Raw genomic sequence first — 113901 nt, 5'->3', positions numbered from 1 at the left:
GGCGTTGCAATTTGTTGGCCAGACGGCTGACAGCGCCTTTCAGCGGCTCGAGCTGCTGGTCGAGATAGGCGCGCAGACGCTCCAGCTCGGCAGGTTCGGCCAGATCCTCGGCGCGGATCTCCTCGTCATTGGCGGTGGAGAACACCTTGTAATGCGGATCGGCGCCGGAATGCGGCGCGGGGGGCGGCATCTCCTGCGGCTGCTCGGCCTCGGGCATCTCGGCCTCATCCGAGGCCTCCTGATCGGCCAGATCATCCATGCTGACCTGCGCCTGCGACTGATCCTGCTGCTCTTCCTGAGAGCGTTCGGCGCTGGCGTCGCTTTCGTCTTCCTGCTGATCCTCGCGGCCCTGATTGTCGCCGGCTTCTTCCTCGTCGTCGGTCTCCGCCTGATCGCCCGCTTCTTCGTCCTGCTGATCGGGGTCTTCGCCCAGCTGGTCGCCGTAGCCAAGATCCGCGATCATCTTGCGGGCGAGCCGTGCGAAAGCTGCCTGATCGGCCAGCACATGGTCGAGGTTTTCCAGCGTGCCGCCGGCCTGCTGTTCGATGAAGGGCCGCCAGAGCTCCATCACATTCGCCGCATCGGCGGGCAGGGGGCGCCCGGTCGCCAGATGCCGCACGAGATAACCCGCCGCCACCGACAAGGGGGCCTCGGACTGGCTGCGCACCTGACCATAGCCCTTGCGGGCCGCATCATGCGCGATTTTCGCATCGGTATTGGTCAGCGTGCCCGGCATGTCGCGCGCACCCAGCGCTTCGCAGCGCGCGGCTTCCATCGCCTCATAAAGATCAAGCGCCATCTGCCCCTGCGGCGCATAGCGGCGGGCCGTGGCATCATCATGGTGGCGCAGCCGCATCGCATAGGAATCGGCGGTGCCGCGCGCGAGCAGCACCTCGTCCCGCGTCATCCGGCGGCTGACCTGCGGCAGGCGCATGACATCGCCCGCCAGCCCCGGCGGGTCGACCGAAAAGTTGACCGTCAGATCGGCATCCTTGGCCATCGACTTGGTCGCCTCGGCCAGTGCCTTTTTGAACGGATCGGCGGGGTTGTCGCTGGGTTTACTCATGTCATCGCCGTTTCTTGCAGGCTGCGCCGTCCGGTGGCGAGATCCGCCAGCACCGCGACATGCACATCCAATGCATCAATTACGTTATAGCCCGGGTCGGCGCCGTCAAAGGCGAGGTTGAGATCGGTGCCAGCCAGCACAATGGCCTCGGCCCCCAGATCCTCGACCATCCTGCGCCCGGCATCGACAAAGAGATAGCGCTGTTCTTCGCTGCACTCCCCGGCGACCGCCGGATCCTGATAGCTCTGGCCCAGATGTTCGATTTCATCCTCCAGCACCACCGCCTGCGTCTGGTGCAGCAGACCATAGAGCTGGCTGCGCATCACGCCCCGCGTGCCCAAAAGGCCGATTTTGCCAATCCCCTGCGCCGCGAAATAGGCATCCAGCGGCGCCACGCCCGAGATCACCGGCAGGGCTGAGAGAGCCGCGAATTCCTCCACGCAGAAATGCGCACCGATGGAGGTCAGCGCCACACAATCGCAGCCCGCCGCCGCCAATCCCTCGGTCAGATCGGCAAAGATGCGGGCCTGTGCCGCGCGGTCATCGGCCAGATTGTGGCGGATCAGCGTCTGGATATCGCCATGCGCGAGGGTCAGCCGCATGGTCGCCCCCCGGGCGGCAACCGCGGCGGCAAGGCGCTGGTAGTAGACCAATGTGGCCGCCACCCCAATACCGCCGATCAGGCCGATATGAACGCCTTTTGTGCCGCCGCGCTCTGCCATCATCGAATGCTTTGTGCGGCCGCCGACTCGGGCAGTTCCTCGTCGAACAGGCGCTGATAGAACTCGGCGACGGTTTGCCGCTCCAGCTCATCGCATTTGTTCAGGAAGGTCAGGCGGAACGCATAGCCGACATTGCGGAAAATCTCGGCATTCTGCGCCCAGGCGATGACGGTGCGCGGCGACATGACGGTCGACAGATCGCCGTTCATGAAAGCGGTCCGGGTCAGATCGGCCACGGTCACCATCTGGCCAATCGTCTTGCGGCCCTTCTCGGTGTTGTAATGCGGGTTCTTCGACAAAACGATCGCGGTTTCCGCATCATGGCTGAGGTAGTTCAGCGTGGCCACCAGCGACCAGCGGTCCATCTGACCTTGGTTGATCTGCTGCGTGCCGTGATAAAGCCCGGTGGTATCGCCCAGACCCACCGTGTTCGCGGTGGCGAACAGGCGGAAATACGGGTTCGGCGTGATCACTTCGTTCTGGTCAAGCAGCGTCAGCTTGCCGTCGGTTTCCAGAATGCGCTGGATCACGAACATCACATCGGCGCGGCCCGCATCATATTCGTCAAAGACGATGGCGGTCGGGTTGCGCAGGGCCCAGGGCAGGATCCCCTCATGGAAAACGGTGACCTGTTTGCCATCCACCAGCTTGATCGCGTCTTTGCCGATCAGGTCGATCCGGCTGACATGGCTGTCGAGGTTGACGCGCACGCAGGGCCAGTTCAACCGGCTCGCCACCTGTTCGATATGGGTGGATTTCCCGGTGCCGTGATAGCCCTGGATCATCACCCGGCGGTTATAGGCAAAGCCCGCCAGAATCGCGAGCGTGGTATCGGGATCAAACTTATAGGTGCTGTCGGCATCGGGCACGCGGTCAGAGCGTTCGGCGAACCCCTTGACCTTCATGTCGCTGTCGATGCCAAAGACATCGCGGACCGAGATTTCTTCGGTGGGTTTCGCGTTCATTTCCAACATGCCGTTCGCCTTGCATCAGAGCTGCGCCCCTCGCGGCGCCATCGGTGGATTTGTGGAACATTCCCCGGATGGGTGCAAGGGGAAGGGTGGAACCCGGCGCGCGCGGCGGGGTTGCGCCTTGCAGGCGCTGCAAGGCATGGTAGCCTGCGCCAATTCAAAGGGACGTGAAATGAGCGGATTGCTGGCACTGCTGGACGATGTGGCGGCGATTGCCAAAGTGGCGGCGACCAGCCTCGACGATATCGCGGGGCAGGCGGCCAAGGCCGGGGCCAAGGCCGCAGGTGCGGTGATCGACGATGCCGCTGTCGCCCCGAAATATGTGCAGGGCTTTGCCCCCGCCCGCGAATTGCCCATCGTCGGCAAGATCGCCCTCGGCTCGATCCGCAACAAACTTCTGATCCTTTTGCCCGCGGCGCTGCTCCTGTCGGCCTTCGCCCCCTGGGCGATCACGCCGATCCTGATGCTGGGCGGGCTTTATCTCTGCTTTGAGGGGGCGGAAAAGGTCTGGCATGTTCTGCGCCCCTCTGCCGCCCATGCCGATGGCCATGACGCGGCGACGGATACCGCCGCCAATCTTGAGACCGAGAAGGTCGCGGGCGCGGTCAAAACCGATTTCATCCTCTCGGCCGAGATCATGACGATTGCGCTGGCCAGCCTGCCCGAACAGGGCGTGCTGGTGCAGGCGATCTCGCTGGCGCTGGTGGCGGTGGGGATCACGGCGCTCGTCTATGGCGGCGTTGCGGTGATCGTGAAGGCGGATGACGCGGGTCTCTGGCTGGCGCGCGCCGGGCGGCTTGCACCCACGCGGGCGTTGGGGCGTGGCATCGTGCGGGTGATGCCGGGCTTTTTGACCACGCTGACCGCCGTGGGCACGGCCGCGATGATCTGGGTGGGCGGCTCGATCGTGGTGCATGGGCTGGAGAGCTTTGGAATCACACAGCCCGGCCATTGGATCGAGGCACAGGCCGAGGCCGCCGCCCATGCCCTGCCGGATTTCCCCGGCGCCGTCACCTGGGCCGTCACCGCCTTCTTCGACGGGATTTTCGGCCTCGCGCTCGGCTTTCTCCTGATCCCACTCGTCGCGCGCATCATCGACCCCGCCCTGCGCGCCGCGCGGAGTCTGCTGGCGCGCTGACAGCATCGCTTCGGCTTCGCGCACCCGCATGGCCTTGAAAACGAAAGGGGAAGAGCAGATGCCCTTCCCCTTTGCCTGATCTTAAATATCCCCGCCGGAGGCATCCGCAGTCACCGCCCGCGCAAATCCCCGGGGTGAGCACCCCGGGGTCAACACCGCGAGCTCAGCACCCCGGCGCACCCCCGCTTCAATCGCGGAAGCTGCGGCTGTCCTTGATCTGATCCCAGGCCCAGACCACCTCTTGCAGCTGTTCCTCATGCCCACGGTCGCCGCCGTTCATATCGGGGTGCAGAACCTTGATCAGCGCTTTGTATTGCTTGCGGATTTCCGGCTTTGACATCGTGTCGCGCGCATCCAGAATATCCAGGGCCCGCCGCTCGGTGGGCGGCAGCTTGCGCCCGGCCGTCTGACGGCCGGGGTTTTGCGTCGCGTTCTGACCCAGAATCTCCATCGGATCCGCCACGCCATGCCGCGCCCAGGCCCGGCTTTCGTCATTGGCGCGGTTGAAGGGCTTGGTGGGCCGCTCCCAGACGGTGGCATTGTCGAGGAAGGCCTGAAACTCCTCCTCCGACTGACCCTGGAAGTAGTTCCAGTTCAGGTTGTATTCGCGCACATGGTCCTTGCAGAACCAGAAGTAATCATCGAGCACTTTGGGGGATTTCGGGGCCCGGTATTGCCCGGGCTCCTCGCAGCCTTGGTGGTCGCATGCGCGGGTCGAGGTCTCGAAAGCACCCGACATGCCCCGCTTGCCTTTTTGGCGGCGCTTCTTGTCAGAAGCGGCGGAAATGTCAAAACCGAAGGGGTCGCCTTTGCTCATGAGTTCTCTCTTGAATCCTGCCGGCCGAGCGCAGGGATCTGACTCGGGGGCGGTGCAGTTTAGGGCTTTTTGCCCCGAACGGAAGGGGGGGCGGGCAGATTTCCCGCGCGCCTGCGGGAAACCGGTGAGCGGCGCGCCCCGGGCGGACCGGTGTCCGCCGCGGATTGCGCCTGTGATTTGGTTCCCGACACCGCCTGCCCCGGCAGGGGTGGCGGCTGTCTTTGTGACCGGGGTCAGATGATGCGCACAGGCTCAGTCTTCGTCGTCGTGGGGCGCACCGATGGATTGCGTCCCGGTCGTTGCCGCGCCCAGCCGCGGTGCGCGGCCCTCGGGGGCCTCGGTGGCCAGCATTTTGCGGCCCGGTTCGCCGGGTTCTGAAACCGCCACCAGTTTCGGGGCACTGGCCGCGGGGGCGGTCCCCACAACCTGCTCGCGCGCCGCGGCCACTTCCAGAGCCATGGCAGGGGCCAGCGCGGCGGCCGTCGGGCGGCGGAAGACCAGGAGATTGTGGTAGACCGTGGTTTTCGAGGTCAGCCCGCTGCGCTCTTCCGAGGGCAGCGTATCGGCGCGCAGATATTCCCAGCCGTCCTGCGCCAGCTCATTCATCAGCTGGCTCAACGCATGGGCATAGCGCTCGGCGCCGGTCTTCAAGCCCTTGGCTTTCTCGCCGCGCGAGGGGGCGGGCACCACCCGGTATTCATAATGTTGCATGGGGGCCTCTGCTCCAGAAATCGGTACGCACCATAGTCTGACGGCACGGCAAAGTCACGGGGGTGCCCCTGACTTCGCCGTGAACGCGCCGCTTCCCGCTCAGAGGCCGAGTTTGGCGGTGACGAGGGCGGTGACCGCCGCCGGGTTCGCCTTGCCGCCCGAGGCCTTGATCACCTGCCCGGTGAACCAGCCCGCCAGTTTCGGATTGGCCTTGGCCTTTTCCACCTGATCGGGGTTGGCGGCGATGATCTCATCGACAATCGCCTCGATCGCGCCGGTATCGGTCACCTGTTTCATGCCGCGCGCCTCGACAATCTGCACCGGGTCGCCGCCTTCGGTATAGACGATCTCGAACAGATCCTTGGCGATCTTGCCCGAAATATCGCCCTTTTTGATCAGGCCGACGATGGCCCCCAGCTGCTCGGGCGAGACCGGGCTGTCGGTGATCTCGGTGCTTTCCTTTTTCAGGCGGCCGAACAGCTCATTGATCACCCAGTTGGCGGCCAGCTTGCCGTCATTGCCCTCGGCGACCTTTTCGAAATAGGCGGCGTTCTCGGCCTCGGCGGTCAGCACGCTGGCGTCATATTCCGACAGGCCGAATTCCAGCACGAACCGCGCCTTTTTGGCATCGGGCAGCTCGGGCATATTCGCCGCGATGTCATCGACCCAGGCCTGCTCGATCTCCAGCGGCAACAGGTCGGGGCAGGGGAAGTAGCGGTAATCATGCGCCTCTTCCTTCGAGCGCATCGAGCGGGTTTCGCCTTTGTCGGGATCATAGAGCCGGGTTTCCTGCACCACCACGCCGCCATCCTCGATGATGGCGATCTGGCGGCGGGCCTCATAGTCAATCGCCTGCTGGATGAAGCGCATGGAGTTCATGTTCTTGATCTCGCAGCGCGTGCCCAGATGGCCGAAATCGCCCGTCTCCTGGAACTTCTCATAGGCACCCGGCTTGCAGACCGAGACGTTGACGTCGCAGCGCAGGTTGCCGTTTTGCATATTGCCGTCGCAGGTGCCGAGATAGCGCAGGATCTGGCGCAGCTTGACCACATAGGCCGCCGCTTCCTCGGGGCCGCGGATATCGGGGCGGCTGACAATCTCCATCAGCGCCACACCTGTGCGGTTGAGGTCGACGAAGGACATGTTCGGGTCCATGTCATGAATGGATTTGCCCGCATCCTGCTCAAGGTGGATCCGCTCCACCCGCACCTTGCGCGCGACGCCGGGGGCCATGTCGACGATGATTTCGCCCTCACCGACAATCGGATGGTAGAGCTGGCTGATCTGATAGCCCTGCGGCAGGTCGGGGTAGAAATAGTTCTTGCGGTCAAAGGCCGAGCGCAGGTTGATCTCGGCCTTCAGCCCAAGACCCGTGCGCACCGCCTGTTCGACGCAGAATTCATTGATCACCGGCAACATGCCCGGCATTGCCGCATCCACGAAGGCCACGTTCGAGTTCGGCTCGGCACCAAAGGTGGTCGAGGCACCCGAGAACAGCTTGGCGTTCGAGCTGACCTGCGCATGCACCTCAAGCCCGATCACCAGCTCCCAATCGGATTTGGCTCCGGCGATGACTTTCGGTTCGGGGGCGCGGTAGGTGAGATCAAGCATGGGGTCCGGTCCTCTCAAAGGCTGACGCCTTCTAAGGCAGCGGCGGGGTCGGGGCAAGGGTTGGGCACGATCTCGGCGGCGATTCGATGCGGGGAATCGCTGGGGCAGGCGGGGGGATTCGCGGCTGGCGGCACTGGCCTGCGGCCCGGCCGGGCGGGCGGAAGGGTTGAGAAAGCCTGCGGCGCGAGTCGAATCTGGCGCGGGAGTTCCGTGATCTCTGTGCGATTGGGCGGAAAGGCGCGCGACATCTGTGCGTTACGGCGGGAATCTGCCGACGGCGGTGGAGGTCTGGCCAAACGGCTTGCCGGAACCTGCCCTTGCGGCAATGTTCGCCGCAGTTCGGGGCAGCGCAAGGCAATGGTATGAAACTCGGTATGATCGCTGTGTTGGGATTGGTTTTGACCGGTGCTGCCTGCACCGCCCCCCTTCCCGCCGACGATCAGATGATGCTTCTGCCGGCCATGGGCTGGGACCACCGCGCTGAGGGCAACGACTGGACCCGGGCCACATTGGCCGCCCTGCGCGATGAGGGGGCGGTTTTGTTGCAAACCGAACCCGACGATATCAGCCGCTTCTGCCCGCATTATGCGGAAGCCACTGAGCCGGAGCGCGCGGCCTTCTGGGCCGGGCTGCTCTCGGCGCTGGCGAAATATGAAAGCGGCTGGAACCCCGCGGCGCAGGGGGGCGGGGGCCGCTGGCAGGGGCTGATGCAGATCGCCCCGAAAACCGCCGACTATTATGATTGCGATGCGCAGACCGCCTCGGGCCTGCGCGATGGCGCGTCGAACCTGCAATGCGCGGTGAAAATTGCCGCCGTGCAGGTCGAGCGGGACGGGGCCGTGGTGCAGGATGATGCCGGGCGCTGGGCGGGTGTCGCGCGCGACTGGATGCCGATGCGCGATGCCGCCAAGCGCAATGCGATTGCGGCCTGGACTTCGGCGCAGCCCTATTGCGCGGTGAAAACCGCCTCGCGCTGACCCTGGTGACCCCCGATTGGAAACGCCGGCCCCGTGAGGAGGCCGGCGTTTTGCATTGACGCCCGGCGGTCAGGCGCGGGGTTTGGCCAGCCGGTCGACCATCTCGCCCATGTCGCGGCTGAGGCCCGGCACCGCGCGGATGCGGGCGAGTTCCGCCTGCGCCAGCGCCTGACGCGCCGGATCATAGCGCTGCCATGTTTCAAACACCGTGCTCATCCGCGCCGCCGTCTGCGGGTTATGCGCGTCCATCTTGATCAGCCAATCGGCGTAAAAGCGGTAGCCCGCACCAGAGCGGTGGTGGAACCCTGCGTGGTTGCCCGAGAGCCCGCCCATCAAAGCACGGAAACGATTGGGGTTTTTCCAGTCGAACTCGGGCAGGGCGGCCAAAGCCTCGGCGCGTTTGGCGGCGGCATAGGGTGCGGCAGAGGCCAGCTGTACGGTGAACCATTTGTCCATCACCAGCCGGTCATGCTGCCAACGGTTTTTAAACGCCGCGAGCGCCGTCTCGGCGGCGCCCGCCTCGACCAGACAGGCCAACGCCCCGAGGGATTCCGTCATGTTATCCGCCGCATCGAACAGTTTTTGCGCCCGCGCGCCCGCATCAAGCCGGGTGAGCAGCACCAGCGCCGCCAGCCGCAGCGCGCGTTTCCCGGCGGATGCGGCGTCCGGCAGATAGTCTCCCGGCACCGCCATCGCGGTATAGGTGGCCATCAGCACCTCTTCATGCGCCCCCGCCATCGCCCGCAACAGCCGCCCGCGCGCGCCGTGGATGGCGTCAGGGTCCGGGGTTTGCCCGGCCTCAAACAGGGCCTGCGCGATCTCTTCCTCACCCGGCAGCCGCAGACAGAGCGCGCGGAAGGCGGGATCAAGGCTCTCATCCGCCAAAAGCCGCCCGATTGCCGCCAGATGCTCGGCCTCGGGATCGGCGCCGCCCACCATTGCCATCAGCGCGCTCCGCGCCAGCTGCCGCCCCGCCTCCCAGCGGGTGAAGGGATCGGTGTCATGCGCGAGGAGAAAGGCGCGTTCGGCGGCGGTGCTGGGGCGCTCCAGCACCACCGGGGCCGAAAAGCCGCGCAGCAGCGAGGGGATCGGACGGCTGGCGAGGCCCGGGAAATCAAAGCGTTGCTGCGCTTCGGTCATCTCGAGCACCTGCGTCGGCAGCACCTCATCACCATTCGGCGACAACAGGCCCATGGCAATCGGGATCACCCGCGCGGGCTTTTCGGTCTGGCCGGGGGTCGGCGGCGTGGATTGCGTGAAGGTCAGGCTGTAAGTGCCCGCCTCATAGGCCTCTTCCACCGTCAGACGCGGCGTGCCCGCATCGGTGTACCAGCGTTTGAATTGTGCCAGATCACGGCCGGTGGCATCCTCGAACACCTTCAGCCAATCCTCGATCGTCGCCGCCTCGCCGTCATGCCGCTCGAAATAAAGGTCCAGCGCCTTGCGGTAGAGGTCATCGCCCACCAGCAGCTTCAGCATGCCGATGATTTCCGCGCCTTTTTCGTAGACGGTGGCGGTGTAGAAATTGTTGATCTCGACATAGCTGTCGGGGCGGACGGCATGCGCCAGCGGCCCCTGATCCTCGCGGAACTGACGGGCGCGGAGCGTCATCACATCCTCGATCCGCTTCACCGGGGCCGAGCGCATCTCGGCGGTGAATTGCTGGTCGCGGTAGACGGTCAGACCCTCTTTCAGACAGAGCTGGAACCAGTCGCGGCAGGTGATGCGGTTGCCGGTCCAGTTGTGGAAATATTCATGCGCGATGATGCCTTCGATCCGTTCAAAGTCGAAATCGGTGGCGGTGTCGGCGCTGGCCAATACCCATTTGGAGTTGAAAATGTTCAACCCCTTGTTCTCCATCGCGCCCATATTGAAGTCATCCACGGCGACAATGTTGAAAATGTCCAAGTCATACTCGCGGCCATAGGCACGCTCATCCCAGGCCATCGAGCGTTGCAGCGCCCCCATCGCAAAGGCGCAGCGCGGCTCATCGCCCGGCCTCACCCAGATGTTCAACGCCACCTCGCGGCCTGATGCGGTGGTGAACTGGCCCGGATAGGCGCGCAGATCCCCCGCCACGAGCGCGAAGAGATAGGCCGGTTTCGGCCAGGGATCCGACCATTCCGCCCAACCCGCGCCCGAGGCCGTGGGGTTGCCGTTGGACAAGAGCACCGGCTGCGGCCCTTCGATGCGCACCTCAAAGCGCGCCATCACATCAGGACGGTCGGGGTAATAGGTGATCTTGCGGAATCCCTCTGCCTCGCATTGGGTGCAATACATGCCGTTTGACATATAAAGCCCCTCCAGCGCGGTATTGGCCGCCGGGGCGATCTCGACTTCGGTTTCCAGCACGAAGGGGCCTTCGGGCAGGGCGGCGGCATGCAGGGTCAGTCCGGTCTCGGTCAGCCGGTAATCGGCCGGGCTCAGCGCCACGCCGTCAAGCCGCAGCGCGATCAGTTTCAGCGCTTCGCCGTCCAGATGCATCCCGGCGCCGGGGGTCAGCGGGGTCACTGCCAGCCGGGTGTGAACGCGGGTGGCCTCCGGATCGAGCTGAAACCGCAGGCTGACCTGATCCAGCCGGAACGGATAGGGCGTGTAGGCCGCCAGCAGGATCGGGGCGGCGGCCGGGGTCTCGGGGGGGAGCGGCTCGGGGGCGAGGGTCGCGGGAGCGGGATCTGTCACGGGATCTGTCACTGGGCGTCTTTCTGCTCGGGCGCGAAGATCGGCGCTTCGCGGGGGAAACCTTTGTCTGGCTCAGACGTTAGGCCTGCTTGAGGCCAGGTTCAACCCGCGCCAGACGACCGGCGCCAGCGGGAAAGGATGCACGATGACCGCGAAAGAACAGGGGCTGCCCCAACCGCGCCACCGTCGGTGGTGGCGGACATTTGCGATTGCTTTGGCAGTGCTGATCATGCTCGCTATGGTTGCGCTGAACGAAGTCTATCGCGCGCCGCAGACCGAAGAGCCCGCGGATGCCGCGGCAACGGTGCTGGTGGATCCGGCAAGCTAGCGCATAGATTCTGGGCGGCGGCCAATTCTTGCGCAGAGGCGCGGGGTTTTGGCCGATGCCCGCGACACAGGGCCAGCAAAGAATGCTGGCGCCGCCGCGCGGTGCTAAGGTGCTGTGCAGGCGGCCACGGGGGCCAGCGCGCCGGGCAGGGTGTGGTGGCAGACAGGTTTGGCGGCACATGAGGAGACATCATGCCGGAGCGGATGGAACGAAACGGGCTGCGGGTCGACGCACAGCTCGCCCGTTTTATTGAGGAAGAGGCCCTGCCGGGCAGCGGTGTGAACCGCGAAGCTTTCTGGAGCGGTTTCGCGGCCCTGGTGCAGGAGACCGGGCCGAGGAACCGTGCGCTTCTGGCCACGCGGGAGGCGATGCAATGCGAGATTGACAGCTGGCACCGCGCGCAACCGGGCCCGCCGCAAGACATGACGGCCTACCGCGCGTTCTTGGCGGATATCGGCTATCTGTTGCCCGAGGGGCCGGATTTCACGGTGGAAACCACCGGCACCGACCCCGAGATCGCGCGCCTTGCCGGGCCACAGCTGGTGGTGCCGATCCTGAACGCCCGCTACGCCCTCAATGCCGCGAATGCGCGCTGGGGAAGCCTTTATGACGCGCTTTATGGCACCGATGCGCTGGGCGATCTGCCGCAGGGCGGGGCCTATGATGCAGAGCGCGGTGCCCGCGTGGTGGCCTATGCCAAGGCGCATCTGGACAAGGTTGTGCCCCTGCGCGGCGCGCGCTGGGCCGATGTCACCGGGATGGCGGTCACGGAGGGGGCGCTGCAACTAACCGGCACCTCCGGCCCGCTCTCGCTTGCCGATCCGGCGCAATTCGCGGGCCACCGGACCGCGCCTTTTGAGGTGATCCTGCGCGTGCATGGGCTGCACCTGCGGCTGGTGATCGACGCGGCAACCCCGGTGGGTGCGGCGGATCCGGCGGGGATCAGCGATGTGATCCTTGAATCCGCGCTCTCCACGATCATGGATTGCGAAGACAGCGTCGCGGCGGTGGATGCCGAGGACAAGGTGCAGGCCTACCGCAACTGGCTGGGTCTGATGCGCGGTGATCTGACGGAAGTGGTGCGCAAGGATGGGGCGGCATTCACCCGCGCCCTCAGCGACGATCTGGACTATCTGACCCCGGATGGCCAGCCCGCGCGGCTGAAAGGCCGGGCGCTGATGCTCGTGCGCAATGTCGGCCATCTGATGACCACCCGCATGGTCACCGACCGCGAGGGGCAAGAGGCGGGCGAGGGGGTGGTGGATGCGATGATCACCACGCTGGCCGCGCTGCATGATCTGCGCAAGACCACCGCGCCGCGCAACTCGGACACCGGCGCCATCTATGTGGTCAAACCGAAGATGCACGGGCCCGATGAGGTGGCCTTTGCCGATGAGATCTTCACCCGCGTCGAGACGGTGCTGGGTCTGCCCCCCAACACCGTCAAACTGGGCATCATGGACGAAGAGCGGCGCACCTCGGCCAATCTCAAGGAATGCATCCGCGCGGCCAAAGGCCGGGTGGCCTTCATCAACACCGGCTTTCAGGACCGCACCGGCGATGAGATCCACACCGGGATGGAGGCCGGGCCGATGTTGCGCAAGGCAGCGATGAAGGACATGCCCTGGATCAGCGCCTATGAGGATCGCAACGTCGATATCGGGCTGGCCTGCGGGCTGGCCGGACGCGCGCAGATCGGCAAAGGCATGTGGGCGGCCCCCGATCAGATGGCGGCGATGCTGGCGCAAAAAAGCGCGCATCCGCTGGCGGGGGCCAGTTGTGCCTGGGTGCCCAGCCCGACGGCGGCGACGCTGCATGCCACGCATTACCACCAGATTGATGTGGTCCGCCGTCAGGCCGAGATTGCGGCCGCCCGGCGTCCGGCGCGGCTCGATGATCTGCTGACCCTGCCGGTCGCCGCAGCGGGGCAATATTCCCCGGAAGAGATCAATGAGGAAGTGGCCAATAACGCGCAGGGGATTCTGGGCTATGTGGTGCGCTGGGTCGATCAGGGGGTGGGCTGCTCGAAAGTGCCCGACATCCATGATGTGGGCTTGATGGAAGACCGTGCCACCTGCCGCATCTCCAGTCAGGCCTTGGCCAACTGGCTGCACCATGGGCTGATCTCGGAGGGGCAGCTGATGGATGTGATGCAAAAGATGGCCCTTGTGGTCGACCGGCAAAACGCAGGCGACCCGGCCTATCGCCCGATGGGGCCGGAGTTTTCGGGCCTCGCGTTTCAGGCGGCCTCGGAGCTGGTCTTCATGGGGCGGGTGCAGCCTTCGGGGTACACCGAGCCGGTGCTGCAACTGCGCCGGGCGCAGGTGAAGGCCGGGCGCTAGCGCCCGGTTGCGCTGAAATACGCGGCACAAATGCGGCCACCGCGGCCTGACCTGCGCAAATGTGCGTCAGTGCGCGAATTTTCTGTGCGCCCCGGTCTTCTGTGCGAACGGAGCGGTGGCGCTGTGCGGGCTTGGCCTTGGACTTTCGGGGGCGATGGGGCCAGATTGGAGCGGTAAAGTGACGGATGGAGCGGCGGTATGGAGCATTTGCGGACAGAACCAAGCCCCGGCAGACGCCCGGTGGTGGGAATCATCGGCAACAGCGATCTGCTGAACGGCGAATATCCGGTGCATTCGGGCGGGCGGATGAACAGCGAGGCGGTCTCGCTGGTGGCGGGCTGCGTGCCGCTGTTGATCCCGGCCGATCCGCGGCTGATGTCGGTGGATGAGCTGATGGCCAGTTGCGACGGGTTTTTGCTGACGGGCGGGCGGCCGAATGTGCATCCGTCGGAATATGGCGAGGATGAGACCCCGGCGCATGGCACCTTTGACCGCTGCCGCGATGCCATCACCCTGCCGCTGGTGCGCGCCTGTGTGGCGGCGGGGCAGCCGTTTCTGGGGATCTGCCGCGGCTTTCAGGAGGTGAACGTGGCGATGGGCGGGACGCTCTATCCCGAAATCCGCGATCTGCCGGGGCGCATGAATCACCGCATGCCCCCCGATGGCAGCATCGAGGAGAAATTCGCCCTGCGTCACAAGGTGACGCTGACGCCGGACGGGGTGTTCGCACAGGTCTTTGGCGCGACCGAGGTGATGACCAATTCGCTACACGGGCAGGGGATCAAGACCCCCGGCGCCCGCGTGGTGATCGAGGGGACGGCGCCCGATGGCACGCCCGAGGCCTTGCGGATAGCCGATGCGCCGGGCTTTACCCTCTCGGTGCAATGGCATCCGGAATGGTGCGCCGATGCCGATCCTGTTTCGCGGCCGCTGTTTACCGCCTTTGGTCAGGCGGTGCGCGATTTCGCGCAGGCCCGCCGCCTCGGGATGGCGGCCAATGTTGATGCCGCCTGACATCGGAGGTCGCGGAGACCCCCGGGATTTCCCCTGCGTCACCTCTGCGGGGTTTTGTTAGCGCCACCGACGCGGATTCGCCGCGAAGTCACGGGCTGGCATATATAAATTCGCATGAAGAACATCTGTTTTTGTTATGTGAAAAGCAGTCACGGTCTTGTGAAATATTGTTGCGCGATGTTATGACTTGCCCCGCTATGGCCACCCGGACGATTTGTCCTTGAATAGGGGGAGTGACCGTGAAGATCGGGGCACCGAAAGAGATTTTCGAGGGCGAGGCACGCGTTGCCATGACGCCCGACAGCGCCCTTCAGTTGCAAAAGCTGGGGCATGAATGTTTTGTGGAAGCGGGGGCCGGCAAGAAGGCCGGTTTTGACGACGCCACTTATACTGCTGCCGGTGTGACCGTTCTGGCCGATGCCGCGGCGCTCTATGGCGCGGTGGATATCGTCGCCAAGGTCCGCCCGCCGGTGCCCGCCGAAGTGGGCCTGTTGCGGCAGGGGCAGACCCTGATCTCCTTCTTCTATCCGGCGCAGAACAAAGAGCTGCTGGAGCTGGCCAAGGATCAGGGCGCCTCTGTCATCGCGATGGACATGGTGCCGCGGATCTCCCGCGCGCAAAAGATGGACGCTTTGTCCTCGATGGCCAATATCGCGGGCTACCGCGCGGTGATCGAGGCGGGGAACAACTTTGGCCGCTTCTTCACCGGTCAGGTGACGGCCGCGGGCAAGGTTCCCCCGGCGAAGGTGCTGATCGTGGGGGCGGGCGTTGCAGGGCTTGCCGCCATCGGCACCTCGACCGCGCTGGGCGCGATCACCCTCGCCTTTGACGTGCGACCGGAAGTGGCCGAGCAGATCGAATCGATGGGCGCTGAATTCGTCTATCTCGATTTTGCCGAAGCGGCACAGGATGGCGCGGCGACCGGGGGCTATGCCGCCCCGTCGAGCCCGGAATTCCGCGAAGCGCAGCTGAAAAAGTTCCGCGAGCTGGCACCCGAGGTGGATATCGTCATCACCACCGCGCTGATCCCGGGGCGCGATGCGCCGAAACTCTGGCTCGCCGACATGGTCGCCGCGATGAAGCCGGGCTCGGTCGTGGTCGATCTTGCCGCCGAGCGGGGCGGCAACTGCGACCTGACGGTGCCGGACCAGAAAGTGGTGTCGGAAAATGGCGTGACCATCGTGGGTTACACCGATTTCCCGAGCCGGATGGCCGCGCAATCCTCGACCCTTTATTCCAACAACATCCGCCATATGATGTTCGACCTGACCCCGGCGAAAGACGGTGTGGTCGTGCACAATATGGAAGATGACGTGATCCGGGGGGCCACGGTGACGCATGAAGGTGCCATCACCTTCCCGCCGCCGCCGCCGAAAGTGGCGGCCATCGCCGCGCAAAAGCCCAAGGAAAAGGCCAAGGAACTGACGCCGGAAGAGAAGAGAGCCGCGGAAGTGGCCGCCTTCAAGGCGCAGACCAAAAGCCAGGTGGGCATGCTCGTGATCGGTGGCGCGCTGATCCTGCTCGCGGGCCTCTTTGCCCCGGCCAGCTTCATGTCGCATTTCATCGTCTTTGTGCTGTCAGTCTATGTCGGCGTTCAGGTGATCTGGAACGTCAGCCACAGCCTGCACACGCCGCTGATGGCGGTGACCAACGCGATCTCCTCGATCATCATCCTGGGGGCGCTGATGCAGATCGGCTCGGGCAGCTGGCTCGTCGTCCTGTTGGCGGCGCTGTCGGTGTTCATGGCCGGGATCAACATCTTCGGCGGCTTCATGGTCACCCGGCGGATGCTCGCCATGTTCCAGAAATCGTAAGGGGGAGGCCGGGATATGGAATACGGATTCACCACGGCCGCCTATGTCGTTGCGGCGGTTCTGTTCATTCAGTCGCTGGGCGGCCTTTCGGGGCAGGAAAGCGCGAAACGCGCCGTCTGGTACGGCATTGTCGGCATGGCGCTGGCCGTTGCCGCCACGCTCTATGGCCCCGGCGCGGGCAATTGGCTGATTTCGGTCGTGATGATCGCGGTCGGCGGTCTGATCGGCTGGGTCGTCGCACAGCGCGTGCAGATGACCGAAATGCCGCAGCTGGTGGCGGCGATGCACAGCCTCGTCGGTCTGGCGGCGGTGTTCATCGGCTATAACACGCATATCGAGCTGGCCCGCGTCATCGCGATGGATGAGACGGCCCGCCATGCGCTGACCGGCTTTGCCGCCGTCGTGGCGCATAAAACCGGTGTCGAAGTGTCGATCCTGCGGGTCGAGACCTTCCTCGGTGTCTTTATCGGGGCCGTGACCTTCACCGGGTCGGTCATTGCCTTTGGCAAACTGGCCGGCAAGGTTGACGGCAAGGCCAAGAAACTCCCGGGCGGCCATATGCTGAACGCGGGTGCGGCGCTTTTGTCGATCGTGCTGCTGCTGGTCTATCTGAACACCGGCTCGACGCTGGCGCTTCTGGTGATGACGCTCGCGGCCTTCTTCATCGGCTATCACCTGATCATGGGCATCGGCGGCGCCGATATGCCGGTCGTGGTGTCGATGCTGAACAGCTATTCGGGCTGGGCGGCGGCGGCCATCGGCTTTTCGCTCGCCAACGATCTTCTGATCGTCGTCGGCGCGCTGGTCGGCTCTTCGGGGGCGATCCTGTCCTACATCATGTGTAAGGCGATGAACCGGTCGTTCGTGTCGGTGATCCTCGGCGGCTTTGGGGGCACCACCGGCCCGGCGATGGAAATCACCGGCGAGCAGGTGGCCATCGACAGCGACGGCGTCGCCTCGGCCCTGAACGATGCCGACAGTGTCATCATCGTGCCGGGCTATGGCATGGCGGTGGCGCAGGCGCAGCAATCGGTCTCGGAACTGGTGCGCAAATTGCGCGCGCGCGGCAAGAACGTGCGCTTTGCCATCCACCCGGTGGCGGGCCGTCTGCCGGGGCACATGAACGTGCTCCTGGCCGAAGCCAAAGTGCCCTATGATATCGTGATGGAGATGGATGAGATCAACGAGGACTTCCCCTCGACCGACGTGGTGATCGTCATCGGCTCGAACGACATCGTCAACCCGGCGGCACAGGAAGATCCGAACTCGCCCATCGCCGGGATGCCGGTGCTGGAAGTCTGGAAAGCCAAACAGGTGTTCGTGTCGAAACGCGGGCAGGGCACCGGCTATTCCGGCATCGAGAACCCGCTGTTCTTCAAGGAAAACACCCGGATGTTCTATGGCGATGCCAAAAAGAGCATTGATGAACTCTTGCCCAAGATCGACTGATCCCGGCAGGGCGTTCTGAAATCCCGAAAGGCCCGGTCCGCGCGACCGGGCCTTTTTCTTTGGCTGCCCATGTTTGCGCAAGCAGCGTGGCAAAAGTCACAGTACACCATTGCACACCTCTAAATATCGAAGAACGCTGCACTTTTTTGTTTACAGAAGGCGGCGTTGCGCTAATCCAAAAGGGTCTCATCCCAGTTGGACCGCCCGATGACCCCGATTGATGACCACCCCTTGCGCTATGATCTGGTCAATGAACTGCATGCGCGCCCGTTTCCCTCGCTGACCGTGCCCAGCCATGCCGTCTATCTGGCGGTGAAGGAGCCGGTGGATGCCGCCAACCGCGACCGGGCGGCGGATCACGCGCATCTGACGGCGCTTTTGCAGCGCCACGGGGCGGCGCGGCCGGTGCCGGGGGTGACGCATTATGCGGGCGATCTGGGCCGCTATGCGCTGAAATGGGAAAGCCATACGGAATTCGTGACCTATCTCGCCTTTGCGCCGGGCTGTTCCGAGCGCCCCTTTGACCCCGCCGATGCCCGGGTCTTTCCGGAGGATTGGACCGCCGAGGCACCGGGGCGGCGGCTGGCGGCGATCCATGTCCGCATCGAGCTCTTGCCCGAAGACCCCACCGAGATCGAGCCGAAGCTGCAGGATTGGTTCGTCGCCGAAAGCCTCGCCTGCGCCTGGGTGCTGGACCGCGCCGCGGTCATTGCGGGGGATTTCCGGCTGGATGCGGCGGGGCAGATGCGCTTTGCGATTTTCGTGACGCCCGGCACCGGCCCCTCGCGCATTGGCCGCATCGTGCAGCGGCTCTGTGAGATCGAGACCTATCGCGCGATGTCGATGCTGGGTCTCGGCCGCGTGCGGGATTTGGGCGCGCGGCTGAACGCCCTTGATCCGCAGCTCTCGGCGCTGGTCGAGGGGATGACCGATGAGGAGAAGGCGCCCGAGTTGGTCCTGCAAGACCTCTTGCGGGTCTCGGCCGAGCTGGAGAGCCTCGCGGTCAGCCACGCCTTTCGTTTTGGCGCGACGGGTGCCTATGAGGCCATCGTCAATCAGCGGATCGAGATCCTGCGCGAAGAGCGGTTTCAGGGGCGGCAGAAATTCGCGGAATTCATGATGCGGCGCTATGATCCGGCGATGCGCACGGTGAAATCCGCCGAGGCGCGGCTGAAAACCATGCTGGAGCGCGCGGCGCGGGCGGGGGAGCTGTTGCGCACCAGGGTGGATGTGGAACGCTCGGCGCAAAACCAGAAGCTGCTGGAAAGCATGGACCGCCGCGCCGATCTGCAATTACGGCTGCAACATACGGTCGAGGGGCTCTCGGTCGTGGCGATCAGCTATTATGCGGTCAGTCTCTCGGGGTATTTCTTCTACCCGCTGGCGAAACTCGCGCATGTCAGCAAGGAGATGCTGACCGCAGGGCTGACGCCTTTGGTGATGCTGGCGGTGTTTCTGCTGGTCCGGCGCATCCGCTCCAAAATGCACTGACGGTGGCGGGTGCCGGAGGAGCGGGCAGCGGCGGTACGGATCCCAGCCGCCCGGGCCGGTGCAAGGGCGCGCGGTGAGGGCATGCGGGGGGGCGGGCAGGTTCAGCTAGCCCGCCGCACCTTGCCCGCCGTTTCATATGTTGCGCTGCCAACGATGGGCTGGCCGTAACTTTGACCGGTGTATTGAAACTGGCTGACCTTATGCGTCAGTTCCTTGGTTTCGATGGTCAGGTTGCGGGTGGCGGCATTGGTTTCCTCAAACATTGCCGCATTGTGCTGGGTGACCTGATCCAGCTGGTTCACTGCCATATTGATCTCGGCCAGCCCCGCCGATTGCTCGCGCGAGGAATTGGCCATCGTGCTGACCCGCTCATGAATCTGCGTCACCGCGCCATCAATCTCGCTCAGTGCCGCGCCCGCCTGACCCACCAGACCGACGCCGCGTTTGACCTGATTGGCCGAGGCGGAGATCAGATCGGCGATTTCCCGGGCCGCATCGGAGGAGCGCTGCGCCAGCGCCCGCACCTCGGAGGCGACCACGGCAAAGCCACGCCCGGCTTCGCCCGCCCGCGCCGCCTCGACCCCGGCATTGAGTGCCAGCAGATTGGTCTGAAAGGCGATTTCATCAATCACCGAGGTGATCTTCGAGATTTTTGACGAGCTTTCCGAGATTTCATCCATCGCCTGCACGGCATCGCGCACCACGACACCGCTGTGCGAGGCGCTTTTGCGGGCATTGTCGACCATGGTGCTGCCTTCGTTCGCCACGCTGCTTGCGGCTTTGACCGAGGCGGTCAGCTCGTCAATCGCGGCGGCGGTTTGCTCAAGGGTGGCAGCCTGCTGCTCGGCGCGGCGCGAGAGATCATCCGTGGCGGCGCCGATCTCGCTTGTCTCATGGCCGATGGTGCGCGCGTGGTCGATCACCTGCGCGATCAGCCGGTCGAGCTTGGAGGTGGCATTGTTGAAATCTGCCCGGATCACCTCGAATTCGGAGTCGAATTTATCCTCGATCCGCACCTGCAAATCGCCGGACGAGAGCCGCTCCAGCGCGCCTTTCAGCACGTCAAGGGCAGCGCTGCGCTCGGTCTGGCTGGCGAATTTCACCACTTTGCACGGACGGCCGTTGGCATCCAGAATAGGGTTGTAGCTGGCACGCAGCCAGATTTCCGTGCCCGATTTGGTATAGCGTTTGAACTCGGCAACGCTGGGCGTGCCGCGTGCCAGATCCTGCCAGAAGGCACTGTATGCCGGGCTGGCGGCCAGTTCGGGGTCCACAAACATGCTGTGATGGCGCCCCTGAACCTCGCTCAGGCTGTAGCCCATGGTTTTGCAGAAATTGTCGTTGGCGGTCAGAATGTTGCCGTTCAGGTCAAATTCGATGATCGCCTGAATCTTGGACATTGCGGCGATCTTGCCCAAAGCATCCGCGGCGAATTCCTTTTGCGCCGTGATGTCGGAGGCGAATTTCACCACCTTGCACGGCTTGCCATCGGCGTCAAAGATCGGGTTGTAGCTGGCCTGAAGCCAGCAATCCTTGCCGGATTTGGTCAGGCGGCGAAACGCGCCCGATTTGAATTTGCCCTGCGCCAGATCGTGCCAGAATTGCCGATAGCCGGGGCTGGCGGCCTCGTCCTTGTCCATAAAGATCGCATGGTGCTGACCGATCAGCTCGGCGGCGCTGTAGTCGGTGGCGGCGCAGAAATTGTCGTTCACGGTCAATATCTTGCCGGTCAGATCAAATTCGATCGTCGCCTGCGATGTGCTGATCGCCGCGATCTGGCCCGCAGTATCCAGCGCGCGCAGCTTTGCGGCCGTTACATCGGTGGCGAATTTGACCACGCCCACGGGCTGCCCCGCGGCGTTCAGGAGCGGATTGTAAGAGGCCTCCAGCCAGACGGTGTTTCCCGTTTTGGTCAGGCGCGGATAGGTGTCATGCTGCCGCTGTCCCGCCCGCAGCTCGGACCAGAACCGCTGATAAGCGGCGCTTTCCGCGGTGCCGGGTGTCGCGAAGATCCGGTGATGCTTGCCCAGAATATCGTCGCGGCGATAGCCCATGATCGCCAGAAAATTGTCATTCGCGCCCTGGATATGACCGTCGAGGTCAAACCAGATGATCGCCTGCGCGGTCTGCAGCGCGGTCAGCAAAGCCCGGTCTGCAGCAGAGAGGGTGTCTTTGGCGGCTGTGCCAAAAATACGCGGGAACATGGATGCCTCCGGGCCAAAATGCCTGTGCAGAATGCGGCCGGAGCGGCTAATGGTACCTTAACGTCAACCTGAGGGCATGCAGATAATACAATTTCCGGTTGCATTTCTAATCGCTTGGAATTGCGCGCTTCTTTTGAAAATCGGCAGGTCAGCGCGGCAGATGGATCGAATTTTCCCGATATGTCGGGAGACATATCGTTGCCGCGACCTATGCGGCACGTTCGGTCACCAGCGGCGTTTTGGCCGCGCCTGGCCGTTTCACTCGGCCGACTCGACCAGCTGCAGGAACTCGCTCTCGCCGATCACCCGGATGCCACGTCCCTTGGCGCGATATTCCTCGGCGCGCCGCCAGTCCGGGTGGCGCTGGGCCTGCGGATCCGACAGCGCCTGATCGCCCACGACCACCAGCGTTGTCTTGGTGGTGACCCGCGCCATCACCTGCGCCCCCGAGCCTTTGGCTTTCTCGGTAGCCAGGGCGAGGGGCAGCGTCATTGGCCCGCAAAAACAGGCCATTGCCCCATCGAGTTGCAGCGGTGGAATATCCGGCTGGCGCGGCGGTGCGGCCTTGGCGCGGCGGGGGCGCGTGGTTTCGCCCAGGCGGCGGAAGTGCAGCCCGGTCCGGAATTCCGCCAGGAGGACAACCTGTGCCGCTGCCCGCGCATCCTCGCCGGCATCATGGTGCTGAAAGTTCAGCCCCAGCGCCGATTTCAGATGTTTCAGCCCGTGGCCGCCATTGTTGATGAACTCCGGCCAGGCGCGGCGGGCGATGCGCACGCTGTCGAACCATTCCAGATCGGGGGGCTCCATCGAAAAGGCCTTGCCCTGACAGGCGGCCTCGATCGCGCGCTGGTCAAAGCTGGAATGCTGGATCAGCGGTTGCCGCGACAGCAGCGGTGTGAGCGCCCGGATGGTGCGCCGCGCATTGGGCTTGCCCTGAACGTCCCGCGCGGTGATTCCGTGCAAGTTGCTGTTAAAGCTATCAAAGCTGCCTTCGGGATCGACCAGCGTGCTGAACTGATGGATATCGCCGGTTTCGGTCACGCAGGCCAGACCAATCTGGCAGATGCTGCCCGCCCAGCCATTCGCGGTTTCGACATCCAATGCGATGAAGCGGTAGGTGTCCGACGGCAGGTCGGGAAACAACTGGGTGTCCGCGGTGGCGGGGATCTGGGTCTGGTCTTCGGGTGTCAACGGCAAGGGGGGAACCTCGTGTGTCGCGGAGGGCGGCGTCACACCAGCTTTGTAGAGACGGCCCAGCAAATTCAACAAAAAGCGCATTCCGGCCTCAAAAACATATCTCTTGCCCTTTGAGAGTGCCGACCGCCCCGGCTGATGTAAATCCGAAATGCACCCTCAGGTTGTGTGATTGTGTCATTTTGATATAAACTGTGACATTCCATCCGCAATCAGATGAAATATTTATCATGTATTCCAGACGCTTGAATTTTCGGCGGCTGAAGCGTTCGGGTGGTGGTGAGAGATTTCCCGTCGCGGGCGCCATCTCTGGCACTTGCTGTGCCCGGGCCCGCTTGCCCCGGGCCGGGGCCGCGTCCGAACATGTCCAAACACCTTCAGGCCGCGTCTAGGCCTCGCGCAGATTGCCCACCTGGGCAAAGATTTCATCGGAAATGGCGGCGACCAGAGCGGGGTCGGCGCCGCTGACCGGCACCAGCACAAATTCGACATCTTCCAGCTCCGGCAGGCCCGGCACGGGCAGGGCCCGCAGGCCGGTGGGTGCCATGCTGCGGGGTTGTACCAGAACCCCCATGCCCGCCCGGGCGGCGGCGGTCAGCCCGCTCAGGCTGCTGCAGGTGCAACTGATGCGCCAGGGGATTTTATGCGCGTTCAGGGTTTCCAGCGCGATGGAGCGGGTGATCGAAGGGCTGGGAAAGGCGATCAGCGGCACCGCCCCGCCGCCCGCCATCAGCATCTCGGGGTCGCGCGCCAGCCAGACCAGCGGCTCGCGGAACACCAGCTGGCCACGGGCATCGCCGATCCGGCGCTTGGCAAAGACCAGGTCGATCTCGCCCGCATCCTGCATCTGATACAGGATGCCGCTGAGCGCGACCGAAAGTTGCAGGTCGATATTGGGGTGGTTGCGCGTGAAGTTTTCGAGCACCGCCGTCAACCGGCTGTTGGCGAAATCCTCGGAAAGCCCCAGCCGCAACCGCCCGCGCAACCGGCTTTCGCCAAAAAGCTCGCTGACTTTGCCCTCAATCGCCAGCATCGCTCGCGCATGCTGGCTCAGCGCCTCGCCATCCGGGGTGATCAGCACCCGATGCGTGTCGCGCCAGACCAGCTGCCGCCCGAGGGACCGCTCAAGTCGTTGAATATGTTGGCTGACGGTCGATTGCCCCAGCTGCAACATCTCGGCGGCGCGGGTGAAACTCCCCGTCTGCTGCACCGCCAGAAAACTGCGCAACTGTGCCAGATCGAGCATGGTTATCGACTTTCGTGATGAGTGTTATTCCTTGCATCCTGTTTGATGATAACGACATTGGGCGCCACTGTCACGGGAGACCGATATGCGCCGCTTCAAACCCGATACTTTCACCCTCATGCTGCTGGCCACGGTGGCACTCGCCTCGGTCTTTCCGGTCTCGGGGCAGGGGGCGGAATGGATGGGGATTGCCACCAAACTGGCCATCGCGCTGTTGTTTTTCCTGCACGGCGCGCGCCTCTCGCGGGAAGTGGTGATCGCGGGGATGCTGCATTGGCGGCTGCAGGCAGTGATCCTTGCGGTGACCTTCGGGGCCTTCCCGCTGCTCGGCCTGGCGCTGGGGCAGCTCATGCCCGCCGATCTGCCACTGGCGCTGCGCACGGGGCTTTTGTTCCTCGCGGTGCTGCCCTCGACGGTGCAAAGCTCGATTGCCTTCACGTCGATGGCGGGGGGCAATGTGGCGGCGGCGATCTGCGCGGCCTCGGCCTCCAATATCGCGGGCATGTTCCTGACGCCGCTCTTGGTGGGGGTTTTGCTGTCGGCGGGCGGGCATGGCGGGTTTTCGATGGCGGTACTGGGGCAGATTTTCCTGCAACTCTTGGTGCCCTTTATCGCCGGACAGGCGCTGCAACCCTTGGTGGGCGCTTGGGTGCGTGGCCATAAAAAGCTGCTGGCGCCGGTGGATCGTGGCTCGATCCTGATGGTGGTCTATCTCGCCTTCAGCGCGGCGGTGGTCGAGGGGCTGTGGCACGGGATTGAGCTGCGGGATCTGGCGCTGGTGGTGCTGGCCGATATGGCGCTCTTGGCGCTGGTGCTGGCGCTGACCATGTTTGGCAGCCGGGCACTGGGTTTTGATCGGGCAGATGAGATCGCGATCACCTTCTGCGGCTCAAAGAAAAGTCTGGCGAGCGGGGTGCCGATGGCGGGCGCGATCTTTGCCGGACAGAGCATCGGGGCCATCGTGCTGCCCCTGATGATCTTTCACCAGATCCAGCTGATGGCCTGCGCGGTGATTGCGCAGCGCTACGCCCGAAAGGGGCATCTGGCCGAGGCTGAAGCCCTGCGCGGCTGACCCAAGCAAAAGGCCCGGGCACCGTGCTCAGTATTCTGTGCTCAGAAACGGCTCCCGGTGAAATGCGCCACCTGCGCGCCAAATTCGTAATAGGCTTCGCGCAGGGGCCGGGCGCTTATCGGCTGTGCGGGGGTGGGGGCGAGCGGCAGATCGGCCTCCTCGGTCTCTCCCGCGACATGGCCCGCCAGAAAGCGGCCAAAGGCGGTGCCCGGCGCAATCCCGCGGCCGTTATAGCCGCATATGGTGATGATCTTTTCGTCCAGCTGATGGCAGCGCGGCAGGTTGTCGGCGGTCATCCCGATCTGGCCATACCATTCCGCCTCGAACCGGACCGGGCCAAGGTCCGGCCAAAGGCGCGCCATTTCACGCCGGGCCCAGGCCCGGTGCACCGCCGCCCCGCCCCGCCGCAGCGCGCCGACCGAGCCAAAGACCAGCCGCCCCGCCTGATCAAAGCGGAAGGAGGAGAGGATTTCCTTGGTGTCCCAGGCGCCCTGCCGCTCTGGCAGGATACGGGCCTGCATCTCGGCGTTGAGCGGCGTTGTGGCGAGGTTGAAATAGGGCAGGAACACCTGCTCTTGCCGGATCTGCGGAAAGATATGGCCTGTATAGGCATCGGTGCCGATCACTACCCATTGCGCGGTCACGCTGCCTTTCGGCGTTACTGCCTGCCAGCCCGCCCCCGACCGCCGCAGCGCTGTGACCGGGCTTTGGGTGAAGAGCGAGACGCCCTGCTGTACCCCCGCCGCCGCCAGCCCGCGCGCATAGGCCAGCGGCTGGATGGTGCCCGCGCGGCGGTCCAAAAGCGCCCCCGCATAGGCGGTGCTGCCGACCCGTCGCGCGGTCTCGGCCGCGTCCAGCACCTCTACCGGCGCGCCGCGCGACTGCCATTGCCGCGCCCGCTCGCGGATCTCGGCCAGACCCTTTTCGCCCACCGCCAGATGCAGGGTGCCCTGCCACTCGGCTTCACAGGCGATGGCGTGACGGTCGATCACCTCGAACACCTGCCGCGGCCCGTCGCCCAGAAAATCGATCAGCCGGTTGCCCGCCACCGGCCCCAAGGTCTCGCAGAGCGCCTCGGGCATCACCCACATACCGGCATTCACCAGCCCGACATTGCGCCCCGCGCCGCCAAAGCCCACCTCTACCGCCTCCAGCAGCACGACAGACTTTCCGCGCTCGGCCAGATGCAGCGCGGTGGAGAGGCCGGTATAGCCCGCGCCGATCACCACCACATCCGCCGACATGTCGCCGGTGAGCGGCCCGCTCTGTGGTGCAGCGGGGGCGGTGCGTTCCCAAAGACCGTGGGAGCGGGGGTCGTTCTGCATTGGGGGTCATCCTGAAGCGGGCGGCCGGCCAGATTGGCCCGGCGTCCCGGAAGTTCTGCCTTGTACATGGTTGAAAGAGTAGCGAGTTTTGATCAAGAGTTCATTCGCGTAAGGAATGCGATATGCGTGCGCCCCGCCGGTTCCTGCCCTCCCTGCCGCTTCTGTCCGCCTTTGAGGCGGCGGCGCGCACCGGCTCGGTCACTGCGGCCGCGCATGAGCTGTCGCTGACGCAAAGTGCGGTGTCGCGGCAGATCAAGGCGCTGGAAGAGCAGCTGGGCGTGGCGCTCTTTCACCGCGAGCGTCAGACCATCCGCCTCACGCTGGGCGGGGCCGCCTATGCCCGGGAAGTGCGCGAGGCGCTGCACAAGATCTCGCAGGCCTCGCTCAATCTGCGGGCAAATCCCCTGGGGGGCACGCTGACGCTGGCGATTTTGCCGACCTTTGGCACCCGCTGGCTGGCCCCGCGGCTGCCCCGGTTTCTGGCGGCTTACCCGGGGGTGACGGTCAATCTGGTGACCCGGCTCAGCCCGTTCGATTTCCGTCACGAAGCGATTGATGCCGCGATCCATTTCGGGCGCGAGGACTGGCCGGGCACCAGCATGGATCTCTTGCGGCGCGAGGTGGTGTTGCCGGTCTGCGCGCCGGGGCTGCGGGCGCAATACGGCTTTCGTGCCGCCGCCGATCTGCGGCAGGCACCGCTGTTGCACCTGACCACCCGGCCCGATGCCTGGGAGCGCTGGCTGCGGCTGCATGCGGCGGATGATCTGGCGGTGCATGGCATGCTGTTTGACCAGTTCGCCACGCTGGCCCAGGCGGCGCAGGCCGGGTTGGGGGTGGCGCTGATTCCGGATTTCCTGATCGCCGAAGAGCTGGCGGCGGGGACGCTGGTGCCCGCACTTGCCTTGCCGCTGCACAACCCCGAGGCCTATTATCTGTGCTGGCCGACCGAGCGCGCCGACCACCCGCCTTTGTGCGCGCTGAGGGCCTGGATCGTTGCGGAAACCGCGGCCGACCGCGGGGATGACCCTGCCGGTTGATCCCTGCCTGCTGACTGCCGCCTGCTGATCCTGACCTGCCACTTGCGGACCGCTGCGCCGCGCGCGTCGGGTTCGGCGGCGCTGCGCATCGTTGCCGGTGCGGTGACGCGGGCGGCTGAGCTGCGGGCGATTCTGCTGCGGGCCTTACGATTGCGCCCGTCTGCCGCCCTGTTCAACATCGCGGTGCCAATAAGGTTCCCTAGGGTCACCTTTGGGCGCCCGGAAACCTTCATTTCACTTCTTTTCGCTATGACGACAGGTGGTTGATGGCAACATGGGGCTGGTCGGGCTGCGGCGCAGTGCTGACGGGGACAAAGTAACGATGATGAAGGTGCCGCTTTGGTAAGGTCCGTCGCCTCCGTGGTGGAGACACAGCAGGACTATGTCTTTCGGGATTTCGGCCGCTCCCGGATCTTGATGATCCGGGACAAGATCGCACAACGTCCGTATTTCTTCGCGATGATCTACTTCATCGCGGTCTTTGGCTGGACCGTTTTCATGGGGTATGGTGCGGCCCTTCACGGCAGAAACACGTTTGCTGTCAATAACATGCCCCATATTGCGCTGTTTTCGCTGGCGCTGGGGGTGTTGTTTTACCCGCTGCCGAAACTTTGGATTCCGGTCTGCGCGTTCCTGCTGAATTTTTATGTGCCGATGTTCCTGCCCTTTCTCGGCGATAAGTCCTGGCTCTTGCTGCACGGGCTGACGCCGGGCCTGCTGTTTCAGACCTTCCTGCTCAATGCGGTTTCGGCGGCGCTGATCGGCGCCATCTCGCTTGTCGCGGCGCAAAACTTCTTTCGCCGCCTGCGGCCGTTTACCGCAGATATTCTCGCGACCTTCACCGTGGCGGGCGTGTTCCTTGTCGTGTCGATGATTCAGGTGGCGGTGGCGAATTATTATGCCCAAAGCCTGTCACCCGCCTTGCAGCTCGAACTCGGGTTTGACGAGCATTTCACGCTGCTCGCCTCGTTCCGGCAATGGCGCGGCGTGGTGGTGGTGTCGGCGTTCTTGCTGACCGCGCTGCAATTCCCCAAGCGCGAGGACACGCCGCGCATCGCGGTCATCGTCGCGGGCTTTGCCCTGATGGCCATCCTGCACCGCTATGGCATTGCGGGCTATCCGATGCTGGACGCGGCGATTGTCTGCATTCTTCTCGCGCTGACGCTGCCGCTCTCCTATGTGCCGATCAGCATCGTCATCGGCTCGACCGTTTATGCCTCGATCACCGGCAATTACCTGCGCGACATCGCCCCCGCCACCCAGGCGGATGTCTACCTTGAGACCTATTCGATCGTGGCTCTGGGCTTTGTGATTCTGGTGCTGGCGCTGCGCTCCTATAACGAGGTGATCCTGCACTATCAGGCCGACAGCATCCGGCGCCTCAATCAGGTGCGCGATTTTGCCGGGGTGGGCATCCTCACCATCAATCTCGCCAGCGGCAAGGTGCTGCTGGACGATGTGGGCAGCCGCATCGCCGGGCTGAAGAACGAGGCAACGCTGGGCTCTCTCTACCGCAAGCTGGACCGTGCCGAGCGTTTGTCGCTGCGCGAGCGGTTGCTGGAGGCGCCCGGACAGCCGCAATCGGTGCTGTTGCGCTTTAACGTCGATGCCGAAGGGGGCACGTCTGAGGCAGGGGCCTATGACTGCCCGGAGGCGCGGGGCCATGATCTGGGCACCAGCACCCTGTCGGTTCGCAAGCCGACCCGCGCAATCGTGTTGCGGATCTATCTCTGGCTGGAGCAATCGCCGACGCGCGAATGGCTGGCCTATGGGCTGTTGGTGGATGTGACGACCGAGCATCAGCAAGAGGCGGCCCTGCGCCACATGCTGAACGAACTGAACCTGCGGCAGGAAAAGCAGGCTCAGCTTTTCTCCATCGTCTCGCATGAAATCCGCACGCCGGCTTCGGTCATCGCCATGCTGATCGAGGATCTGGGGGACACGAACAGCCTGCCGACCGTCCGGCGGCAGATGCGCGAGGCCTCCGACCAGTTGCTTCGGGTGCTGACCGACATGCGTCAGGCGGTGAATCCCGAGAAAAATCTGGAGGTGACGGTCGAGTCTTATGTCCCGGCGGAACTGGCCGAAAGCCTGCGCAACCTCTTTGAGGGGCAGGCGGCGGGGCGGGGCATCCAGATCCGGCTGGCGCTTGGGGCCGGGGCCGAGCGCGCGCGTCTGGGCGACAGCCGCCGGATCAAGCAGATTGTCGGCAATCTCTTGCGCAACGCCATTATCCACAGCGGCGGAACGCAGATCACCATCGGCTTTACCCGCGTCACCGGGCCGGGTGCGCTGGGCGCGCGCAGCTGCTGGCAGGTGACCGACAATGGTCAGGGCATTCCGCCCGAAGAAGTGGCGCGTCTCTTCGAGCCGTTTGAGCGCGGCACGCGGGAAGATCCGCGCAGCAAGGTCGATGGCAGCGGGCTTGGCCTCTATATCGTGAAATCCTCGGTCGAATTGCTGGGCGGGCAGGTGTTCTACTTCACCGCACCGGGCGGCGGCGCGGGCTATGAGGTGCGCTTGCCGGAGGAGGATGCCGACCTGCCGGTGCCCGAGCTGTCGGTCCCTGCACCCGGCGCGGCGGAGACGGCCTATCCGGCGGTGTTGCGTGGCATGTCGGTGCTGTTGGCCGAGGATAACGAACTGGTCGCCGAAATCACTCAGGCACGGCTGCGGCGGGTGTTTGGCCGGGTGGATTGCGTGGCGAACGGGCGCCTGGCGCTTGACGAACTGTTGCGCGAACCGCGCGACGTGCTGATCACCGATCTGTTCATGCCGGAAATGGAGGGCGATGTCCTCGTGCGCCATCTGCGCGAGGCGGGCGTGACCATCCCGGTCTATGGCCTGACCGCCGCCGTGGTTGGCGACGACATGCACCGCTTTGAAGTGGCGGGGGCCAGCAAGGTGATGGCGAAACCGTTGCAGATTGACCAGATGCTCGAGCATTTGATGGGCGAAATCGCCCGCCTCTCCGGCGCCGCCTGAGCCTGTCACACCACCTGAGCCTGTCGCACCCCCTGCAGAACGCCCGGAAGCCCGCGCGGCAGATGATCACCCGCGCGGCCTGAGGGGCCTGCCAGATGCCTGAGGGCCCGCCAGATGCCCGGGCCCCTGCCTGAGTGCTGAGGCGTGCCGGGGCGCGGCTGACCATGCCCGGGGGGCTCGGGGTGCTGGCGACAAGTGCCACCGCGCCGACCCGCCCGCCAATGCCGTCATCCGGCGTCACCTGCCTGCGCAGAAGCGCTGATCTGCAGCACGGGGGGGCGATGGCTGGGGCCACGGCAGCGGCGGCCACAGCCAAGGCGCGGGAGGGGCAGGGGGAAAGCACGGCGCGGGCGGCCGCGCGTCAAGCCTCGTCGGCCTGCCGCAGATCTTCCGGCAAAAGGGCGGTGGGCGCCGCGCCGCCAACCGGATCCTGCAACAGCGCCTCGGCGGCTTCGGTGCCTTCCGGCGTGTCCTCCACCAGACGCCACAGACGCCGCATGTCGTCCTCAAAGCACTGTTCGCCGATCTCGCCCGCATCGCGCAGCTTTTCCAGCTCGCGCATCACTTCCACCGCATAATCGTTCAGGCCCAGCGCCTTGACCTCGCCTTCCGAGGCCGCGTCATAGCGCACCGCATGGGCAAAGGCGAACAGCACCACCTGCGACAAAGCCTCGCCCGCGCTGGCGCCCTTGGCCATCCGGTCGCCGATCAGCGCCTCGCCTGCCATCGTCAGCTCCATGCCGACGCCGCCCAGAACCTCGCGCAGCCCGTCCATCAGTTCGGGCGAGAGATCGGGCATCTGCGGGGCGATTTCAAAGGCCTGTGCGATGCCGCCGATTTCATCGGTGTAGCCCACGGGCACCTTGCGGCGGGCCGGGCGCGCGGCGGCGGGTGCGGCCGTGCTCGGCGCGGCAGCGCTCTCTTCGGGGAGTTCCGGCGCGTCCAGCGGCAGCGCAAAGTCGGACATGTCCAACTCGTCACTCTCGCTGTCGAGGTCGATCTCTTCCCCGGGCGCATCAGCCTCTGCGATGTGGTCCTGCCCGGGGGCCTCGGTGAAGGGCCGTTCGGTGGCCGGCATTTCGGGCACGGGTGCTTCGGGCACGGGCGGTTGATAGATCGGCGCTTCATAGACCGGGGGGACATAGACCCCGGGCTCGGCAGGCGCGAAAATTTCGGCCTGGGCTGCGGGGGGCGCGTCCTGCGGCGCTTCGGGGATGCTGTCTTGCGCCGGGGCCATCAGCGCGGCGCCGGTGTCGATCCCGTCCGCGCCGGGGCCAGCATCGGCGGTGGTGACAACCGGCGCCTCTGCGACAGGCACGGGCATCGCGGCGGGCATGGCGGGGGGCAGCGGGCGCAACAGCGCCACCGGGCGGGCGCCAAATATCCGCTTGAGAAAGAACGGTTTGCGCTCAAACTCTTCCACAAGGCCCAGATTTTTCAGCCGGGCCAGCGGGCGCGCCACTTCCATCCCGCGGCCGCGTGCCACAACGGACAACAGATTGCGGTCAATCGGACCCCGCGCGGCGTGGAGTTCCAGAATGATCGCCAACAGTTCATGCTCTGTGCGGTCGAGCGGTTTGTCCTGCATGATGTCCTCAACTAGAAGCGGAAGCCCGCATCGCAGATCGCAGCCGCCGCGTCAATTCGGCCCGGCGAGTCAGGGCGGCCATCCGCCCATATCCCGACCTAGGCCGCGCGAAAGGATTCGGCCAGACCTTCTGCCAAGGGGCCCGGCGCGTTTTCGCGCAGCAGCGCGCTCCAGCCCCCCTCTGCCACGGCCGCATCCGCCCCCCTGTAACGGTGATGTGAAATCTGCCAACAACTTTGAGGAGAAAGCCGGTCCGGGCTGCGCAATCTCATGGTGATATTCAAGCTTGGTTTACCGATAGGGCCGAGGCTTGCCGCAGCGATGCATCCATTGCCACAGGGGTGCCAGATGATGAAGGAACGCTGCGATATGTCTTTGTTTCAAAGATACTTTTCAACGATAGGCTTTCAGATTGGTGCGGGCATCACCCTGCTTGGCGGCCTCGTGTTGGCGGTATGCATGCTGTCGTATCTGACGTTGCAGGAATTTGGCGGACATATGGAAACATTGTCGCAAGACCGGCTGCCCGCCCTGCGCGACAGCACCACGATTGTCGCGCGGGTGGCGGGCCTGCCGCAGGGCTTTGCCGAGGTGTTGCGCGCCCGCAGCCCGGAGGCGCTGGAGGCCGCGCGGGCGGGCACCGCCGCCGAAATTACCGGCTTTCAGGCGCTGGCCGATCAGCGCCCGGCGCCCGAGGCCGCCGCGATTGAGGTCGAACTTGGGGCGCTGGCCGGGCAGCTCGAGGCGCTTGCCGCCGCGCGGCAGGCCGAGATGCAGGTGCTCGCGGCCTTGCAAGGCGCGTTGAAGGACATTGATGCGATTCTGGCGACCGTCACCCAGGGTTTCAACGATTATAACCCCAAGGATGTGATCAAGCTGCGCTCCGAGATGATCAAGACCCTGACCGAAACCGACCCGGAAGCGATGCGCGTCCGGGGCAAAAAGCTGGCCGAAGCGGCGGCTCTGGTGGCGGCGGCCGTGCCGAAGACCAAGCCCGAGGGCAAGGCGCGGCTGGTGGCGCTGAGCGATCCGGAGGGCGGGATTGCGGGCATGCGGCGCGCCTATCTGCAGCAGATGCAGACCACCGCCGATCTGTCGGCGCAGGCATTGCAGGGGGTGCAGGGCCTGGCCGATCGGGTCAGCCAGACCGGGCTCGCGGCGCTGGATCTGGTGCAATCGGATGCGCGCACGATCACCACGCGGATGCACGCAGTGGTGCTGCATTTGGGCCAAAGCGCGGCCGGGGTGACCCTGGTGATCCTCGGCACCTGGGCGCTGGTGCGCTGGCGCGTCGTCGGACCGCTGAAGCAACTGGCCGCGCGCACCCGCCGCCTTGCCGGGCAGGACATGCAGGCGTTGGACGGGATGCGCGCGCGGGGGGGCGAGATGGGCGAGATGCTGCAGGCGCTCTGCATCTTCCGCGACACGATTGCCGAGAATCACCGGCTGGCCGAAGAGGGTCAGCGCGCCGCCGAAGCACAGGCGCGCGCGCAAAGCGCCGCGCAGGAGCAGCAGCGGCTTGCCGAGCGCGAGGAGGCGGCCCGCGCCGCGGCGCAGGCGCGTGCCATCGCCCGGCAGGAGCGCGAAGAGGCCGAACGCAGCCGGGCGCAGGACCGCCGGATGGCGGAGGAGCGCGAGCGGTTGCGGGCCGAGCAGGATCAGGTGGTGACCGGGCTGGCCCGTTCGCTCCGGCGGTTGGCCGAGGGGGATCTGACCGCGCGCCTGACGGCATCCTTTCCGGCGCAATACGAAGATCTGCGCCACGATTACAACCGCGCCGTGGCGCATCTGGCGACCTTGGTGGGCACCATCCGCGACAGCGCGGGGGCGATCGAGGGCATCACCGGCGATCTCAATGCCACCTCGGGCGCGCTGTCGCGCCATTCCGAGATGAACGCGGCCGCGCTTGAGGAAACCGCGGCTTCGGTGAACACGCTGGCGCATTCCGCGCGGGCGGGGGCCGCGCGGGTCGAGGAGACCGCCACGGCGGCGGCGCGGACCAAGGCCGGGGCCCTGCAGTCCCAGCAGGTGGTGTCGGCGGCGGAGGGCGCGATGAGCCGCATCGTCAGCTCTGCGCAAGCGATCAGCAAAATCATCTCGGTGATTGATGATATTTCGTTCCAGACCAACCTTTTGGCACTGAATGCCGGGGTGGAGGCCGCGCGCGCGGGCGAGGCGGGGCGTGGCTTTGCCGTGGTCGCCGCCGAGGTGCGGGCGCTGGCGCAGCGCGCCGCCACCGCCGCGCGCGAGATCGGCAGCCTGATCGAGGAGAGCGGCAAAAGCGTGGCCGAAGGGGTGGATCTGGTGACGCGCACTGGGGAAGCATTGCGCGAGATTGTCAGCGCGATTGACGTGATCTCTGCCAATGCGAGCGACATGGCGCTGGCCTATCGCAGCCAATCGGCAGGGATCGAGGAGATCAGCGCCGCGACGGCACAACTGGACCAGAGCACACAGAAGAACGTCGCGCTGTTCCACCAGACCGCCTTTGCGGGGCAGGATGTGCTGCGCGAGGCGCAGGGCCTTTCCGCCGCCATCGCGTGTTTCGTGCTGGACGCGGCACCTGCCGAAAGCGCCCCCCGGCCTCTTGGCCGCGCCGCGTGAGAGGGGACATGCCGGGCACCATGAGAGATACCCCCGGACAGCACCCCGCACCGCACCTCAGGCACCCTCTAGGGAATTTGGCCGGGGGCCGCGTGGGGCACCCGGTCACGGCGGTCCTGCGCGGGCGCCGGGTCCGGGGTGGTCAGACAGGCTCGCTGACCGAGGTGGCGGTGAGTCCCTGCGCCAGCGTCACCGCAGCATCCAGGCTTTCGCCCCCGGAGGCGATTTCGGCGGCGAGCAGCTGCCCCGAGCAGGAGGTCATCACCGCAGTCCATTCCTGCGCGTCTTCGCTCAGGCGGCGCATCGATTCTGCCTGCCAGTCGCGCATCACCTGCGCGCCCGCGACCGGATCGGTCATCCCCTCTGACATGAGGCGCATGCCCGTGGTCAGCGCGCATTGCACCGCATCATGGCGGCGCTGGAACCAGTTGCGCGAAAAGCGTTCGGCCTGGCGCAGGAATGTCTCCTCGGCCTGCCACAGGCTGACAAGGTGCGGCCCGGCAAACGGCGTCCAGGGAAAACCGGATTGCGGGGCGGAAGAGCTGGTCTTTTTGATCGGATCGAGCTTGGCCATGATGCAGGTCTCCTTGGGTTGCGATGGGTGATCTTAGGGCCGTTGCCGTTGGGGAAACTTGATCCGTGTCAAATGCGCGGCGCCCATGCGCGCAACCGGCGGCTTTTCGCGCAATGCCGCGGGCAGATGCCGCTCAGCCGGCAGGCGCGGCGGGTGGCTCCGGCCTTTTGCCGCGCCCGCGCAGCGCTTCAAAGCCGATGATCACATCCAGCAATTCGGTGGTGATCTCGCTTTGCCGCAACGCGCGGGTGTCGGCGGCGAGGCTTTCCAGCCGGTCATCCACCGATTGCTCGGCCTGTTGCATCCGCGCCAGTCGGGCGGCATTCTCTGTCACCAGCGCTTCGGCTGCCGCGCGAAACACCCCGGTGAACAGCATCTCGCGAATCAGGGCCGCCAGCGTATCGGCCGCCGGTGCCGCCACCTGCGGCAGGCTGCGCGAGGTCCAGGGGGTTGCCGCCAGCCCGGCGATCAGCGCCGGGTCCAGGGGCAAAAGACGCGGGGCCACCGGCATCTGCTGCCCGTGCTGGCCGCGTTCAGTATGCACCAGCCGCACCGCGATGGCCCCCGCGGGCGCCGCGCGCCGCATCGCCTCCAGCCGGGTAACGATCAGCCCCGCAAGCCGCCCCAGCCCCTCGGTCGAGGCGGGCGCCATCAGCACCATCTCCGGGGTCAGGCCGCGCCCCTCCAGCGCATCTTGCAACTGTGCCCCGACGCAGATCAGCCGGTCGGCCGGATGCTGCAGCACCGCCTCGGCCACCGCGTCGTTATAGTTGCCGCACAGCCCGTGGTCGGAGCCAAAGGCAATGATCACCTCGGGTGTGCCGGGGGCGAGGGCCGTCGGGATCGGGCCGTTCTGACAGATAAAGGCGTGCAGACCGGCGCGCACGGTCTCGCGGTAGGTATCAATGCTGCGTGCGGCCAGCTCATAGGGCAGCGCGTTGATCGCCGACATGGTCTTCATCGTGCGCACGATGCCGCGAATGCTGGTCAGCGTGGCCGTGTGATGCGCAAGGGTTTCAAGCGTCTGGGTCATCGGGCCCCGCTGGTGCCGTCGTGCCTGTTGTTGCTTTTGCCGGATCTGGCATGAAGGCCGGGTTTGACAGGGGGGCCGGGTCTGGCGCGGATGCTGGCGCGGGCTGCGCGCCGGGTGGTGCGCCGGTGGGGGCGCTTGTGAGGGCGTCGGTGGGGGCGGGTATCGCGGCCTTTGCCTGTGCCAACACCCGCGCGCGGTCGTCATCGGAGAGCTTTTGATCGGCCGCCAGACGTGTCGCCAGCGCCGTGCTGCCCGCCGCCTCCGGCAGGCGGAAACTGGCGCGGATCGCGGCCATCGCTGCCGTCGCCGCCGCCTCGGCCTGCCCGTCCAGAAGCCCCTCCATCGCGGCCACCAGCACCGCCAGCTGCTCGGCGGCGGGGATCGGATCGCGCTCGGGCTGGCGCAGGGCGGCACGCACCGCCGCCCCCCGGCTCAGCCGCGCCTTGGTACTGTCATCGAGACGGGTGCCGAAACGGGCGAATTCTTCCAGCTCCTCAAACTGCGACAGGGTCACCCGTAGGTTGCCCGCCACATCGCGGAACGCCCGGCTTTGTGCCTTGCCGCCGACGCGCGAGACGGAAACCCCCAGATCCACCGCCGGAAACTGGTTTTTGCGCACCAGCCGCGGCGAGAGGTAGATCTGCCCATCGGTGATCGAGATCAGATTGGTCGGGATATAGGCCGAGAGGTTCTCGGCCTGCGTCTCCACCACCGGCAGGATGGTGATCGAGCCGCCGCCCACCTCCGGGGTGAACTGGCCGCCGCGCTCCAAAAGCCGGGCATGGACGTAGAAGATGTCGCCCGGAAATGCCTCGCGCCCCGGCGGGCGGCGCAGGAGAAGCGACAGCTCGCGGTAGGTATGCGCATGGTGGGTCAGATCGTCGATCACCACCAGCACGTCATGGCCTTCGGCGGCAAAGCCCTCGGCCATCGTCAGCGCCGCATAGGGGGCGATATAGCCCAGACCGGGCGCCTCATCATCGCCCGCCACCAGCACCACGCTCTGCGCCAGCATCCCGCCTTCGGTGATCGCGGCAATCACTTTCGCCACCGCATCGCCGCGCTGCCCGATGGCACAGTAAATGCAGATCACCCCGCTCTCGCGCTGGTTCAGAATGCTGTCGACGGTGATCGAGGTTTTGCCGGTCTGCCGGTCGCCGATGATCAGCTCGCGCTGGCCCATGCCCACCGGCACGGCGGCATCGACGGCGGTGAGGCCGGTGGCCAGCGGCCGGTTCACCGCCGCCCGCTCCAGAATGCCCGGGGCCTCGCGCTCGACCGGCATCTGGCGCGGGGCCACCACGGCGGCCTTGCCGTCGCGCGGGCGGCCCAGAGCATCGACGACCCGGCCGAGAAGGGCCGCGCCCACCGGAACACTGACCACCTGACCGCTGCGGCGCACCGCCTCGCCCAGGATCACCTGCCGCCAGGGGCCGAGCAGCACCACCCCCAGCCGGTCCGGCTCAAGGTCAAAGACGATGCCGCTGACGCCGGAGGCAAATTCCAGCCGCTCATCTGCCAGCGCATGGCTGAGGCCCGAAACAATGGCGATCCCGTCACCGAGTTCCGCCACACGGCCGATTTCCTGCCGCCGCGCCGCTGGGGCCGGGGCGGCAATCAGGCTCTGCAGCAGGGCCTCGGTGCCTGCAAGGGCCGCCGCAATGGCCGCCGGGGACGGGTCGGTATCAACTGGCATCGGAGGCCTCCGCCGTATCGGAAGGAGCTGTCGCCGGATCGGCCCCGGGCCGTGGCGCAACGGCCGCCACCGGCCCAGGCGATGCGGCGTCTGACGGCCCGCTGGCCGCGGGATCTGGGGCGGGCGATCGGGTGGGAGCCGCGCCACCGGGGGCTGTGCTGGCGGGGGCCGCGCCAGCGGGGGCCATCACGCCGGGCCCCTGCGGCGCGTTGGCGGGGTCGAGCAGCGCCTCAAGCCCCTGCATATAGCTCTCGAGCGTCCAGTCGATCTGGGTGCCGCCGCAGGCAAAGCTCAGGCCGGGGCCGCGGGCGGGATCGGTTTTGAAGGTCAGCGCGGTGTCGGGCAGGATCTTGGTCAGTTCGCGGGTGATCTGCGCGGTTTCGGCCTCGGGCAGCGGGGTGGCGGTGGTCACCTCTGCCATCACCTTGCCGCTGCGGCGGGTCTCATCCCGGGCAATCGCCTGCAGATCGGGCGCCATCTCGTGCAACCGGGCCAGCGCCTGACGCACCATCTGCGCCTCCAAGGTGGTGCCTGCCAGATCGGTCAGCGCCTTGCGGGTCAGCGCCAGCAGCGCACGCGCGCCCGATTGTTGCAGCCCGTCGTGATAGGCCCTTGCCTCGTCCGCACGGCGCTGGGCGCGGCTTGCTGCTTCGGCGGCCTGCTCGGCGCGGGCCTCCGCCAACAGGCGGTCGCGTTCGGCGCTGGCGGTGGCGCGGGCCTCGGCCAGCGCGCTGTCCTGCCCGGCGCGCAGGGCGGCGGCCTTGGCGCGGTAACTGGCCTCAACCGCGGCGGCGGCGGCTTCTGCGGCTCCGGCCTTGGCCATGCCCTCGGCAATCTCACGCTCGCGCGCGTCGATCCCGTCGAGGATCGGGCGGTAGAGAAAGCGTTTGAGCAGCCAGACCAGCACCAGAAAGTTCACGATCTGCGCCGCGATGGTGATCCAGTCGACGGACATGGCCTAATTGCCCGCCCCGGCTGCCGTGGCCGCCGTGCTGGCCGCGGCCAGCGCCGCATTCCAGAACGGATTGGCGAAGAGCAGGATCATCGCCACCACAAAGCAGTAGATCGCGGTGGATTCGATCATCGCCAGACTGACGAACAAGGTGCGCGAGAGCGAGGCGGCGGCGTCCGGTTGTTGCGCGATGGCGCTGAGCGCGGTGGCCGCCGCACGCCCCTCGCCGAGTGCGGGGCCAAGGGCGCCGAAGGAAACGGTCAGCCCGGCGGTGAGGATCGAGATGCAGGCGATGAGGGCGAGATCTGTCATGGCTTGTCCTTTGACGTTGCAAGGTCATCTTTGATTTCAGGGGATTGGTCTGCACCGGCGGGGGTGAGGGCGGTGCCGGTGGTGGCGGCGCTTGGCGCGGCGTCCTGATCCTCGGTCGCGGCCGAGATATAGACCGTGGCGAGGATGGCGAAGATATAGGCCTGGATCACCCCGGTCAGCAGGCCGAGCATGTCCATCACCACCGGAAAGAAGAAGGGCGCGACGCCGAGCAGGATGGCCGCGATCACCGCGCCGCTCATGATATTGCCGTAGAGCCGGATCGAGAGGGAAATCCCGTGCGAAAGCTCGCCGATCAGGTTGAAGGGCAGCATGAAGGGGGTGGGTTCGAGGAAGCTGTGCAGATAGCCCCGCAGCCCCCGGTTGGCGATGCTGAAGACCGGCACCGCGATCAGCACCGCCGCCGCCAGCGCCACCGTGGTCGAGAGCGAGGCGGTGGGGGTGGTGAAATTCGGCACCACCAGCAGGAGGTTGGCGGTGACGATGAACAAGAACAGCGTGCCGACGAAATAAAGCAGATTGCGGTTGGGCCGACCGGTGATCTCTTCGATCTGGCCCTGAATGCCGGTGACAATCACCTCCAGCGTCGTGCGCCAGCGGCTGGGCGGCACATCGGGGCGCAGGCGGCGGGTGATCAGCATCGAGGCCCCGGTCAGGAGCGCCATGATCACCCAGGTGTTGACCACGGTGGCATTCACCGCCACCCCGGCGAGGTGAAAGAAGATGCGGCTGTCGGGGGTCATTTCCATCGGATCAGCCTTTCGGTTCGGGTTGGGTCAGGCCGGGTTTTGGGTGGGGCACGGATGGGGGATGCCGCGCGATCAAAAGGGCCAGGAACCGGATGCCCAGAAAGGCCAGCGCAAAGCCCGCCAGCGCCGCCAGCCCGATCTGCGCCACCAACCAGAGCAGGGCCAGCAGCGCAGTGATCCGCAGCCCGGCGCTGAGCAACAGCAGGAGCGCCGGGTGCCGCGCGCGCAAAGCCAGCCGCATCCCCAGCGCCAGCCCAAAGAAAAAGAGCGCGCTGCCGAGCGTGCCCAAAAGCCCCCCCAGCGCCAGATGCGCCCAGTCGATCCCGATCACGCTGATGGGTGTCATTTCCCGCCTCCCTCTTTGCTGATCCAGGCCCAGGCAATCATCGCCCCCAACACCACGCCGCCCAGAAGCAGCGCGATGGTCCATGAAAATGCCTGCGGCAGCACCCGGTCGAGCCAGTGGCCCAGAAACGCCCCGCCCAAAGTGGGGGCCACCACCGACCAGCCGATCATCCCAAAGGTCGAGAGGCCGGTCAGCGGGTTCGGCCCCGGATTGTCGCGCGCGGCCTGTTTGCGGCGCGCACTCTCGCCGATTTTCTCGGCCGAGGCGTCCTGTGGATGGTCGGGCTTCGGGCTCATGGGCGCTTCTCCCGCAAATGGGCAAAACGGCGCACCATATCCGCCTCGAGCCGCGAGAGGGCGGTGCGCGCCACCCGCTCGTCATCATCCAGCGCGCCGAAATGCTGCTGTACCGTCGCGCGCAAGGCCGCAAGATCGCGGCTTTCGGCGCCGCGCCGCACCGCCACCTCGACCCGCGGGCCCTTTTTCACCAAGATCCCCTCATCAATGCCAAAGAACCGCTCGGCACCATCCGGCAGGCCGATCAGCAGGACCGAGGGGACAAGGGCGGTGACCATGTCGATGTGATTGGGCAGAATGCCAAAACTCCCCTCTGTGCCGCTGGCGGTCAGCCGGGCGGCGGGGCCGTCATAAAGGCAGCCGGTCGGCAGCCGCAGCAGCACCTGCATCTCGCTGACGGCGGTCATGCAGCCCCTTTCAGATCGGCGAGGGTGCCGATCATGTAGTAGGCGCTTTCGGGCAGATCAAAGCGGCTCTGGCCCAGAATGGTCTCGCAGCCCGTCAGCGTATCTTCCAGCGGCACCATTTTGCCGCTGGTCCCGGCCGAGGCAGAAACGGTGGCAAAGGGTTGGGTCAGGAAGCGCTCCAGCCGCCGCGCGCGCTCCACCGTGGCACGGTCCTGGGTGGACAGCTCCTCAATCCCCAGCATGGCGATGATGTCGCGCAGCTCGTCATAGTCCGCCAGTGTCCGGCGCACCGCGCGGGCGATGTCGTAATGCCGCTGCCCCACCACCCCCGGCGTCAGCATGACCGAGGCCGAGGCGAGCGGATCCACCGCCGGATAGAGCCCCTCGCTCGCGCGTTTGCGCGACAGCACGACCGAGGCGGTGAGATGCGCGAAAATCGCCGCCGCCGCCGGATCGGTGAAATCATCGGCGGGCACATAGACCGCCTGAATCGAGGTGATCGAGCCGGTATTGGTCGAGGCGATGCGCTCTTCCAGCGCGGCCAGTTCGGTGGCGAGCGTCGGCTGATAGCCCACGCGGGACGGCATCCGCCCCATCAGCCCCGAGACCTCGGACCCCGCCTGCACAAAGCGGAAGATATTGTCGATGAGAAGGAGCACATCCTGCCCGCGGTCATCTCGGAAATACTCGGCCATGGTCAGCGCGGTATTGCCGATCAGAAAGCGCACGCCGGGGCTTTCGGCCATCTGGCCGAACAGCATCACCATCTTGTCGCGCACCCCGGCATCGCCCATGTCGCGGAACAATTCCTCGGCCTCGCGGGTGCGCTCGCCGATGCCGCAAAAAAGGCTGACGCCATGGTGGTGTTCGACCGTGTTGTGGATCAGCTCGCTCAGGAGCACCGTCTTGCCGACGCCCGCGCCGCCAAACAGGCCGGTCTTGCCGCCGCGCTCGATGGGGGAGAGGAGGTCAATCGCCTTGATCCCGGTCTCCAGCACCTCGGCGCGGGCGCGGCGGTCGGTCAGCAGCGGCGGCGCGCGGTGGATCGGGCGCTGGTCTGCCGCCTCCGGCGGCGGGCGGCCATCGAGCGGCGCGCCAAAGACATCGAGCATCCGGCCCAGCATGCCCTCGCCCACCGGCACGATGATCGGCGCGCCGGTGGCGGTCACTTCGGCCCCAAGGCCAAGGCCGCGCACGGGGGCGAGGGCGATGCAGCGCACGCCGCCGCCGCCGGTCAGCGAGACCACCTGCAGCGCCACCGTGCCCACCTGCAGCCGCTCATTGATCCGGGGCAGCGGCTCGGGGAAGCTGACATCGACGATGCCGCCGCGGATGGCGGTGATGCGGCCTGCGGCGGGGGCCGTGCGGGGTGTTGAGGCGTTCATGTCCGGGCCTCCGCGCCTTCAGGCAGAAGCGCGCGGGCGGCGCGGGCGATGACCACCTCCTCATCGGTCGGTATCACCCGCAGCGCCACGGCCGAGGCGGGCGTGCTGATATCGCTGAGGCCCTGCGCATTGGCACCGGAATCGAGTTCCAGCCCCAGCCAGCCGAGCCGGGCGCAGATCGCGGCGCGGACGCGGGCCGAGTTCTCGCCAATCCCGGCGGTAAACACCAGCGCGTCGAGCCCGCCCAGATCGGGGATCAGCGCGGCAATGCCCGCCGCCGCGCGGTCGCAGAAGAGGGTGATCGCCTCATCGGCCTCGGGGGTCTGGCTCGCCTCCAGCACCTGCATCGCATTGCTGAGGCCGGAGACGCCCAGAAGGCCCGAGTTATGATAGAGCATCGCCTCGACCGCCTCGGCGCTCATCCCCTCCTGCCGGATCAGATGCAGCACCAGACCGGGATCGAGCGCGCCCGCGCGCTGGCCCATCATCAGCCCGTCGAGCGCGGTGAACCCCATGCTGGTGGCGACGCTTTTGCCCTCTTTCAGCGCGCAGAGGCTGGCGCCATTGCCCAGATGCGCCACGATCACCCGGCCCTGCGCGGCGGGCGGCAGATGCGCGGGCAGGGCAGAGGCGATGTATTCATAAGAGAGGCCGTGAAAGCCATAGCGCAGCACGCCCCCCTCGGCATAGCGGCGGGGCAGGGCGAAGATCTGCGCCCGGCGCGGCATCGTGCGGTGAAAGGCGGTGTCGAAACAGGCAATCTGCGGCAGGCCGGGGGCCCAATCCGCCACCGCCCGGATGGCGGCAAGGTTATGCGGCTGATGCAGGGGGGCCAGCGCGCAGAGCGCCGCCAGATCGCCCATCACCGAAGGGGTGAGGCGCACGGGGCCGGTGAAATCGCGCCCGCCATGCACGACCCGGTGGCCGACCATCACCAGCTCAATCCCCTGCTGGTGCCGGATCCAGTCAAAGAGCGCGGGGATCAGATCCTCATGCGTCGCGGCGGCATCAAAGCGCGCGAAATCCGGCCCGGTCAGCTGTTGCCCCCCGGCCCCAGTCGCGCGAAAGGCGGGCGCGCGGCCGATCCCCTCGATCTTGCCCCGCAGCAGCGCCTGCGCGTCGGTCCGCGCCGGGTAGAGCGCGAATTTCAGGCTGGAGGAGCCCGCGTTCAGGGTCAGGACCGCCTCGGTCATACCACCAGCACCTTTTGATCGGTGTATTTCAGGTAAAGCTGCGCCAGAGCACAGGAGGCGAGCCGGGCGAGCGTGCCATCGGCGCGGCTGGTCAGGATAATCGGCACCCGCGCGCCGAGCACGATGCCCGCCGACTCGGCCCCCGCAAGGTAGATGAGCTGCTTGGCGATCATATTGCCCGATTCCAGATCCGGCGCGATCAGGATGTCGGCATCGCCCGCCACGGGGGAGACGATCCCCTTGGTCGCGGCGGCGGTTTTCGACACGGCATTGTCAAAGGCCAGCGGCCCATCCAGCAATCCGCCGGTGATCTGCCCCCGGTCCGCCATCTTGCACAAAGCCGAAGCGTCGAGGGTGGAGGTGATGCGCGGATTGACGGTTTCCACCGCCGAGAGGATGGCCACTTTCGGCAGGCTGATCCCCAGCGCCCGCGCCAGATCAATGGCGTTCTGCACGATGTCGCGTTTGGTTTCGAGGTCGGGCGCGATGTTGATCGCCGCATCGGTGATCAGAAGGGGCTTGGGGTAATGCGGCACATCCATCGCGAAAACATGGCTCATCCGCCGCTCGGTGCGCAGGCCGGTGTCGCGGGCGACCACCGCCGCCATCAGCTCATCCGTGTGCAGTTTGCCCTTCATCAGGGCGCGCACCCGGCCTTCGCGCACCAGCGCCACCGCGCGTTCAGCGGCGGCATGGCTGTGCGGCACGTCGATCACCTCGATCCCGTCGAGCGAGACCCCCGCCGCCGCCGCCGTGGCGATGATCTTGGCCAGCGGCCCCACAAGGATCGGGAGGATCAGCCCCTGGGTTGCGGCCTCCAGCGCGCCGGTCAGCGAGACATCGTCGCAGGGATGCACCACGGCGGTGGGCACCGGCTCCAGTTCGCGGGTCGCGGCGATCAGCTGCGCATAGCGCGCACCCTGTTCGTGCAGATGCACCTGCGGCAGCGCCACGCGGGGGCGGCGGATCTTGACCGTCGGCGCGATCACCTCGGCGCGGCCCTCGATCACCGTCTTGCCAAGTTGGTTGGTGCAGAGGCAGTCAATCGAGAGGCGGTTCTTCGGCTTTTTCTCGGCCACGGTCACCTTGACCGTGACGGTATCACCCAGGGCAACCGGCGCGCTGAAATGCAGGCTTTGGTCCAGATAGATCGTGCCCGGCCCCGGCAATTCGGTGCCCAGGACCGCCGAGATCAGCGCGCCGCCCCACATCCCATGCGCGATGACATGGTGGAACAAGTCCGAGCGGGCAAAGTCGGGGTCGACATGCGCGGGGTTCACATCGCCCGACATCACCGCGAAGAGCTGGATGTCATCGGGCTGCAGGCAGCGGGTCAGCAGGGCACTGTCGCCAACCGAAAGTTCATCATAGGTCTTGTTTTCAATGTATTGCATAGGTCGCTCCTGCCGGGGTCAGCCCCGGACGTGATAGCCTGCGTCCACATATTCGATATTGCCCGAGATCCGCTTGGCGGCATCGCTGACGAGGTAAAGCGCCATGCCGCCGACATCCTCCAGCGTCACCAGCGCGCGCTCGGGCGCGCGGTCGCGGGCATTGTCGATCAGCGTGTCGAAATGCGCGATGCCCGAGCCTGCCCGCGTCGCCATCGGCCCCGGCGAGATCGCATGCACGCGGATGCCCTGCGGCCCAAGTTCGGCGGCAAGATAGCGCACCGTCCCCTCCAGCGCCGATTTCACCGGGCCCATGATGTTGTAGTGATCCACCACCTTTTCGGCGCCATAATAGCTCATGGTCAGGATCGTGCCGCCCTCGGCCATCAGGGGTTCGGCGAGTTTCGCCATGCGGATGAGCGAATGCACTGAAACATCCATCGCGCGGGCAAAGCCTGCCTGCGAACAATCGGTCACCCGGCCGTGCAGATCCTCAGCCGGGCAAAAGGCGATGGAATGCACGAGGAAATCGAGCCGCCCCCAATCGCGGGCAATCTCGGCAAACACCGCCTCCATCTCGCCCTCGGCCTCAACATCAAGGGGCAGGAATTTCGCCGCCCCGAGTTCCGTGGCCACCGGTTCGACAAAGCGGCGGGCCTTGTCGTTGAGATAGGTCACCGCCAGCTCGGCCCCGGCTTCGGCAAAGGCGCGGGCGCAGCCGGTGGCGATGGAGGCGTGGTTGGCGACGCCCACCACCAGCCCTTTGCGTCCTGACAACATGCTCATGGGGTTCCTTTCAGGATTGCAGGACATAGGTGCCGGGAGCAGCGCCCAGATCAGGGGCATCCGGCAGCCCCAAAGGCGGCAGCGCCGCGCGGGGGCCGGAATGATCCGCGAGCCAGCCGGTCAGCGCGGGCCACCACGAGCCGTCGTGCCGCAGCGCGCTGGCCTGCCAGCTGTCGGGATCGCGGTAGGTCTCGCCCTCGGTTTGCGCGGCGATCTGGAAATGCCGGTGCGGGTGCCCCGGTTCGGAGACGATGCCCGCGTTATGGCCGCCGCTGGCCAGCACAAAGGTCACATCGGTGTCGGTGAAGAGGTGGCATTTGTAGACCGAGCGCCAGGGGGCGACATGATCGCTCTCGGTGCCGACCGCAAAGATCGGACAGCGCAGATCCGACAGCGCCACCGGCCGCCCCGCCACCTGATAGCGGCCCTCGGCCAGATCGTTGTTTAGAAACAGATGCCGCAGATATTCGGAATGCATCCGGTAGGGCATTCGCGTTGTATCGGCATTCCAGGCCAGCAGGTCGAACATCTCATCGCGCTGGCCCAGCAGATAGGCGCGGGTGTTGCGCGACCAGATCAGATCGTTGGAATGCAGAAGCTGAAAGGCCCCGGCCATCTGGGTCGAATCGAGATAGCCTTTTTCCCACATCATATCTTCGAGAAAGCTGACCTGACTTTCGTTGATGAACAGCATCAACTCGCCCGCTTCGGTGAAATCGGTCTGCGCGGCGAGAAACGTCAGCGTGGCGATGCGGTCATCGCCGTCGCGTGCCATCGCGGCGGCGGCGATGGACAGCAGGGTGCCGCCGAGGCAATAGCCCAAAGCATGCACTTTTTTCGCGCCGGTGATCGCGGTGACGGCCCCGAGCGCGTCCATCACCCCGAGCTCGCGGTAATCCTCCATCCCAAGGTCGCGGTCCGCGGCATCGGGGTTCTTCCAGGAGAGGATGAAGACGGTAAAGCCTTGTTCTGTCAGATATTTCACCAGCGAATTCTGTGCGGACAGATCCAGAATATAGTATTTCATGATCCAGGCAGGCACGATCAGGATCGGCTCGGGATGCACCGCCTCGGTGGTGGGCGCATATTGGATCAGCTCGATCAGGCGGTTGCGCAGCACCACTTTGCCCGGCGTCATCGCCAGCGTCTTGCCGACCACAAAGGCCGGATCCGCGGGGTCGGCGCTTTCGGCCGTGGTGCGGGCCGTGGCCTGCAGATCGGCGATCAGGTTTTGCGCCCCGCGCCAAAGATTCGCGCCGCGCTCGGCTATGGTTGCCGCCACCACTTCGGGATTGGTCAGCGCGCCATTGGCGGGCGACATCATGTCCAGCATTTGCCTGGCGGTGAACGCCACCACGTTTTCATGCTGTTCGGTCACGCCGCGCACATCGGTGGTGGCATTGTGCCACCATTGCTGTTGCAGCAAAAAGCTCTGCGCCATGACGTTGAAGGGCCATTTTGTCCAGGCGGGATCGCGGAAGCGGTGGTCCTGCGGCAAAGGGGTGATGCAGGGGGCGGCATCTTCGCCCTGCAGGGCGCAGCGCGTGGCATAATCGGTCAGCCGCAGCGCCTTGCGCAGGGCTTTTTCGCCCAATTCCATCTGTTTGCCGGGCGAGCTGGCCAAGTGCATGGCCCAATCCCAATAGGCCGCGGCCAAGGCGCTGGGCGACAGACCCATCGTCGCGCGCGCCATGCTGGCGTGAATGGCGCGGTCCAGCACGGCGGGGAAACCTTCGGGCTCATCTGGCGATTGTGATGGGCTGCGGCCACTGACGGCCGCTGTGGGCCGCCCGCGCGGCGATTCTCCGGCGTCGATGCCGGGAGTCTGGACGCGGGGGGCCTGGGCACGGGGGGCCTGAACGCGGGGAGCTTGGGCGCGGGGCGCGTGGGCGTGGGGGGCCTGCATTTGGGGCGCCTGAAGGAGGGGTGTGTCGATGGCGACAGATTGCGGCGCGGGGCTTGTTTGATGGGGGGTCGAGGGCATTTTGCTTCCACTCTATGACCACCGCAGGGGTGCGGTTCGCCCTGACCCTAGCGCAGTTTCTGCAGTGCAGAGTTGACCTGAATCAAACATGTGCGCCGAATCTTTGTGCGACTCAGGGTTGAAACCTGCGGCAATGGGCACATCTGCGCGGGAACCGGGCCCCCCGGTTGCAGCGGGTGCCGGGCGGGCCCGAATCCGCGGGGCGCGGCGCAAGAAGCGGCGGGGCCGCCTGGGATGCCGCAGATGTGACCGTGGCGTTTTGGGCGGCACGCGTCTGCGGCATGGTGCACGCGAAGGCCGAAACCGCGGCGGTTTTCCCTGGAAAACAGGCGCAAAACCACAGCAGCCCGGTGCAGGCTGATCCGGATGATCTTGTCTAAGTCATTGTAATCTGGGGGAGGATGGTGCTGTGAGAGAGGATTGAACTCTCGACCTCACCCTTACCAAGGGTGTGCTCTACCACTGAGCTACCACAGCATCCTGTTCAGTCGCTTCCGACTGTGGGCGGGGATTTAGACTCAAACTTCGGGCAGCGCAAGGGCAATCTGGACGCTTTTTACGATCCACGTTAAAGAAGCCGCATGACAACGAAATCCTCCTCTTCCGGCGACAAGACCCAAGCGGATGCCCGCGACGCACGGCTGCGCGCCGCGCTGCGGGCAAATCTTCAACGGCGCAAGGCGCAAGCGCGGGCACGCGCGGCGGATGATGCGCCCGAGACAGAGGGTCAGGCGGGTGCCGGGACGGATTTCGGGGATGACGGGCAGAGCGAAAACAAAGAATAGGGCAGGCGGATGGATCAGATCATTGTACGGGGCGGCGGGCCGCTGAAGGGGCAAATTCCGATTGCAGGGGCCAAGAACGCCTGCCTGACGCTGATGCCGGCGACTCTCTTGACCGAAGAACCGCTGACGCTGACCAATGCGCCGCGTTTGTCGGATATTCGCACGATGACCCAGCTTTTGGGCAGCCTCGGGGCGGAAGTGGCCAGTCTGCAGGCGGGCCAAGTGCTGGCGATGTCGAGCCATGACATCAACAACCACACGGCGGATTACGACATCGTGCGTAAGATGCGCGCCTCGATTCTCGTGCTCGGGCCGATGCTGGCGCGCGATGGCCATGCGATTGTCTCACTGCCCGGCGGTTGCGCGATTGGCGCGCGCCCGGTGGACCTGCATCTGAAGGCGCTGGAGGCGATGGGGGCGGAACTTGATCTGCGCGACGGCTATGTGCATGCCAAGGCCCCCTTGGGCGGGCTGCGCGGTGCGGTGGTCGATTTCCCGCTGGTCTCGGTCGGGGCCACGGAAAACGCGCTGATGGCGGCAACGCTTGCCAAGGGCACCACGGTGCTGAAAAACGCCGCGCGCGAGCCGGAGATTGTCGATCTGGCGCGTTGCCTGCGCAAGATGGGCGCGCAGATCGAGGGCGAGGGCACTTCGACCATCACCATTCAGGGGGTGGATCGTCTGGGCGGGGCCACGCATCCGGTGGTGACCGACCGGATCGAGCTGGGCACCTATATGCTGGCCCCCGCGATCTGCGGCGGCGAGGTGGAATGCCTGGGCGGCACGATGGAGCTGGTCGGCGCTTTCGCCGAAAAGCTCGATGCGGCGGGCATTGATGTGACCGAGACCGACAAGGGTCTGAAAGTCCGCCGCCGCAATGGCCGGGTGAATGCGGTGGATGTGGTGACCGAGCCTTTCCCGGGCTTCCCCACCGATTTGCAGGCGCAGATGATGGCGCTTCTCTGCACCGCCGAGGGGACCAGCGTTCTGGAAGAGAAGATCTTTGAGAATCGCTTCATGCATGCGCCCGAACTGATCCGCATGGGGGCGCAGATCGAGGTGCATGGCGGCCATGCCACCGTGCATGGGGTGGAGCGGCTGAAAGGCGCGCCGGTGATGGCGACCGATCTGCGCGCCTCGGTCTCGCTGATCCTGGCCGGGATGGCGGCAGAGGGCGAAACCGTGGTCAGCCGCGTCTATCACCTCGACCGGGGGTATGAGCGGGTGGAAGAGAAACTGCGGGCGGTGGGCGCGCAGATCGAACGGGTAAAGGGCGAATGAGCGACGCACGTTTCGAGGATGGCGCCGAGTCGCCGCTGAGCCTGAAGGCGGAAACGCCCGAGGATTTGGCGGTGATGGCCGCCCTCGTGCAGGATGCCGTGCTGCCGATGACCGAGATCCGCTATGAGCCGCGCGCCCGCCGTCTGGCGCTGCTCGTGAACCGGTTCCGCTGGGAGGACCGTGCGATGGCCGAGGCGGCGCGGCGGCCCTATGAGCGGGTGCAGGCGCTGCTGGTCATCGACGATGTGCAGGGCGTCTCCAGCCAGGGCATCGACCGGCAGGCGGCGGAGACGATTCTGTCGGTGCTGTCGCTCGACTGGCAACCGGGCGAGGATGGCACCGGCACCGTGCAGCTGACACTGGCGGGGGATGGTGCGATTGCCGCGCGGGTGGAATGCCTGAACCTCACCCTGCGGGACGTGACCCGGCCCTATATCGCGCCCTCGGGCAAAGTGCCGCAGCATCCGGTCTAGGCCGGGTGTTTGCGGCGGCTGCGGCGGGGATTTCGCCCTCCGCCGCGCCCCTGGCCGCCGGGGAAGCCTCCGGCGGGGATATTTCAGATCAGGCAAAGGCCCCCGGATCCGGCAAAGCCCCCGGAACCGGCGAGGCCCGCCGATCCCGCAAAGCCCGCCTTGCTGCAACGCGGCGCTTGCGGCAGGGGCTTTGAGGGCTTAATCGACTTTCCGAATAAGGAGAGCCCGATGCCCCAGTTCCTCAACACCACCGATGCCGGTTTCGCCGCAGCTTTTGACGCCCTTCTCGGCATGAAGCGCGAAGACAGCCCCGATGTCGATGCGGTGGTGGCCGGGATCATTGCCGATGTGCGCGCCCGCGGCGATGCCGCGGTGATCGAGCTGACCGGGAAGTTCGACCGTCTGGCGCTGACGCCCGAGACGCTGGCCTTTACCGCCGAGGAGATCGCGGCGGAGGTGGCCAAGGTCTCGGCCGAGGATCGCGCGGCGCTGGAACTCGCGGCGGAGCGTATCCGCGCCTATCACAGCCGCCAGATGCCCGAAGATGCGATGTGGGAAGAGCCGACGGGGGCCCGGCTTGGCTGGCGCTGGACGCCGGTCTCGGCGGCGGGGCTTTATGTGCCGGGGGGGCTCGCCTCCTATCCGTCGTCGGTGCTGATGAATGCGATTCCCGCGAAAGTGGCCGGGGTGGCGCGGCTGGCCATCGTCTGTCCGACGCCGGGCGGGGTGGTCAATCCGCTGGTGCTTCTGGCGGCGCAGATCGCCGGGGTGGATGAGATCTACCGCATTGGCGGCGCGCAGGCGATTGCGGCGCTGGCCTATGGCACCGCCAGCATCCCGCCGGTGGACAAGATCACCGGGCCGGGCAATGCCTATGTGGCGGCGGCCAAGCGGCGGGTGTTCGGCAAGGTGGGCATCGACATGATCGCCGGGCCGTCGGAAATTCTGGTGATCGCCGACGGTGACAATGATCCCGACTGGATCGCGCTCGATCTGCTGAGCCAGGCCGAGCATGACGAAAGCGCGCAATCGGTGCTGATCACCCCCGATGCGGCCTTTGGCCGGGCGGTGGCGGCGGCGGTGGACAAGCGCCTGGAAACGCTGGAGCGGCGGGCAATTGCCGGGGCCAGCTGGCGCGATTACGGCGCGGTGATCGTGACGCGTGATCTGGCCGAGGCGGCGGCGCTGTCGAACCGGATGGCGCCTGAGCATCTGGAGCTCTGCGTGGCCGATCCGGAGGCTTTGGCCGAGAGCATCACCCATGCGGGCGCGATCTTTCTTGGGGGCTGGACGCCCGAGGCCATCGGCGACTACGTTGGGGGGCCGAACCACGTGTTGCCCACGGCGCGTTCGGCACGGTTTTCAAGCGGGCTTTCGGTGATGGATTTTATCAAGCGGACCACATTGGCCAAGATGACCCCGGCGGCTTTGGCCGCGATCGGGCCTTCGGCCGAGCGCTTGGCGATTTCGGAGAGCCTTGAGGCGCATGGCCTGTCGGTGCGCGCCCGGCTGAACGCGTTGAACGCGCGCGACGCCGAACCCGAGGGGGGAGCCGCATGAGCCGCATCGCCCGGATTGACATTGACGACAGCGGCCTGACGCCGCCCACGCCCGAGATCGAGCAAGAACGCCGGGTGGCGATCTATGACCTGTTGGAAGACAACAGCTTTATCCTGCCCGGTCGCGGGGACGCCCCGGCGCCGGAAGGGCCGTTTTGCCTCGGTCTGGCCATCCGCGAACGGCGGCTGGTGTTTGATACCACCCTGGAGAACGGCGAAAAGGTTGCGGAGTTTCATCTCAGCCTCGGGCCGTTCCGGCAGGTGGTGAAGGATTACTTCCAGATCTGCGAAAGCTATTTCGAGGCGGTGAAACGTCTGCCGCCCAGCCAGATCGAAGCCATCGACATGGCGCGTCGGGGGATTCACAACGAGGGGGCGCGGGTCTTGCAGGAACGTCTCGAGGGGAAAGTCACCCTTGATATTGACACTGCGCGCCGCCTCTTTACCCTCATCTGCGTCCTGACGCCCGGAGGCTGAGTTTGGGTAAACTGCCGCATTCGGTGTTGTTTTGTTGCGATCACAACGCGGTACGCTCGCCGATGGCAGAGGGGATGATGAAGAAATTTTACGGACAGGATGTTTATGTCCAGTCCGTCGGCGTCAAAAGCGAGATGGAGGTCGACGGCTTTACCGTCGCCGTCTGTCAGGAAATCGGGGTGGAGCTGTCGCGCCACCGCGCCCGCTCCTTTGATGAGATGGAGCAATGGGGCGATGATATCTCCGGCTTTGATCTGGTGGTGGCGCTCTCGCCCGCCAGTCAGCGCCGGGCGCTGGATCTGACCCGGTTTTACCATCTGGATGTGGAATATTGGCCGATCATGGATCCGACCGGACTGGCCGAGGGGCGCGAGGCGAAACTCGCCGCTTATCGGCAGACCCGGCAGCAGATCATGGAGCGGATGATGGAGCGGTTCGGCCCGCCAAAGGAGATCAAACAAGCATGAGCCATGCGATCATTTCCGCCTATTTCGCCGCGTTCAACGCGGGCGATACCGATGCGATGCTGGACCTTATGTTCGAAGACGTGGCGCATCATGTGAATGAGGGCAAGATCCGCCGGGGCAAGGCGCTCTTTGCCGAATTCAACGCGCATATGACCCGCTGCTACCGCGAAAACCTCACCGATCTGGTGGTCTTTGCCAGCGAGGATGGCAGCCGCGCGGCGGCGGAATTCGTCGTCAACGGCACCTATCTTGCCACCGATGACGGGCTGCCGGAGGCCCGGGGGCAGCAGTATGTGCTGCCCGCAGGTTCGTTCTTTTCGCTGGACGAGGGCAAGATCACCCGGGTGACCACCTATTACAACCTCGCCGATTGGCTGGCGCAGGTCAGCCGCGATGCCTGAGGCGGCTGCCGGGCCGGTCACCACCCGGGTGCTGACCGGCGCTGATCTGGATGCGGTGCTCGACGATGTGGCGCGGCTGCGGATTTCGGTGTTTCACGACTGGCCCTATCTCTATGAGGGCGCGCTGGACTATGAGCGCCAGTATCTCGCGAGTTATCGGGGCAATCCTGCGGCGGTGGTCGTGGGGGCGTTTGACGGCGGGCAGCTGGTCGGCGCGGCCACCGGCACGCCGATGGAGGATCATGCGGCGGATTTCGCCGCCCCCTTTGCCGCGCGGCCCGAGGCGCTGGGTGACATCTTTTACTGCGCGGAATCGGTGCTCTTGCCCGCCTATCGCGGACGGGGATTGGGCCATGCCTTCTTTGACGCGCGCGAGGCCCATGCACGCGCGCTGGGGCGGCGCTATGCGGCCTTTTGTTCGGTCATCCGGCCTGCCGATCATCCGGCGCGGCCCGCAGCATATCGCCCGCTTGATGGCTTTTGGGTCAAGCGCGGCTATGCGCCCTTGCCCGGCGTGATCGCGCGGTTCCGCTGGACCGATATCGGCGACGCTGAGCAGAGCGAAAAGCCGCTGCAATTCTGGATGCGGGCGCTGTGACGCGCCGGGTCACGCTTGCGGCGGCGGCCTATCCGTTGGACCCCCTGCCGGATTTCGCGGCCTATGCCGCCAAGATCTACACCTGGGTGGCCGATGCGGCGGGGCAGGGCGCGGATCTGTTGGTCTTTCCCGAATATGGCGCGCTGGAGCTGGCGCATCTCGGCGGTCCGGCGGTGGCGGCGGATCTGGAGGCGGCGCTGCATGAGGTGGCGCGGCACCTGCCGCAGGCCGATGCTTTGCACGCCGAACTGGCGATGCGCTTTGGCGTGCATATCCTTGCCGCCTCGGCCCCGGTCTTTGCGGGTGGCGCACGCCCGGTGAACCGCGCGCGGCTTTTCGGGCCGCAGGGGCTGATCGGGCATCAGGACAAGGTGATGATGACCCGGTTCGAGCGCGAGGACTGGGATGTCGTCGCGGGCGCGGGGCTGACCCTGTTTGACACCGCGCTGGGCCGCATCGGCGTGGTGATTTGCTATGACAGCGAGTTTCCCTTGCTGTCGCGCGCCTTGGCCGAGGCGGGGGCCGACATCCTGCTGGTGCCCAGCTGCACCGACTCGGTGGCGGGTTTCACCCGGGTGCGGGTGGGGGCGATGGCACGCGCGCTCGAGAATCAATGCGTCGTGGTGCAGGCGCCGACGGTGGGCCTGTGTGACTGGTGCCCGGCGGTGGATGAAAACCGTGGCCGGGCCGCAATTTACGGCCCCCCGGACCATGGCTGGCCCGAGACGGGGATTCTGGCTGAAGGCGCGATAGATGCGCCGGGCTGGGTGTTGGCCGCGCTTGACCTGTCGCTGGTGGCGAAAACCCGGGCCTCGGGGGGCGTTTTGCCCCATCTGCACTGGCCGGAACAGATTGCACCGGCAGCGCAAGTGAAAACGACACGCGAAAAGCCCAAAATGGCTTGACATAAGCCTTGAAAATTGCCGCAACCCGGCGCATTTAGAGCGCGCCCGCAAATTTGGCGGGCGGCACATATCGGAGTGACCATGGCCAAGGAAGAAATGCTCGAATTCCCCGGCGTCGTGAAGGAACTCCTGCCGAATGCGACGTTCAGGGTCGAGCTGGAAAACGGCCATGAGATCATCGCGCATATGGCAGGAAAGATGCGGAAAAACCGCATTCGCGTTCTGGCAGGCGACAAGGTGCAGGTGGAAATGAACACCTATGACCTCTCGAAAGGTCGCATCAATTATCGCTTCAAGTAAAGCGATTCCCCTCCGCCCCCCGGGGCGCGGGGTGGCCGCGACGCGGCAGGATCGATTGCAGCGGCGGCGGAGGCAGACATGAAACTCATTCTCGGATCCGCCAGCCCGCGCCGGCGGGAATTGCTGGCACAGCTGGGGCTGACCCCGGCGGCCATTCGCGCCCCCGACATTGATGAAAACCCCCGGAAGGGCGAGATCCCGCGCGATTATGTGGCGCGGATTGCCCGGGAAAAAATCGCCGCGCTCGATTGTGCGGCGGATGAAGTTTTGCTCTGCGCCGATACCACTGTCTCGGTCGGGCGGCGCATTCTGGGCAAGCCGCGCGATGCGGCGGAGGCGGCAGAGTTCCTCTGGGCGCTCTCGGGGCGGCGTCACCATGTGCTGACGGCCGTTGCCGTGCGGCGCGGCGAGACGGTCTGGGAACGCACCGTGGATACGGTGGTGAAATTCCGCCCGCTGTCGAATGAAGAGGTGAACGGCTACCTCGCCTCGGGCGAATGGCAGGGCAAGGCGGGGGGCTATGCCATTCAGGGCCTGGCCGGTGCCTTTATTCCCTGGCTGCAGGGCTCGTTCACCGGGGTGGTCGGCCTGCCCCTGTCGGAAACCACAACATTGCTGCGTGCGGCGGGGATCACCGCCGGAACCCTGAGCGGGCACGCCGAAGAACAGGGGACCGCATGAAGGGTCGTGTCATCGTATTGGGCGAAATTCAGGGCCGCGAAGCCGCCGCATTGATGGTGGACGGGCAGCTTGAGGATCTGATTCTGGAAAGCGATCTGGCGCTGGCCCCCGGCGCGATCTGCCGCGCGGTGGTGGACCGTCAGATGAAGGGGCAGGGCGGTGTTTTCGTGCGCCTGCCCGAGGGCGAAAAGGGCTTTTTGCGCGAAACCGGCGGGCTGGCCCCCGGTCAGGCGGTGCTGGTGCAGGTGACGGGCGGGCGCGAGCCGGGCAAGGCGCTGCCGGTCAGCACGCGCCTTTTGTTCAAAAGCCGCCATGCGATCGTGACGCCGGGCGCGCCGGGGCTGAATGTCTCGCGCCGGATCAAGGAAACCGCGATCCGCGAAGAGCTGGAGGCTTTGGCCGCCGAGGTGATGGCGGGCAGTGAGATGGGGCTGATCCTGCGCTCGGTCTGCGAATTTGCCGATGAGGGCGAGATTGCCGAAGACATCGGCGCGATGCGCGGTCTGGCCGAAGCGGTGCTGGCCGATGTCGAGGGCACGCCGGAATTGCTGGTCGATGCGCCAAGCCCGCATGAAGAGGCCTGGCGCGACTGGGCGGAACCCGTCCCCGATGAGATTGCCGATGGCCCCTCGGCGATGGAAGATCACGGCGTCGCCGAGGCTTTGGCGTTGCTGCTGGCGGTGCGGGTCGATCTGCCGGGCGGTGGCCATATGATGATCGAGCCGACGCGGGCGCTGATTGCCATCGACGTGAACACCGGCAATGACACCTCGCCCGCAGCCTCGCTGAAGGTGAACATTGCCGCCGCCCGCGATCTGCCGCGTCAGCTGCGGCTGCGGGGTCTCGGCGGTCAGGTGGTGGTCGACTTCGCCCCGATGTCCAAGAAGGATCGCGTGGCGCTGGAGCAGCAGCTGAAGGCGGCCTTCAAAGGCGAGGCGGCGGAAACCTCGCTGGCCGGTTGGACGCCCTTGGGCAATTACGAATTGCAGCGCAAGCGCGACCGCATCGCGCTCGCAACCATATTGGCCAAACGGGAGAGCTGAGATGGCCTGTCCGATCTGTTCGAAAGACACCGATCCGAAGTACCGTCCGTTTTGCTCGAAACGCTGCGCCGACATTGATCTGGGCCGCTGGCTGACGGGATCCTATGTGATTCCGGGCGACTTGCACGAAGAGGAAGAGGACAGCTCTCGTTCCGACGCCGATGGTGGCCCGCTGCCGCATTGACGGGCCATGCTGCGCGCGGGCTCATCTGCCCTGTCATCCCGCCTTGCGCGGCGGGGTGGGGCGGGCGGTGGTCCGGCGGGCAATTGCTGCGCGGCCCCCGGCATCTCGCGCGGGCGCGGCCTGCGTGCGGGCCTATGGCGGTGACGGGCGGTGTAGCGTTTCCGAATGTCCCTCACCCGAGTTTCAGCCCTGTTGACCGGTGCCGATCAGCCGCTGGTTGATCCTGTATTGCCCACTGTTTTCAGCGCGTTGCCATGATTTTCGCGGGCGACGCGCGGGTCAGGGAAGCAGAGTTTTACAGAAAGTGCGGATCGCATGATTTTTTTCACAAAACCCTCTGGACAGCCCCTGCGCCAACGTCTAGTTACTCCCCACCAAACGCCGGTTGGCTTCGCCAAGGCCCGGTGCCCGGATAGCTCAGTTGGTAGAGCAGCGGATTGAAAATCCGCGTGTCGGCGGTTCAAATCCGTCTCCGGGCACCATTTTACCCCTCAGATCAGCAAATGCTTCCGGCAACAGGCCTCATGGTTTCAGCAGTCCACCGACCGTCCCTGCTCTGATACCGGCCCGTTCCGCGCCGCTTTGAGCCCCGGTCGTCCGCGCTGGCCGCGCCACGGGTGCCTCCCCCCAGGCCACCTGGGCTCTGCGTTTCAGCCAGGGGCAGCGTATCGCTGCAGCCTGCTCTGCCGTTGCGGAAGGGGCGGCTGGTGTCAGGGGAGGATGCCATGCTCAGCAGCGCTGCGCCTTGGCCAACAAGCGGGCGCCGCGGGAGGATGGTGTTACCGCCGCGGCTCAGCGCGCTTTGCATATGCAAGGACGGTCCGGCCGGTCCTCGTCAGGCTGCCATCTGGATCTGCCCAACGGTGGATTCACCCGAAAAGGCGCCCGCAGCCCGCACAGGGCTGGTTCTTGTCCGAGAGACGCACGGCCCCCGCTTTGGAGGCGAGGGGGCGGGCCCCCCCCCGTGTCCGGTTCAGCGGCCGCGCAGCCAGTTCTTGAACCGTTTGAACGGCCCTGCAGGTTTGCTGAACGCGCTCCGCCCGTCGCCGATATGCGCGCAGGCGGGCGGCAGCAGATAGGCCACAAACCCCCCGGTGGCGCGCAGTTTTCGCGAGATGTGACGCTCTTTCTCAAAGCCGGAAAAGCCGCCGAAATCCTCCCACAACTGTTTGCGGGCCAGATGCGGGTTAAAGGAATAGCCGTACCACTGATCATGCACCCCATCGAGCCGCTGGTAGCGGATGCCTTTGGTTTCGCATGTCCGGATATCGGCGCGTGCCGCATCGGTCAGGGGCATGTCGTTGGTATCGCGGACACAAACGCAGCTGATCAGCGGATCGGCGGCCAGAAGCGTCATCGCGTCGTCGAGGAAATCACAGCGCGAAAACTGCCAGTCATCTTCATTGTGGAAAATGAACGGCGTCTGGACGCTTTGATACAGCCTGTCGACCGCGCGGTGGTGGCCCAAACGTTCCTGCGGCGTGATCAGCTGCCCGGTGGGGCAGAGCTCGGTGAAAACGGCATTGGTCTCGCTATCGCCGAAATCGTTGATGGCAATTGTCGCCAGCGGCGGCAGAGAGCGCAGGCTGAGCAGGGTCTGCTGCAGAAGATCAGGTCGGCGGCCAATCGTCAGGCAATGCGTAATCTGGTCGTTCAGCATCGGTTCTGTCCCACTCACACGATCCACGAAGCGCCGGTGACCGGCAGGCGAGGTATCCCCCGAACCTGCCCGCCATGCAAGCCGACATTCGCACGCCCTCCCCGGGGGCCGTGGTCCGCACCTTCGGGCGCTTCATCGGACCGGGGCGGGGGGCGTGCGCTGACCTGACCGACGGGGAGCAAGATCAGCGCGGCGCGGTCATCAGATCAATCATCGCCTGTGCCGCCCGGGTGCGCCGCCGTGCCGGATGGGTCAGCAGCGCAAAGGGCCGCTCCGGCGCCTCAATCGGCAGCAGCCGCACCCAGCCGCCGATGGCCGCCGCCCCCACCGCGCGGCGTGAGAGCACGCTGAGGCTGCGCCCGGCCGCCACCGCCGCCAGCACCGCCTCGTTCGAGGGCAGTTCCAGCGCCACATCCAGATCGGTCAGCGCAAGCCCCAGCCGTCCCAGATGGCCCTCGAATTCCGAACGGGTGCCCGAACCCTCCTCGCGCAGGATCCAGCTTTGCGCCCGGTAATCCTCGGGCAAGAGCCGCGCGCGCCCGGCCCAGGGATGATCACGGGCGAGCACCAGCACCATCTCGTCGCGCGCCACCACCTGCCGGTGCAATTCGCCCTGCGTCACCGGCCCCTCGACCAGACCCAGATCGGCGGCCCCTTCCTGCACCGCCTGCGCCACCTGCGCGGTATTGCCGGTGGTCAGCGCAATCTCGATACCCGGATGCCGGTTGTGCAGCTGTACCAGATGCGCGGGCAGCCAATAGCTGGCCACTGTCTGACTGGCGTGGATGCGCAACCGCCCGCGCGGCTCGCCCGCCACATCATCGAGCAGCATCGTGGCGCTTTCCACCCGGCTCAGGATCGCGCGCGCCTCGCCGATCAGCAGGCTGCCCGCCTCCGTCAGTTCGATCCGCCGCCCAACGCGGTCAAACAGCTTGACCCCATGCACCGCCTCCAGCGCCGCGATCGAGGCGGAGACGGCGGATTGCGTCAGGTTCAGCGCCTCGGCGGCGCGGGTGACATGCAGCCGCTCGGCGACGGCCAGAAAGATGCGGAGCTGATCGAAGGTCATCCGTAATTCATAAAAAATATCGATCAATTGAACAAGTATAATCCGATGGAGTGATGGGTTCCGCGTCGCGATACTGTCGCAAAGCAGGAGAATTGAGATGGCAGGCAGCGGGATGACCACGATGAGCAGCGCAACGGAGGGATCGTCGGGCGGCACCAGCGGCGGTGCGGCGGCGGTGGCGACGCTGCGGCGGCTCGCGCCGGGCGTTGGGCTTGCGGTGCTGTTGGCGCTGGTGGCAACCGGCGTGCAGCGCGCTTCGGGCATCGCCGGGCTCAGCCCTTTGGTCATCGCGATGGTGCTGGGCATGGGGCTACGCAACAGCTTTGGCGCGCTGCCGGGCACGCAGGCGGGCATCACCTTTTCCATGCGGCGCATCCTGCGTTTCGCGATCATCCTGCTCGGCTTTCAGCTGACCCTGTCGCAGGTGGCGGCCGTGGGGGCGCAGGGGATCGCGGTGATCGTGCTGACCCTCGTCTGCACCTTTCTCTTCACCAAGGCGATGGGCCGCGCGATGGGGGTGGAGCGGCGGCTGGCCGAGCTGATCGCGGCGGGCACCTCGGTCTGCGGTGCCTCGGCGGTGATTGCCACCAACACGGTCACGCGCGGCGCGGATGAAGATGTGGCCTACGCCATCGCTTGCGTCACGGTCTTCGGCTCGCTCTCGATGCTCTTGTTCCCGCTGCTGGCCGGGCCGCTCGGCCTCGGGCCGCAATCCTATGGGCTGTGGAGCGGTGCCGCGATCCATGAGGTGGCGCAGGTCGTCGCGGCGGCCTTTGCGCAGGGCGCCGAGGCAGGGCAGGCGGGCACGGTGGCCAAACTGTCGCGGGTGATCCTCTTGGCACCGCTGATCCTCAGCCTCGGGTTCTGGGCTGTGCGGCGCGGGACAGGTGCGGGTGCCGAGGGTGGCCCGGTGCAGGCCAAGGCGCCGATGCCCTGGTTCGTGCTGGGCTTTATCGCCGTGGTCGCGCTCAACTCACTCGTGCATCTGCCCGACCTGTGGCAGGGGCGCATGGTCACCGCCACCGCGTTTTTGCTGACCGTGGCGCTGGCCGCGATGGGGCTCGAGACCGATTTCCGCAAATTGCGCGCCAAGGGGCTGCGGCCGCTGGCGCTGGGGGCGCTGGCCTGGGTTTTTGTCTCCGGCCTCGCCTATCTGCTGATCCGGCTCTTCGGCATCACCGGCTGATTTCGGGCGCGGACGCAAACACCGGCCCATGGGTCTGGCTTACCCAACCCCCGGGTCTTGGTCCGGGTCCGGGCGTGAGGAACAGGGCAGAGAGGCCAAGGCTGTCGGCCATCCTGCCCCCGGCCTCCGACCCCAGCACCATCAGCGCCGTCGCCCAGGCATCCGCCAGCATGCAGCTTTGGGTCACCACGGTGACCGAGGCGGGCGGGGTCAGAAGCGGCGCGCCCCGCGCGGGGTCCATCGTATGCGACAGGCGGCGGCCGTTCACCGCCACCCATTTGCGGTAATCGCCCGAGGTGGCCACGGCGGCATCCCGTAACCCCAGCATCGAATGCACCGCGCGGTGGCCGGTCTCGGGCTGCTCGACCGCCACATGCCAGGGCGTGCCGTCGGGCTGGCTGCCCAGGGCGCGCAGCTCACCGTCAATCGAGACGAGGGCATCCGTCAGCCCCGCCGCCTGCACCACTTCCGCCAGCCGGTCGACGCCATAGCCTTTGGCGATGCCGTTCAGATCCAGCCAAAGCGGCGCGTGTTTGCGGGCGCGGCCTAGGTTCAGATCCAGCTCAAGCTGCTCATGCGCCGGGCGGCGCGGGGCGGCCAAAGCGGCGCGGATCGCGTCGGGGTCCGCTTCCGCCGGGCCAAAGCCCCAGGCGGATACCGCATCGCCCATCCCAATCTCGAACGCGCCGCCCGAACTGCGCCCGACCGAGAGCGCGGCGCCCAGCACGGTCATCAGCCGGGCAGGCAGCTCAACCCAGACGCCCGGCGCCGTCCGGTTCAGCCGCATGAGGTCACTCTCGGGCCGCCAGAGCGACATCTGCGCATCGACCTCGTCCACCGCCGCCTGCAGGGCACGTTGCAGGGGGGCCGGATCAACCCCCGGTTCGGCGTGAAACAGCGCGGCCCAGCGGGTGCCCATCGTTGCGCCGTTCAGCGCGTGGCGGGTCAGGCGGCCATAGGTTTTGGGCGCGGCGCGGTGCGGGATTGCGCCGCTGCCGCCGATCACCGCGCGCCCGGGGCTTTGGGGTGATGCCATTGCGGCGCCTTCAGAAAATGTCTTCGACATAGCGTCCCTCGGCTTTCAAGGTGGCGGGGGTGAGGCCCGTTGGCGCCAGCACTTCGGCCAAGGCGAGGGTCACGCCCTGCGCCATCTCGCGCCCGCCGCAGACCATGACGCGCGCCCCTTCGGTGATGAGTGCGGCCAGACGGGCAGCATCGGCGCGCAGGAGGTCCTGCACATAGGCGCGCTGGGGCCCCCGCGAAAAGGCGCGGCTCAGCCGGGTCAGGCGGCCCTCGCGCTGCCAAAGGGCAAATTCCGGCGCATAGATCGCATCGCTCTCAGCGGCGCGGCTGCCCGCATAGAGATGGATCGGCCGCTTCTGGCGGTTGCCGCGCGCAAAGCCCGCCAGCGCGCCAATGCCCGCCCCGGCGCCGATCAGGATCAGCGGCGTTTCGCCCGCCTGCGGATGGAAGGCCGGGTTCGGGCGCAGGAAGGCGCGGATGCTCTGGCCCGGCTCCAACCCGGTGAGCTGCCCGGAGCACAGGCCCGCCGGTTGCTTGCGCACGCAGATCTCGACAAAGCCATCGGCATGGCCGGAGGCCAGCGAATAGTAGCGCGGGCGGTTGTCGCCCTCAGGCAGCACGCCCAGCAGATCGCCGGGCTGAAAGCCGCCAAAGTCGCGGCCCGCGAGGCGGTCGAAGAACCGCCGCAGACGCGGGCGGCGCGGCAGATCAAAACGCAGGATCGACAGCGGTGCCTGCACCTCTTCGCCATAATCGCGGCGCGAAACGAGGGTGAGGCTGGTGGGCGCAAGGTCCTGTTGCACGGCGGAGAAGCTGAGTTGCTTGCCCAAAGCCGCTGCCAAAGCCTGCCCCCAGCGCTGGAAATCGGGGTCGGACTGGCGGTCGATCCGCGCCATCGGCAGCAGCTCGCGCCAGCCCGAGGACAGGGCCGCGCCGCGCAGGGCTTCGGCATAGGCGCAATAGGCGGGAAAGCCACGGTCGCCAAAACCCAGCACCGCAAACCGGGCCATGGGCGCCGGGGTGGCACTGATCCGGGCCAAAGCCTCGCCCGCCGAGGCCGGGGCGTCGCCATCGCCATAGGTGGCGGCAAAGAGCAGGATTTGTTCGGCGCTGGTGTAGCTTTCGGGCGCAAAGGCGGAGAGGGCGGCCAGATGCACCTTCTGCCCCGCAGCCTCCAGCGCCTTTGCGGTGGCGCGGGCAAAACCCCAGGTGGTGCCGCCCTCGGAACCCACAAGCAGGATGGTGTCTGCCGCTTCGGCGCGGGTCTTGTTGCGATACCCGCCCGCCGTTTTGGCGCGCCGCCCGTTCCACCACATCACCGTACCGGTGCCCGCCATCAGCGGCACCGACAGCACCGAGAGCCCGAGGAGGAGCCCAAACAGCGCCGCCCCTTGCCCGGTATGCAAGAGATGCACCCAATCCATGATGCGGTCGGGCAGGCTGCGGGCGGCCCAGCCGGTCAGCGCGCCGGTACCCGGATCGACATAGCCGCTGCCGCTGTCCGTCGCGAGGGTCAGCACCGCGCGCGGATCATTGGCGCGCGGCAGTTGCAGGCTTTGCAGCCCGGTCACCGGCCCGTCCAGGGCCTGCATCTGGTCATAGCGCAGGGTGGGGGCGGTGCTCAGCGTGGCGGGAAAGGCGGGCATCGGGCTGCCCTCGGGCACAAAGCCGAAAGTGGCCGCCGACATCCAGAGCGCGGTCAGCGTCGACAGCATCAGAAACGGCCCGGCGAGGCGCGCGGGCCAGAGGTGCCAGCGGCTGGCCGTGCTGCCCCTGACCGGCGCAAAAAGCTGCCGCCAGCCGCCCATCCGCCGCACCGCCAGCGCATAGCCCGAGAGGGTGAGGCCGAAGAGCGCCAGCGCCGAGAGAGCAATGATGATCCGCCCGGTGTCGCCCGCGAACAGCGCGCGGTGCAGATCTTCGAGCCAGCTTTCGGTGGGAGAGGCGCTGACCGCGGCCAGCGCCTGACCCGTCGCCGGATCGATCTGCATCTGCACCAGCCCCGTGTCACCAAAGGCCACGGCGGTGATCTGCCCCGAGGGGCTGCGGCTGATCTGCTCGGCCCCCGGCACCTCCTCGGCCACGCGTTGCGCCAGCGCGCCGATGCTGAGGTCAGAGCTGCCGCCGGTGTTCAGCAAAGGAAACACAGACAGCGCCGCCCCGCTCAGCGAGACCACGATCAGGATGAGGGCAAAGGGCAGGGCGGCCCAACGGTGCAAGAGGCGGATCATCAGGGGCCCCCGGTCAGAGTTTGTAGGCGAAGGTCTGGATATAGGCGCGGCCCGGCACGACCTGCCCCGATCCGGCCGTGGTCAGCGGCACGACGACTTCCGAGGGGCTTTCGGGGAAATGCTCGACACCTGCGTCGATGTGGATCTGATAGCCCGCGTCAAACAGGCTGTCGGCCAGATCCAGCGTCAGGGTCAGGCTGCGGCCCGAGCCGACACTGGCCCCGGTGATGCCCGAGATTTCGGCGGTATCTCCGCCGGTGGCGCGGTACCAGTCGGTGAGATGCTGATACCAGCGTGCCTTGCCCCCCGCCATCCAGAGCGAGCCGACATAGGCGCCCTGCGGATCGGTGAGATAATAGGCCAGATAGGCATTCTCGCCGCCGTAATCGCGCAATTGCGTGGTCAGGGTCACCTCGCGCGCGGCGCCGAGCGAGGGCAGGGTCAGGGCAGTGGTCAGGGCCAGAATGGCATAAAGCGATTTCATGGGAAGCTCCGGAACGGAAAATGAGGGGAGGGGATGGCGGACCCCCGGGGGTCCGGCCCTGCGGTCAGTTCATTTGCGCTTTCGGGCGGATGCCATTGGCGAAGATGCCTTTTTGCGGCAGCGGCGCGTTGGGGTTCATCATCGGCTGCGCGCGGCCCCCATGTTCGCCGCCCTCATCTTCGTCGTCATCATCGTCATGATGGCCGCGCCGGTGCCCGCCATCGTGCCCGCCGTCGTGATCGTCATCCCCCGCATGGCGGCCCTCGCGGTGCAGGATCTGCCAGAGCGGGGCCAGCACCCCGTCCCCGTCATCTTCCGCTTCGGCATAGCGCCGGGCGCCGCTGTCTGCGGCCTCTGCCTGCCGGGGGGCCGGGGTGGTGAGCGGGGTGGCGAGGGGCGCCGCTTGGACCGTGCTGAGGGCAGTGCCAAGGGTCAGGGCCGCAGCACCAAGGAGAATAAGGGAACGCATGGAAACCTCCGTCATCTGCGTGATGGGGGCTTTGTGACGCGCCAGACTGAGTGTTTCCTGACGAAAGCCGGAAATCTGCTTCAGCTTGCCGTCAGCTTTGCTCCCGCCGGGGCGCGGCGAGGGGAAGTGGCGGCGAGGGAGCGCCTGCGAAGGCCCCGGAAAGGCGGTGAAATTCCCTGTTTCCGGACGAAATGCCGCCCGCCGGGGTTATTTTCCCCCCGGCGGGCCGCCTTCAGCTTCCTGTAAGGCTGGACAGGCAGTACGAAGGGAACGAGACTGTGAAGGAAACCCGCCGATGCGTGTGCTGCTGATCGAGGATGACACCGTGCTGGGCGCGGCCGTGCGCGACCAGATCCGCGCCGATGGCCATTCGGTGGATTGGGTCACCCGGCTGGACGAGGCACGGGCCGCACTGGGGGCGGGGCTGTTCGAGCTGGTGCTGCTCGATCTGATGTTGCCCGACGGGCGCGGCATTCCCTTTCTGAAAGCGCTGCGGGCGCAGGGCTCGGTCACGCCGGTGATCATCCTGACCGCGCTCGACCAGATCTCGGACCGGATCGACGGGCTGAACGCGGGGGCCGACGATTATATGGTGAAGCCCTTTGATCTTTCGGAACTGTCGGCGCGCATCGGTTCGGTCGCGCGGCGCTATGCGGGTAACCCAAATCCGATCATCGTGCTCGGCCCGCTCGAGATTGATCTCGCCGCCCGCTCGGTGCTGGTCGAGGGGCGCAACATGCCGCTCACCGCGCGGGAATGGGTGCTGTTCGAGGCCTTTCTCCAGCGCCCCGGACAGTTGTTGTCCAAGGCGCAGCTGGAAGAGGGCCTCTATTCCTTTGACGATTCCATCGACAGCAATGCGATTGAGGTGCATGTGAGCCGCCTGCGCAAGAAACTCGGCCGCTGGGTGATCGAGACCGAGCGCGGCCTTGGCTATCGGCTGGGCAAGCCATGAAGGGGCTGCGGTCCTTGCGGCGCGACTCGTTGCAGCTGCGCATCGTGCTGGCGGTGGGGCTGGTGGTGACGGTGTTGTGGCTGGCGGCGGCCAGTCTGACCGGGCGCCTGCTGGACAACCAGATGAACCAGGTCTTTGACCGTGATCTGCGCAACACGGCGATGCGGATCCTGCCGCTGGTGCTGCGCGAGTATACCTACCACGGGCGCGGCTATTTCCTGAGCGATGATGACGGGCACGAGAGCGAGTCCGAGCATGGCCGCCCGCGCGGCGCGCGTGAGGGGCGCATACCGGGGGCAAAGGACGGGGGCAGCCGCCCGCACGACAGCGGGGAGGAGGAGCATGATGAGGCGCAAATCCGTGTGCCCTCTGCCGGAGATATGGCCACCGGGGATTTGGCCGCCGGAGAGCGGGATGCGTCTGGGCGCAGTCTCGACGGGCTGAATGCGCGGCTGCAAACGAGCGACGAATATTTCAGCTATGTCGTGCGGGATGAGGAGGGCAAGGCGCTCTTGCTTTCGCCCGGGGCCGATCCGGCGGTGTTTCCGCGTCTGAGCACGCCCGGCTATGCCACCAGCGACAGCCACCGCCTCTACTATGCCAGCGTGGAGGATGGCGAGATGAGCATCACCGTTGCCGAGCCGCTGTCGCACCGCCGCGCGGTGGCGCGCGAAATGCTGATCGGCCTTTCCCTGCCACTCTTGCTGGTGATCCCGGTCAGCCTGTCGGCGATCCTATTTGTGGTGCGGCGGGGGCTGCGGCCGCTTGTGCTGTTGCGGCGGGAACTGGCGCGGCGCGGGCCGCGCAACCTCGGGGCGCTGCCGGATGCCGGATTGCCCAGCGAAATCAGCCCGATCGCGCAGGGGATCAACCAGCTTCTGGAACGGCTGCAAGAGGCGTTCGAGGCCGAGCGCAGCTTTGCCGCCAATGCCGCGCATGAGTTGCGCACGCCCGTTGCGGGGGCAATTGCGCAGGCGCAGCGGCTGCAGACCGAGACCGCCGATCCGCAGGCCGCCGCCCGCGCGCGCGAGATCGAGACGACGCTGAAGCGGCTGAACGGCCTCTCGGTCAAGCTGATGCAGCTGGCGCGGGCCGAGGGCTCGCGGCTGCGCACGGGCGTGGCGCAGGACATGCGCCCGGTCTTGCGGATCGTGGCCGAGGATTTCCGCCATGCGGGCGCGCCGGGCCGGATCGAGATGTCGCTGCCCGAGGCGCCGGTTCTGTCCGATCTCGACCCCGACGCCTTTGGCATCCTCGCGCGCAATCTGATCGAGAATGCGCTGCGCCATGGCACGGCGGATCAGCCGGTGGTGGTGGCGCTGTCGCCCGGGGGGGTGCTGAGTGTCGCCAATGATTGCGCGCCGATTGCCGCCGGGGATCTCGCGCGGCTGACCCAGCGCTTTGCCCGGGCGGAGACGGCGGGCGAGGGGGTGGGGCTGGGGCTGGCCATCGTGCGCACGATTGCCGAGCGGGGCGAGGGCGATCTGCAGATGCTCTCGCCCAGCCCCGGCTCTGCGCGCGGCATGACGCTGCGGTTTGTGCTGCCGCAGGCGGGCTGATGCGGGGGGGCGTGTCCCCGCGTGCGGCGCGGCGTGGTCTTTCTTGACGTGGCCAGGGTCGGCCACACCCATATGGCTCGCGCGCTCGGGGCACGGGGGTGCGCCCGTGGCGCGTGTGGAAAAGGCGGCACCCTCCGGCGCCGCCTTTTCCTATTCTCAGTCCGAACTTTGCGAAGGTTCAGAAATCCTTGGACACCTGATCCAGCGTCGCGCGGAACCGCTTCAGGATTTCGCGGATCTCGGCCTCCGAGCTGATCAGCGGCGGGCAGAAGGCGATGCTGTCGCCGATGGCGCGGATGATCAGCCCATGCTCGTGGCCCGCGCGGAAGAAGGCCTGACCGAATTTGCCGACCGGATCGAATTTGGTCTTCGTCGCCTTGTCCGCCACAAATTCCACCGCCGCGATCAGGCCGATGCCGCGCACTTCGCCCACCAGACGGTGATCGGCCACCTCGGCCAACCCCGCGCGCAAAATCTCGCCCATCGCTGCCGCATGGGCCACCAGCCCGCGCTCTTCGATGATGTTCATGTTTTCCAGCCCGACCGCACAGGCGACCGGATGCCCGGAGGCGGTGAACCCATGGCCGAAATTGCCCAAGGCTGCCGAGCCATCGGCGATGCCCTGATAGAGCGCATCCGAAAAGACAATCGCCGCCAGCGGCTGATACGAGGAGGTCAGCTGTTTCGACAGCACCAGCACATCGGGCTGGATGCCATAGGTTTCGCAGCCGAACATGTTCCCGGTGCGGCCAAAGCCACAGATCACCTCATCCGCGACCACCAGAATATCGTATTTGCGGCAGATCGCCTGCATCTTGGCCCAATAGCCTGCGGGCGGGGTCAGCACACCCCCGGCCCCGATCAGCGGTTCGCCGATGAAGGCCGCGATGGTTTCCGGCCCTTCGGCCAGGATCATCTCTTCGAATTCCGCCGCCAGACGATCGGTGAATTGCGCCTCGGTCTCGCCCTCCTGCCCATAGCGGTAGTGATGCGGCGTGGTCAGGTGGCGCACCATCGGCAGCGGCAGGTCAAAGCCCTTGTGGTTCACCGGCAGGCCGGTGAGGCTGCCCGAGGCGACGGTGATCCCGTGATAGCCATTGGCGCGGGCGATGAATTTCTTCTTTTCCGGACGGCCGATGGCATTGTTGTAGAACCAGACCATCTTCATCACGGTGTCATTGGCTTCCGACCCCGAGTTGGTGAAGAACACATGGTCGAGCCCGGCGGGCGTCATCTGCACCAGCTTTTCCGCCAGCAGGATCGAGGGCTCATGCGCCTTGCCCGAGAAGATATGGGCGAAGGGCAGGGTCTGCAGCTGCTTCGTCGCGGCATCGATCAGGCGCTGTTCGGAAAAGCCCAAGCCCACGCTCCACAGCCCCGCCATTGCCTCGATATATTCGCGGCCTGCGTCGTCATAGACATGCACGCCTTCGGCGCGGGCCAGAATGATCGGGCCGTTCGCCTCATGCGCGCGGGCATTGGTATAGGGGTGCAGCAGGTAGCGGGTGTCGCGGCCTTGCAGGGAATTGGGCAGTACACTCATCGGGAAACCTCAGAAAAGGGCGGGGTGCCGGGCACCGGCCTGCCGGGGGATGTCTGCCTGCCATCCTGCCCGCCTGCCCGCAGGATGCAATGGTGCTTGCGGCGGTTTCCGGGGGAAATCCGACGATTTTTGCATTTATTCTGCAATTAATATTTGCAACCGGGCAAGGGGCGGGCCGATGCAGGGCGTCGGGCGTCGGGCGTCGGGCGTCGGGCGTCGGGCGTCGGGCGTCGGGAGTGGGGGGCGTTGCGACCGGCAGCGCGGGCCCGGGCTGCGCTTTGCCGCAGGTGCCTTGCCTCACAGGACCGCGCGGCGGCGTTGGCGCGCGCCCCCCGCACCGCAGCAGCGCCCAACCGGTCCCCAACCACGCCCCCCCATACCCCGTCATGCATCACATTTGAGAGTCCGTGCCGGAGAGTAGTTGACAATTATACTAAAGAAACGGATTTCAACCGCAGCCGTGGTGCTTCAGACTCGTCTCTGGCACCGCACGCCAGCGGTTTCACCCACCCAAGGATAGATCATGATCCCTCATTTCACCCGTCCCGCGGGCCTTCACATGGCAATGCGCTCTGGCCTGCGTTCTGGCCTGCGCTCTGCGACGCTGGCGCTTTCATTGGCGGCCGGTCTGGGTTGCTCCACCGCGATGGCCGAGGCGCAATCGGCGTTTTCGCAGCCTGCACCGTTCAGTGGCATGGTGCGCATTGACGGGGTGGAGGGTCAGCCGATCTATGCCGGCACATCGGCACGCATCATGGGGCAGGGGTTCGTGGCAGGTCAGCCGGTCACCCTGATGCGCGGGACCGAGGTGATCAGCCCGGCCGACATGATCGCGGATTCCGAAGGGAAATTCTCATTTGATTACAGTGTGCCCCAAGATGCTGCGCTGGGCCAGCACCCGATCGTGGTCACCACCGAGGGGCCGGACAGCGCCGAAGTCGTCACGCTGAAGGTCTCGCCCGAGCTGCCGCTTCTGGGCGCGGACAAGTTTGACATCACCAGCGCGGCGGGCGTGCCGGGCCTCTATCAGCTGGCCTACAGCGTCAAGAATGACGTGCTTTTTGCAACCGCAGCGGTGGGCCGTCCGCCGGTCAAGGAGTCGCAACTGATCAAGCTCGACCCGAAAACGCTGGAGGTGCAGGCCCGTGTCAGCCCCGCCGCCGCGCCCGCCGGGCCGGATGGCCGCGAGGGTGGCGTCTTTGCGGTTTACGGCGTGGCCGTGGATGATGCGCATGGCACGGTCTGGGTCACCAACACCCGTCAAAGCAGCGTGGCCGTCTACCGTCAGGACGACCTCTCGCTGGTCAAACAATTCCCGGTCGACAGCGTCAGCCATCCGCGCGATGTGGTGATCGACACCGCCAAAGGCCGCGCCTATGTCAGCGCCGCACGCTCGGGCGGGATCGAGGTCTTTGACACGGATACGCTGGAGCAATTGCCGGGCTACACCGTCACCTCGGCGCAGCGCGGGCAGGAGTTCACCGTGATGAGCCTTGCCTTTGATGCCAGGAACGGCGCGCTTTACACGGTCAGCATGGACACGCCGGAAGCGGCGCGGATCGATCTGGCCTCGGGCGAGATCAGCATTATCCCGGTGCCGGGCGCCTCGCGCGCCTCGGGCGTGGCCTATGACGCGGCCAGCGGGCGGCTCTTTGTCGCCTCGCAGGGCAGTGATGATCTGATCGTGCTCGACGCGGCCAGCGGCAAGGTGCTGGAGGATGTGCCGGTGGGCGCGGGCAGCCTCAACGTCGCCTATGACGCGAAAAGCGATCTTGCCTTTGTCGCCAACCGCGCCTCGGACAGTCTGACGGTGGTGGATGCTAAGGGCGAGGTTGTCGGCAATTTCGACGCGGGCTCCTATCCCAACTTTGTCATCGCCACCCCGGATGGCCGGATTTTCGCGGTGAACAAATCGCGTGGGGCCGAGGATCCGGAGGGGGACCGGATCTGGCGGATCGTGCCCAAGTCCTGAACGGGCAGGGATGCCCGTGCAGGGCGGAGATGATGGTGAAGCGGCCGCAGGGAAACCTGCGGCCGTTTTTCATTGCTCCCTGCAAATACTGATTGCCATGATGCCACAAAGGGGTGGTGTTCAGCGCGGCGGTCAGCGCGGGCGGGGGCGCAACGCATCAGGGCCGTGGGGTGCTGCCCCACGGCCCAATTCTGTCAGACCCCTCGCTATCGGGGCCCCGGCATCTGTGCGGCGATCTTCTCAGAAAGTCGCGTTCAGCCCGATGTAGAAGGCGCGCCCGCTTTCGTTGTAGGAATTCGCCCCCGCCGAGGTGCTGGACCCTTCGCGCAGCACCTGCACGTCAAAGATATTGCTGATCCCGGCCGAGAGGCTGGTGCTGTCGCTCAGCGCGTAGCGCGCGCCGAGATTGACCAAAGTATAGGGGTCGCGGTCCTGCGGATCGGTCAGCGGCGCGCCGGTGACGGTGTTGGTGCTGGCCGCCTGAATCCGCCCGTAATGCGTCAGCGAGGGGGTCAGCATCAGCTTTTCCGTCGCCTGCCAGTTCATCGACAGGTTGATCGTGTAATCCGGCACCAGGCTCAAAGGCTCGCCGGTTTCCGAATTCTTGGAATCGATCATATAGGTGACATTGGTCGCCAGATCGAGATTGGGGCCCAGCGGCGTGCTGAAGCTGCCCTCAACCCCCGAGACCACGGCTTTCGGGATGTTCACCCATTGGAAATATTGCGCCGTGCCCGAGCCGGTCTCAAAAGTGCCCACCGGCACATTCCCCGCCTGGATCTTGTTGCGGTAATCGTTGTGGAAGGCGGTGATGGTCGCATTGGTGCCGCCGGCACCTTCATAGGCCAGACCCAGCTCGGTGTTGATGCTGGTCTCGGCCTCCAGATCCTCATTGCCCACGACATAGCAGCCCGAACCGAGGCTGGGATAGCCGGTCGGGCAGCCGTTGCCCCGGGTGTAATAGACGTAATCATTGTTCAGCTGATAGAGGTTCGGGGCCTTGAACGCGCGGGCGATGCCGAATTTCGCGGTCCAGCTGTCCGAGAGTTTCAATGCCGCATTCAGGCTGGGGCTGGCGTTCAGGCCGAAATATTCGTTCTGATCCAGCCGCAGCGCGGGCGTCAGCGTCAGGTTTTCCGACCAGTAGATGTTCGCCTCGGCATAGACCCCGGCGGTCAACTGCGTCATCACCGTCTTGCGGTCGGCAACATCTGTATTGGTCCCGTCAATGCCGCCCCCGGTGGTTGAGGTGATGGTCTGCGTGGTCGAAATCGGATCGTTCAGCCGCTCGTGCCGCACCTCTGCGCCCAGCGTCAGGCTGGTGTCCTTGCCCACCAGCTGCATCGGCAGCACCCATTCGGTTTTGGCGTTGATGTTGTCGAGCAGGATCGTGCCCTTTTCGGTCGAGGTGATCGAGCCTTCGGGGCCGCCCGCCAGACCTTCGAGGTTGCGGGTGTTGTCGGTATGCTCCCATTGCAGATAGCTCTCGGAGGTGCCGAAGGCATAATCGCCGCGGTGGGTGATGGCGAAATTCCGGCGCTTCATCACATTGGTTTCGGCCCCTGCAGCGGCCAGATCCTCCAGCGTTTCATTGACTGAGGAATTTTGCCGGTCGCCGGTGAAGATATTGCCCTGACGGCTGTAGCTTGCGTCAAAATCGATGGTGTTGGCATCGTCCATTTTCCAGCGCAGCTGCGCGGTCAGATCCTTGTTCACCACGCCTTCGCGCCCGGCCGCCGGGCAGTCCACGGTGACGCTGCCGGCATCGGTGTCGGTATAGGTGCAGGTGGTGTCATCGACGCTGGCGTTGATGTCGGGGCTGTCGGCATCGGTCTTGTTGTAATTGCCGGTCAGGCGAAAGGTCAGGTTCTGCCCCAGGGGGCGCGCATAAAGGAAATTGGCGCGCTTACCCGACCCCTCAAGGCTGCTTTCCGGCTGGGTCATCTGCGCGCTGAACGAGAAGGTCTCATGCTCGGGTTCCTTGGTGATGATGTTCACCACGCCGCCCGCCGCACCCGAGCCATAGCGCGCCGCCGCCGGTCCGCGCAAAACCTCGATATGGTCGATCAGCTCGGCGGGCACCCAATTGCTGTCGCCGCGGCTGTCGCGCTCGCCCGAGCGGGTCATGCGGACCGAATTGCGCGACAGCACCGGTTTGCCATCGATCAGGATCAGGGTGTTTTCCGGCCCCATGCCGCGGATGTCGATCTGGCGCTGGTTGCCGCGCTGGCCGGTGGCGGAAGAGCCGGTGAGGTTGACGCCGGGCATCTTGCGGATGATTTCGGAGACGTCATTCACCACCTGCTGGCGGGCGATGTCCTCGGCGGTGACGGTCGAGGCGCCCAGCGCCTGTTTCACCTGTTCTTCCGCCGAGGTGACGGTGATCTGTTCCAGCACGATGCTGTCGCTGTCTTGCGCGCGCACCGTGGCGGGGAACAGCGCGAGGGTGAGGGTGAGCGCCGTGCTGGACGCAAGGCAAAGGCCGATTTTCGCCATCAGAATACTCCGGTCAAAAGGGGGTAAGACCGGCTGGCGATGGCGGGCATTGGTCACGGGGAATTGGCCCGGATAGGGGGCGGAGTGCAAGGAAACGCCGGGATATTCTCCAAAATATGCATGTGATGCCCGAGGCTTGTGACCTTTGCGTTACAGTCCGGCCGGGGTGCTTGACCGCTGCCGGAAACCGGGGTCTCCAGATTCCTTATAAAAACAGTCAATTAAAAGAAAACCCGCCCGGCGATGGCGCGGGGCGGGTATGGCGGCGCGCAAGGGGGCGGGCAGGCTTCGCGGCGGCGTGCCGCCGCCACCGGGGACAATCGCGGGGTCTGGGCGAATCACACGCGGGCACGGAACCGGCCCGCCATGCGGGTCAGCGTGCCGTCGCGCCACAGCGCCTGATGCAGCAGCGCCATCGCGATATGGCCGCCGACCAGCGCACAAAGCGTCCATGCGAGGGTGCCGTGCAGCAGTTGCCCGGCGGTGACCATCCACTCGACCGGCGCCCCCCCGGCGGGAAACAGCGTGATGCCAAACACCGAAAACGCCCGCTCGGACCCATAGGCGCGCAGCAGCGCGAGGGCGGGGATGACCAGCATCAGGAGATAGAGCGCCGCATGGCCCGCCCGCGCGGCAAGGCCCGCCAGCCCCGCCGCCTGCGCCGGACGACGGTGGCGCATGGCCAGCGCCCAGCCGATCCGCGCGAGGATGAGGAGGAACAGCAGCACCCCCACCGGCGCGTGCAGGCTGACAAAGAACCCGGCCAGCGGCACGCGGCCCAGCGTCAGCTTCAAGGTCATCCCGAGGAATTGCCACAGGATCAGCGCCGCCATCCCCCAATGCAGAAAGCGGCTGATCAGGCCATAGCGTTCGGGCGTGTCGCGCCACAGGACGGGGGCGATGCGGGCGGCGGTGGGGGAAGTCATGGGTTTCTCCTGTGTAACATTGCGCGGGGGGAGCCGCGCGGGAACCTTCGGGGGTGCCCCGAAGGGCGGGCACCGGGGGGAAGCGCGGTGCGGGTCTGGTGAGGCAAGGGGCGCGCGCCGGGGCAAACGGCCCTTGCCAAGACGGCGGCTCTGCTCACTCTGCCTTGGCCTGGTCCTTCTCTGCCCGGTGCCGACCGCGGCGCGGGATCCCGCGCGGTATCCAGCCCGCGATCCGCCTCAGCCGCGCTCTGTCCGCTGCCTCAGGCAAGGCTGACCCCTGCCTCATGCTACCCCATCCACCATCACCATCAGCCGTCCGGCGCTGCATTGCTCGACCCGCGCCGCGATGCCATAGACGTGGCTGAGGATCTCGGGCTGCAGTACCTCTCGCGGCGGGCCATCGGCGGCGATCCGGCCGCCGGTCATCAGGATGATCCGGTCGGCCCATTGCGCCGCCAGTGCCAGATCATGCAGCACCGCCACCACGATGCGCCCCTCCTGTGCCAGACGCCGGGCCTCGGACATCAGCTGATATTGCCGCGCGAGGTCGAGGGCGCTTGTCGGCTCATCCAGCAGCAACAGCTGCGGGTCGCGAATGATTGCCTGCGCCAGTCCCACCGCCTGCCGTTGCCCGCCCGAGAGCGCGCCGAGCGGTGCCAGCGCCAGATCGGCGATGCCCAGCCGCGCGAGGGTGGCGAGGGCATGCTCGGCACCCCGCCCGCCGGGGCCACCGGGCGCGCCATGCCGCGCCATGCCGCCGCCCCCCGCATGCAGCGCGGCCAGCAGGCTTTCCAGCACCGAGAGCGTGGTGGTGCTGTGCAGGTTCTGCGGCATGAAGCCGATGGCGGCGGCGCGCGCGGGCCGGGGCAGTCGGGCCAGATCCTGCCCGATCCGCTCTTGCCCTATCCGCTCTGGGCCCTCAGGGTCGGTGTCCACATGGTCATGCCCGGCGGCCTCTGTGCCAAAAAGCGTCAGCCGCCCCTGATAGGGGATCAGCTGCGCCATCGCCCGCAACAGTGTTGATTTCCCGGCGGCATTCGGCCCAGCCAGCACGGTCACCGCCCCGGCGCGCAGGGGCGGCAGGCTCAGCCCGTCAATCACCTGACGGGCCCCGAGACTGACGCGCAGGTTCTCAATGTGGAGTTCGGGGCGCAGAACGGCGCGCAGAACGGTCATCTCAGACACCCCGCCGCAGGATCAGCGCAAAGAACACCGGCAGCCCGATCAGCGAGGTGACAAGGCCGACGGGCAGCAAGATGCCCGGCACCACCAGCTTGCTCAGCACCGAGGCGACCGACATCAGCAGCGCGCCGGTCAGCACGCTGGCGGGCAGGAGAAATCGGTGATCCTCGCCCACTGCCATCCGCGCGATATGCGGACCCGCAAGGCCGATGAACCCGACCACCCCCACCATCGACACCGCCGCCGCCGCCAAAAGGCTCACGCGCAACAGCGCCCAGCGGCGCAGCCCGGCCACATCGACGCCAAACCCCCGCGCCTGTTCAGCCCCCAGCCGCAGCGCGGTCAGCGCCCAGGCAGCGCGGAGCGAGAAGGGCAAACAGGCCGCCAACACCAGCGCCATCACCGCCACCCCCTGCCAGCGGACATTGGCGAGGCTGCCCATTGTCCAGAACACCAGCTGTTGCAGCGCATCCGCCGAGGCCACGAATTGCACGAGCGCCAAAAGGGCACCGGCGGTGAAATTCAGCGCGATCCCGAGGAGGATGATCACCTCGGCCCCGCCGCCCCGCCGCATCGAGACCAGTTGCAACAGCGCCAGCGCCGCCATCGCAAAGAGGAACGCATTGGCCGAAACGCTCCAGACACCCGGCAAAAACGGCAGTGAGAGGCCGAGCACAATCGCCAGCCCCGCCCCCAAAGCCGCCGCCGCCGAGACGCCGAGGGTAAAGGGCTCGGCCAGCGGGTTTTCCAGCACGGTCTGCATCTCGGCCCCCGCGAGTGACAGCGCCGCCCCCACCAACAGCGCCATCACCGCCACCGGCAGCCGCACCTGCCAGACGATCACCATCGTGCCACGCGCCACCCCGTCTTGCCGCATCAGCGCGGCAAAAGTGTCGCGCAGGGGCAGGCCGGAGGGACCGCTCGTCAGATCCGCGATCAGCGCCAGCAGCGCGCCGAGGCCCAGAAGCAGCACCAACCGCCAGCGGCGGCGGTTCTGCCGGGCGTGGCGGTGCAGCGTTTCGGTGAGGGGGAGGGAAAGCAGGCTCACGGTGCGGCATCCGCCTTGGCCGCCGTCACCCACCAGCTGCCCGGCACCGAGACCGGGGCAAAGCGGGTCTGAATCTCAGCCAGCGTCGCGGCGGGATCGAGATCGGCGAAGAGGTCGGGGTGAAAAGCCTTGGCCATGTATTCGATCAGCGCGATATGCACGGGGGAATCGTTGAACAGATGCCAGAACCCCGCCGCATGTCCGGTTTCCACCGCCCGCAGGCTGGAAAAACCGGGGGCGGCGATCAGCTTGGCAAAGGTCTCCCCGGCGGTGGCTTCGGCGATGCCCGGGCCGAGCACCAGCCCGCCGCGTGCCGCCAGATGCTCGCCCCCCGTCGCGAGGTAAAAGTCGGGGTCGGCGGCGATCACATGCTCAAGGCTGACATTGCCCAGCGCGCCGGGCACGCTGTCCTTGCCGATGTTATAGCCGCCCGCCGCGGCGATGAAATCCTGAAACACACCGGTGCCCACGGTGGCGCAGCAGCCGTCTGCCACCGCATGCACATGGAGGAACACCCGCGGTTTCGGCGGGTTGGCAGCGGCAAGGCGGCTCTGGATCGTCTCCAGATGCCCCTCATAGAACTGCGCAAAGGCCTCGGCCCGGTCCGCGGCCCCGGTCAGTTTCCCCAACAGCCGCAGGCTGGGCATGGCGTTTTCCAGCGGATGGCTGAAAAAATCCACAAAGGCCACCGAAATGCCCGCCGAGGCCAGCTGCGCCAGCGCGGGCTGCATCTTGGGGTCTTCGGCATCCATCAGCGACAAGAGCACAAGGTCCGGTTCCAGCGCGATGATGCTTTCGACCGAGAGGCTGCGGTTGCCCGCCCCCACCGGGGCAATCGCATCAATCGCCGGGAATTTCGCGCGATAGGCGGCGAGGGTGGCGGGCTCGAGCGGTTTGTCCAGCCGCCAGCCGACCACCAGGCTGACCGGATCGGGCTGGATCAGCCCCAGCACGGTCAGATGCCGCCCCTCGCCCAGCACGATGCGGCGCGCAGGCGCGGGCAGATGGACCTCGCGCCCGGTGATATCGGTCGCGGTAATCTCGGTGCCGCCGGTGTCGGCCGCCGCCATCCGGGGCAGGGCCGCCAGCAGCGCCAGTCCGAGCACCATCGCCGTCAGCACCCCGCGCAGCGGCAGCAGGCGGGCAGAACGGGAGGGGAGGCGGGCCATGGGGCATCCTTTCGGCGGTGTCAGCGGTGGTGTCAGCGGTGGCGGGCGCGGGCGGTCGGCAGCGTGGCGCCGGGGGTGCTTTTGCCGCAAAGGAATTAAGTTGACAATAATTGTCAATTAAAAAAGAAACGCAGCATGACCGGCCCCGTTGAGGAAAAGCAGATGTCCCGCCCGCGCCTTCCGCCCGAAATCCCTGTGGGCCAAAGCGCCGTTGCGGCTGCGGGGGCGGCGCAGGCGGCGGCGCGGCTGGTCGCGGATCCGCCCGCCAGTCACAGCGTTGTGACGCGGATCCTGCCGCGCGCGACCTGCGGCGAGAGCCTGCCGGGCGGTCCCGCCTACCGCTTGTTTCTGGCGGTGCCGCATCGGGCGGCCCCTGCGGCGGGGGCGCCGATTCTCTATATGCTCGACGGCAATGCGGCCTTTGCGGCGCTGACGCCCGCCCTCTTGGCGGCGGTGCCGGGGCTGGTGGTGGCGGGCATCGGCTATGACATGGAGGCCGCCTTTGCCCGGGGGCCGCGCAACCTTGATTACACGCCCGCCGCGCCGGGCGTGCCGCCTTTTCCCGATCCGGTGCAACCCGCGCATCTGGCGGGCGGGGCGGCGGTGTTTCTTGACCGGCTCTGCGGGCCGATCCGGGCCGGGGCCGAGGCGGATCTCCGGATTGATCCGGCGCGGCGGATGCTCTGGGGCCACAGTTTCGGTGGGCTTTGCACGCTCACGGCACTGCTGACGCGGCCGGAGGCATTCGCGCGGTATGGCATCATCAGCCCATCGGTCTGGTGGGATCCGGCGCGGATCGCGGCGCTGGAGGCGGCGGCAGCTTTCGACGCGGCGGATCCGAAAAGGGTCTATCTGGCGGTGGGGGAATGCGAAAAGCACCGGGGAAGCCCGGCGCCTGCCGCCGGGGCCGCGTCCGGCCCGCCGCCGCTGACCATGGCGCTGGCCGGGCGCCTTGCCGCGCGGCCCGGGCTGGCGCTGACCTGCGCGGTTCTGGCGGGGGCCGTGCATATCGACAGCCTCGCGCAGTCGCTGCCCGGCAGTCTGGCGCTGGCGGCAGGCTGATCAGCCCGCCGCCGCGTTGGTCGCCACCTGAGCCGCCATCTCAGCCGTCGGCTTCAGCCTCTGCCATGCGCCGGGCGAGGGCGGGGGCCAGACGGGCGCAGGCCTCGGGCGAAACCATGCCCGCATGCAGCACCGGCAGGCCCATCGCCTCGACCTCAGCCGCATAGGGCGCCCAGAGTGCTGCGGTCAGATCGCGCCCGGCGTGGTCCAGATCGGCGCGGATATGGGTCAGCCTGCCGTCGTAGCGCGCGTGGTGATGCTGCCGCACCAGCCGGTTGCTGCCCGTCACCACTCTCACCACCCCGTCGAGCACCGTCTCGGGCAGCGCCCCTAGCGCGGTGCCGCTCTGCCGCAAGAACCCCACCACCGCCGCGCGGCTGTCGAGTTCGGGATGCGCCTCCGGGTCATGCCCCGCGATGGCCAGCAGCGCGCGGAGGGCACGGGCGGGGCCCGGCTCCGGCTCATCACGCCAGACATCGGCGGGATAGGCATCGAGCAGCGCCAAAAGCCCCACTTGCCGCCCGAGGGCGCGCAGCCGCACCGCCACCGCCTGCGCCAGAATGCCGCCCACCGACCAGCCCGCCAGATGCAAGATCCCTTCCGGGAAAGCCCCGGTCAGGCGGTGGGCATAATCCTCGGCCAGCGTTTCGATGCTCGCGGGCAGATCGCCCCCCTCCTGCAAGAGCGGGGCCTGCAGCGTCCAGACCGCGCGGCCGGGCAGCGCCTGCGCCAGCCCGCGATAACACCAGCCAAGCCCCCCCGCCGGGTGGATCAGCACCAGCGGTGCGCCCGCCGTCTCTGGTGAGAGCGGCATCAGCGGGGCAAGGCCGGAGGCTGCGGCCTCGCCCGCCGCCAGTACCGCCGCGAGCCCCGCCACCGTGGGGCGTTCAAAGAGACTGCCAAGGCCGGGATCGCGGCCAAAGACCTCTTCGATCCGCAGCATCAGCCGCAGCGCCAGCAGGCTGTCGCCGCCGAGCGCGAAGAAATCCGCGCTGCGGTGGGGCGGGGCAGCAAGGCCCAGCGTCTCGGCGAAAAGATCGGCCAATTGCTGCTCGGTCGCGCCCTCGGGCGGCGCGCCCGTGCCCTCGTCAAAGACCGGGGCGGGCAGGGCCCGGCGCTCCAGCTTGCCATTGGGCGAGAGGGGCAGCGCGCCCAGCAGCACCTGCGCTGCCGGGATCATATGGCCGGGCAGGCTGGCGGTGAGGCGGGTGGCGAAGGCCTCGGGCGAAAAGCCCGGACCCGGCACGAGATAGGCCACCAGCTTGCGGTCGCCCGCGCGGTCCTCGCGCGCCACAACCACCGTGTCGCGCACAAGGCCGGTGGCGAGGATCGCCGCTTCAATCTCGCCCAGCTCAATGCGGATGCCGCGGATCTTCACCTGATGATCGTTGCGGCCAAGGTAGACCACCGCGCCATCGGGCCGCCAGCGCGCCAGATCGCCGGTGGCATAGATCCGGTCGCCCGGGCGGAACGGATCGGGCAAAAACCGCTCTGCGGTCAGATCGTCGCGCCCCAGATAGCCACGCGCGAGCTGTACCCCGCCGAGGTACAGCTGCCCCGCCACGCCGGGCGGCACCGGGCGCATCTGCGCATCGAGCACATAAAGCCTTGTGTTCCAGACCGGCCAGCCGATCGGCAGCGGCGCGCTGACATCCTCCGGCGTCGCGGGCCAGTAGGAGACATCCACCGCCGCCTCGGTCGGGCCGTAGAGGTTGTGCAGCTCGGCCGTCAGCCGCGCGTGGAAGCGGGCGCGGTGGTCGGCGGTCAGCTCTTCGCCCGAGCAGAAGACGCGGGTGAGGCGCAGCCCCGCCGAGCCGGGGGCGGCGAGGAAGGCCGAGAGCATCGAGGGCACGAAATGCAGCGTGGTGATGCCTTCCTCGCGGATCAACCGGGCGATTTCCGCCGGATCGCGGTGCGCGCCGGGGGCGGCCAGCACGAGGCACGCACCGCAAAGGGCGGGCAAGAAGAACTCCCAGACCGAGACATCAAAGGTGGCCGGGGTCTTTTGCAGGATGCGGTCCTGCGCCGTGAACCCATAGTGATCGCGCATCCAAAGGAGGCGGTTCACGATGGCCTGATGCTCGATCATCACCCCTTTCGGCTCTCCGGTCGAGCCGGAGGTGTAGAGGACATATGCCAGATCCTGCGGCGTGGTGCCGGGGTCTGGCGCCGCCCCCTCCCGCGCCCAAAGATCGGGGGAGAGATGCGGGATATCCGTGCCCTCGATGGCAAAACCGGTGGCACAGAGGATGGCCACAGGTGCCGCGCGGTGGGCGAGCAGGGTGAGGCGTTCGGCGGGTGTTTCGGGGTCGAGCGGCAGATAGGCCCCGCCCGCCCGCAGCACCGCGATCAGCGCGACCGGGAGATGTTCCGAGCGGGGCAGCGCCACGGCGACCAGCTTGCCCGGACCCACACCCAGCGCCCGGAGCTCTGCGGCCAGGGCGGCGCTGCGGCGGTCCAGCTCGGCATAGGTCAGGGTGGTGGTGCCGAAGGTGACCGCTGGTGCGCTGGGCGTGGCGCGCATCTGCGCGGTGATCAGCTCGGTCAGCGTAACGGCGGGCAGCCGATGTTCGGTGGCGTTCAGGGTGAAGACATGCCGCTCGGCCTCTTCCGGCGTGGCGGTGGGGACATCAGCGAGGCTCTCGGCCACCGCGGCGCGGGTGAGAAAGGCGATGAGCCGGTCGGCATGCGCCTCGGTGGTTTCTGCGTCATAAAGGCGGGGGTTTGCGTCCACTTCCAGCAGCAGGCTGTGGGTAGCGTCGCCCCGGAAGGTCAGCGTGAGATCGTCCACCGCACCCGCGCCCAGAATGTGAAGATCGGCCTGCAAGCCGCTGAAAACCGGGGGCATGTCGAAGGGCTGCACATTGACCATGGGCCCATAGAGCCGCTGGTCGAGCGCGGTGCGCCCCAGATCCCGGCGCAGCTGCTCCGAGCGGTAGCGGCCATGTTTGCGCCCCTCGGCCAGACGCGCGGCATTGGCCGTCAGCACGACATCCAGCGGGGCGTCGGGCAGGGCCAGGCGCAGCGGCAGTACGTTCATCAGCATGGCGGGGACACGGGCGGCCTTGCTGCCCATCCGCGCCATATAGGGCACGCCGATGACCGGCTCTGTGGAACCCAGAAACCGCGCGACATAGGCGCCGGTGAGGGTGGTCAGAACATCGGGCCAGCCAAGGCCCAACGTTTGCGCGCGTGCCGTCAGGCTATGGCGCAGTTCGGCGGGCAGATCGCGGCGGGCGCGGTGATGGTGATGGGCGGTCAGCGCACGGCCCGGGACCGGGCCGGTGACATCGCCAAGTCCCGCCATTTCCGCCTGCCAGAAGGCCGCATCTTCGGCGCGGCGGGGGCTGTTGCGATAGGCGGCATCTTCGTCAAAAGCGCGCTCCAGCGGCGGGATCGGGCTGGGGGCGGGCTGGCCCTCCACCTGCGCGGAATAGAGCGCGCCGATGCGGTTGGTGATCAGCACCATCGCATAGCCATCCGTGGCCAGATGGTGAATGCGCTCATACCACAGATGCAGGGTCGGGCTGAGCCGGAAGAGGGTGAAGGCCGCCACGGGATCGGCGGCGAGATCGGTCGCGCGGGCCGTGTCAGCCTGCATCTGCGCGAGGGCCGTGGCCCGGGCCTCGGCCTCGCGCAGGGCGGTCAGATCCACCTCGCGCAGCGCAGGCAGCTCCGGGGCCAGCCACTGGCTGGGCACCCCGTCCCGCAGGCCAAAACGCAGGCGCAGGGCGGCGGTCTCGGCCAGCATCTGTGTCATGGCGGTGCGGAAGGCGGGCAGGTCGAGCGGCCCGGTCAGGGTGATATATTGCCCGGTGTTCAGGATCGGATTGGCCGGGTCCAGCGCCTGCGCGGTCCAGAGGCCCTGTTGCGCCTCGGTCAGGGGGCGGGGGCTGCCGTCCCATGTCGCGGGGGAGGGCGCGGCAAGACGCGGGTCCCGGGTCATCTCAGCCCTCCTGCCGGTGCTGTTCCACCGCCTGCCACCACTCGCCCAGGGTGGCGGATTCCGCGAAAATGCCGAAATCCATCTTCAGCCCGGCCTCTTGCCAGAGCAGCGTCAGGTTCATCAAGCGCAGCGAGTCGAGGCCGAGGTCCATGAGATTATCTTCCAGCCCCAGCTCTTCCGGGGCGAGGTCAATGGCGGTGGCAATGTCGGCGCGCATCCGGGCGAGGGTGAGGGGGGCGGTCAGGGTCATGCGACATCTCCGGTCATCAGGAATTGGTCCCGCAGGGCGGCGCGCAGGGCCTTGCGGCTGACCTTCCCCACGGCGGTGGTTTCAAAGGCGGGCAGGAAGACCACCTGATCGGGCACTTTGAACGCCGCAATGCCGCGCGCGCGCACAAATCCCTTCAGCGTGGCGGCCTTGGGCGGCTCGGCCCCCGGCATCGGCACCACAAAGGCGCAGATCCGCTCGCCCAGATAGGCATCGGGCACCGAGACCACGGCGGCGTCAAAGACGGCGGGATGCGCCAGCAGGTGATCCTCGACCTCCTCGGCCGAGATCTTTTCGCCCGCGCGGTTGATGTGATCGCTGGCGCGGCCCTGCACCTCAAGATAGCCGCCGGGCAGGCGGCGCACGATATCACCGGTGCGGTAATAGCCATCCGGCGTGAAGGAGCGCGCATTGGCGGTCGGCTCGTCGTGATAGGCGCTGATCGTATAGGGGCCGCGGGTCAGAAGATGTCCGGGCATGCCCTCGGGCACCGGCTCTCCGGCGTCATCAAGCACCAGAACCTCATCCTCGGGGCTGATCGGGCGGCCTTGCGTGCCGATGATGACCGCCTCCGGATCATTTAGGCGGGTGTAATTCACCAGCCCCTCGGCCATGCCAAACACCTGTTGCAGGGTGCAGCCCAGCACCGGGCGCACGCGTGCTGCCGCCTCCGGGGTGAATTTCGCGCCGCCCACCTGTAAGACCTGCAGGCTGGAGAGGTCATGCGCCGTGCCGGGGGCCGCCTGCAGCCACAGAAGGGCCAGGGGCGGCACGAGGCCGGTGATGGTGACCCTTTCCGCCGCGATCAGCGCGAAGGCGGTGTCGGGCGAGGGGTTCGGGGCCATCACCACCGTCGCGCATGCGCAGAGTGCACCCATGACGCCGGGGGAACTCATCGGGAAGTTATGTGCCACGGGCAGCGCGGCAAGGTAGATGCTGTCCGGGGTAAGGCCGCAGATCTCGGCGCTGGCACGGCAGGAATAGAGGTAATCGTCATGCGTGCGCGGGATCAGTTTGGGCAGGCCAGTGCTGCCGCCCGAGATTTGCAAAAACGCCACCGCAGCGGCGTCCACCGCCACCATCGGCAGCGGCGCCAAGGCGTCAAAGGCGCGGAGCGGGGTGAATTCCTCGGCCTCGCCCAGCACGACGACCTCGGTCAGATCCGGCAGTTCGGCGCGCAAAGCCCTCGCGAGGGGGCGATAGTCGAACCCTTCATGACGGTCGGCCACCACATAGGCGCGCGCGCCCGATTTGCGCGCCAGATGCGCGACCTCGGCCGCGCGATGCGCGGGCAGGGCGTAGACCGGCACAAGTCCCGCCCAAAAGAGGCCAAAGACCACCGACAGGAACTCGGCCCGGTTCGGCAGTTGCACCAGCACCCGGTCGCCGGGGCACAGCCCCAGGCCCGCAAAGCCTGCGGCGAGACGCTGTGCTTTCTCCAAAAGCTCGGCATAGCTCCAGCGCGTTTCACCTGCGATCACCGCCGGATGCGCGCCCTGGGCGGCGGCCACCCGGGCCAGCATCTGCGCAAAACTCTCGCCGCTCCAATAGCCAAGGGCGCGGTAGCGCGCGGCGCGGTCGGCGGGCCAGATCTGGCGGGGGGGCACAGTGGCGGCGGGCGGGCAGGTCTCGGTCATCGGGGCTCTCCGTCGGGTCCCTTCCTCGCGGCATCCGGGCCGGTCAGGGCGGGCAAAGGGGCTTGTCGAGTAAAACAGTCAACTTTTGACCCCTGAGGTACATCGGCGCAGACCGCCTGTCCAGATGCAGAAATGCCCCGTCCGGGGGGGCAGAGCGCAGGGGCGGGGCAGAAGCTTGCGCCGGGACAATGTTAACTGCCGTAAGCACCCTGATATTTGCGTTTATTTATGGCGTGTTGCGGGAGTTTCTGGCGATTCTGTTGCCCGCGCAGGCTCCCGAAACTGTGAGTGGTGAGAGGGGCTATTCCGCGTCGTCACCGCGCTCGCGGCCGCGCAAGGCGCGCAGGCGGACCCGGTGCGCCGCCTCGATGTGCAGCCGCATTTCGACCTCGGCCCGCGCCCCGTCACCTGGCGCGAGCTGCGGCGGGTGGTGGCCTCGGGGGTGGTTTTCGTGCTGCTGATCGGGGCGCTGGCGGCGGGCCTTACCGAGCTGGTGGCGCTGAGGGACCTCGCGCGGCCGGTCGAGGGGTTCTTGGACTTTGCGCCGGGTGGGCAGGCCGAGATGACGGTGCTCGCCAGTGTCCCGGGGGCCGATCTGGGCTTTGTGGTTACGCATCACGTGATGCGGATGATCGTGGTGATCACCGTGGTGATCACGGGGGCGCCGATCGTGGAACGGCTGATGCGGATTCGCCGTGCGGCCTGAAAAAGCAGGGCCGCAGGTCAAAAAGGGGCCAGCGGGCCCCCTTTTTGTGGTCGGTTGTGGTCTCAGAGGCCGGTGCCCGCCTTGCGCGGCGCCGCAGCCGGGGCGCTGGGGGTGGCATCGCCCGGGTCGCCGACGGCAACCAAGGCCCAGTCGAGCGCGCGCCAGGCCGAGGTGAGCGAGGGCAGGTCCGGGATCAGATAGGCCGGACCATCGCGGCGCAGCACATCCTCGGCGGCGGCCAGACGGCGCGACAGGGTGACGCCGCCGAACAGCGCAGCCGCCCCCGCCAGCCGGTGCAGTTCACCTGCAATCTCAGCGCCTTGGGTGGGAAGCGCCTCATTCAGACGGCGCGCCAGACCCTCCATCGTGCCCCGGGCTTCGTCGCGGAAGCGGTTGGTCATTTCGAGGAAACGCTCCGGGCCCAGCAGGTCCATCGCTTCGTTCAGGACCTGAGTGTCCAGAACATTGCTGGCGGGCACAGTGGCCGCCAGGGGCGGAAAATCAGCGTCGGTTTGTTGAACAGGAGAGGCAGAATTCATCGGGAGTACCTCGTCAATCATTACAGGCTGGGGGGCCGTCACCGAGACAGAAACATGCGGATCTGCTGCCGCTTCAGCCCCGGCTACGGGAAGGGTTCCGGCAGATGCCGAAGGCGCGGCACCGTCCCCGCCCCCCTGGGCGGGAGACAAGGTCGCGGGCGATGCGGCCGATGCCGTTTGTTCGGCGTGCAAATCGTCGATCAAACAGCTGATTTCCAGATTTATACCGGCGATGCCCGATGCCGTTGCCGGGACAATCGGATCACCAAAGTCATTTTCCTCCATCTCATCAGCAGCAGATGGCGCAGAACCATCTGCGGCAGGGCCTGACCGCGCCGGCTCGGGATTGGTCGTGCTGCGCCGCAGCAGCATCGCATCCAGCCGGTCAAATGTCACGGGTTTTGGCATCATTTCGTCAAAGCCATGCGCCGCATATTCGGCCAGATCGCCATCCATCGCATGCGCCGTCACGCCGACGATCCAGGCCCGGTGCGAGGCACCGCCCGCGCGGATGCGGCGCGTGGCCTCCAGCCCGTCCATCTCGGGCATCGAGATGTCCATCAGGATCAGATCAAACGCCGTCACCCCGGCCATTTCCATCGCAATCCGGCCATTCTCGGCCAGCTGCGTCATATGCCCCATGCGCCGCATCATCTCATCCAGCACCAGCCGGTTGATCGGATTGTCCTCGGCAATCAGCACCGAGAGCGCCCGCACCGGCGCCACCAAAGGCCGCTCCAGCGCCTTTTCCGGAGCGGGGAGGCCCGGGATGGCCAGCTCGGGCGCCTCATCATCAAGTTCCTCCGGCACCACCGCCGCCACGTTCACTTCCGCGCCCGCCAGCACGGCCGCCTGGAAGTGGCAGGTGAACCAGAAGGTCGAACCCTTGCCCGGTTCGCTCTCGACGCCGATGCGGCCGCCCATCGCCTCGACCGCGCGCCGGGCAATGCCGAGGCCAAGCCCGGTGCCCTGCGCGGTGCGGGTGAACGTGTCGTCCATCGTCTCGAAATTCTCAAAGATCCGCTCTTGCTGATCGGGCGGAATCCCGATGCCGGTGTCGGCGACCTCGATGCGCAGGATCAGGTCATTCTCCTGCCGCTCGGCCAGCGTGGCCGAAATGGTGATCCGGCCGCCTTCGGTGAATTTCAGCGCATTGCCCATCAGGTTGAACAGCGCCCGGCCCAAAAGCCGCTTCATCCCCACCACCTGGCTGGGGATCTGCCCGACGGCGCTGTCGGGCAGGCGCAGCGCCAGATCATTGCCCTTGGCACGTGCCAGCGGGCGGCCCTGTTTCACGATCTCGCTCATCAGCGCCACGATGTCGAAACGCACCTCCGGTTCCAGCGGCATCCCGCTGTCCAGACGCGTCAGTTCGAGCACATCGCCGATCTGCTCCAGCGCGGTCGCCGAGCAGCTTTGCGCGATCGAGAGGAACCGCCGTTGGCGGCTGGACATTTGCGTCGTCCGCTCGATCACATCCAGCGCCGCCACCACGCCGTTCAGCGGCGTGCGCATCTCATGGCTCATCACCGCGAGGAAACGCGATTTCGCCTGTTCCGAGCGCAGAGCGCGGTCGCGCGCCTGTTTCAGCGTGTTCTCGATGCGCAACCGGTCCGAGACGTCGCGCACAAAGCCGATGAAAATCAGCGAGCCTTCGGAATTGCGGTCTGAAACGATGGCGGCTTCCACCGGAAATTCGGTGCCATCCTTGCGCATGGCGGTCAGCAGCACCCGGCCCCGGTTGGTCAGGCTGCCGGTGCCGGTGCGCATGAAGCGGGCCATGCCGCGCTTGTGCTCATCGCGGAACCGCTCGGGCATGAACAGCGTCCAGAGCGATTGCCCCAAAGCCTCGGTTTCGGAATAGCCAAAGATCTTGCGGGCGGCGGAGTTGTATTGCGTGACCAGCCCGGCGGCATCCGCCACGATCACCGCGTCGAGCGAGCTTTCGATGGTGGTGGTCAGGTTCGAGATCGCGCGCTCGGTCGCCGCCGTGCGCAGCCGCAGGTCGCGGTAAAGCCGCACCAGCGTCCAGGTGATCCCGGCCAGGATCAGGATCAGCACCATCGCCAGACCCCAGAACCGGCCCAGAAGCGAGCGGATCTGTTCGCGCTCGATCGCGGCATGGTCGATCTGCACCAGCAGCGCCGAGACCACAAAATCCCGGATCTTCTGATCGAGGGCCGAATTATGGGCGTACATTTGCGGCAGGCCCGCCCGCAGCACGGGGTTGGCGCTGTCGATGAGCGGGGTGTTGGACAGCAACGCCTCGCGCAATTCGGCCCAGATGTCGGTCAGATCCGACATCGGATGCACCGCATGGGTGTAATTGCCACCCGAAATCACCGAGATCCGGCTGTAGAGAATGTCATAGGTGCGCCGGACGTCATCCAGCCGGGGATCCTCAATCTTGTCGGGGTCCGGCGGATAGCTGATCGCCAGCTCAACCGCGTGCTGAAAGCGCAGATAATCCACTTCCATCTGGCTGATGATCCAGGTGGTATTGTCGGATTGTGCCGCGCGCAGCCGGTCAAGCTGGGTGTTGATCGCATGGGTATAGAGCGACATGCCGGAAATTGCGGCAGCCATCAGCACGATCATGGGCACCACCCAGATCGTGAGCAGAGTCAGACGGGGTTGCCGATGCGGCTCCGCAGTCTCCGGACGTCCGCGCAGGGAGGCGCGCGCACTCACGGTTGGCGGACGTGCAGGCTGGCCAATTGCCAGATCGACAGCGAATATACCTTCTCTGTCTCGTAATCGGCGCTGCTGTCATAGGGATACAGGACCCAGAGCGGGCCGTTGTCCCGCAGCGAAAACGTCTTGCCGTCGATCAGACGGGTGATGATCGGCGCGTCGGTGCCGATTTCGGCGGGCTCAAAATAGACCGCGTAGTCATTGGCGGCCTTGGCATCGACGATGCCCGGCCCCGCCCCCAGGGCCGCAAGCACGGTCGAGAGCGCCGGGCCCGAAAACTCATGCGCGCCCTCGGTCCAGTTGGTGGTCGTGGTGAAGCTGATCGCGGGCAGCGTCGCCAGCATCGCATCGTCAAACACCGCAGCGCCGTCCTGATTGGTCACGCTGATATCGCCGGTGACGGTCAGCACAATCGGCCCCGTGGGCAGCGGAAGGGCGGTCAGCGGGGCGATGGTTTCCTGTGCATGGAGCGGCGGGGTGAGCGCAACGGTCCCGAGGGCCGCCACCAGCGCAAGCGCCAGGCTGGCCGCCCGGTGCCCGATTGTCTGCTTGCCCATGCGGCGACGCGTAAGAGCCGTTCCGGCCAAATCGGCCGAACGGATCACAAATTCAGAAACCATGGATACAAATCCTTCGACCATACTACGCCTGAATACCCTATGGCCGCCGGGCAGGTCGAGGAATACCTCCAAAAGAATAGTGTTGGCGCAAACGTATTTTAATATATCTTTAAAGGATGGATGCGGACAATCTGCACAAGTCAAGGTTGCTTAGGGTTGGGAGAGGCGTCACAAAGGTGATGGCGTCCTCCGCTTATGAACGGGGACAAGCGGTTAGGCAATGCCCACAGGGGTTTGTGCCGCAAACAGAAGAAACGAGGCAGGGCGTATGACAGATACCCGCACGATGTCAGTGCTGATCGCGGACGATCACCAGCTTATCCGTGAGATGATCGCACATTACCTGCGCGAGCAACCCGAACTTGAAGTCGACATGAGTGAGAACCTCGATTCGGCTTTGCTGGCGATTGCGACGCGCGGCGGATATGACGTGGTGCTCCTGGATTATACGATGCCGGGCATGGCGGGGCTTGCCGGGGTGACCCGGGCGGTTGAGGCCAATGCCGGGCGGGCGGTCGTGCTCTTCTCGGGCAATGCCTCACGCGAGACGGTGGCGAGTGCGCTGGAAAACGGTGCGCGCGGCTTTATCCCGAAAACGCTTCCGGCCAAATCCCTGCTCAACGCGATCCGTTTTGTGCTGGCGGGCGAGATTTTCCTGCCGATGAGTTATATGACGGACCCCGAGCCGAATACCGCGCAATCGGGCTGGAGCCTGAGCCCGCAGGAAACCCGGGTGCTGAAAAAACTTTGCGAGGGTAAAACCAACAAAGAGATCGCGCGGGACCTGAACCTCTCGGAGGTGACGATTAAAATGTACATGCGCTCGATCTGCACGCGCCTGGGGGCGAAGAACCGCACCCATGCGGCGATGATTGCCAACCAACATTCGATCTGCTGAACGCACCTGCCGTTTTGCCTGAGCAATCCCCCGACACAGCTCTTGTGGCGGGGGATTTCTTTTGGGCAATCAACGCGCGCAACCTCGGGGGGCGGGAGGGGGCTTGATCGGGCGCCGTCGCAGGTGCCGCACTCCGGGAGCGATCCTCCGCCGCAGGCCGGGTGATCCGGCGCGCGGTTTCGCCATGCCGCGGCGCAAGGCTGCCGCATTGGCGCAGGCCGGTGATGCGGGAGGCGATGACGTGGAGGGCGATGACACGCTGGGCGATGAAAAGGGGCCGCAGATTGCTCTGCGGCCCTTGGAAGAGGATCTGCGCCGGGGGGTGTCACCCGCACTGCCATGCGGGCGGGCGCGGTCGGATCCACATCCAATCGGGATCGGCCCTAGGCCCCGCAGGCGCCTGCATGCTGCGGACGCCAAGCGGTGACGAGGTGTCCGACCAGGGGGCCATTCGGCCCGCTGATGGCGGCGATGCCGTTGCGCGGCTGGTCGACCAGCTCGCCCTGACACAGGCCGCGGCCGATGGCGATGGTGACCAGTGCGCTGGGGTGCAACTGTTCGGCGGTGATGGTGTCAGCCATGTGCGGCCTCCACCTCGGTCATCGTCGAGAGTTTGTCGGCCGCGCGGCGCGATTGCCAGACGAGGTTGTTCATCGCGGCTTCGTTCATGCCAAGCTCAAGCGCGGCCAGCGAGACGGGGCCGCGCAGGGTCACATCACACAGCGCCAGACGGTCGGTCGAGAAATCGTTGTTGGCAACGGTGGTCGAAACGCCGATCACCACAATTTCCGGCATCCGCGCGCGCAGGTCGCGCAGGCTGTCGGCGGTAGAGCCGCCCTCGGCCAGACCAAAACCGTCGAGGTCGACGATCAGCACCGACCATTTCGTGCGGTTGCGGGCCAGTTCGCGGGTGGCATGTTCCAGACGGCCCGAGGTGAAAACCTGCAGACCCATCGCGCGCAGCCAGCCGATTTGCGCCATCAGCGGATCCGCATCCATCGCGGCGATCATCACCGGGCGGGTGTCGGTGAAGGCGCTGGCGAACATCCGCGGGTAGCTGTCATAGACCGTCCAGCCGCCAATTTGCTCGGGCTTGCGGCCGAGGTTGCGCTTGACCTGCGGCAGCCCGGCGGGGCGCTCGGCGGACAGCGGTGCATTCGGGGTGCCGCCCGCGGTGGCGGTGCCCGGCAGCGGACGGGTCAGCAGCATGGGCGCAGCCGACGCGGTCTCGGTCCGGGCGGTGGTGGAAAACAACTTACTCGCGAGTCCAGAAAAAAAGTGGCGCAGGCCATCCCAATGCGAAAGTTCGTGCAAGGGAGAGGCCGCGCGGGGAGTATAGCTCTGGTCGGTCATGATATGTCCTGCTCTGTGCTCAGCCGTCATTCGTTTTTTATGTCTTGGGCCGTGTTCGCAGGGTCGCCGCCCTATCTTTTTTGGCCAGTAGCGGTTTTCCGCCTATGGTTAACAGTCTCACAACCACTGGTTTAAGGCACCTGTCCTTGGGGATGTGGATAAGTGCAAAAGTATAGTGCTGCGAATCGAAGGGATAGAGGCTTGACGAATCGATGGTAGCAAACCGTCGCTTGCCGCGGCTTTCGCGCGGTTATGCGGCTCAGCCCCGTGCCGGGAAGGCGATGACGTCACACAAGGGCTCGGCAAGGTCGGTTGCCGGTTCTGCCTCGGTCGAGACCACCAAAGGCGCGATCCGCTCGGCTGCCAGCGTCAGTTCTTCAACGACATCGGCAAGCTTGTTGCGTTCGGCATAGGCGATCATGTCAAACAGAACATAGGTCATCCAGCCATGCGAAGGCGTGCTCGTCGCGCCCGCCTGTGGCGGGGCCGAGCTTGGCGGGCGATTGGGGCCAGGCATCTTGCGTCCTTTTGTGTCGACCTTTGCGGTCTTTCTTACTGCTCAGTTACAGGGTCGCCTGTTCCTCAGGGTGGGGCAACGCTTCGCATGGGTGGTGTGGATGCCAAAGGCCCGGGGTCTGCCGCCTTATGGCAGATGCAGATGGGCGAAGGTCTGCCAATCCCTTCTTTCGGATGGGGTGCGGAAATCTGCGCAGACGTCGGCGACGGATCGCCGACACGGGTTTTGCCCCCGCCAAACGTCAAAAGCCCGCCGGGAGGGCGGGCGCATCGGCGGTGGAAGAATCGGTCGGAAAGGGAGGCCGGGCCCCGAAAGCGGTTGCCGCATCGGCGGGGCGCCGGTGGGGCGCGGGCCAATGGCGCGGGCGGGGCAGGGGGCCAGCCTGCGGCACATCAGGCCGCCGCGCCGGGGGCCGCGCCGCAGGGCCGGAGGGTGTCGCTTGGGGGGAAGGGAGAGGGCGCCTGCACCCGGGACGGGCGCGGGTCTTGGTCCGCAGCGGCGATGCCATAGCGGGCGCGGGAGATGCCGGTGGGGAGGGCGAGCCCCCCCACCGGCCGTGGTGTCAGTTCAGATCAGCGGCGCGCTCGGCATCCACCTCGGCCTGGGCCTTGGTGATCGCAGCGGTGAACTGGTCGAAGACTTCGGCGCCGCCGGTCACATTGCCCTTGAACCAGTCAAACACCGGGGTGGCGGCCTCTTTGAACGCGGCTTTTTCCTCGGCGGTCGGCACATAGACTTCGCCGCCCGCGGCTTTGAAGTCATCATAGGCCTGAATCGACTTGCGCTTCGGGCTGGCGAAAGTGGCCTGTTGCAGCGCGGCGAACCCATCGACCACCACCTGCCTCTGCTCGGGCGTCAGCCCTTCAAAGCGGGCGTTCGACATCCACCAGAAGGCGCCCATATAGCTGTGGTTGTCGAGCGTCAGGTATTTCAGCCCCGCATCCGGGAATTTCATCGACATGATGTCGGTGATGCCATTGGCGGTGCCCTCCACCACGCCGGTCTGCAGCGAGGTGAACAGCTCGGGCCACGGGATCGGGGTGGGCGAGGCGCCCACCGCCATCGCCGCCTGTTGCGGCAGATCGGCGGGAACGGTGCGCATCTTCAGGCCCTTGAGGTCGGCGGGCGTGTGCACGGTGCCTTTGGTATTGGCATAAGAGCGCCAGCCGCCGGTGTTGCCGATGGTCATCAGCCGGATCGCATCGCCGCTGTCGGCCAGCGCGCGGGCGCGCAGCTCACGCGTGAAATCGCCCGAGAGCACGGTTTCCGCCACCCGGTCATCGCTCATCAGATAGGGCAGGTCGAGCACCTGAATATAGGGGAACAGCCCCGCCGCCCCGCCCGAGGTCGAGATGAACACGTCGATCGAGCCATCCGCGACGCCTTGCAGGCATTCTTCTCCGGTGGCGCAAAGCTGGGTGCCGATGAACAATTCCACCGCGATGGCGCCGTTCGAGGCGTTCTCGACATAGTTCTTGAAGACGACGAGACCGTCGTAATCCTCATCATTCTCGTTCGAGGTGGCGGTGGCCCGCAAGGTGATGTCAGCCGCTTGCGCGAGGCCGGCGGCCCCCGCCAGCGTGCTGGCCAGAAGCAAGGTCTTCAGCGTGGTCTTGAGCATGGTATCCTCCCTGGATCTCAAGTTTTTGGTCAGTTCACAAAACCCGCAAGCCGCGGGATCGTCAGGCACAGCGCGGGGATATAGGTGATCAGGAAAATCACGATCACCTCCACCGCGAGGAAGGGCAGAATGGCGCGAGAGATGGTTTCCACCTTTTCCCCCGAGACCGACGAGGCCACGAAGAGCACGAGACCCATCGGCGGCGTGGCAAGGCCCACGGTCAGGTTCACCGCCATGATGATGGCGAAATGCACCGAGTCGACGCCCATCGAGGTGAAGATCGGCCCGAGGATCGGCCCCAGAATGATGATTGCCGGACCCGCATCAAGGAACATCCCCACGATGAACAACAGGATGTTGATCAGGAACAACAGCACCAAGGGGTTGTCCGACAGGCCAAGGATCACGCTGGCCAGCATCTCGGGCGTGTGGCTGAGCGAGGCGACGGTTTTGAAGGCCATCGCCGCCCCCACCAACAAGAGAACCACCGCCGAGGTCATGCCCGCCTGATTGAGAATGCCCGGCACATCGCGCAGTTTCAGCGTGCGCAGCACGAAGAAGCCGATGAAGAGCGCATAGGCCACGGCAATGGCGGCGGCTTCGGTCGGGGTGAACACGCCGCCCAGAATGCCGCCCATGATGATCACCGGCGTCATCAGCGGCCAGAAGGCCTTGAGGCTGGCCTGCCCGCGTTCGCGCCAGCTGTAGCGGCGCGACGCGACGGGGAAGTCGTATTTGTCGGCCATGCGCCAGATCAGGAGCATCAGCCCGCCGCCGACCATCAGCCCCGGCACGATGCCCGCCAGAAACAGCGCCGCGACGCTTTCGCCCATCACATAGGCATAGATGATCATGATGCCCGAGGGCGGGATGATCGGCCCGATGACCGAGCTGGCGGCGGTGATCGCGGCGGCGAATTTGCGGGTATAGCCCTGCTTTTCCATCGCCGGGATCAGCATCGACCCGAGCGCCGAGGTATCGGCCACGGCCGAGCCCGAGAGCCCCGCGAACATCACCGATGAGAGCACGTTCACATGCGCCAGTCCGCCGCGCAGATGGCCGATCAGCGCCTGGCTGAACTCGACCAGCCGCAGGGTGATGCCGCCGCGGTTCATCAGCTCGCCCGCCAGCATGAAGAAGGGAATGGCCATCAGCGGAAAGCTGTCCATGCCATTATAGACGTTGCGATAGAGCAGGGCGATGTCACGCTCTTGCCCGTTCAGCCAGAGCAGGATGCCGGGGGCGGCGATCAGGCCAAAGACCACCGGCAGGCCGAGCATGAGAAAGACGAGGAAAAGCGGCAGGAATAATGTCAGCATCATTCAGCTCCGAAGCCTTCGGGCTGGGCGATCACGATCAGCCCCTGACCCTGTCCCAGCAATTGCAGCACGGTGCGGGCGATCAGCTCGATCACCACGCTCAGCATCAAGGTCACCCCCACCGCGAGCGACGCCATCATCCAGGCGCGCGGCACCTTCATCCAGACCGAGAAATCCCAGCTGGTGGGCACCTGCAGCGCCGACATGGTAAAGCGGCCGCCAATGCCCATCGTTTCGGCCCAGCCCAGATGGAAGCCCACCCAGATCACGATAAAGGCGATGCTGAGCGAGGCGAGGTTGATCAGCGCCCCAAGGCGCCGCGGCAGATAGCCGAGCACCATATCAATGGCGACAAAGCCCCCGCGCCGAAAGGCGGTGGGGGCCATCAGCCCGGTCATCCAGAGCATGAGGAAACGTGCGGCCTCTTCGGTCCAGGGCAGGGCATTGCCCAGCACATAGCGCCACCAGACCTGCACCAGGATGATCGCCACCATCGAGGCGACGCAGGCAACGCCGATGCCGCGCCCCAGCGCCAGCACCGCAGCGTTGATCCGCCCCAGCAGATTGGTGGCGGCCTGCAGCCCATCGACTGCTGCCTTGAGTAGAAGCATTCCCATCTCCCTTACCGCCCCCTCCGTCTCCCCGGGGCTTGGTCGTCTGTTCGTCTTCGCCCCCGGTCAGCTGCCGGGGGTGAAATGGCCAAACTGCCCGCGCGCAAAGCCCAAGGGGTCTCCCTCCCGATGGGCGGCGCGCAGCACCTGACCGATAATGATCGCGTGGTCGCCCGCATCCTGCACGGCCCATTGCCGGCATTCAAAACGGGCCAAGGTGCCGGGAATGACCGGCGCGCCTTCGGGGTTGAGGTGGTGATCGAGACCGTCAAACGCCGCGCCGCCCTTGGTAAAGCGGCCGCTCAGCTCGCCCTGTTCCAGACCCAGCACATGGATGGTGTAATGCGGAACGGCGGTGAAGCGCGCGAAACGGGTCGAGCTTTTGGCAGGCGACCAGAGCACCAGCGCCGGGTCCAGACTGACGCTGGCAAAGCTGTTGGCGGTGATGCCAAACGGCCCCTCGGCATCCATGGCGGTGATCACCGTCACCCCGGTGGCAAAGCAGCCCAAGGCCGGGCGGAGCGCCTGCGGCGCGTCCACACCGGGCGTGATCAGATGCTCATGCGGGTGATGGGGCGCCGCCGCGATCATCACGGCACCTCATGGCCAAGGGCGTGGGTGTAAAGCTCGAACCAGGTCTGACGGTCCAGCTCCACTTTCAGCGCCTCATCCAGCGTGGCGATGCGCGAGAGGGAATTGGTCCCCATCACCGGCAGCACGGTCGCGGGCAGACGCAGGATCCAGGCCACGGCCACGGCCGCCGGGCTGACGCCCTGTTCGCCCGCGATCCGGTTCAGCGCCAGGCGCAATGGCTCGGGCGAGGTGGCAAAGAGGGTGCCGCCGCCCAAGGGCGACCAGGCCATCATCGGAATGCCGTTTTCCTGCGCGAAGGCCAGATCGCCATTGGTCAGCGCGTCATGCGCGATCAGGCTCAGCTCGATCTGGTTGGTCACCAGATCGTTTTCCATCTGGCTTTGCAGCAGGCTGAAATCCCAGGGCTTGAAGTTCGACACACCCACGGTGCGCACCTTGCCGCTGGCGATCAGCCCGTCAAGACAAGCGCCGGTTTCCTCGGCGTTCATCAGCGGGTCCGGGCGGTGGATCAGCAACAGATCGATGCGGTCGGTGGCCATATGCGCCAGCGACGCCTCAACCGAGGCAGTGATATGTTCGGGCGTGGTGTCGTAATGCTTGACCCGTGCGCTGGCATATTTGCCGACCGGGGCCACGATATCGCATTTGGTGACGATCTCGATCTTGTCGCGCAGCGACGGATCGGCGCGGAGCGCCTGACCCAGGATCGCCTCGGCCTCATAGCCGCCGTAGATGTCGGCCTGATCCATCGTGGTGATGCCCTGCGCCAGACAGGCTTCGATCTTGGCCTGAACATGGGCGGTGGCGGTGTTCTCGTCATCACCCAGACGCCACATCCCGTATACGATACGGCTGAAGTCCAGATCCTCGGTCAGCGAAATGCGCTCCATCAGCGACGCTCTCCCACGCCCAGCGGCGTTGCAGGTGTTTCAGTCGGCACGCGGCCATATTCATGCGGCAGCGAGCAAGTTTTCAAGTTTGGCAAGACCTTAGTGCCAAAATGTTCGGCCTCGTCCAAGTGCGGATAGCCCGAAAAGATGAAGGCGCGGATGCCCATCTTTTTGTACTCCTCAATCGCCGACATAACCTGATCGGTCGAGCCGACCAGTGCCGCGCCGCAGCCAGAGCGCGCGCGCCCGACCCCGGTCCAGAGATTGGGTTCGATATAGCCGAACTGATCGGCCAGTTCGCGGGCGCGGGCCTGATGCGACACGCCGAGGCTGATGCTGTCATGCGCGCGGTCGCGGATCAGCTTGCCATATTCATCGTCGAGCTTGCTGACCAGATGTTCGGCATATTCGCGGGCCTCGGCCTCGGTGTCGCGCACGATCATATGCACGCGCAGCCCGTAATCCAGCGTGCGGCCATGCGCCTCGGCGCGGGCATGGACGGCGCGCATCCGCTCGGCCAGCTGCTCCTTGGTTTCGGGCCACATCAGATAGACGTCGCATTGCGCGCCACAAAGCTCCAGCGCGTCGGGCGAATAGCCGCCGAAATAGAGCAGCGGGCCGCCGTTCACCTGATAGGGCCGCGCCGGATCGGTCGGTACGTTCTTGAACTGATAGACCTCGCCTTCATGGTCGATCTTGTCGCGGGTCCAGGCCTGGCGCAGGATTTCCACCACTTCATGGCTGCGTTTGTAACGGAATTTGCTGTCGGCCACTTCGCCCGGGAAATCCGAAGAAATCACGTTCAGCGTCAGCCGGCCTTTCAGCATGTGATCCAGCGTGGCCACGGTGCGCGCCAGCATGATCGGCTGCATCTCGCCGCAGCGGATGGCCGCCAGAAAATTGATGTTTTCGGTGATCGGCGCGCAGCCTGCCACAAAGCTCAGCGTGTCCTGGCCCACCTGATAGGAGGAGGGGCAGAGGATGTTGCGAAAGCCCTTGGCCTCGGCAGTTTTCACGATGTCAGAGCAATGCGCCCAGCTGGAACGCAGGTCGCCGTCCGGCACGCCAAGATAGGCGTAATCATCCGAACAAAGTGCGGCAAACCATGACACCTCGGCGGCGTCCAGATCTGCGGAAGTCACGGGAACGACGGTCATCGAATCTCCCCCTTTCGAGCCGAATTTCCATTTGACTAGCATTGGCTTTGATGTAGATCAATAGTGTATCAATTTTCCGGATGCTTCGACGAGATGACCCAGACCCAAGGTTCTTTGCCGATCTATCAGCAGATCACCGAGCTTCTGATCCGCGACATTGCGGCGGGCCGGTTGATTGACGGTGAGCGTCTGCCGCCCGAGCGCGATATGGCGGATGAGATGGGCATTGCCGTCGGAACCCTGCGCAAGGCTTTGGCAGAGCTGCAAAATCGCGGCATGCTGGAGCGGGTGCAGGGATCGGGGAATTACATCCGCGCGGTCTCGGACCCCAAAAGCCTTTATGCGATGTTCCGGCTTGAGCTGATCGCCGGGGGTGGCCTGCCCACCGCCGAGGTGCTCTCGGTCGACCGGGTGGTGAAGGATCCCGGCCTGCCGGGTTTTGGCCTCTCGCCCGAGGGGCATCGAATCAGACGTCTGCGCCGCCTTTCCGGGCAGATCACTGCCGTGGAAGAGATCTGGCTGGACGGCTCCTATGCCGAGACCATCGCGCGCGAAGATCTCTCTGAATCGCTCTATCTTTACTACCGCACCCGGCTTGGCCTGCGCATCGTGCGCGCCGAGGATCAGGTGGGCCTGGGCGCGGTGCCCGATTGGGCCCCCGCCGCCTTCACCCTTGAGGCGGGCACGCCGGTGCCCCTCATCACCCGCATCAGCTGGGCCCAGGATGGCGCGCGCGCCGAAACCTCCTGGACCTGGTTCGACCATCGGGTCGCGCGCTACGTCGCGCGGCTCAAGTAACCTGCATCTCCAAGGGAGGGGATAAATTGGACAATCTCACCTATGGCATCATCGGCTGCGGCATGATGGGCCAAGAGCATTTGCGCAATATCGCGCTGATCAAAGGCGCCCGCGTCGCGGCAATCTATGAGCCGGATGCCGGGATGCGGGCGGCCTCTGCCAATGCCTGCGCCGCGCTGGGTCTGGGCGAGCCGCGCAAGGCGGGGTCGATCACCGAGCTTCTCTCGGTCAGCGCGGTGAATGTTCTGCTGATCGCCAGCCCGAACTATCTGCATCTGGAACAGCTGGAAGAGATTGCTCGCATCCGCCCGCTGCCGATCCTGGTGGAAAAGCCGCTGTTCACCGATCCGGCCGATGCGCCGCGTCTGGCGGCTTTGCGCGCGGCCTATCCGGCGCCGATCTGGGTGGCGATGGAATATCGCTATATGCCCCCCGTCACCCGGCTGATCGAAGAGGCCGAGGCAGCCACCGGCGGTGTCAAGATGCTGACCATCCGCGAGCACCGCTTTCCCTTTTTGGAGAAAGTCGGCGACTGGAACCGCTTCAACCGCAATTCCGGCGGCACTCTGGTCGAGAAATGCTGCCATTTCTTCGATCTGATGCGCCACATTCTGCAATCGGACCCGGTGCGGGTGATGGCCTCGGGCGGGCAGGCAAACAACCATCTCGATGAGGCCTATGGCGGCGAAGTGCCGGATATCTGGGACAATGCCTATGTGATCATCGACTTTGCCTCCGGCGCGCGCGCGATGCTGGAACTGTGCATGTTCGCCGAGGGCGCGCGCTATCAGGAAGAGATCAGCGCGGTGGGGCCGAAGGGCAAGATCGAATGTCTGGTGCCGGGGCCGGGCCGCTTCTGGCCCGCGCATCTGGGCGAGCCGCCGGTGCCGCAGGTGATTGTCAGCCCGCGCGATCCGAAAGGGCCGGTGATGGTCGAGATCCCGGTGGACCCGCAGCTTCTGGCGGCGGGCGACCACAACGGCTCGACCTATTATCAGCACGCACGCTTTGCGAAAGCCGCGATGGGGGCGGCGCCGATCGAGGTGGCGCTGTCGGACGGCTGGTGGGCCTGCGTGATGGGCATGGCGGCGCAGCAATCGGCGGCCACGGGGCAGGCGGTGCGCATCGCCGATTTGCCCTGCGCGGCGGGTTTGCTCTGATCTGAGTGAAAGACCTGGCCCCTTCCGCTGGGAGGGCAGCGGCCGATGGCCTCCACCTTCCGGGTGGGGGCCATTTCGCATATCGGTTTGCATATCGGTTTGGGGGCGGTTCGCGGAGATGATCCGGCCCCGCGGTGGGCGCCAGAGGGTGGCGGAACCCGACGCCGCGCGCGGGCGCAGAGCCCATTCCCGGCTGGGGCAGGCGCGCACATCCTATGCGGGAATCGGGGCGCGGCGGGGCCGTTGATTGCGGTACCCGCGCCCGCAGCATCCGCGCCGGAACACCGCGCCAAGTTGCTGAAATCCGGTCCGGAACCCCTCCGGGCTGCCGGGTCGGCGCGCAACCGCTGCTGCAACGCGGCAACGTCGGCGAAAATTCGCGGGCAGCAACGTTTCCGTCATGCTTTTCGTGCATTGCAGCATTGCGTTTCCACCGCTTCAATCCATATGGATGCAGCGTCGCAGAAATGTCATCTGTAGTTTCGAAATCCTGGAAAGCCCGCGTCATCATGCCCAGCCTGCCCCCTCGCGCTGTTACCCTCTCTCGCCGGTCTCTGATCGCGATGATCCCAGCGTCGGCAATGCTTTATGCCTCCACCGCCCTGACGGAAGGTGCGCGCGCGCAAACCGCCGCACCGGCGGACGACGCGGCGGCACCCACGCCCGATTCGGCCCCCGCAGCACCGGCTCCCGTGCCGGTCTCGCAGCCGTTCTCGTTCGAGTCGCTGACCGAAGAGATGCGCGCCCTTGCTGCGGCGCAGTACAAAGCGCCCGAAGCGGTCAAAAGCTTCCTTGATTCGGTGAATTACGACGATTACCGCCTGATCACCTTCAACCCCGATCAGGCCCGCTGGGCCGCCGCACAATCGGTGGCCGGGGCGATCCATTCGGCCTCGGATCCGCGCCCGAGTTTCATCCTGCATGCCTTCCCGATGGGCTGGCTGTTCAAGGTGCCGGTGCGCCTCTATGAAGTGATCGGCGGCAATGCGACCGAGATGGTCTTTACCTCGGACGATTTCAAATTCCTGAACGGTCTCGAAGACCGCCTGCCGCCCGAGGCCAAACATGCGGCCATGCCGGGCGTGTCGGGCTTCCGTCTGCACACGCCGCTGAACCGCCCCGATGTGATGGATGAGCTGATCGCCTTTCAGGGCGCCAGCTATTTCCGCGCGCTCGGCCGGGGCAACGCCTATGGCCTCTCGGCCCGGGGTCTGGCGATCAACACCGGCATGTCGGTGGCGGAAGAATTCCCGACCTTCACCAAATTCTACCTTGAGCGGCCCGAGCCGGGCGCGATGTCGATCACGCTTTACGCCGCGCTCGACAGTGCCAGCGTGACGGGCGCCTACCGCTTTGTCATCACGCCGGGGGCCGATACGGTGGTGGAAGTGACCGCGCGTCTTTTCTTCCGCGCGGATGTCGAGCAGCTGGGTGTGGCGCCGCTGACCTCGATGTTCCTCTTCTCCGAGAAGAACCGCGATAAATTCGACGATTACCGCCCGAATGTGCATGACAGTGACGGTCTGCGCATCCTGCGCGCCGATGGCGATCTCTTGTGGCGGCCGCTGAACAACCCGCCGCGGCTGTCCGGCTCGTATCTGGGCGAAAGCAGCCCGCGCCGGTTCGGCCTGCATCAGCGCGACCGCGACTTCGACAACTATCAGGATTCCGCCGCGCATTACGAAAAGCGCCCCTCGGTGGATGTTGAGCCGATTGGCGACTGGGGGCAGGGCTCGGTGCGTCTGGTCGAGATCCCGACGGACCTCGAGGTCAACGACAACATCGTTGCCTTCTGGGTGCCCGCGGACAAGGCCCGCGCCGGGGATTCGCGCGAATTCGCCTATAAGCTGCACTGGGGCAATCTGCCACATGACGATATGGATCCGCGCGCCCAAGTATATGAGACCCGCGCCGGAACCGGTGGCGTCTCGGGCGTCGAGAACACCGACGGCACCCGCAAGTTCGTGATCGATTTCAAGGGCGGGCTGATTGCCAACCTCGGCGGTAATGTCGTTGAGGCGGGCGATCTGGAAGCGGCAACCACGGTGTCGGGCGGCGAAGTCGTCACCTCGACCCTGTCGAAGATCGAGGGCACCGACGTCTGGCGTCTGGTGCTGGACGTGAAAGGCCCCGAAGGCGGCGTCGTCGAGCTTGGCGCGCATTTGCGGGGATACGGAAAGAAGTTGTCGGAAACCTGGCTCTATCAGTGGATCGTTGAATGACCATGCTTAGCTCTTCCGTCTATGAGGCCTCGCCGGCGGCGATGACCTCGCAAAATCTGCGCCGGGCGCAGATCAACCGGCAGGTTGCGCATCTGGGCGCGCTGCCTGCGGCCCCTCTGGCCATGCCGACGCAGCGGCTTGAGGCCGAAGGCGGCAGCCTCTGGCAGCGTTTGCGGCTGCGTGTTAGCCTCTGGGCCACGCCCAGCGGTTCCAAGAGCTGATACATGACGTCACCGCGTATCCCCCGCGACCCCGGACCTTCCGGGGCGCGCCTGTCGGCGCTGGCCATGTCTCTGGCCGCGGCGGTTACCGGATTCATGCTGTTCTTTCGGTTCGGCGCGGCGGATGGGCTGGACGCGATGGACTTTGTCCGCGCGGGGCTGATCCTGCTCTCGACCTGGTGGCTGGCCTGGGGTGCGGCGGGGGGGCTTTTGGGCCTGACCAGCCGCGCGCGGGCGCCGGTGCGGGCGCTGGCGGAGGCGCCGATCACCAGCCGCACCGTCATTCTGGTGCCGGTCTATAACGAAGATCCGGTTGCCACCTTTGCCCGCATTGCCGCGATGGATGCCTCGCTGCAGGCAACGGGGCAGGGTAAGCATTTCCATTTCGCCATCCTGTCCGACACCCGCAAGGACGAGATTGCCGATCAGGAGGCCGAATGGTTCCTGCGCCTTCTGGCCGAGCGCCGCGCGGCGGGCCGACTGTTCTACCGCCGCCGCGAGAAGAACACCGGCAAGAAGGCCGGGAACATCGAAGAATTCATCATGCGGTCGGGCGCGGCCTATGATTTTGCGCTGATCCTTGATGCGGACAGCCTGATGGAAGGTGCCACCATTGTCGAAATGGTGCGCCGGATGCAGAACGAGCCGGATCTGGGCCTGCTGCAAAGCCTGCCCAAGGTCTGGAACGCGACATCGGTCTTTGGCCGCGCGATGCAGTTCTCCGCCAGTTTCTACAGCCCGGTCTTTGCCCGGGGGCTGGCGATGATGCAGGGCCGTTCCGGGCCGTTCTGGGGCCATAACGCGATGGTGCGGGTGCGCGCCTTTGCCGAGGCCTGCGGCCTGCCGGAACTGCGCGGCCAGCCGCCCTTTGGCGGCCATGTGCTCAGCCATGACTATGTGGAAGCGGCGCTGCTCGCCCGGGCGGGCTGGCGGGTGCGGCTGGATGACGATCTGGAGGGCTCCTTTGAAGAAGGCCCGGAGAACATCATCGACCATGCCAAGCGCGACCGCCGCTGGTGTCAGGGCAACCTGCAGCACGCCCGGCTGATCTTTGCACCGGGGCTGCTGCCCTGGAGCCGCTTTGTCTTCTTCCAGAACGTCTTTTCCTATATCGCGCCGCTGTTCTGGCTGGCCTTTATCGGGGCCTCGATCCTTGCGCCGCTCTTTGCGCCGCCGCTGGATTACTTCCCCGAGCCGAACTGGCCCTTCCCGGTCTTCACCGGCTCGGAGGCGTCGAAAGCCATCGGTCTGGCCATTGGCATTTTCGGGTTGCTGCTGCTGCCGAAGCTCCTTGTCGCGGCGGATGCGGCGCTGACGGGGCGCGCGCGCGCCTTTGGCGGCGGTGTGCAGGGGGCCGTGTCGATGCTGCTGGAGGTGACACTCTCCTCGATCACCGCACCGATCTTTCTGATGTATCAGACGCGCTCGGTGCTGCAGGTTCTTCTGGGGCGCGATGGCGGCTGGCCCACAAACAACCGCGGCGACGGCCGTCTGAGCCTGTCCGACGCCTGGGCCAACAGCCGCTGGATCGTGATGATCGGCGGGGCCGGGCTGGCGGCAACTTGGTGGCTGGCACCGAAACTCTTGCTCTGGCTGATGCCGGTGGCGCTGCCGATGCTGGCGGCACCGCTGATCATCTCGGCCAGCTCGCGGCGGTTCTCCGCGCGACTGTTCAGCGCGCCGACCGAGGCCGCCTTGCCGCCGGTGATCGCGCTCTACCGCGCGCAGTTCCAAAGCTGGGACGCGAGCCAGACCGACCGCGCCACGCCCGCGCCTGTGACCGGACCCGCCCATGCCTGATACTTCCCCTGCGGCGGTGCCGCTGAAAGGGCGCGATTCGCGCTTGGATGTGATGCGCGGCATCGCGCTGGTGATGATTTTCATCAATCATGTGCCGGGCAACCCGTTTGAAAACTACACCAGCCGCAACTTCGGCTTTACCGATGCCGCCGAGGTCTTCGTGACGCTGGCGGGGGCGGCGGCCGGTCTGGCCTATGGCAGCGGTTTTCGCGCGCGCCCCTATTGGCCGGCGGTGGCGCGGATCCTCAACCGGGTCTGGACGCTCTATCTGGTGCAGATCCTGACCTCGATGCTGGCGATTGCGGTGGTGATGTCGGGCTATGTTTTCCTCAATGAGGAATCGCTGCTGACGGCGAACAACTTCCGTCCCCTGCTGCAAAAACCGATGGAAGTGCTGATCGGCATTCCGATCCTCACCCATCAGTTCGGCTATGTGAACATTCTGCCGATGTATATCGCGCTGATGCTGATGGCGCCGCTGTTCTTGCTGGTGGCGCTACGGCATCCGCGCTGGCTCCTGGCGGGGTCGGTCGCATTGTGGGCGGTGGCGGGGCACTATCATCTCAACCTGCCGAACTGGCCCAATCCGGGCGGCTGGTTCTTCAACCCCTTGTCCTGGCAGCTGATTTTCGTGTTGGGTATGCTGACCGGCCTGCGCCTGAAGCAGGGCACACGGTATGTGCCGGTGTCACGCTGGCTGCAGGGGCTGTCCGCGGCCTATTTGCTGTTGGCGCTGGTCTGGACCAAATCCCCGGCGGCGACGGATGTGTTGGGCCACGGGCTGTGGTGGCTGCAGGAAAACTACAGCGTGCCGCAGCTGATGACCACGTTCGACAAGACCTATCTGACCCTGCCGCGTCTGTTGCACATTCTGGCGATGTTCTATCTGGTCTCGACGCTGCCGGTGCTGCGCCGCGTCTGCGCCAGCCGCTGGCTGGAGCCGATGGCGCTGTTGGGGCGGCAGGCCCTGCCGGTGTTTGCGACGGGGTCGGTTCTGTGTTTTGCCGCCCAGATCCTGATGAGCTGGTATCAGACGGGGTTCTGGGGCACCAACCTCGTGCTGGCATTGGGGCTGGCGATCCAGTTTGCCCTCGCCTATGGGCGCGAGCGGTTCCGGGTGAAGCGCTGAACCTCTGGGGTGGCGCGCGGCACTAGCCGAGCGTGATCGTCCAGGGGCTCGACAGCACCACTTCCTCCAGATTGGTTCCGGGGCCGATACGGTCCACCACCGCGAAGAGGCCGGGGGCTGCCAGCGGCGTCAGCACGCCATGCCAGGTGCCACGGGCGAGGTTGATCCCCTGACCGGGCGCGGTGAGAAAGGCCTCCGGCTGGCCCGGCTGGCCATCCGCGTCTGGCGCGACGATGACCAGAAACGGGTCCATACTCATCGGCAGAAAGGCCTGACTGCCCAGAGGGTGCCGCTCAAGCAGGGTCAGCACATAGGGCAGGGCGCGTGGCTCTGCCTTGAAGATCGAGATGCCGGCGCGGCCCTCGGCGCCGAAGTCGAGGCCCGCACGGTCGTGATAGCGGCCGCAGAGGCCAGCGTTGATGATCTTGTCGGGGGGGCCGCTGGCGTCGAGAATATTGCCATAGGGGGCGAAGGCCTCGGCGGTCAGCGGGCGGGCGGTCAGTGTGCGGTCGGTGCGGGGCTGCGGCATGATGGGGTCCGGTCTTGCGGCGAGGCCGGGGGGCTGTCTGCCCCCCGGACCCCCCGAGGATATTTGGAACGAAGCAAGGGTTGGGTCAGCCGAGGCTGCCGCCGAGCGGGGCGTGGCGGTTCACGTCCTTGTAAAGGAGGTAGCGGAAGCGGCCGGGGCCCGCAGCATAGCAGGCCTGCGGGCAATAGGCGCGCAGCCACATGAAATCGCCCGCCTCCACCTCGATCCAGTCGCGGTTGAGGCGGTAGACGGCTTTGCCCTCGAGGACATAGAGGCCGTGTTCCATCACATGGGTTTCTTCAAAGGGGATCACGCCGCCCGGCTGGAAGGTGACGATGGTGACATGCATGTCATGGCGCAGATCGGCGGGGTCGACAAAGCGGGTGGTGCCCCAGGCGCCATTGGTATCGGGCATCAGCGTCGGCGCAATCTCGGCCTCATTGGCGGTGAAATGCGGCGGCTTGTCGATGCCGGGGGCGGGGCGCCAGCGTTTGCGGATCCAGTGAAAGCAGGCGGGGGTCTGGCCGGTGGCGATGAGCGACCAGCTGGCGCCCGCGGGGATATAGGCGAAACCGCCCGCGCATAGCTCGGAGAGGGTGCCCTCCACCGTCAGGCTGAGGTTGCCTTCGGTGATAAAGAGCGCGGATTGCGCCTCGGGGTCCACCTCGGGGGCCGTAGAGCCGCCGCCGGGCTGCACCTCCATCACATATTGGCTGAAGGTCTCGGAAAAGCCGGTCATCGGCCGGGCGATCATCCAGAGCCGGGTTCTGTCCCAGCCGGGCAGGAAAGAGGTGACGATGTCGGAAAACACCCCCTTCGGGATGAAGGCATAGCTTTCGTTGAACGTCGCGCGGCCGGTGTGCAGCGCGGTTTGCGGCGGCAGGCCGCCTTTGGGGGCGAAATAGGGGCCGGTCATGGCAGGATCTCCGACAGGCGCAGCGCGGCAATCCGCTCGACCTGTTTGCAGGCGGTGGTGAATTCAGTGGCCGTGTCTTGCGCGAGGCGGGCCTCAAAGGCGGCGAGGATCCCGGCCTTGGTATGGTCGCGCACGGCGATGATGAAGGGAAAGCCGTGATGCGCCATATAGGCGTCGTTCAGTTCGGTGAAGCGGGCGCGTTCGGCATCGGTCAGCGCATCGAGGCCGGCGCTCGCCTGTTCGGCGGTGCTTTCCGTCGTCAGCCGTTTGGCGGCGGCGAGTTTTCCGGCAAGGTCGGGGTGGGCGCAGAGGACCGAGAGACGCTCGTCATGGCTGGCCGAGCGGAAGGCCCGGGCGAGCGCATTGGCCAACCCCACGGCGCTGTCATGCGCCGGGCCCAGTTCCATGTCGAACGCGCGTTCCGCGACCCAGGGGGAATGCTCGTAGATGCCGCCAAAGCGGGCGACGAAAGTGTCCTGATCCATCTCGCTCGGGCGTTCCTGGTCCACAGGCGGATGCGTCGCCGCCCAATGCGCGGCTATCTCGCTGCGGGTGGCGAACCAGACGCCCTCGTGTTTCGCGGCATGGTCGAGGAATTTCATCAGACCGGCGATCTTGCCCGGCCGCCCGATCAGCCGGTTGTGCAGGCCGACGGACATCATCTTGGCCATGCCCGCCGCCCCTTCGGCATAGAGCACATCAAAGGCATCGCAGAGATACTGGCCGAACTGCTCGCCGGTGATATAGCCCGGCGCCGTGGCAAATCGCATGTCATTCGCCTCCAGCGTATAGGGAATGATCAGCTGATCGCGCCCGGCAATCCGGCTCCAATAGGGCAGGTCATCGTCATAAGTGTCTGAAATCCAGTCAAGCCCGCCCGCTTCCGCCGCCAGCCGCACCGTGTTGACCGAGCAGCGGCCGGTGTACCAGCCGCGCGGCGGCTCGCCCACCACTTCGGTGTGCAGGCGAATGGCTTCGGCGATGGCGGCGCGCTCGGTCGCCTCGTCCATATCCTTGTGCTCGACCCATTTCAGCCCGTGGCTGGCAATCTCCCAGCCCGCCGATTGCATGGCCGCCACCTGCTCGGGGTTGCGGGCGAGGGCGGTGGCGACGCCGTAGATGGTGACGGGGAGCTGCCGCGCGGTGAACAGCCGGTGCAGGCGCCAGAACCCGGCGCGGGCGCCGTAATCATAGATCGATTCCATGTTCCAATGCCGCTGGCCGGGCCAGGGGGCCGCGCCCGCAATATCCGACAGGAAGGCTTCGGACTGGCCGTCGCCGTGCAGGATGTTGTTCTCGCCGCCTTCTTCATAGTTCAGCACCAGCGAGATGCAGATCTTGGCGCCGCCCGGCCATTTGGCATCGGGCGCCTGCGGGCCGTGGCCGCGCAGATCACGGGGATATCGGGTCATCGGGGTCTCCGTTTGTGTCACCCGATAGAACGCCGAAAGCCGGGGGGCTGCAAGGTGCAGCCTTGCCGCTTGCGGCCCTGCGCGCCATAGTCGGGCGCGATTGCGACAAAAGGAGGCATCATGTCGGGCTATCTGACCACCCATGTTCTGGACACCGCTCGGGGGTGCCCGGCGGCGGGGCTGCGGATCACGCTGGCGCGGCTGGAGGCCGGGGCGATGGTGCCGCTTGCCGAGGTGGTGACCAATGACGATGGTCGCACCGACAGCCCGATCCTGCCGCAAAGTGATTTTACCCCGGGGGTTTACGAGCTGGTCTTTCATGCCGGGGACTATCTTGATGCGAGCGGCGCCGCCGCCGAAAGCCCGCGGTTTCTGGACGTGATCCCGATCCGCTTTGGCATTTCAGAGGCCGGGGCGCATTACCATGTGCCGCTCTTGCTGTCGCCTTTTGGCTATTCCACCTATCGCGGCAGCTGAGCCGCGCCGGGTTGCTGCTGTGAAACAGGGCGCGCCCGGATGGCCGCGCCCTGTTTCATGTCTTGGGGTCAGGTGACCTCAGAAGTCTTCCCATTCATCCGCCGAGTGATCGGCACGTGTGGCCACGGCGGTATTGCCCGCAGGGCGCGGCGCCGGGGCAGGGCGGCGGGGCGCTGCCTGCGGTTTGGCGGCGGCCGGGGCGGGGGCTGCGGCGGCGATGGTCACCGGGGCGGTGGCGGCGGGCGCCGTCCGGTGTGAGGCCACGCCAGAACTTGAGCCAGAATGCGCGCCAGAGCCCGGGGCCGCACCGGCGCCGATCTGGAAATGCCCCATCGTCGCATTCAGCGCCTCGGCCTCGCGGGTCAGCGCATGGCTGGCCGCCGTGGTCTCCTCGAACATCGCGGCGTTTTGCTGGGTTACCTGATCCAGCTGGTTCACCGCCACATTGATCTCGGCCAGACCTGCGCTTTGTTCGCGCGCCGAGACGGCAATCGCCGAGACGAAGGTGTAGATGTTCCCCACCGACGACTGAATGCCGCCGAGCGACTCCCCCGCCTGTCCCACCAGACCCACACCGCGTTTGACCTGACCCGAGGAGGCCGAAATCAGCGTGGCAATCTCGCGCGCGGCATCGGATGAGCGCTGCGCCAGCGCCCGCACCTCCGAGGCCACGACGGCAAAGCCGCGCCCCGCTTCGCCCGCCCGCGCCGCCTCGACGCCTGCGTTCAGCGCCAGAAGGTTGGTCTGGAAGGCGATTTCGTCGATGACAGAGGTGATTTTCGAGATCTTGTTCGAGCTGTCCTCGATCTCGCCCATGGCCTGCACGGCCTCACGCACCACCGCGCCCGAGGTCTCGGCGTTTTTCTTGGCATTCTCGACCATCTTGTTGGCTTCGGCCGCGACATCCGCCGCCGATTGCACCGAAGCCGTCAACTCGTTCAGCGCGGCGGCGGTTTCCTCCAGCGTCGCCGCCTGCTGCTCGGTCCGGCGCGAAAGGTCGTCGGCCGCCGAGGAAATCTCGCCCGCCTCGCCCCGGATCGCCTGCGCATTCTCGACCACGCGGGCCATCGCATCTTTCAGGGTCTCGGTGGCGGCATTGAAATCCTGGCGCAGCTGTTCGTAGTCGGGCGCAAAGGCGCTGGTGATCTGCGCGGTCAGATTGCCGCGCGACAGATCGGCCAGCGCGGCGCGCAACCCCTCGACCACTGCCAGCTGCTCTGCGGCCAGCGCCGCGCGCTGGGCGGCGGCGGCGGCAATGGCGGCTTCGGTCTCGGTGATGTCGGTGGCCAAAAGCACATGACGACGGGCGCGGTTGCGGCTGTCGAGCACCGGGCTGACCGCGCCGCTGAGCACAAAGGCGCGCCCGTCGGGCAGGCGCAGGTCCATGCGGCCGGTAAAGGGGGTGCCCGCGTCGAGCGCGGCGAACACCTCTGCGTTCAGAACCGCGTGGAAATCATGACCCGACAGCGCCGCGAGATCGCTGCCCATCAGGTCCAGAAACTGCGCATTGGCCTGAAGCAACTGCCCCGCCGGGCTGAACTCCGCCCGCATCTGCGACAGGTCGATCGCCGAGACCACGGCGCGGTTGCCCTGCTCTTGCGTGATGTCGCGCCATTCCGAAGCATGGCCCACGACCCCCCCTTCCGCGTCCAGAATGGGCGTCACGCTGACCACGACATAGCCGCTGCTCAGCTGCTGTTCGAGCACGAGCGTATTGCCATCTGCCCCCGTCTTGTAGCGGTGCTGGGTTTCGGGATCGGCGGGCAGGATCAGATCGGCACGGGTGCCCACCAGGTTTTCCGGTGTGAAATCCGGGTTGTTCTGTTTCAGCGCAGTGCCATGCGTCTGCATCAGGCTGACCAGTGCCGGATTGACCGAGAGGATGACATAATCGGGATCGGTCAGCATCATCGCGCCGGTGCTGGCCTGCATCGCTTCGGCGCGCAACAGCGCCATTTCGGTTCCCGCCTTCGATTCCGCCAAAGCGCCGCGCAAACTGTCGAGCGAGGTGGCGATATGGCCGATCTCATCGCGGCGGGCCAGATGCGGCACCGGGGTCGCATATTCCGCCTGCGCCACCGCGCTCATCGCGTCATTCACCCGGTTCAACGGCCGCGCGACCATGCGCGAGAAGGCAAAGCTGGCGGCACTCAGCGCCAGCACGAACACGCCCAGCACCCAGACGGCCGAGCTTTTCAGCATATCCGTGGCGGTGCTGGCCAGCCCCGCATCCGACCAGCTGACCGCATAGGCCCCGAGGATCGGGCGCTGCGCCTCGTCCTTGATGGCGAGCGAGGCCTGCCGCAGGGGGATGGCGTAGAGAATGCCCGAGGTCGAGCGCACCGCCTCTTTGCGCTCCATGGCCAGCCGCGCGAGGGCGACCAGCGCTTCGGCCTCGATCCCGTTCAGCGATTGCGCCGCCAGCTCGCCCTTGGTGTCGATCACCACGGCGCCATTGGCGCCCCGGCTGTCCTTGGCCAGCGCCGCATTGAGGATGCCTTGCAATTGCTGGAATTTGCGGAAGGCCAGCGCCCCCGCCACATCGCGCGCCGATTGCGGCACCTGCTGCTCGGCATGGGTGAAGGCGTCACGCTCTGCCGCGCGATAGGAGGACATATAGACGAAAATCGACAGGGTCAGCGCCACACTGGCCGAGCAAAGCGCGACGATCAGCGTGGCTTTTGTCATCACCGAATTGGCCCGGGCGGGGCGGCGGGAAAGGGATCTCTGGGCGGTCATGGACACCTCATCTGCGGTCGGGCAGCCCTGAGGAGAGCCGCGAAGGGACGGGACCCCTTGAAACGGGATCATCCCCGCAGTCTCTGGCGGTGGGGTTTCCGGATGGTTAATGTCAATATATTGGAAACATTACATTTTTACTCTAATGCCGGGTGGCGGACATTCGGGGGCATTTCCCGGTGATGTGCCCAAGAAAGAGGCGCGGGAAAAACCCGCGCCTTTGGTTGTCGTGTTCTGTGCTTTGGGAGGAACTCAGAAGTCTTCCCAATCCTCGACGGCAGGCGTGGCGCGCAGGGCCAGATTGCTCTCGCGCCGGGCGGGAGCTGCGGCGGCCGCCCGCGGTGCCGGAGCCGCGCTGCGGGTGACCGGTGCCGCGTTGCGCGGGGCGGGGGTGCCGCTGCGCGGGGCGGGCGCGGCGGCCTTGGCGGGCGCGCTGCGTTTCGAGGTGAACTGCGGCATGCGTGCGTCGTTGCGGCTGGCCGTTTCCAGCCGGAAGTGCCCCATCGTCGCATTCAGCGCCTCGGCCTCGCGGGTCAGCGAATGGCTGGCCGCCGTGGTCTGCTCGAACATCGCGGCGTTTTGCTGGGTCACCTGATCCAGCTGGTTCACCGCCACGTTGATCTCGGCCAGGCCCGAGCTTTGCTCGCGCGCCGAAACGGCGATTTCCGAGACAAAGTTGTAGATATTGCCAACCGAGGACTGGATTCCGCCCAGCGATTCCCCGGCCTGACCGACCAGACCCACACCGCGTTTCACCTGGTTCGACGAGGCCGAGATCAGATCGGCGATCTCGCGCGCGGCATCCGAGGAGCGTTGCGCCAGCGCCCGGACTTCCGAGGCCACAACCGCAAAGCCACGGCCCGCTTCGCCCGCCCGCGCCGCCTCGACGCCTGCGTTCAGCGCCAGAAGGTTGGTCTGGAAGGCGATTTCGTCGATGACAGAGGTGATTTTCGAGATCTTGTTCGAGCTGTCCTCGATCTCGCCCATCGCCAACACGGCCTCACGCACGACATTACCCGAGGTTTCGGCGTTCTTCTTGGCCTCTTCAACCATCTTGTTGGCCTGCGCGGCCACTTCGGCGGCCGATTGCACCGAAGCCGTCAGCTCGTTCAGCGCGGCGGCGGTCTGCTCCAGCGTGGCGGCCTGCTGCTCGGTCCGGCGCGACAGATCGTCGGCGGCGGTCGAGATCTCGCCCGCTTCGCCCCGGATCGCATCGGCATTCTCGACGACACCGATCATCGCCTGTTTCAGATTGCTGGCGGCGGTGTTGAAGTCCTTGCGCAGCTGCTCGTATTCCGGCGAGAAATTGGTCTCGATCGTGGCGGTCAGATCGCCTTCCGACAGGTTGCCAAGCGCCGCGCGCAGGGCTTCGACCACAAGGTTCTGCGCCTTTTCGATCTCGGCACGGACGGCCTCGTTGCGGGCGAGGGCGCGTTCGGAGGCGGTGACATCCGACCCGAGCAATACCAGCAGGCGCGGCTTGCCGTTGCTGTCCAGGACCGGGCCGAAGGCACCGTTCAGGATCGCATTGTCGGTGCCGTTGCGGCGGAATTCGATCCGGCCATTGAAAGCGCGGCCGTTGTCCAGCTCTTCAAACACATTGCCGGTACTGCCGCCCGACATGATGGCGCGGAAATCGCGGCCGATCAGCGCCGAGGCATTCTCGTTCATCATCCGGGCGAATTGCTCGTTGGCGGCGATCAGCTTGCCATCGGGCGCGAATTCGGCGCGGGCCTGACACAGGTCAATCGCGGTGACGACGGCAGCGTTGCGCTGCTCGATCGTCACATCGCGCCATTCCGAAACATGGCCGATCTTTTCGCCATTCGCATCCAGCACCGGGCTGATGGTGACCACGAGAAAGCCCGATGTCAGTTGCTGCTCGATGGTGACCGAATTCCCGGCTTGCGCGCGGGTTTCAAGGCCAGATTTGGCCTGTGTTCCGGCGGGCAGGATCTGATCCGCGCGGGTGCCGATCATGGCGTCGGGATCAAAGCTGCGGTTGGTGGCGCGGATCGCCTCGGCATGTTTGCGCATCAGCGCGACCATCGCCGGGTTGACCGAGGTCACCAGATGATCGGTGCTGGTCAGCATGAAGGCGGTGGTGCCGGATTCAAGCGCCGTGCCGCGCATAAGGGCTTCGCGGTTGGTGCCTTCGGCCACGGCCAGCTCAAAGCGGAACTTTTCCAGTGAGCGGGCGATCACGCCAATCTCATCGCCCCGGTCCTGATCGGGCACTTCGGTGCTGTAATCTGCTTCGGAGACCTGGCTCATCGCGTGGTTGATGCGCGACAGCGGACGGGCCAGAATCTGCCGGAAGCCAAAGGCCGCCGCGATCAGCGCCGCCAGAAAGATCCCGCCCGAGACGAGCAGCGCCCGCGTCGTGCTGTTTTTCAGATCCGTCAGCACACCGGCCGGATTCCACTGGGT

Annotated in this window: 96 protein-coding genes and 2 tRNA genes (2 of these 98 cut by a window edge); 40 read left to right on the top strand and 58 right to left on the bottom strand. The window is 66.1% G+C overall.

The window, feature by feature from the left end:
- The 3 genes in view from cobT to cobS are tightly spaced (each overlapping or abutting the next) and all read right to left on the bottom strand, a layout consistent with a single transcriptional unit that may run on beyond the window.
- Positions 1-1066, bottom strand: partial view of a cobaltochelatase subunit CobT gene (gene cobT / locus ACEN2S_RS11785; RefSeq protein ID WP_441866347.1) — the 5' portion only. The gene continues 809 nt to the left of window position 1, outside the view; the window shows 1066 of its 1875 coding nt (coding positions 1-1066); it begins with the start codon at positions 1064-1066; the stop codon falls past the left edge of the window.
- Positions 1063-1788 (bottom strand): aspartate/glutamate racemase family protein, encoded by a 726-nt coding sequence (locus ACEN2S_RS11780; RefSeq protein WP_441866346.1) that lies wholly within the window; start codon positions 1786-1788, stop codon positions 1063-1065. Before ACEN2S_RS11780 ends, cobT begins: the two co-directional genes overlap by 4 nt.
- Entirely contained in the window at positions 1788-2762 is a 975-nt protein-coding gene (cobS, locus tag ACEN2S_RS11775; protein WP_441866345.1) for a cobaltochelatase subunit CobS, read from the bottom strand. The genes ACEN2S_RS11780 and cobS overlap by 1 nt, the downstream gene beginning before the upstream one ends.
- 169 nt (positions 2763-2931) lie before the next feature.
- Here cobS and ACEN2S_RS11770 point away from each other — a divergent pair, with 169 nt between their 5' ends.
- A complete protein-coding gene (locus ACEN2S_RS11770) occupies positions 2932-3897 on the top strand; it encodes a DUF808 domain-containing protein (protein WP_441866344.1) in 966 nt (321 codons plus the stop codon).
- A gap of 187 nt (positions 3898-4084) precedes the next feature.
- Here ACEN2S_RS11770 and ACEN2S_RS11765 read toward each other — a convergent pair whose 3' ends face one another.
- From ACEN2S_RS11765 to gatB, 3 genes are all read right to left on the bottom strand, one after another.
- Positions 4085-4714, bottom strand: coding sequence for a J domain-containing protein (locus tag ACEN2S_RS11765; RefSeq protein WP_441866343.1), 630 nt, complete (start codon positions 4712-4714; stop codon positions 4085-4087).
- 252 nt (positions 4715-4966) lie between these two features.
- A complete protein-coding gene (locus tag ACEN2S_RS11760) occupies positions 4967-5425 on the bottom strand; it encodes a DUF4177 domain-containing protein (protein WP_441866342.1) in 459 nt (152 codons plus the stop codon).
- A 99-nt stretch (positions 5426-5524) separates the two neighbouring features.
- Positions 5525-7036: an Asp-tRNA(Asn)/Glu-tRNA(Gln) amidotransferase subunit GatB gene (gene gatB / locus ACEN2S_RS11755; protein WP_441866341.1), complete on the bottom strand. Its 1512-nt coding sequence runs from the start codon at positions 7034-7036 to the stop codon at positions 5525-5527.
- A 362-nt stretch (positions 7037-7398) separates the two neighbouring features.
- Between gatB and ACEN2S_RS11750 the strand changes: the two genes are divergently transcribed.
- Positions 7399-8013 (top strand): transglycosylase SLT domain-containing protein, encoded by a 615-nt coding sequence (locus tag ACEN2S_RS11750; RefSeq protein ID WP_441866340.1) that lies wholly within the window; start codon positions 7399-7401, stop codon positions 8011-8013.
- 69 nt (positions 8014-8082) lie between these two features.
- Here ACEN2S_RS11750 and pepN read toward each other — a convergent pair whose 3' ends face one another.
- On the bottom strand, positions 8083-10695 hold the full coding sequence (gene pepN, locus ACEN2S_RS11745) for an aminopeptidase N (RefSeq protein WP_441866339.1): 2613 nt from the start codon (positions 10693-10695) through the stop codon (positions 8083-8085).
- A gap of 145 nt (positions 10696-10840) precedes the next feature.
- Here pepN and ACEN2S_RS11740 point away from each other — a divergent pair, with 145 nt between their 5' ends.
- The 6 genes from ACEN2S_RS11740 (at position 10841) to ACEN2S_RS11715 (ending at position 19133) form a co-directional block, all read left to right on the top strand.
- Positions 10841-11023: a hypothetical protein gene (locus ACEN2S_RS11740; RefSeq protein WP_441866338.1), complete on the top strand. Its 183-nt coding sequence runs from the start codon at positions 10841-10843 to the stop codon at positions 11021-11023.
- A 191-nt stretch (positions 11024-11214) separates the two neighbouring features.
- Positions 11215-13365: a malate synthase G gene (locus tag ACEN2S_RS11735; RefSeq protein ID WP_441866337.1), complete on the top strand. Its 2151-nt coding sequence runs from the start codon at positions 11215-11217 to the stop codon at positions 13363-13365.
- 198 nt (positions 13366-13563) lie between these two features.
- Positions 13564-14379: a gamma-glutamyl-gamma-aminobutyrate hydrolase family protein gene (locus ACEN2S_RS11730; RefSeq protein ID WP_441866336.1), complete on the top strand. Its 816-nt coding sequence runs from the start codon at positions 13564-13566 to the stop codon at positions 14377-14379.
- A gap of 239 nt (positions 14380-14618) precedes the next feature.
- Positions 14619-16193 carry a Re/Si-specific NAD(P)(+) transhydrogenase subunit alpha gene (locus ACEN2S_RS11725; RefSeq protein WP_441866379.1) on the top strand — a complete coding sequence of 525 codons (1575 nt, stop codon included), beginning with the start codon at positions 14619-14621 and terminating at the stop codon, positions 16191-16193.
- Between the two features lie 15 nt (positions 16194-16208).
- Positions 16209-17642: an NAD(P)(+) transhydrogenase (Re/Si-specific) subunit beta gene (locus ACEN2S_RS11720; RefSeq protein ID WP_441866335.1), complete on the top strand. Its 1434-nt coding sequence runs from the start codon at positions 16209-16211 to the stop codon at positions 17640-17642.
- A 207-nt stretch (positions 17643-17849) separates the two neighbouring features.
- The gene (locus ACEN2S_RS11715; RefSeq protein WP_441866334.1) at positions 17850-19133 is read left to right on the top strand and encodes a DUF3422 family protein; all 1284 of its coding nucleotides are present in this window, start codon (positions 17850-17852) and stop codon (positions 19131-19133) included.
- Between the two features lie 101 nt (positions 19134-19234).
- Here the strand turns inward: ACEN2S_RS11715 and ACEN2S_RS11710 are convergent, their stop codons facing one another.
- The 3 genes from ACEN2S_RS11710 to ACEN2S_RS11700 form a co-directional block, all read right to left on the bottom strand.
- Complete coding sequence (locus ACEN2S_RS11710) at positions 19235-21337, bottom strand: methyl-accepting chemotaxis protein (RefSeq protein WP_441866333.1); 2103 nt, start codon at positions 21335-21337, stop codon at positions 19235-19237.
- Positions 21338-21595: 258 nt separating this feature from the next.
- Positions 21596-22615 carry an exonuclease domain-containing protein gene (locus tag ACEN2S_RS11705; RefSeq protein WP_441866332.1) on the bottom strand — a complete coding sequence of 340 codons (1020 nt, stop codon included), beginning with the start codon at positions 22613-22615 and terminating at the stop codon, positions 21596-21598.
- Positions 22616-22919: 304 nt separating this feature from the next.
- Positions 22920-23777: a LysR substrate-binding domain-containing protein gene (locus ACEN2S_RS11700; protein WP_441866331.1), complete on the bottom strand. Its 858-nt coding sequence runs from the start codon at positions 23775-23777 to the stop codon at positions 22920-22922.
- 85 nt (positions 23778-23862) lie between these two features.
- On the opposite strand from ACEN2S_RS11700, the gene ACEN2S_RS11695 reads away from it, so the two are divergent.
- A complete protein-coding gene (locus ACEN2S_RS11695) occupies positions 23863-24849 on the top strand; it encodes a bile acid:sodium symporter family protein (protein ID WP_441866330.1) in 987 nt (328 codons plus the stop codon).
- A gap of 41 nt (positions 24850-24890) precedes the next feature.
- On the opposite strand, the gene ACEN2S_RS11690 is transcribed toward ACEN2S_RS11695, so the two are convergent.
- Complete coding sequence (locus tag ACEN2S_RS11690; RefSeq protein WP_441866329.1) at positions 24891-26174, bottom strand: NAD(P)/FAD-dependent oxidoreductase; 1284 nt, start codon at positions 26172-26174, stop codon at positions 24891-24893.
- A 122-nt stretch (positions 26175-26296) separates the two neighbouring features.
- On the opposite strand from ACEN2S_RS11690, the gene ACEN2S_RS11685 reads away from it, so the two are divergent.
- Together ACEN2S_RS11685 and ACEN2S_RS11680 are read left to right on the top strand one after the other, a co-directional pair.
- A complete protein-coding gene (locus tag ACEN2S_RS11685) occupies positions 26297-27211 on the top strand; it encodes a LysR family transcriptional regulator (protein ID WP_441866328.1) in 915 nt (304 codons plus the stop codon).
- A gap of 339 nt (positions 27212-27550) precedes the next feature.
- Positions 27551-30196: a hybrid sensor histidine kinase/response regulator gene (locus ACEN2S_RS11680; protein WP_441866327.1), complete on the top strand. Its 2646-nt coding sequence runs from the start codon at positions 27551-27553 to the stop codon at positions 30194-30196.
- A gap of 361 nt (positions 30197-30557) precedes the next feature.
- Here ACEN2S_RS11680 and ACEN2S_RS11675 read toward each other — a convergent pair whose 3' ends face one another.
- Positions 30558-31784, bottom strand: a complete 1227-nt coding sequence (locus tag ACEN2S_RS11675) for a hypothetical protein (protein ID WP_441866326.1) — start codon at positions 31782-31784, stop codon at positions 30558-30560.
- A gap of 459 nt (positions 31785-32243) precedes the next feature.
- On the opposite strand from ACEN2S_RS11675, the gene ACEN2S_RS11670 reads away from it, so the two are divergent.
- Positions 32244-34388 carry a methyl-accepting chemotaxis protein gene (locus ACEN2S_RS11670; protein ID WP_441866325.1) on the top strand — a complete coding sequence of 715 codons (2145 nt, stop codon included), beginning with the start codon at positions 32244-32246 and terminating at the stop codon, positions 34386-34388.
- 142 nt (positions 34389-34530) lie between these two features.
- On the opposite strand, the gene ACEN2S_RS11665 is transcribed toward ACEN2S_RS11670, so the two are convergent.
- The 15 genes from ACEN2S_RS11665 to ACEN2S_RS11595 all read right to left on the bottom strand — a co-directional run bounded on the left by ACEN2S_RS11665 (position 34531) and on the right by ACEN2S_RS11595 (position 47987).
- Complete coding sequence (locus ACEN2S_RS11665) at positions 34531-34962, bottom strand: hypothetical protein (protein ID WP_441866324.1); 432 nt, start codon at positions 34960-34962, stop codon at positions 34531-34533.
- Positions 34963-35095: 133 nt separating this feature from the next.
- Positions 35096-35995 (bottom strand): F0F1 ATP synthase subunit gamma, encoded by a 900-nt coding sequence (locus tag ACEN2S_RS11660; RefSeq protein WP_441866323.1) that lies wholly within the window; start codon positions 35993-35995, stop codon positions 35096-35098.
- On the bottom strand, positions 35979-37691 hold the full coding sequence (locus ACEN2S_RS11655; RefSeq protein WP_441866322.1) for a F0F1 ATP synthase subunit alpha: 1713 nt from the start codon (positions 37689-37691) through the stop codon (positions 35979-35981). The genes ACEN2S_RS11660 and ACEN2S_RS11655 overlap by 17 nt, the downstream gene beginning before the upstream one ends.
- Positions 37681-38646 (bottom strand): F0F1 ATP synthase subunit delta, encoded by a 966-nt coding sequence (locus ACEN2S_RS11650; protein ID WP_441866321.1) that lies wholly within the window; start codon positions 38644-38646, stop codon positions 37681-37683. Before ACEN2S_RS11650 ends, ACEN2S_RS11655 begins: the two co-directional genes overlap by 11 nt.
- A 3-nt stretch (positions 38647-38649) precedes the next feature.
- Positions 38650-38955 carry a F0F1 ATP synthase subunit C gene (locus tag ACEN2S_RS11645; protein WP_441866320.1) on the bottom strand — a complete coding sequence of 102 codons (306 nt, stop codon included), beginning with the start codon at positions 38953-38955 and terminating at the stop codon, positions 38650-38652.
- Positions 38952-39722 (bottom strand): F0F1 ATP synthase subunit A, encoded by a 771-nt coding sequence (locus tag ACEN2S_RS11640; protein ID WP_441866319.1) that lies wholly within the window; start codon positions 39720-39722, stop codon positions 38952-38954. Before ACEN2S_RS11640 ends, ACEN2S_RS11645 begins: the two co-directional genes overlap by 4 nt.
- A 4-nt stretch (positions 39723-39726) precedes the next feature.
- Positions 39727-40068, bottom strand: a complete 342-nt coding sequence (locus ACEN2S_RS11635) for an ATP synthase subunit I (RefSeq protein ID WP_441866318.1) — start codon at positions 40066-40068, stop codon at positions 39727-39729.
- A complete protein-coding gene (locus tag ACEN2S_RS11630) occupies positions 40065-40364 on the bottom strand; it encodes an AtpZ/AtpI family protein (RefSeq protein ID WP_441866317.1) in 300 nt (99 codons plus the stop codon). Before ACEN2S_RS11630 ends, ACEN2S_RS11635 begins: the two co-directional genes overlap by 4 nt.
- The gene (locus ACEN2S_RS11625; RefSeq protein ID WP_441866316.1) at positions 40361-40771 is read right to left on the bottom strand and encodes an ATPase; all 411 of its coding nucleotides are present in this window, start codon (positions 40769-40771) and stop codon (positions 40361-40363) included. The genes ACEN2S_RS11630 and ACEN2S_RS11625 overlap by 4 nt, the downstream gene beginning before the upstream one ends.
- Complete coding sequence (atpD, locus tag ACEN2S_RS11620; RefSeq protein WP_441866315.1) at positions 40768-42156, bottom strand: F0F1 ATP synthase subunit beta; 1389 nt, start codon at positions 42154-42156, stop codon at positions 40768-40770. The genes ACEN2S_RS11625 and atpD overlap by 4 nt, the downstream gene beginning before the upstream one ends.
- Positions 42153-43349 carry an acetate/propionate family kinase gene (locus ACEN2S_RS11615; RefSeq protein WP_441866314.1) on the bottom strand — a complete coding sequence of 399 codons (1197 nt, stop codon included), beginning with the start codon at positions 43347-43349 and terminating at the stop codon, positions 42153-42155. Before ACEN2S_RS11615 ends, atpD begins: the two co-directional genes overlap by 4 nt.
- A complete protein-coding gene (locus tag ACEN2S_RS11610; protein ID WP_441866313.1) occupies positions 43346-44743 on the bottom strand; it encodes a bifunctional enoyl-CoA hydratase/phosphate acetyltransferase in 1398 nt (465 codons plus the stop codon). Before ACEN2S_RS11610 ends, ACEN2S_RS11615 begins: the two co-directional genes overlap by 4 nt.
- 18 nt (positions 44744-44761) lie before the next feature.
- Positions 44762-45520, bottom strand: a complete 759-nt coding sequence (gene fabI / locus ACEN2S_RS11605; RefSeq protein WP_441866378.1) for an enoyl-ACP reductase FabI — start codon at positions 45518-45520, stop codon at positions 44762-44764.
- A gap of 16 nt (positions 45521-45536) precedes the next feature.
- The gene (locus ACEN2S_RS11600; protein WP_441866312.1) at positions 45537-47246 is read right to left on the bottom strand and encodes a PHA/PHB synthase family protein; all 1710 of its coding nucleotides are present in this window, start codon (positions 47244-47246) and stop codon (positions 45537-45539) included.
- Positions 47247-47912: 666 nt separating this feature from the next.
- Positions 47913-47987 (bottom strand) — tRNA-Thr (locus ACEN2S_RS11595).
- A gap of 104 nt (positions 47988-48091) precedes the next feature.
- On the opposite strand from ACEN2S_RS11595, the gene ACEN2S_RS11590 reads away from it, so the two are divergent.
- The 14 genes from ACEN2S_RS11590 (at position 48092) to ACEN2S_RS11525 (ending at position 57146) form a co-directional block, all read left to right on the top strand.
- Positions 48092-48295 (top strand): hypothetical protein, encoded by a 204-nt coding sequence (locus ACEN2S_RS11590; RefSeq protein WP_441866311.1) that lies wholly within the window; start codon positions 48092-48094, stop codon positions 48293-48295.
- A gap of 9 nt (positions 48296-48304) precedes the next feature.
- Positions 48305-49576, top strand: coding sequence for a UDP-N-acetylglucosamine 1-carboxyvinyltransferase (murA, locus tag ACEN2S_RS11585; RefSeq protein ID WP_441866310.1), 1272 nt, complete (start codon positions 48305-48307; stop codon positions 49574-49576).
- On the top strand, positions 49573-50049 hold the full coding sequence (locus ACEN2S_RS11580) for a DUF2948 family protein (RefSeq protein WP_441866309.1): 477 nt from the start codon (positions 49573-49575) through the stop codon (positions 50047-50049). Before murA ends, ACEN2S_RS11580 begins: the two co-directional genes overlap by 4 nt.
- Positions 50050-50277: 228 nt before the next feature.
- Positions 50278-51609: a histidinol dehydrogenase gene (hisD, locus tag ACEN2S_RS11575; protein ID WP_441866308.1), complete on the top strand. Its 1332-nt coding sequence runs from the start codon at positions 50278-50280 to the stop codon at positions 51607-51609.
- Positions 51606-52085: a UPF0262 family protein gene (locus ACEN2S_RS11570; protein WP_441866307.1), complete on the top strand. Its 480-nt coding sequence runs from the start codon at positions 51606-51608 to the stop codon at positions 52083-52085. Before hisD ends, ACEN2S_RS11570 begins: the two co-directional genes overlap by 4 nt.
- Positions 52086-52087: 2 nt before the next feature.
- Positions 52088-52552, top strand: a complete 465-nt coding sequence (locus ACEN2S_RS11565) for an arsenate-mycothiol transferase ArsC (protein ID WP_441866306.1) — start codon at positions 52088-52090, stop codon at positions 52550-52552.
- Positions 52549-52953, top strand: coding sequence for a ketosteroid isomerase-related protein (locus ACEN2S_RS11560; RefSeq protein WP_441866305.1), 405 nt, complete (start codon positions 52549-52551; stop codon positions 52951-52953). Before ACEN2S_RS11565 ends, ACEN2S_RS11560 begins: the two co-directional genes overlap by 4 nt.
- Positions 52946-53551, top strand: a complete 606-nt coding sequence (locus ACEN2S_RS11555; RefSeq protein WP_441866304.1) for a GNAT family N-acetyltransferase — start codon at positions 52946-52948, stop codon at positions 53549-53551. The genes ACEN2S_RS11560 and ACEN2S_RS11555 overlap by 8 nt, the downstream gene beginning before the upstream one ends.
- Positions 53548-54456: a carbon-nitrogen hydrolase family protein gene (locus ACEN2S_RS11550; RefSeq protein WP_441866303.1), complete on the top strand. Its 909-nt coding sequence runs from the start codon at positions 53548-53550 to the stop codon at positions 54454-54456. The genes ACEN2S_RS11555 and ACEN2S_RS11550 overlap by 4 nt, the downstream gene beginning before the upstream one ends.
- Before the next feature lie 81 nt (positions 54457-54537).
- On the top strand, positions 54538-54756 hold the full coding sequence (gene infA, locus ACEN2S_RS11545; RefSeq protein ID WP_036636451.1) for a translation initiation factor IF-1: 219 nt from the start codon (positions 54538-54540) through the stop codon (positions 54754-54756).
- A gap of 78 nt (positions 54757-54834) precedes the next feature.
- Entirely contained in the window at positions 54835-55437 is a 603-nt protein-coding gene (locus ACEN2S_RS11540; protein ID WP_441866302.1) for a Maf family protein, read from the top strand.
- Complete coding sequence (locus ACEN2S_RS11535) at positions 55434-56480, top strand: ribonuclease E/G (protein WP_441866301.1); 1047 nt, start codon at positions 55434-55436, stop codon at positions 56478-56480. The genes ACEN2S_RS11540 and ACEN2S_RS11535 overlap by 4 nt, the downstream gene beginning before the upstream one ends.
- 1 nt (position 56481) lies before the next feature.
- Positions 56482-56664: a DNA gyrase inhibitor YacG gene (locus ACEN2S_RS11530; protein ID WP_441866300.1), complete on the top strand. Its 183-nt coding sequence runs from the start codon at positions 56482-56484 to the stop codon at positions 56662-56664.
- A gap of 406 nt (positions 56665-57070) precedes the next feature.
- Positions 57071-57146 (top strand) — tRNA-Phe (locus ACEN2S_RS11525).
- Positions 57147-57637: 491 nt separating this feature from the next.
- Here ACEN2S_RS11525 and ACEN2S_RS11520 read toward each other — a convergent pair.
- Together ACEN2S_RS11520 and ACEN2S_RS11515 are read right to left on the bottom strand one after the other, a co-directional pair.
- Positions 57638-58324, bottom strand: a complete 687-nt coding sequence (locus ACEN2S_RS11520) for a hypothetical protein (protein WP_441866299.1) — start codon at positions 58322-58324, stop codon at positions 57638-57640.
- A 184-nt stretch (positions 58325-58508) separates the two neighbouring features.
- The gene (locus tag ACEN2S_RS11515; RefSeq protein WP_441866298.1) at positions 58509-59393 is read right to left on the bottom strand and encodes a LysR substrate-binding domain-containing protein; all 885 of its coding nucleotides are present in this window, start codon (positions 59391-59393) and stop codon (positions 58509-58511) included.
- A gap of 121 nt (positions 59394-59514) precedes the next feature.
- Here ACEN2S_RS11515 and ACEN2S_RS11510 point away from each other — a divergent pair, with 121 nt between their 5' ends.
- A complete protein-coding gene (locus ACEN2S_RS11510; RefSeq protein WP_441866297.1) occupies positions 59515-60579 on the top strand; it encodes a YeiH family protein in 1065 nt (354 codons plus the stop codon).
- Here the strand turns inward: ACEN2S_RS11510 and ACEN2S_RS11505 are convergent.
- The 4 genes from ACEN2S_RS11505 to ACEN2S_RS11490 form a co-directional block, all read right to left on the bottom strand.
- On the bottom strand, positions 60569-61498 hold the full coding sequence (locus tag ACEN2S_RS11505) for an FAD:protein FMN transferase (RefSeq protein WP_441866377.1): 930 nt from the start codon (positions 61496-61498) through the stop codon (positions 60569-60571). The two genes, ACEN2S_RS11510 and ACEN2S_RS11505, sit on opposite strands and share 11 nt — an antisense overlap.
- A gap of 127 nt (positions 61499-61625) precedes the next feature.
- Complete coding sequence (locus ACEN2S_RS11500; RefSeq protein ID WP_441866296.1) at positions 61626-63833, bottom strand: PepSY domain-containing protein; 2208 nt, start codon at positions 63831-63833, stop codon at positions 61626-61628.
- A 13-nt stretch (positions 63834-63846) separates the two neighbouring features.
- Positions 63847-64317 (bottom strand): DUF2271 domain-containing protein, encoded by a 471-nt coding sequence (locus ACEN2S_RS11495; protein WP_441866295.1) that lies wholly within the window; start codon positions 64315-64317, stop codon positions 63847-63849.
- Positions 64318-64381: 64 nt separating this feature from the next.
- Positions 64382-64786: a hypothetical protein gene (locus ACEN2S_RS11490; protein ID WP_441866294.1), complete on the bottom strand. Its 405-nt coding sequence runs from the start codon at positions 64784-64786 to the stop codon at positions 64382-64384.
- 295 nt (positions 64787-65081) lie between these two features.
- On the opposite strand from ACEN2S_RS11490, the gene ACEN2S_RS11485 reads away from it, so the two are divergent.
- Complete coding sequence (locus ACEN2S_RS11485) at positions 65082-65741, top strand: response regulator transcription factor (protein ID WP_441866293.1); 660 nt, start codon at positions 65082-65084, stop codon at positions 65739-65741.
- 14 nt (positions 65742-65755) lie between these two features.
- Positions 65756-67300 (top strand): sensor histidine kinase, encoded by a 1545-nt coding sequence (locus tag ACEN2S_RS11480; protein WP_441866292.1) that lies wholly within the window; start codon positions 65756-65758, stop codon positions 67298-67300.
- A gap of 178 nt (positions 67301-67478) precedes the next feature.
- Here ACEN2S_RS11480 and ACEN2S_RS11475 read toward each other — a convergent pair whose 3' ends face one another.
- Entirely contained in the window at positions 67479-68843 is a 1365-nt protein-coding gene (locus tag ACEN2S_RS11475; RefSeq protein WP_441866291.1) for an aspartate aminotransferase family protein, read from the bottom strand.
- A gap of 523 nt (positions 68844-69366) precedes the next feature.
- On the opposite strand from ACEN2S_RS11475, the gene ACEN2S_RS11470 reads away from it, so the two are divergent.
- On the top strand, positions 69367-70815 hold the full coding sequence (locus tag ACEN2S_RS11470; protein WP_441866290.1) for a Vgb family protein: 1449 nt from the start codon (positions 69367-69369) through the stop codon (positions 70813-70815).
- Positions 70816-71055: 240 nt separating this feature from the next.
- Here ACEN2S_RS11470 and ACEN2S_RS11465 read toward each other — a convergent pair whose 3' ends face one another.
- The 5 genes from ACEN2S_RS11465 to ACEN2S_RS11445 form a co-directional block, all read right to left on the bottom strand.
- A complete protein-coding gene (locus ACEN2S_RS11465; RefSeq protein ID WP_441866289.1) occupies positions 71056-73311 on the bottom strand; it encodes a FepA family TonB-dependent siderophore receptor in 2256 nt (751 codons plus the stop codon).
- A gap of 338 nt (positions 73312-73649) precedes the next feature.
- Positions 73650-74237 carry a cytochrome b gene (locus ACEN2S_RS11460; RefSeq protein ID WP_441866288.1) on the bottom strand — a complete coding sequence of 196 codons (588 nt, stop codon included), beginning with the start codon at positions 74235-74237 and terminating at the stop codon, positions 73650-73652.
- A gap of 282 nt (positions 74238-74519) precedes the next feature.
- The gene (locus ACEN2S_RS11455; protein ID WP_441866287.1) at positions 74520-75413 is read right to left on the bottom strand and encodes an ABC transporter ATP-binding protein; all 894 of its coding nucleotides are present in this window, start codon (positions 75411-75413) and stop codon (positions 74520-74522) included.
- A 1-nt stretch (position 75414) separates the two neighbouring features.
- Entirely contained in the window at positions 75415-76467 is a 1053-nt protein-coding gene (locus ACEN2S_RS11450; RefSeq protein ID WP_441866286.1) for a FecCD family ABC transporter permease, read from the bottom strand.
- A complete protein-coding gene (locus tag ACEN2S_RS11445; protein ID WP_441866285.1) occupies positions 76464-77636 on the bottom strand; it encodes an ABC transporter substrate-binding protein in 1173 nt (390 codons plus the stop codon). Before ACEN2S_RS11445 ends, ACEN2S_RS11450 begins: the two co-directional genes overlap by 4 nt.
- A 135-nt stretch (positions 77637-77771) precedes the next feature.
- On the opposite strand from ACEN2S_RS11445, the gene ACEN2S_RS11440 reads away from it, so the two are divergent.
- The gene (locus tag ACEN2S_RS11440; protein WP_441866284.1) at positions 77772-78698 is read left to right on the top strand and encodes an alpha/beta hydrolase; all 927 of its coding nucleotides are present in this window, start codon (positions 77772-77774) and stop codon (positions 78696-78698) included.
- 40 nt (positions 78699-78738) lie between these two features.
- On the opposite strand, the gene ACEN2S_RS11435 is transcribed toward ACEN2S_RS11440, so the two are convergent.
- From ACEN2S_RS11435 to ACEN2S_RS11425, 3 genes are read right to left on the bottom strand one after another with little or no spacing between them, the layout of a single operon-like run.
- Positions 78739-82644, bottom strand: coding sequence for an amino acid adenylation domain-containing protein (locus ACEN2S_RS11435; protein ID WP_441866283.1), 3906 nt, complete (start codon positions 82642-82644; stop codon positions 78739-78741).
- A 1-nt stretch (position 82645) separates the two neighbouring features.
- The gene (locus ACEN2S_RS11430) at positions 82646-82894 is read right to left on the bottom strand and encodes a phosphopantetheine-binding protein (RefSeq protein ID WP_441866282.1); all 249 of its coding nucleotides are present in this window, start codon (positions 82892-82894) and stop codon (positions 82646-82648) included.
- Entirely contained in the window at positions 82891-84549 is a 1659-nt protein-coding gene (locus ACEN2S_RS11425) for a (2,3-dihydroxybenzoyl)adenylate synthase (protein ID WP_441866281.1), read from the bottom strand. The genes ACEN2S_RS11430 and ACEN2S_RS11425 overlap by 4 nt, the downstream gene beginning before the upstream one ends.
- 355 nt (positions 84550-84904) lie before the next feature.
- Between ACEN2S_RS11425 and ACEN2S_RS11420 the strand changes: the two genes are divergently transcribed.
- Positions 84905-85255 (top strand): AbrB family transcriptional regulator, encoded by a 351-nt coding sequence (locus ACEN2S_RS11420; protein WP_441866280.1) that lies wholly within the window; start codon positions 84905-84907, stop codon positions 85253-85255.
- A gap of 62 nt (positions 85256-85317) precedes the next feature.
- On the opposite strand, the gene ACEN2S_RS11415 is transcribed toward ACEN2S_RS11420, so the two are convergent.
- A complete protein-coding gene (locus tag ACEN2S_RS11415) occupies positions 85318-88392 on the bottom strand; it encodes an ATP-binding protein (protein ID WP_441866279.1) in 3075 nt (1024 codons plus the stop codon).
- Positions 88393-88481: 89 nt separating this feature from the next.
- Complete coding sequence (locus ACEN2S_RS11410; protein WP_441866278.1) at positions 88482-89108, bottom strand: oxidoreductase; 627 nt, start codon at positions 89106-89108, stop codon at positions 88482-88484.
- A 268-nt stretch (positions 89109-89376) separates the two neighbouring features.
- Here ACEN2S_RS11410 and ACEN2S_RS11405 point away from each other — a divergent pair, with 268 nt between their 5' ends.
- A complete protein-coding gene (locus tag ACEN2S_RS11405) occupies positions 89377-90006 on the top strand; it encodes a response regulator (protein WP_441866277.1) in 630 nt (209 codons plus the stop codon).
- 383 nt (positions 90007-90389) lie between these two features.
- On the opposite strand, the gene ACEN2S_RS11400 is transcribed toward ACEN2S_RS11405, so the two are convergent.
- The 9 genes from ACEN2S_RS11400 to ACEN2S_RS11360 all read right to left on the bottom strand — a co-directional run bounded on the left by ACEN2S_RS11400 (position 90390) and on the right by ACEN2S_RS11360 (position 98068).
- Positions 90390-90587 carry a hypothetical protein gene (locus ACEN2S_RS11400; protein ID WP_441866276.1) on the bottom strand — a complete coding sequence of 66 codons (198 nt, stop codon included), beginning with the start codon at positions 90585-90587 and terminating at the stop codon, positions 90390-90392.
- Complete coding sequence (locus tag ACEN2S_RS11395; RefSeq protein WP_441866275.1) at positions 90580-91215, bottom strand: hypothetical protein; 636 nt, start codon at positions 91213-91215, stop codon at positions 90580-90582. Before ACEN2S_RS11395 ends, ACEN2S_RS11400 begins: the two co-directional genes overlap by 8 nt.
- A gap of 403 nt (positions 91216-91618) precedes the next feature.
- Positions 91619-91876 (bottom strand): hypothetical protein, encoded by a 258-nt coding sequence (locus tag ACEN2S_RS11390; RefSeq protein WP_441866274.1) that lies wholly within the window; start codon positions 91874-91876, stop codon positions 91619-91621.
- Between the two features lie 562 nt (positions 91877-92438).
- Positions 92439-93497, bottom strand: a complete 1059-nt coding sequence (locus tag ACEN2S_RS11385; protein WP_441866273.1) for a TRAP transporter substrate-binding protein — start codon at positions 93495-93497, stop codon at positions 92439-92441.
- Between the two features lie 29 nt (positions 93498-93526).
- Positions 93527-94816, bottom strand: a complete 1290-nt coding sequence (locus ACEN2S_RS11380) for a TRAP transporter large permease (protein ID WP_441866272.1) — start codon at positions 94814-94816, stop codon at positions 93527-93529.
- Positions 94816-95427, bottom strand: coding sequence for a TRAP transporter small permease (locus tag ACEN2S_RS11375; protein WP_441866271.1), 612 nt, complete (start codon positions 95425-95427; stop codon positions 94816-94818). Before ACEN2S_RS11375 ends, ACEN2S_RS11380 begins: the two co-directional genes overlap by 1 nt.
- Before the next feature lie 66 nt (positions 95428-95493).
- On the bottom strand, positions 95494-96018 hold the full coding sequence (locus ACEN2S_RS11370; RefSeq protein ID WP_441866270.1) for a flavin reductase family protein: 525 nt from the start codon (positions 96016-96018) through the stop codon (positions 95494-95496).
- Entirely contained in the window at positions 96018-96911 is an 894-nt protein-coding gene (locus ACEN2S_RS11365; protein ID WP_441866269.1) for an aldo/keto reductase, read from the bottom strand. The genes ACEN2S_RS11370 and ACEN2S_RS11365 overlap by 1 nt, the downstream gene beginning before the upstream one ends.
- Positions 96911-98068: an LLM class flavin-dependent oxidoreductase gene (locus tag ACEN2S_RS11360; protein WP_441866268.1), complete on the bottom strand. Its 1158-nt coding sequence runs from the start codon at positions 98066-98068 to the stop codon at positions 96911-96913. Before ACEN2S_RS11360 ends, ACEN2S_RS11365 begins: the two co-directional genes overlap by 1 nt.
- A gap of 93 nt (positions 98069-98161) precedes the next feature.
- Between ACEN2S_RS11360 and ACEN2S_RS11355 the strand changes: the two genes are divergently transcribed.
- The 6 genes from ACEN2S_RS11355 (at position 98162) to ACEN2S_RS11330 (ending at position 105398) form a co-directional block, all read left to right on the top strand.
- Positions 98162-98866, top strand: a complete 705-nt coding sequence (locus ACEN2S_RS11355) for a GntR family transcriptional regulator (RefSeq protein WP_441866267.1) — start codon at positions 98162-98164, stop codon at positions 98864-98866.
- Positions 98867-98892: 26 nt separating this feature from the next.
- Entirely contained in the window at positions 98893-100026 is a 1134-nt protein-coding gene (locus ACEN2S_RS11350; protein WP_441866266.1) for a Gfo/Idh/MocA family protein, read from the top strand.
- 509 nt (positions 100027-100535) lie between these two features.
- Positions 100536-102248 (top strand): glucan biosynthesis protein, encoded by a 1713-nt coding sequence (locus ACEN2S_RS11345; RefSeq protein ID WP_441866376.1) that lies wholly within the window; start codon positions 100536-100538, stop codon positions 102246-102248.
- Complete coding sequence (locus ACEN2S_RS11340; RefSeq protein WP_441866265.1) at positions 102245-102469, top strand: hypothetical protein; 225 nt, start codon at positions 102245-102247, stop codon at positions 102467-102469. Before ACEN2S_RS11345 ends, ACEN2S_RS11340 begins: the two co-directional genes overlap by 4 nt.
- A gap of 3 nt (positions 102470-102472) precedes the next feature.
- Positions 102473-104269: a glucans biosynthesis glucosyltransferase MdoH gene (mdoH, locus tag ACEN2S_RS11335; protein ID WP_441866264.1), complete on the top strand. Its 1797-nt coding sequence runs from the start codon at positions 102473-102475 to the stop codon at positions 104267-104269.
- Complete coding sequence (locus ACEN2S_RS11330; RefSeq protein ID WP_441866263.1) at positions 104262-105398, top strand: OpgC family protein; 1137 nt, start codon at positions 104262-104264, stop codon at positions 105396-105398. Before mdoH ends, ACEN2S_RS11330 begins: the two co-directional genes overlap by 8 nt.
- 22 nt (positions 105399-105420) lie before the next feature.
- Here ACEN2S_RS11330 and ACEN2S_RS11325 read toward each other — a convergent pair whose 3' ends face one another.
- From ACEN2S_RS11325 to puuE, 3 genes are all read right to left on the bottom strand, one after another.
- On the bottom strand, positions 105421-105927 hold the full coding sequence (locus ACEN2S_RS11325; protein WP_441866262.1) for an ureidoglycolate lyase: 507 nt from the start codon (positions 105925-105927) through the stop codon (positions 105421-105423).
- Between the two features lie 85 nt (positions 105928-106012).
- Positions 106013-106843: a bifunctional allantoicase/(S)-ureidoglycine aminohydrolase gene (locus tag ACEN2S_RS11320; RefSeq protein ID WP_441866261.1), complete on the bottom strand. Its 831-nt coding sequence runs from the start codon at positions 106841-106843 to the stop codon at positions 106013-106015.
- Positions 106840-108255: an allantoinase PuuE gene (gene puuE / locus ACEN2S_RS11315; RefSeq protein ID WP_441866260.1), complete on the bottom strand. Its 1416-nt coding sequence runs from the start codon at positions 108253-108255 to the stop codon at positions 106840-106842. The genes ACEN2S_RS11320 and puuE overlap by 4 nt, the downstream gene beginning before the upstream one ends.
- A gap of 120 nt (positions 108256-108375) precedes the next feature.
- Between puuE and uraH the strand changes: the two genes are divergently transcribed.
- Positions 108376-108732, top strand: a complete 357-nt coding sequence (gene uraH / locus ACEN2S_RS11310; protein ID WP_441866259.1) for a hydroxyisourate hydrolase — start codon at positions 108376-108378, stop codon at positions 108730-108732.
- A 78-nt stretch (positions 108733-108810) separates the two neighbouring features.
- On the opposite strand, the gene ACEN2S_RS11305 is transcribed toward uraH, so the two are convergent.
- Both ACEN2S_RS11305 and ACEN2S_RS11300 read right to left on the bottom strand, forming a co-directional pair.
- A complete protein-coding gene (locus tag ACEN2S_RS11305; RefSeq protein ID WP_441866258.1) occupies positions 108811-111471 on the bottom strand; it encodes a methyl-accepting chemotaxis protein in 2661 nt (886 codons plus the stop codon).
- A gap of 252 nt (positions 111472-111723) precedes the next feature.
- Positions 111724-113901, bottom strand: partial view of a methyl-accepting chemotaxis protein gene (locus ACEN2S_RS11300; RefSeq protein ID WP_441866256.1) — the 3' portion only. 498 nt of this gene lie beyond the right edge of the window; the window shows 2178 of its 2676 coding nt (coding positions 499-2676); its start codon lies beyond the right edge, outside the window; its stop codon occupies positions 111724-111726.

The sequence above is a fragment of the Phaeovulum sp. W22_SRMD_FR3 genome (assembly GCF_052113705.1).
Classification (GTDB): Bacteria; Pseudomonadota; Alphaproteobacteria; order Rhodobacterales; family Rhodobacteraceae; genus JBGQOG01.
The sequence above is the reverse complement of the archived record's forward strand: the minus strand, read 5'-3'. Positions and strand labels throughout refer to the sequence as shown.

Excerpts from the sequence above, each read along its gene's own strand:
- puuE (WP_441866260.1), bottom strand. The coding sequence starts at position 108,255 with ATGACCCGATATCCCCGTGATCTGCGCGGCCACGGCCCGCAGGCGCCC.
- ACEN2S_RS11720 (WP_441866335.1), top strand. The coding sequence starts at position 16,209 with ATGGAATACGGATTCACCACGGCCGCCTATGTCGTTGCGGCGGTTCTG.
- ACEN2S_RS11460 (WP_441866288.1), bottom strand. The coding sequence starts at position 74,237 with ATGACTTCCCCCACCGCCGCCCGCATCGCCCCCGTCCTGTGGCGCGAC.
- ACEN2S_RS11455 (WP_441866287.1), bottom strand. The coding sequence starts at position 75,413 with ATGACCGTTCTGCGCGCCGTTCTGCGCCCCGAACTCCACATTGAGAAC.
- ACEN2S_RS11640 (WP_441866319.1), bottom strand. The coding sequence starts at position 39,722 with ATGGAAATGACCCCCGACAGCCGCATCTTCTTTCACCTCGCCGGGGTG.
- ACEN2S_RS11715 (WP_441866334.1), top strand. The coding sequence starts at position 17,850 with ATGACCCCGATTGATGACCACCCCTTGCGCTATGATCTGGTCAATGAA.
- ACEN2S_RS11445 (WP_441866285.1), bottom strand. The coding sequence starts at position 77,636 with ATGGCCCGCCTCCCCTCCCGTTCTGCCCGCCTGCTGCCGCTGCGCGGG.
- ACEN2S_RS11485 (WP_441866293.1), top strand. The coding sequence starts at position 65,082 with ATGCGTGTGCTGCTGATCGAGGATGACACCGTGCTGGGCGCGGCCGTG.
- ACEN2S_RS11580 (WP_441866309.1), top strand. The coding sequence starts at position 49,573 with ATGAGCGACGCACGTTTCGAGGATGGCGCCGAGTCGCCGCTGAGCCTG.
- ACEN2S_RS11765 (WP_441866343.1), bottom strand. The coding sequence starts at position 4,714 with ATGAGCAAAGGCGACCCCTTCGGTTTTGACATTTCCGCCGCTTCTGAC.
- ACEN2S_RS11505 (WP_441866377.1), bottom strand. The coding sequence starts at position 61,498 with ATGGGCACCCGCTGGGCCGCGCTGTTTCACGCCGAACCGGGGGTTGAT.
- ACEN2S_RS11515 (WP_441866298.1), bottom strand. The coding sequence starts at position 59,393 with ATGACCTTCGATCAGCTCCGCATCTTTCTGGCCGTCGCCGAGCGGCTG.
- ACEN2S_RS11645 (WP_441866320.1), bottom strand. The coding sequence starts at position 38,955 with ATGACAGATCTCGCCCTCATCGCCTGCATCTCGATCCTCACCGCCGGG.
- ACEN2S_RS11395 (WP_441866275.1), bottom strand. The coding sequence starts at position 91,215 with ATGCTGCTGACCCGTCCGCTGCCGGGCACCGCCACCGCGGGCGGCACC.
- ACEN2S_RS11500 (WP_441866296.1), bottom strand. The coding sequence starts at position 63,833 with ATGATCCGCCTCTTGCACCGTTGGGCCGCCCTGCCCTTTGCCCTCATC.
- ACEN2S_RS11710 (WP_441866333.1), bottom strand. The coding sequence starts at position 21,337 with ATGTTCCCGCGTATTTTTGGCACAGCCGCCAAAGACACCCTCTCTGCT.
- infA (WP_036636451.1), top strand. The coding sequence starts at position 54,538 with ATGGCCAAGGAAGAAATGCTCGAATTCCCCGGCGTCGTGAAGGAACTC.
- ACEN2S_RS11435 (WP_441866283.1), bottom strand. The coding sequence starts at position 82,644 with ATGACCCGGGACCCGCGTCTTGCCGCGCCCTCCCCCGCGACATGGGAC.
- ACEN2S_RS11410 (WP_441866278.1), bottom strand. The coding sequence starts at position 89,108 with ATGGTTTCTGAATTTGTGATCCGTTCGGCCGATTTGGCCGGAACGGCT.
- ACEN2S_RS11685 (WP_441866328.1), top strand. The coding sequence starts at position 26,297 with ATGCGTGCGCCCCGCCGGTTCCTGCCCTCCCTGCCGCTTCTGTCCGCC.
- ACEN2S_RS11540 (WP_441866302.1), top strand. The coding sequence starts at position 54,835 with ATGAAACTCATTCTCGGATCCGCCAGCCCGCGCCGGCGGGAATTGCTG.
- ACEN2S_RS11415 (WP_441866279.1), bottom strand. The coding sequence starts at position 88,392 with ATGATCGTGCTGATGGCTGCCGCAATTTCCGGCATGTCGCTCTATACC.
- ACEN2S_RS11380 (WP_441866272.1), bottom strand. The coding sequence starts at position 94,816 with ATGCTGACATTATTCCTGCCGCTTTTCCTCGTCTTTCTCATGCTCGGC.
- ACEN2S_RS11730 (WP_441866336.1), top strand. The coding sequence starts at position 13,564 with ATGGAGCATTTGCGGACAGAACCAAGCCCCGGCAGACGCCCGGTGGTG.
- ACEN2S_RS11665 (WP_441866324.1), bottom strand. The coding sequence starts at position 34,962 with ATGGCCAAGCTCGATCCGATCAAAAAGACCAGCTCTTCCGCCCCGCAA.
- ACEN2S_RS11430 (WP_441866282.1), bottom strand. The coding sequence starts at position 82,894 with ATGACCCTGACCGCCCCCCTCACCCTCGCCCGGATGCGCGCCGACATT.
- gatB (WP_441866341.1), bottom strand. The coding sequence starts at position 7,036 with ATGCTTGATCTCACCTACCGCGCCCCCGAACCGAAAGTCATCGCCGGA.
- ACEN2S_RS11510 (WP_441866297.1), top strand. The coding sequence starts at position 59,515 with ATGAGCAGCGCAACGGAGGGATCGTCGGGCGGCACCAGCGGCGGTGCG.
- ACEN2S_RS11735 (WP_441866337.1), top strand. The coding sequence starts at position 11,215 with ATGCCGGAGCGGATGGAACGAAACGGGCTGCGGGTCGACGCACAGCTC.
- fabI (WP_441866378.1), bottom strand. The coding sequence starts at position 45,520 with ATGTTGTCAGGACGCAAAGGGCTGGTGGTGGGCGTCGCCAACCACGCC.
- ACEN2S_RS11635 (WP_441866318.1), bottom strand. The coding sequence starts at position 40,068 with ATGACACCCATCAGCGTGATCGGGATCGACTGGGCGCATCTGGCGCTG.
- ACEN2S_RS11465 (WP_441866289.1), bottom strand. The coding sequence starts at position 73,311 with ATGGCGAAAATCGGCCTTTGCCTTGCGTCCAGCACGGCGCTCACCCTC.
- ACEN2S_RS11705 (WP_441866332.1), bottom strand. The coding sequence starts at position 22,615 with ATGCGCTTTTTGTTGAATTTGCTGGGCCGTCTCTACAAAGCTGGTGTG.
- ACEN2S_RS11385 (WP_441866273.1), bottom strand. The coding sequence starts at position 93,497 with ATGCTCAAGACCACGCTGAAGACCTTGCTTCTGGCCAGCACGCTGGCG.
- ACEN2S_RS11490 (WP_441866294.1), bottom strand. The coding sequence starts at position 64,786 with ATGCGTTCCCTTATTCTCCTTGGTGCTGCGGCCCTGACCCTTGGCACT.
- ACEN2S_RS11760 (WP_441866342.1), bottom strand. The coding sequence starts at position 5,425 with ATGCAACATTATGAATACCGGGTGGTGCCCGCCCCCTCGCGCGGCGAG.
- ACEN2S_RS11625 (WP_441866316.1), bottom strand. The coding sequence starts at position 40,771 with ATGACCGCCGTCAGCGAGATGCAGGTGCTGCTGCGGCTGCCGACCGGC.
- ACEN2S_RS11360 (WP_441866268.1), bottom strand. The coding sequence starts at position 98,068 with ATGACCGTCGTTCCCGTGACTTCCGCAGATCTGGACGCCGCCGAGGTG.
- ACEN2S_RS11700 (WP_441866331.1), bottom strand. The coding sequence starts at position 23,777 with ATGCTCGATCTGGCACAGTTGCGCAGTTTTCTGGCGGTGCAGCAGACG.
- ACEN2S_RS11370 (WP_441866270.1), bottom strand. The coding sequence starts at position 96,018 with ATGATCGCGGCGGCGCCCCATCACCCGCATGAGCATCTGATCACGCCC.
- ACEN2S_RS11560 (WP_441866305.1), top strand. The coding sequence starts at position 52,549 with ATGAGCCATGCGATCATTTCCGCCTATTTCGCCGCGTTCAACGCGGGC.
- ACEN2S_RS11375 (WP_441866271.1), bottom strand. The coding sequence starts at position 95,427 with ATGCTTCTACTCAAGGCAGCAGTCGATGGGCTGCAGGCCGCCACCAAT.
- ACEN2S_RS11555 (WP_441866304.1), top strand. The coding sequence starts at position 52,946 with ATGCCTGAGGCGGCTGCCGGGCCGGTCACCACCCGGGTGCTGACCGGC.
- ACEN2S_RS11345 (WP_441866376.1), top strand. The coding sequence starts at position 100,536 with ATGCCCAGCCTGCCCCCTCGCGCTGTTACCCTCTCTCGCCGGTCTCTG.
- ACEN2S_RS11590 (WP_441866311.1), top strand. The coding sequence starts at position 48,092 with ATGACAACGAAATCCTCCTCTTCCGGCGACAAGACCCAAGCGGATGCC.
- ACEN2S_RS11750 (WP_441866340.1), top strand. The coding sequence starts at position 7,399 with ATGAAACTCGGTATGATCGCTGTGTTGGGATTGGTTTTGACCGGTGCT.
- ACEN2S_RS11535 (WP_441866301.1), top strand. The coding sequence starts at position 55,434 with ATGAAGGGTCGTGTCATCGTATTGGGCGAAATTCAGGGCCGCGAAGCC.
- atpD (WP_441866315.1), bottom strand. The coding sequence starts at position 42,156 with ATGAACGCCTCAACACCCCGCACGGCCCCCGCCGCAGGCCGCATCACC.
- hisD (WP_441866308.1), top strand. The coding sequence starts at position 50,278 with ATGCCCCAGTTCCTCAACACCACCGATGCCGGTTTCGCCGCAGCTTTT.
- ACEN2S_RS11630 (WP_441866317.1), bottom strand. The coding sequence starts at position 40,364 with ATGAGCCCGAAGCCCGACCATCCACAGGACGCCTCGGCCGAGAAAATC.
- murA (WP_441866310.1), top strand. The coding sequence starts at position 48,305 with ATGGATCAGATCATTGTACGGGGCGGCGGGCCGCTGAAGGGGCAAATT.
- ACEN2S_RS11440 (WP_441866284.1), top strand. The coding sequence starts at position 77,772 with ATGACCGGCCCCGTTGAGGAAAAGCAGATGTCCCGCCCGCGCCTTCCG.
- ACEN2S_RS11780 (WP_441866346.1), bottom strand. The coding sequence starts at position 1,788 with ATGGCAGAGCGCGGCGGCACAAAAGGCGTTCATATCGGCCTGATCGGC.
- ACEN2S_RS11610 (WP_441866313.1), bottom strand. The coding sequence starts at position 44,743 with ATGCAATACATTGAAAACAAGACCTATGATGAACTTTCGGTTGGCGAC.
- ACEN2S_RS11660 (WP_441866323.1), bottom strand. The coding sequence starts at position 35,995 with ATGACCCAGACGCTTGAAACCCTTGCGCATCACACGGCCACGCTGACC.
- ACEN2S_RS11530 (WP_441866300.1), top strand. The coding sequence starts at position 56,482 with ATGGCCTGTCCGATCTGTTCGAAAGACACCGATCCGAAGTACCGTCCG.
- ACEN2S_RS11650 (WP_441866321.1), bottom strand. The coding sequence starts at position 38,646 with ATGTCCGTCGACTGGATCACCATCGCGGCGCAGATCGTGAACTTTCTG.
- cobS (WP_441866345.1), bottom strand. The coding sequence starts at position 2,762 with ATGTTGGAAATGAACGCGAAACCCACCGAAGAAATCTCGGTCCGCGAT.
- ACEN2S_RS11520 (WP_441866299.1), bottom strand. The coding sequence starts at position 58,324 with ATGCTGAACGACCAGATTACGCATTGCCTGACGATTGGCCGCCGACCT.
- ACEN2S_RS11365 (WP_441866269.1), bottom strand. The coding sequence starts at position 96,911 with ATGGAGCGCATTTCGCTGACCGAGGATCTGGACTTCAGCCGTATCGTA.
- ACEN2S_RS11670 (WP_441866325.1), top strand. The coding sequence starts at position 32,244 with ATGCTGTCGTATCTGACGTTGCAGGAATTTGGCGGACATATGGAAACA.
- ACEN2S_RS11390 (WP_441866274.1), bottom strand. The coding sequence starts at position 91,876 with ATGCCTGGCCCCAATCGCCCGCCAAGCTCGGCCCCGCCACAGGCGGGC.
- ACEN2S_RS11675 (WP_441866326.1), bottom strand. The coding sequence starts at position 31,784 with ATGCAGGACAAACCGCTCGACCGCACAGAGCATGAACTGTTGGCGATC.
- ACEN2S_RS11690 (WP_441866329.1), bottom strand. The coding sequence starts at position 26,174 with ATGCAGAACGACCCCCGCTCCCACGGTCTTTGGGAACGCACCGCCCCC.
- ACEN2S_RS11305 (WP_441866258.1), bottom strand. The coding sequence starts at position 111,471 with ATGACCGCCCAGAGATCCCTTTCCCGCCGCCCCGCCCGGGCCAATTCG.
- mdoH (WP_441866264.1), top strand. The coding sequence starts at position 102,473 with ATGACGTCACCGCGTATCCCCCGCGACCCCGGACCTTCCGGGGCGCGC.
- ACEN2S_RS11475 (WP_441866291.1), bottom strand. The coding sequence starts at position 68,843 with ATGAGTGTACTGCCCAATTCCCTGCAAGGCCGCGACACCCGCTACCTG.
- ACEN2S_RS11340 (WP_441866265.1), top strand. The coding sequence starts at position 102,245 with ATGACCATGCTTAGCTCTTCCGTCTATGAGGCCTCGCCGGCGGCGATG.
- uraH (WP_441866259.1), top strand. The coding sequence starts at position 108,376 with ATGTCGGGCTATCTGACCACCCATGTTCTGGACACCGCTCGGGGGTGC.
- ACEN2S_RS11695 (WP_441866330.1), top strand. The coding sequence starts at position 23,863 with ATGCGCCGCTTCAAACCCGATACTTTCACCCTCATGCTGCTGGCCACG.
- ACEN2S_RS11655 (WP_441866322.1), bottom strand. The coding sequence starts at position 37,691 with ATGCCAGTTGATACCGACCCGTCCCCGGCGGCCATTGCGGCGGCCCTT.
- ACEN2S_RS11740 (WP_441866338.1), top strand. The coding sequence starts at position 10,841 with ATGACCGCGAAAGAACAGGGGCTGCCCCAACCGCGCCACCGTCGGTGG.
- ACEN2S_RS11320 (WP_441866261.1), bottom strand. The coding sequence starts at position 106,843 with ATGACCGGCCCCTATTTCGCCCCCAAAGGCGGCCTGCCGCCGCAAACC.
- ACEN2S_RS11355 (WP_441866267.1), top strand. The coding sequence starts at position 98,162 with ATGACCCAGACCCAAGGTTCTTTGCCGATCTATCAGCAGATCACCGAG.
- ACEN2S_RS11615 (WP_441866314.1), bottom strand. The coding sequence starts at position 43,349 with ATGACCGAGGCGGTCCTGACCCTGAACGCGGGCTCCTCCAGCCTGAAA.
- ACEN2S_RS11770 (WP_441866344.1), top strand. The coding sequence starts at position 2,932 with ATGAGCGGATTGCTGGCACTGCTGGACGATGTGGCGGCGATTGCCAAA.
- ACEN2S_RS11325 (WP_441866262.1), bottom strand. The coding sequence starts at position 105,927 with ATGCCGCAGCCCCGCACCGACCGCACACTGACCGCCCGCCCGCTGACC.
- ACEN2S_RS11425 (WP_441866281.1), bottom strand. The coding sequence starts at position 84,549 with ATGACCGAGACCTGCCCGCCCGCCGCCACTGTGCCCCCCCGCCAGATC.
- ACEN2S_RS11495 (WP_441866295.1), bottom strand. The coding sequence starts at position 64,317 with ATGAAATCGCTTTATGCCATTCTGGCCCTGACCACTGCCCTGACCCTG.
- ACEN2S_RS11405 (WP_441866277.1), top strand. The coding sequence starts at position 89,377 with ATGACAGATACCCGCACGATGTCAGTGCTGATCGCGGACGATCACCAG.
- ACEN2S_RS11570 (WP_441866307.1), top strand. The coding sequence starts at position 51,606 with ATGAGCCGCATCGCCCGGATTGACATTGACGACAGCGGCCTGACGCCG.
- ACEN2S_RS11330 (WP_441866263.1), top strand. The coding sequence starts at position 104,262 with ATGCCTGATACTTCCCCTGCGGCGGTGCCGCTGAAAGGGCGCGATTCG.
- ACEN2S_RS11470 (WP_441866290.1), top strand. The coding sequence starts at position 69,367 with ATGATCCCTCATTTCACCCGTCCCGCGGGCCTTCACATGGCAATGCGC.
- ACEN2S_RS11400 (WP_441866276.1), bottom strand. The coding sequence starts at position 90,587 with ATGGCTGACACCATCACCGCCGAACAGTTGCACCCCAGCGCACTGGTC.